The sequence below is a fragment of the Limnobacter olei genome (genome assembly GCF_029087225.1).
Classification (GTDB): Bacteria; Pseudomonadota; Gammaproteobacteria; order Burkholderiales; family Burkholderiaceae_B; genus Limnobacter; species Limnobacter olei.
In genome coordinates this window covers 1-115,343 of record NZ_JARFJD010000003.1, presented here as the reverse complement: position 1 = coordinate 115,343, position 115,343 = coordinate 1, and the positions used below count along the sequence as shown (strand labels likewise).

Sequence of the window (115,343 nt, the reverse complement as noted above, 5' to 3'; positions counted from 1 at the left end):
GCCAGTTTGGTACGAGATGGTGCCCCTGACCCTGACGAGCAAGGCTATGAGGATTTCGAAGAAGAGTCTCGCAGCCACATTCCCGAGTCCTTTCCACCCTTCAAGGCTGCGTTGATGCAGATTGAACAGGGCAGCGCGGGCTCGAATACTCAGCCCGACTCAAATTCACCCATTGGCTTGCCAATCGACCTGCAGCAAAGCGAGCGGGCCAAGTCTGGCTTGGGTTTGTTGAACTGATTGGCTTTGGGGTGGTCAACCCTTGGGTAGGTATTGCGTTTTTAGACTAACCACAAGCATTTTGGAAGAATCATGAATATTGCAGTGAACAAGTTGTTTCAATGGGTTGCAGCTGCAGCTCTGGGTTTTGGCCTGATTGCCCAGCCAGCCATGGCACAGGATATGCCTGCCAATGAGTTTGTTGAAAAGTTCAGCAACGAAGTGCTGACAGAGATCAAGGCGCGTAAGCAGGAACTATTGGCTGACCCCAAAAAGCTGGATGCCCTGATTGACCAGAAAGTGATGCCCAATGTGAACTTTCGGAAAATGACCCAGTTGGTGGTGGGTCGGCCTTGGCGCGAAGCCACGCCAGAGCAGCGCGAGCAAATTACCAAAGAGTTTCGCACCCTTCTGGTGAAAACCTATTCCGGCGCTTTGGCGCAGGTGGGTGATCAAACTCTGCAGGTAGACCGTCTGCGGGCTCGCCCGGAAGACACGGATGTGATCGTGAATAGCCGTGTTATTCAGAAAGGCGCTCCGCCAGTGGATTTGGCCTACCGTGTCGAAAAGAAAGACGGCAAATGGCTGATTTATGACCTGAGTGTATTGGGTCTGTGGTTGGTTGATTCCTACAAAGCCCAGTTTGGCACTGTGCTGTCCAGCTCAGGGGTTGATGGTTTGATTCAAACCTTGAAAACCCTGAACGCGAAGGGTTGATATGAAGGTGTCGGTTGATCAAATTACCGTTCGCAACGGAGACCAAGTGATCGCCGAGGTCGCCAGGGCATTCGCCTTGGGCGACCATGTCATCGACTTTTCCGAAGTCAAGCATGTGGACTCCACCGCATTGGCCGTCATTCTCGCGGCCAAGCGAGTGCTTAAATCAGACAAAACCCTTGAACTCCAACATCCTCCTGCGCAGCTGAACAGTTTGATTGCTGCCTACGGAGTACAATCTCTCTTCTCCTAAAACCTGTAGCACCTTTCATGGGTGCGAGAAGTCATGTCGTTTGCACTAGAGCTAAGCTCGGTATCCAAATATTTTGGTGAATTCCGTTCCTTGAACAATGTGTCGCTCACAGTTCAGGAAGGGGAATTTTTCGCCTTGCTCGGCCCCAATGGCGCCGGCAAAACCACACTGATTAATATTATTGCCGGTCTAAGCCGGGCCAGCACGGGTGCAGCCAAGGTCATGGGTTTTGACGTGGTGGATCAGTTTCGCGATGCGCGCCGAAGCATTGGCATAGTGCCCCAAGAACTGGTTTTTGACCCGTTTTTTTCGGTGCGGGAAACCTTGCGTTTTCAGTCAGGCTATTTTGGCTTGAAGAAGAACGACGACTGGATTGACGAACTATTGCACTCGCTGAGCCTCATGGACAAGGCTGACAACAATATGCGCACCTTGTCGGGCGGCATGAAGCGCCGTGTGATGGTTGCCCAGGCCCTGGTTCACAAGCCGCCGGTGATTGTGCTGGACGAGCCTACTGCAGGTGTTGATGTGGAACTGCGTCAAACGCTTTGGAAATTCATTGCTGGCCTGAACCAAAAGGGACACACAATTCTGCTGACCACGCATTACCTTGAAGAGGCAGAAACCCTGTGTAATCGCATCGCCATGTTGAAAAAGGGCGAGGTACTGACTGTGGACACCACGCCAAACCTGTTGAAAAAGCATGCCAATCAAACCCTGAACATGCAGTTGAATGGTGTGTTGCCCGCCAGCCTGCAAGCCAAGGTATTGAAGGCTCAGGTCAGTGAAGGGCGTTACACCTTGGCATTGAATGGACCTGCAGAAATCGAGCAAATACTTGCGCAATGTCGCAAAGACCACTTGGATGTATTGGAGTGCAGTATCGAAAAACCAGATCTTGAAGAGGTATTTGTGCAACTGATGAGTGGGGGTGCCAAATGACTGGTTGGCAAACCTTGTTCAAGAAAGAGATTCTTCGTTTCTGGAAGGTCAGTTTTCAAACCGTGCTGGCCCCAGTGGTTACAGCCTTGCTTTACCTCATGATTTTCTCGCATGTACTGGATGGCAAAGTAGAGCCTTATCCCGGCGTGAGTTATGCCGCATTCCTGGTGCCTGGTTTGGTGATGATGTCGGTGCTTCAGAACGCGTTTGCCAACTCTTCTTCAAGCTTAATTCAGTCAAAAATCACAGGCAATCTGGTGTTCGTGCTGTTGCCGCCTTTGTCACATCTGGAGTTTTTCTCTGCTTACGTGCTGGCCTCCATGGCCCGTGGCATCGCGGTTGGCTTGGGGGTTTTGTTGGTCACGGTGGCGTTTGTCGGCTTGCATGTGTACAACCCGGTGTGGATTCTTGTACACGCATTGGTAGGTTCAGCCTTGCTGGGTACCATGGGGGTAATTGCCGGTATTTGGGCTGAAAAATTCGACCAACTGGCCGCCTTCCAGAACTTCATCATTATGCCGGCCACTTTTTTGTCGGGTGTGTTCTATTCCATTCACTCCCTGCCGGCCGTGTGGCAAACCGTGTCGCATTTCAATCCGTTTTTCTACCTCATCGACGGTTTTCGCTACGGTTTTTTCGGCGTCAGCGATGTTAGTCCCTGGTTCAGCTTGGCCATTGGCCTTTCTGCCTGGGTGGTTTTGACCGTAATTGCGATGCGCATGGTGACCTCTGGTTACAAATTGAGGGGATAATAGTGCTGTTGAATCAAAAGGATAGGAAAAATCATGTTGTTGCCTGAAACCGTTCGCGGCTATATTGCGCAGGGCTTGGAATGTGAGCACCTCACCGTGTCTGGTGACGGTCAGCATTTTGAGGCGGTCATCGTGGCCAGTGCGTTTGAAGGACTGCGTGCCATTCAGCGCCATCAAAAAGTGTATGCAGTACTGGGTGACAGAATGCGTGCCGAGATTCACGCCCTGTCGATGAAAACATTGACGCCCGCGGAATGGGCTCAACAACAAGTGTAAAAAGGACTGCCCTTCAATGGATTCATTTTTGGTTCGTGGCGGAAAGCCGCTTCACGGAGAAGTGTCGATTTCTGGCGCGAAGAATGCGGCCTTGCCCATTTTGTGTGCAAGTTTGCTGACCGCCGAACCGGTCACCATTACCAATGTGCCCCGCCTGCGCGACATCAACACTTGCCTGCGCTTGCTGGGCTCCATGGGTGTTCAGTGTTTTTGGCATGGTGAAAACCAACTGGCCTTGCGGGCAGAAGAAATTTCGGAGCCCATCGCCAGCTACGATTTGGTGAAAACCATGCGCGCCAGTATTTTGGTGCTAGGCCCCTTGGTGGCCCGTTTTGGTGAGGCCAGCGTGAGCTTGCCTGGTGGCTGTGCCATCGGGCAGCGCCCGGTTGATCAGCACATCAAAGGCCTGCAGGCCATGGGTGCCGAAATTACCATTGAAAAAGGTTACATTCATGCCAAGGCGAAGCGCCTGAAGGGCGCGCGCATTGTGACCGACATGGTGACCGTGACCGGTACTGAGAACCTGATGATGGCAGCCGCTTTGGCTGAAGGTACTACCATCATCGAAAATGCCGCCCGTGAGCCTGAAGTGGTGGACCTGGCGAAAATGCTCGTGAAGATGGGCGCAAGAATTGAAGGTATTGGCACCGATACCATTACCGTTCATGGCGTTGAAAAGCTGCATGGTTGCGAATACCAAGTGATGCCTGATCGAATTGAGGCGGGCACCTTTCTGTGTGCTGTGGCAGCCTGCGGTGGCAACATTACCTTGAACAACACCGACGCAGACAGCATGGACGCAACCATAGAAAAACTGCGCACGGCGGGTGTGAGCATTGAAGTGGACGGCACAAAAATTCATGCCAGCATGAACACACGTCCCAAGGCAGTGGGTGCGCGCACAGCGCCATTTCCCGGCTTTGCCACGGACATGCAGGCCCAGCTGATGGCAGTGAACTGTGTGGCCGATGGTACAGCAGTGGTCAACGAAACCATTTTCGAGAACCGCTTCATGCACGTTCAGGAAATGGTGCGCCTGGGGGCCAACATTGAAATTGAAGGCCACACGGCGATTATCAAAGGCGTTGAACGGCTGGATGGCGCCACGGTGATGGCCACCGACCTGCGCGCCTCTGCTGGCCTGGTGATTGCTGGTTTGGCTGCCAGCGATGAAACGCGAATTGACCGCATTTATCACCTGGATCGCGGGTATGACAGAATGGAAGAGAAGCTGCGCAAACTGGGCGCAGATGTGACGAGAGTAGCCCAATGATTACACTGGCCCTGTCCAAGGGACGCATTTTTGAGGAAACGCTGCCCCTGCTGGAGAAAGCGGGCATTGTGCCGTCCGAGGACCCCGAAAAATCGCGCAAGCTCATTATTGGTACCAACCGTGCCGATGTGCAAATCATCATCGTGCGCGCAACCGATGTACCCACCTATGTGCAGCACGGGGCCGCCGATTTGGGCGTGGCCGGAAAAGACGTGCTGATTGAACATTCCGGTGCGGGCTTGTACCAGCCGCTTGACCTGAATATTGCCAAATGCCGATTGTGCGTGGCAGCCCCTGAGGGCTTCGACTATGCCAGCGCAGTCAAGCAGGGTGCGCGTTTGCGCATCGCTACCAAGTATGTCAACAGTGCCCGCGAGCACTTTGCCAACCGTGGGGTGCATGTGGACTTGATCAAGTTGTATGGCTCCATGGAACTGGCACCACTGGTGGGCCTGGCCGATGCCATCGTCGATTTGGTCAGCACCGGTTCAACCTTGCGTGCCAACAAGCTGGTCGAGGTTGAGGAAATTTGTGAAATATCTTCCCGTTTGGTGGTCAACCAGGCGGCATTGAAAATGAAGTACGAGGCTTTGCAGCCGATTCTGGATGTGTTCACCCAAGCAGTAGCGTGAAATTTTAAAGGTAGTAAACAATGTCTTCCCAAATTCGTCGATTGTCTACAGAAGATGCCAACTTTGTCGAGCAGTTTCGTGCATTGCTCGCCTATGAAGAACAACGCGATCCGCATGTAGAAGGTGCGGTGGCAGACATTATTCATGCAGTGCGAAAACGTGGCGATGAAGCCCTTTTGGAGTTCACCGAGAAATTTGACCGAGTGAAAGCCAACAGCGCAGCCGAGTTGGAAATTGGCCAAGATGAGCTCAAGCTTGCTTTCGACACGCTGGATTCCGCCCAGCGCGAGGCTTTGAAAGTGGCCGCGCAACGCGTGCGTGCATTTCACGAGCGGCAGGTAGCCGAAAGCTGGGAATTCACCGAGGCCGACGGCACCCGCCTGGGGCAACGTGTCACGCCGCTTGATCGCGCCGGTTTGTATGTGCCCGGTGGCAAGGCGGCGTACCCGTCTTCCGTGCTGATGAATGCCGTACCCGCCAAAGTGGCTGGCGTAAAAGAAGTGATCATGGTGGTGCCCACACCCAGTGGCGTGAAAAACCAAATGGTGTTGGCCGCTGCGCACTTGGCCGGCGTTGACCGCGTATTCACCATTGGTGGGGCGCAGGCGGTGGCTGCATTGGCCTATGGCACGCAAACCGTGCCGCGTGTGGACAAAATTGTGGGCCCAGGCAATGCCTATGTGGCCGAAGCAAAGCGCCGCGTGTTTGGTGCAGTCGGCATCGACATGATTGCTGGTCCTTCTGAAATTCTCGTGATTTGCGACGGCAGCACCAATGCGGACTGGATCGCCATGGACCTGTTTAGCCAGGCTGAACACGATGAAATGGCGCAGTCCATTTTGTTGAGCCCCAGCAAGGAATTTCTCGACAATGTTCAGGCCAGTATCAAACGCCTCATGGACACCATGCCGCGTGCCACTGTGATTGCTACATCGCTGAAGAATCGCGGTGCCTTGATTCAGGTGCGCAGCATGGAAGAAGCCTGCGAGCTGAGCAATCAGATTGCACCCGAACACCTGGAATTGAGTGTGCAAGACCCGGACGCATGGGTTGGGAAGTTACGCCACGCCGGTGCCATTTTCATGGGGCCTTACAGCAGCGAATCGCTGGGCGATTATTGCGCTGGCCCCAACCACGTGTTACCCACTGCGGGTACGGCACGGTTCAGCTCACCCTTGGGTGTGTACGACTTTCAGAAGCGCAGCAGCATTATTTTTGCCAGCCGTGAAGGTGCCAGCACTTTGGGTGAGGTGGCTGCCGAGTTGGCCTATGGCGAAGGCCTGCCAGCCCACGCGCGCTCTGCCGAGTATCGCGTAGGCCCGAAATTCAGAAAGGCAGACTAAGCGCACCATGAGCCTACTTCAAAAAACAATTCGTGCTGATGTGCAGGCCACCAATGCTTACGTGGTGGCTCCTTCGGCCGGCATGTTAAAGCTGGATGCCATGGAGAACCCCCAGGGCATGCCTGCAGCTTTGCTGGATGAGCTTGCGCAGCAATTAAAAACTGCGGAACTGAACCGCTACCCCGCGCCCAAAGCACTGGAGCTGGAAGCAGCCTTGCGCGCCTGCACGGCCATTCCCAAAGCGGCGCATGTGTTGTTTGGAAATGGCTCGGATGAACTGATCGATCTGATTATTCGTGCCTGCTGCATGCCTGGTGATGCGGTGCTTTCGCCCGTGCCCACCTTCGTGATGTATGCCGTGTACAGCCAATGGAGCCATGCCCGTTTTGTGGGAGTCGACCTGAACCCCGACTTCACGCTGAACATGCCGGCCATGCTGAAAGCGATTGCGACCAATCAGCCCAAAGTGGTGTTTTTGGCCTACCCCAACAACCCCACCGGCGTGGCGTTGCGCGAAGCTGAAATTGTGCAGATTATTGAGGCCACGCCTGGCTTGGTGGTGGTGGATGAGGCCTATGAGGCTTTCGCCGATGCATCCTTCATGGCCCGGGTCCTTGAATTTCCCAACGTTCTGGTGCTGCGCACTTTCTCGAAGCTTGGTTTGGCTGGTGCGCGTTTGGGTTATGCCGTGGCCAGCCCCGCCTGGGTTGAGCAAATCGACAAAGTACGCCCGCCGTACAACGTGAATGTACTTACTCGAATTGCGGTTCAGTTTGCGCTCGAGCATTTTGAAGCCTTTGAGACCCAGGCCAGGCTGCTGCGCGATCAGCGCGATGTGCTGACCGAATCCCTGAAAAACCTCAAAACATCCAATGGCGACGTTGAAGTGTTTGATTCTTACGCCAATTTTGTACTTTTCCGCATCCCGAATGCGCTTGAAGTCTTTGAAGCCCTGAAAAACAAGGGTATCTTGGTGAAATACGTGGGCAAGGCCCACCCCTTGTTGCAAAACTGCTTGCGCGTTACCGTGAGCACTGAGCAAGAGAATCAGCAGTTTTTGGTGGCTGTGCAACAATCCATCGACGAAGTGGCCACCAAGGCCGCATAACATTTTAGACAATCATGAGAACCGCAGAAGTTACCCGCAATACCCTGGAAACCCAGATCACCGTGAAAATCAATCTGGACGGTACAGGTGAACGCCACCTCGACACGGGTGTGCCATTTTTGGACCACATGCTGGAACAAATTTCGCGCCACGGCCTGTTCGATCTTCACATTGTGGCCAAGGGTGATCTGCACATTGATGCTCACCACACTGTGGAAGACACCGGCATTACCTTGGGTATGGCCTTCACGAAAGCTCTGGGCGACAAAAAAGGAATTGTGCGTTACGGCCACAGCTATGTGCCGCTGGACGAAGCCCTGTCGCGCGTGGTGATCGATCTGTCCGGGCGTCCCGGATTGCATCAGGATATTCCGTTCACCAGGGCCAGCATTGGCGCCTTCGATGTGGATTTGGTGTTTGAATTTTTCCAGGGTTTTGTGAACCACGCCCTGTGCACCTTGCACATTGACAATCTGAAAGGTGTGAACTCACACCACCAGTGTGAAACTGTGTTCAAGGCTTTTGGCCGTGCATTGCGCATGGCAGTTGCGATTGATGAACGTCAACAGGGTGCCATTCCCAGTACCAAAGGTGCTTTGTGAGTCTAGTTGCCGTCGTTGATTACGGCATGGGCAACCTGCGTTCGGTTGCCCAGGCCTTGCAACATGTAAAGCTCGACAATCAGGAAATCCAGATCACCGACGACCCTGCCTTGATCGATCGGGCCAGCCGGGTGGTGCTGCCTGGGCAGGGTGCCATGCCAGACTGCATGAAAGCACTTCGGGAATCAGGTTTGATGCAAGCCGTGTACCGCGCTGCTGAATCAAAACCCTTGTTTGGCGTGTGCGTTGGCGAGCAAATGATGATGGAACGTAGCGCCGAGGGTCCTGCCGAATGCCTTTCCCTGTTTGCGGGCGACGTGGTGAAGTTTGATCCCCGCCTGACTGTAGAGTGTGGCTTGAAGGTGCCCCACATGGGCTGGAACCAGGTGAACCAGCGCACAAAGCACCCCATGTGGGCTGGCATTGAAAACGGCGCATGGTTTTATTTTGTTCACAGTTATCACGTCAACCCGGTGAATCCAGAACACGTTGCGGGTGAAACAGACTACGGTGTTCGCTTTACCTGCGCCATTGCACGGGATAACATCTTTGCAACACAGTTTCATCCTGAAAAAAGTGCGGAGGACGGCTTAAGGCTGTATTCCAATTTTTTAAGATGGAACCCCTGAGTTTTTATCGATTATTTTTTCCACTCACTTGAATAGTTAACAACACAGTCTCATGTTACTCATTCCAGCAATCGACCTGAAAGACGGTCAATGTGTTCGCCTGAAGCAAGGCAATATGGACGATGCCACCATTTTCTCGGCAGACCCGGTCGAAATGGCCATGAAATGGGTTGAAAGTGGCGCGCGCCGCTTGCACCTGGTCGATTTGAATGGTGCGATTGCGGGCAAACCCGTGAACGAGGGTGTCATTATTGACATTCTGGATGCTGTGGGCGGCGCCATTCCGGTGCAATTGGGTGGCGGTATTCGCGACTTGGATACCATTGAACGTTACCTGGACGATGGTTTGAGCTATGTGATTATCGGTACTGCCGCAGTGAAGAACCCCGGTTTTTTGCATGACGCGTGCGGTGCGTTTCCCGGTCAAATTATTGTGGGCCTGGATGCCAAGGAAGGCAAAGTGGCCACCGACGGGTGGAGCAAAATTTCCGGCCACGACGTGGTTGACCTTGCCAAGAAGTACGAAGGTTATGGCGTAGAGGCCATTATTTACACTGACATTGGCCGTGACGGCATGTTGGGCGGCGTCAACATTGAAGCCACGGTTCGCCTGGCCAATGCATTGACCATCCCGGTGATTGCCTCAGGCGGCATTACCAACCTGGACGATGTGAAGCAGCTGTGTGCGGTTGAGCATGAGGGAGTGATGGGTGCCATTTGTGGTCGCTCCATTTACGAAGGCACGCTCGATTTCGCCAAGGGCCAGTCTCTGGCGGATGAATTGAACGGAAAAGCCTACTAATGCTTGCAAGCCGTATCATCCCCTGCCTGGATGTAACCGCAGGTCGGGTGGTTAAAGGCGTCAATTTTGTGGAACTGCGTGATGCGGGCGACCCTGTTGAAATTGCACGTCGTTATGATGAGCAGGGTGCAGATGAACTCACATTCCTTGACATTACAGCCTCATCCGATGACCGTGACCTGATTCTGCATGTGATCGAAGCTGTCGCCAGCCAGGTGTTTATTCCTTTGACTGTGGGGGGCGGTGTGCGCAAGGTAGAAGACGTGCGCCGATTATTGAATGCGGGCGCTGACAAAATCAGCATCAACACTTCGGCAGTGACTAACCCCGACTTGGTGGCAGAGGCGGCTACGAAGTATGGTTCCCAGTGCATTGTGGTGGCCATTGATGCCAAGGCCAAAAGCAATGGCGAACCAGGCTGGGAGGTTTACACCCATGGTGGCCGAAAGCCCACAGGGCTCGATGCCGTCGAATGGGCGCGCAAAATGCAGGCCTTGGGTGCTGGTGAATTGCTATTGACCAGCATGGACCGCGACGGCACCAAAATCGGTTTCAATCTGGAATTGACCCGCGCAGTGTCCGATGCGGTTTCCATTCCCGTGATCGCCAGCGGCGGCGTTGGCAACCTCGACCATCTGGTGGATGGTGTCATCAAAGGCAAAGCCAGTGCTGTCTTGGCGGCCAGCATATTTCACTACGGTGAGTACACTGTACAGCAGGCCAAAGCCCATATGGCCAAGGCCGGCATTACAGTTCGGCTGTAAAGGGGCATTCGCCATGAGCAAGGATGTATTAATTACAGAAAATTGGCTGGATAGTGTCAGTTTCGATGACAAAGGTTTGGTGAATGTGGTTGCACAAGACCACCTCAGTAAACGCGTATTGATGGTCGCCTGGATGAACCGCGAGGCACTCGAAATTACAGCCAGTACTGGTTTTGCAACGTATTTTTCACGTTCGCGCGGTAAACTGTGGCACAAAGGTGAGGAATCGGGCAACCAGCAAAAGGTGAAGGAGATTCGCCTGGACTGTGACGGTGATGTGCTGGTGCTGATGGTGGAGCAGGTGGGCGGTATTGCTTGCCACACGGGCCGTGAAAGCTGCTTTTATTACGCGCTGGAAGGTGTGCAGGGTGAAAAGCCCAAGTGGGTTGCCAAAGACCCTGTGCTGAAAGACCCTTCCGACATGTACGGCAAAAATAAGGAATGAACAAGCATGGCTGACCTTGAAAAAGCGTCTGGAGATTTGCTCGAGCGTTTGACCGAAGTGCTGGAAGCACGCAAGCAAGCCAGCCCTGAGCAATCCTATGTGGCGAATTTGCACCACAAGGGGCAGGACGCGATCCTGAAAAAGATCGGTGAGGAGTCTTGCGAACTGGTGATGGCGTCTAAAGATCAAGACCCCGCCAAAGTGATCGCTGAAACAGCCGATTTGTGGTTTCACAGCCTCGTGTTATTGGGTTGGCACGGTTTGACTGCTGCCGATGTGCTGGCCGAACTGGACCGTCGCATGGGTTTGTCTGGTTTGGTTGAGAAGGCCAATCGGCCCCGATAAATACTTCAAAAGGGGATGAGACATGTCAGATTGCATTTTCTGCAAGATTGTCGCTGGGGAAATCCCTAGCAGAAAAGTATATGAAGACGAGGATATCCTCGCGTTTCACGACATCAAGCCAGCTGCGCCAGTGCACTTTCTGATTATTCCGAAAAAGCACATTCCCACGCTGGCCGATGCCACTGAAGAAGACATTCCCGTGATGGGAAAAATAATGACCATTGCGGGTCAATTGGCCAAGCAAGAAGGGTGTCATGATGGTTTCAGAACCATCGTGAACACTGGAAGGGTGGGTTGCCAAGAGGTGTATCATGTTCATGTGCATATACTTGGCGGCAACAAACCATTGGGCGTTATGCTCGGCATGCCAGCCTTGTAACGCAACGAGACACGAAAAACATATCAGGAGTAAGTCATGGGTTCATTTAGCATTTGGCACTGGGTGATTGTGCTGGTTATCGTGATGTTGGTGTTTGGCACCAAAAAGTTGCGCAATATCGGATCTGATCTGGGTGGTGCGGTGAAAGGTTTTAAGGACGGTATGAAAGAGGGTGGTTCGGAAGGTGAGCAAAATGCCGCCAAATTGGCCGATGATCGCAACAAGAAGTCGGACACGATCGACGTCGAAGCCAAAGAGAAATCTTCCAGTTAATTTCCCCTTTTTGCGGCGCGCAGCATGTTCGACATTGCTTTCTCGGAAATGCTTATCATTGCAGTGATCGCGCTGCTGGTGATAGGTCCTGAAAAACTGCCCAAGGTGGCCAAAACGGTTGGTCATTTGTTGGGCAAGGCCCAACGCTACGTCAGCGACGTGAAGTCTGAGATCAATCGGGAAATGGAAATCGACGAGTTGCGTAAGCTGCAGGCAGAAATGCAGACTGCTGCTCGTAAGGTTGAGGGTGATGTACAAACCACCTTGCGAGACACCGAGGCTGATTTGAACAAATCCGTGAAATCAATCGAAGATGATATAGCGGAGCTTGAGAATAGCAAGCCAGCCGCCGTGGCTACCGCCAATTCAAACACACAATCTCCGCCCAAGGCGGAAGAGCCAGCGCCAGCGCAACCCGTGGGGCCTGCCCCCAAGGTAGAGGCCAAATAACAAGGTGCATGGGTAATGAGTCAGCAAGAAAATTTTGTCAGTCACCTGGTCGAACTGCGCGATCGTTTGTTGCGCGCCGTGGTTGGTTTTTTGATTGTGTTTGTGGCCTTGATGGCTTACCCGGGTGCAGCTTACATTTTTGATTTGTTGGCCCTGCCCATTCAAAGCGCTCTGCCCGAAGGCACCAAGATGATTGCCACGGGCGTGATCACACCCTTCATGGTGCCCGTGAAATTGACTGCCATGGTGGCCTTTGTTATTTCTCTGCCTATCTTGTTGTATCAAGCTTGGGCCTTCATTGCGCCAGGCTTGTATCAACACGAGAAAAAAATGGCTTTGCCCATTATTTTTTCCAGCACAGTGCTGTTTCTCGTGGGCATTGCTTTTTGTCATTTCATTGTGTTTGGCAAGGTGTTTGCCTTCATCAACGATTTCGCCCCGCAAAGCATCACGCCAGCACCTGACATTGAAGCTTATATGAGCTTCGTGCTGACCATGTTCATGGCTTTCGGCATGACCTTCGAGGTGCCCATTGTGGTGGTGGTGTTGGTGTACCTGGGTGTGGTTACCGTAGAAAAACTGGTGGAAATTCGTGGGTATGTGATTGTGGCGGCTTTTGTAATTGCTGCCATCGTGACCCCGCCCGATGTGATGTCTCAGCTGTTTCTTGCCATCCCAATTTGTATCTTGTACGAGGTGGGTATTTTGTTTGCCAAAATCATCGGCAAACAACGTCAGCAAATTCTGGAATAAGTTGGGGCATAAGCCAGGCGGATTGGCCTTGATGATGAATCAAGGCCGTTTCAAGAAGTCGCCAGGTTTTGGGCGCACGCCAATTTCAATCGTGACTGTTTCTGTTTTTCCATCACGCAACAACTCCACCGATTTTTTATCACCCGGTGCGTAAGCCGCAATCTGGTTCAACATCTGCGTGGTGTCTGTAATTTTTTTGTCGTCCAGCTTCAGCAGAATATCGCCCACTTTCAGGCCAGCTTTGTCCGCGGGGCCATCTTTCACAATACCCGCAATAATTACACCGTCTTTTTGTGGCAAATCAAATGCCGAGGCCAGTTCTTCGGTGATGTTTTGTTGCTCTACGCCAATGTAACCACGAGTCACCGTGCCGGTGCGCACAATCTGGTTCAACACCCCTTGAACGGTTTTGGCCGGGATGGCAAAGCCAATACCCAATGAGCCCCCCGAGCGACTGTAAATGGCCGTGTTGATCCCCAGTAGATTGCCTGCTGTATCCACCAGCGCTCCGCCGGAGTTGCCGGGGTTAATGGCTGCATCGGTTTGAATGAAGTTCTCGAACGTATTGATGCCGATGTGGTTTCGACCCAACGCACTCACAATGCCCATGGTCACGGTTTGGCCCACGCCGAAGGGGTTGCCCATGGCCAGCACCACATCGCCCACCCGCACTGTTTCATCGGCGGCAAATTTCAGGCTGGGCAGGTTATCGAGTTTGATTCGAAGCACGGCAAGGTCAGTTTCCGGGTCGGTTCCCACCAGCTCGGCTTTGGTGGTTCGTCCATCGTTAAGGCTGACTTCAATTTCATCGGCTGCTTCAACCACGTGCTGGTTGGTCACAATCAAACCGTCGCTGTTCACAATGACACCCGAGCCCAGGCTAGAGGCTTGCTCTTCTTGCTCAAACTGCTCCTCTAGTTCATCGCCGAAAAATTTACGAATTTCCGGGTCTTCGAAAAATGGGTGCTTGGGCAAGTTGTTGGCGCGTTTGCTGGTGAAAATATTCACCACGGCCGGCATGGCAGTGTCTACGGCATGGCGGTAGCCAGCCACACCTTCGGGCTGGGCTGTTTGATAAGCCGGCTTTTGCAGCCAGTTGGGTACCCACTCTGGGCGCAGTACTTCGGTGATGAAATACAATGCAAGAAGTATGGTTAAGGCCTGAGCAAAGGTCAGCCAGAGTTTTTTCAACATATCAAGATGCAGGGGTGCGCCGTTGGCTTCAGTGGATCGGAATGTGCTGGAACATGATTTGCGGGAATTGCTGGATCAGGCTCGTATGTCAGATTATTGCCCAAATGGGCTGCAGTTGGAAGGCAGACCCCGCATTCAGCGGCTGTTGACGGGTGTCACCGCATCCAGGGCGCTGATTGAGCTGGCGGTTGAACTGAATGCCGATGCGATTTTGGTTCACCATGGCCTGATGTGGAAAGGCGATCCCCAGGTGGTGACCGGGTTTCGAAAGGAGCGACTGCAATTGGCACTTGGCCATGATTTGAACGTGTTTGCTTACCACTTGCCGCTGGACAAACACCCTGAGCTGGGCAACAACGCCCAGTTGGGGAAAATGCTGGGTTGGCCCAGCACTCGTGTGGTGGGCGACAAGGGTTTGGTTCACTTGGGTGTGTTGCCCAAACCTCAGCCGCTGAGTGAACTGGTTCAGCAGGTAAGCAGTGTATTGGGCCACCATGTTCAAGTGGAAGGGAACAGCGATCCCGAACGCCGTGTGGCGACAGTGGCCTGGTGCACTGGCGGGGCGCCCGGTTATGTGGAGGAGGCGGCTTTGCAGGGCGCCGATTTGTACTTGACTGGTGAGTTGTCCGAGCCTGCCGTGCATGTGGCTCGTGAATGCAATGTCAGCTTGCTGGGTGCTGGTCACCATGCCACGGAACGTTGCGGTGTAAAGGCCCTGGGCGAATGGATTGCACAACGCTATGGTATTGAAGTGATTTTCCGTGATTTGTTCGTTGCGGTTTAGATGTTTTCTAATGTATGGCCGCAAATGTTTCTGTCCACTCAGCATTTGATGGAAATTCTCCCCAAAACTGTTCCTTGTTTTAAGCTTGGTGGGGTACAATCTCCGGTTGCATGGATCACTGGATTTTACTTTCGGGGTTATTTTGATGAGCAATAATCAACCTGTAGACAAAGAACGTCGCGTATGGATGATCGCTTGCGGTGCAGCGGGTGGTGTAGCGGCTGCGGCAACTGGTGGCGCGTTTCTGACTTCAATGGCACCTTCCGAGCGCGCGAAAGCAGCCGGTGCGCCAGTTGAGCTTGATATTTCTGGCATGCAGCCAGGCGACATGAAAACTGTCGAATGGCGCGGAAAGCCAGTTTGGGTTGTTCGTCGCGACCCTGCCGTGGTGGAAGCACTGCCAAAGCTGGATAACCAGTTGGCTGACCCGAATTCCGAGCGCAGCCCCGACCAGTTGACCCCCGAATACGCACGCAATCCCCACCGCTCTATCAAACCCGAATATCTGGTTGCAGTTGGTATCTGCTCGCACCTTGGTTGTTCGCCCTCAGCGCGTTTTGAGCCAGGCCCCCAGCCTAGCTTGCCTGATGATTGGCAAGGCGGGTTCTTCTGTCCATGCCATGGTTCCACGTTTGACCTGGCTGGTCGTGTTTATGCTGGCAAGCCGGCACCGGACAATCTGGAAGTGCCACCCCACAAATATTTGTCAGACACCAAGTTGTTGATCGGTGTAGACGAGAACAACGCCTGACATCTGAGAGCGAGGAGTAGTAATTATGGCGGCAGACAAAAAAGTCGAAACAACAGGCGTGTTGGGCTGGATTGACCAGCGTTTCCCCCTGACCTCGACCTATAAAGCGCATTTGTCCGAGTACTATGCGCCCAAAAACTTCAACTTCTGGTACTTCTTTGGCTCACTGGCCTTGCTGGTGTTGGTCATCCAGATCGTGACCGGTATTTTCCTGGTCATGCACTACAAACCAGATGCGGCAAAAGCTTTCCAGTCCGTTGAGTACATCATGCGCGATGTACCGTGGGGCTGGCTGGTGCGTTACATGCACTCCACCGGCGCTTCCATGTTCTTCGTGGTGGTTTACCTGCACATGATGCGTGGCCTGTTGTATGGTTCTTATCGCAAGCCCCGTGAGCTGATCTGGATTTTTGGTGTTGCAATTTTCCTGTGTCTGATGGCCGAGGCTTTCTTTGGTTACCTGTTGCCATGGGGTCAAATGAGCTACTGGGGTGCACAGGTGATCGTGAACCTGTTCTCTGCAATTCCGGTGATTGGTCCTGATCTGGCCATCTGGATTCGCGGTGACTATGTGGTTTCCGATGCCACCCTGAACCGTTTCTTCTCCTTCCACGTGATCGCCATTCCACTGGTGTTGCTGGGTCTGGTGGCTGCGCACTTGGTGGCTTTGCACGAAGTGGGTTCCAACAATCCTGACGGCGTTGAAATCAAGGAAAAGAAGGATGCCAACGGCAAGCCTCTGGACGGTATTCCTTTCCACCCTTACTACACCGTGCACGACATCTTGGGTGTGGGCGTGTTCCTGATGGTGTTTTCTGCCATTGTGTTTTTCGCGCCTGAAATGGGTGGTTACTTCCTGGAATACAACAACTTCATTCCAGCTGACCCGTTGAAAACACCAGCGCACATCGCTCCCGTTTGGTACTTCACACCGTTCTATTCCATTCTTCGTGCCATCACATTCCCGTTCCTGGGTCTGGATGCGAAGTTCTGGGGTGTGGTGGCCATGGGTGGCGCGGTTGTTATCCTGTTCTTCCTACCATGGCTGGACAAGAGCAAGGTGAAGTCAATCCGTTATCGCCCAGCGCTGCACAAGTGGATATACGCGGTGTTCGTAATCAACTTCATCGTGTTGGGCTATCTGGGTGTGAAGCCACCATCAGACATTGGCCAAATCGTTTCCCAGATTGGTACCCTGTACTACTTCCTGTTCTTCCTGGCAATGCCTTGGTGGTCAAAGCTGGGCACCTTCAAGCCTGTGCCTGACCGTGTTGTGTTTCAACCGCACTAAGCATGCGCACCAAGCTGACTGGACGACGAACTGGAGAAGATAGGATTAAATGATGAAAAAACTACTGGCTTTGTTGGCGCTTGTTCCCTCACTGGTTCTCGGTGCGGGCAGCAACTATCCTTTGGACAAGGCGCCCGATTTGACGAATGACCTGGCCGCGCTTCAACGCGGTGCCAAGTTGTTTTCCAATTACTGTTTGAATTGCCACTCTGCTGAAAGCATGCGTTACAACCGCTTGCGCGACATTGGTTTGACCGATGAGCAGATCAAGGAAAACCTGATGTTCGCCACTGACAACGTGGGCGACACCATGAATATTTCTATGGATCCAAAAGATGCCAAGAAATGGTTTGGTGCGGCACCCCCTGATTTGTCGTTGATTGCACGTTCACGCGCTTCTTCAAATGGCCCGGGTGCAGATTACATTTACACCTATCTGCGCACCTATTACCGTGATCCTTCCAAGCCAACCGGCTGGAACAACATGGCCTTCCCGAACGTGGGCATGCCGCATGTGTTGTGGGAATTGCAGGGTGAGCGAGTTGCCAAGTACGAAGAAGTGACTGACCCGCACGATGCGACCAAGAAAATTCAACAGTTCGTTGGATTCGAGCAGGTCAAGCCTGGCACCATGACTCAGGTAGAGTACGACCAAGCCATGGCCGACCTCACGAGTTTCCTGGTGTTCATGGCTGAACCTGTACGGGAAGACCGCTTCAAGTTGGGCGTGATCGTGCTGTTGTTCTTTGGCGTATTCACCATTTTTGCATGGCGCTTGAACGCCGCTTACTGGAAAGACATCAAGTAAGCTATTTGGCTTAATCATGTACAGGCTGGGGTGTTTGTTCGCCCTGGCCATTTTTTGTTTTGGGATGACAACATTATGATGGTTCTTTACTCTGGAACGACCTGCCCGTTTTCTCAGCGTTGCCGGTTTGTTTTGCATGAAAAAGGCATGGATTTCGAGATCAAGGACATTGACTTGTTCAATCGGCCTGATGACATCAGTGTGATGAACCCCTATAGCCAGGTGCCAATTCTGGTTGAACGCGATTTGATTTTGTATGAGTCAAACATTATCAATGAGTACATTGATGAGCGTTTCCCTCATCCCCAATTGATGCCGGCCGACCCGGTGATGCGTGCACGTACCCGCTTGTTCCTGTTCAATTTTGAGCGTGAACTGTTTCAACATGTGAGCGTGTTGGAAAAAGCGGGTAACCCCAAGGCCATGGACAAAGCCAAGTCGGCAATTCGCGAGCAACTGACCCAACTGGCCCCTGTGTTTGTGAAAAGCAAATACATGCTGGGCGAAGAGTTCTCGATGCTTGATGTTGCTTTGGCACCCTTGCTGTGGCGCTTGGAGCATTATGGTATTGAGCTGCCCAAGTCTGCTGCGCCATTGATGAAGTATGCCGAACGTATTTTCGCGAAGCCTGCATTTATTGATGCATTGACACCTTCAGAAAAGGTAATGCGTCGTTAATTGGATACTCACTGAGTAGCCATCTGGACACGTCGAGGAAAAAGCAGTGACTGAAGTATCTACAAAGCCTTATTTGATTCGAGCCATTCACGAATGGTGTGTCGACAATGGCTACACGCCTTACCTCGCCGTGGCTGTGAATGAGAAAACCCAAGTGCCGAAAGAGTTTGTGAAAGCCGGGGAGATCGTGCTGAACACGTCTCCCCTGGCCACCAACAAATTAAGCCTTGGCAATACGGCGATTGAGTTTGAAGCTCGATTTGGCGGGGTAGTTCGCGAAATTTTTGTGCCAATTGAACAAATCAGCGCGATTTATGCGCGCGAGAATGGACATGGCATGGCCTTTGAAGTATTGAAGCCATTGGCAGAAATTGAGGGTGATGGAAACGAGGCGGTGCAATTCATTCTTGATGAAGAGGATGAGCCTGTTTCAACTGATCCTGATGACAAGCCTGCTGGTTTACGTTCGGTTTCGGGAGCCTCTGATGACCCGCAGCCTTTGTCTGTGGCTAAATCAGATAAATCTGATGAAAAAACACCAAAAAAACCCGGGCAGAAGAAAAAAAATCATCTGACTCGAGTAAAATAGCGCTTCTCTTAAGTGCCGCTTTAGCTCAGTTGGTAGAGCAACCGCCTTGTAAGCGGTAGGTCGTCAGTTCGAATCCGACAAGCGGCACCATTCTTCTCCCGGTTTCCCGGGAAATTATCCAAATTTTTTCTGTCGAACACGCGATGATGCATGTTGCTCTGGCGTCTATTGCCAATTCGACGTGGGTTGCTTGTGTCGCACTTGCTTGCGAATTAAGAGCTGAACTTGAATGGTCACCGCTGCCCGAAAACTTGGCATTTCGGCTTGTCATCTTGAGCCGGCACTAAGCCAAGCCCTCCAAAAGTAACGGTCGGGTCTTGGCTTTCGCGCCAGGGCGCGATCGTTAGTCTCGGCGCGCCAAACCGGCAAGTTTTCTGACTGGTCATCGTGCGACCCATTGCAAGTTCAGCTCCCCAGTCACCCGGCCTACACCTCTCGCCTATCGAGTCACTGCAGGCTGCGTTCAAAGCCCTATCGACACTGGCGAATCTCCCTCACCACGCAACTCACGGCTGCATTCAAAGCCCAATCGGCGGCGGTGTTTCGATCACCTCGCCTTCAAGAAAACCTGCCCTTGCGTGCCGAGCAGGGCCGGTGTTGCCCAGCATGGGCAACAGAGAACGAACCCGACCCGCAGTTTAGGAGGGTCGTTCTCAGGCATCGCGAGGCTCAGCAAGGGAGATACAGGTTTTCTGGCGAGAGATTGAAACCCAAGCTGATTGAGCTATTAACAAAGCCACAGAGATCGGAGCCCAAGCCGAGTGGGCGATTAAAAAGCTGAGAGAGATCGGAGCCCAAGCCGGTTGAGCTTAAACCCTTTACACTGTGCGCATTGAATTCACCGCTGCAACCATTCATGCCAAAACTCACGAAAAATCCATTAGATGCACTGGAGCTAAAGCCAGGTCAGTCAATCGAATTGTTGAAGGCGTTGCACATTGTGACGCGAGAAGGTGGGATTAACCAGGACAGCCGAAGGAAGTTGAAGCAGGTGTACCACCTGACCCAATTTATCGAGCCTTTGATTGACGAGGTGCGCAAAGCGAATGACGGCGGTTTGTACTTGGTGGATCATGGTGCAGGCAAGTCGTATCTCGGGTTTATTTTGTACGACCTCTACTTGAAACAAAACCCCGAAGGGGCTGTAGTGGCCGGCGTGGAAACCCGACAGGAGTTGGTGGATAAGTCGAATACCCTGGCGAAACAGCTTGGTTTTGAAGCGGGTATGCAGTTTATTAATTTGCCGGTGGCGCAGGCCACGGAGCACCCTGATTTGCCTGAAACTGTCGATATTGTCACTGCGCTGCACGCGTGTAACACGGCCACTGACGATGCGATTTCATTTGGATTGAAAAAACAGGCGAAGTTTATGGCCTTGGTGCCGTGTTGTCAGGCTGAAGTGGCTACGCACTTGCGCAAGAACAAAGCCAGCCAGCTGGGTAAAAGCAGTTTGGTGGAAATGTGGCGCCATCCACTTCATACCCGTGAATTTGGTAGCCAGCTGACGAATGTGTTGCGTTGCCTGCAACTGGAGGCGCATGGTTACCAGGTGACTGTGACCGAGTTGGTGGGTTGGGAGCACTCGATGAAAAATGAGTTGATTATTGCGAAGAAGCACCAACGATCGAACCCCAAGGCTGCGCAGCGATTGCGCAACATGTTGGTTGAGTTGGGGCTTGATGCAGAAGAGGACTTGCAGCAGCGCTTTCACGTACCAGCCTAGATCAATGAGGTGGGTAAGACTGCCCGAGACGTTGATTGATTACCTGAGAAAGCGCTGGGCAAGCACAATCTTTAGCTGCTGCTTTTGAGCCCTTGCCATTCGCTGCGCTGCACATTGGGCAGCCCCAGCAGTTGCAGGGCGTGCTGGGCGGTGTCGGTGACCATCGCGTCGATGCTGGCAGGGCGCTGGTACAGTGCGGGCACTGGTGGCATCACAATGCCACCCATTTCAGTCACACTGACCATGTTGCGAAGATGAGCCAAATTAAGCGGAGTTTCACGGGGCAGCAAGACCAGGCGGCGTCGCTCTTTCAGCACCACATCGGCTGCGCGTGTGATCAGGTTATTGGACAAACCATGTGCCACAGCAGCCAAGGTGTGCATGGAGCAGGGCGCAATGACCATGCCCATGGAGGGATAAGAACCACTGGCGATGCAGTTGCCCACATGTTTGGGCGAGTGCACCACATGGGCTTTCGCTTCAATTTCTTCCTTGCTCAGGTCGCATTCACTGGCCAGGGTGAGCCAGCCTGAAGACGACACCACCAAGTGAATTTCCGTGTCGCCGCGAGCACGCAGCAAGTCTAGAGTTTTCAAACCATACAAAGCACCGCTTGCACCAGTAATGGCGACGGTGATGGACTGTTTGAATTGGGGGGGGAGGGTGCTGCTCAAGATGGGATGCCTGGAAGTGGCCGCACGGCGATTGGTGCGGCCGGTTTCATGATTTACTCAGACTTTGTCGACGCGTTGGCGGCGGCAATCAGTGCCTGCAATTCGCCACTTTGGTACATCTCGGTCATGATGTCACATCCGCCCAAAAATTCGCCGTTCACATAGAGTTGTGGAATGGTGGGCCAGTTGGCGTATTCTTTGATGCCTTGACGAATTTCGGGGTCGTCCAGTACGTTCACTGTGACTACTTTTTCAGCTTCGCAGGCTTTCAGGATTTGAATGGCGCGACCAGAAAACCCGCACATGGGGAACTGGGCTGTTCCTTTCATGAACAAAACCACGGGGTGGCTGGTGACGGTTTCGTGAATGGAATCGCGAGCGCTCATAAGAACTTCCTTTCAATTTGATGAATTGCTACAACCCTGTAGTGTAATGGATGTGGGTATAAAACGCTCGTTTTCAATGCCTAGATGTGAGCAAACACGAAGCGCGGGGTGCCGGCCAGGTCGGGCAGGCCTTGAACATGCACATAGGGCGCCTTTGAAAACAGGGCTTTCACGGCCTCTTGTTGGAGGTGGCCGTGTTCAACCAGCACGCCGCCACCTGCACGCAACAGGCTTGGGCTGTGTTGGGCAATTTCACGGTAAAAGCGCAGGCCATCGCCGCCATCCGTCAAGGCTTGTTGGGGCTCGAAACGCAGATCGCCTTGTGAAAGATGTTCGTCCCCCAGTTCAATGTAGGGCGGGTTGCTGCAAATGAGGTCGAATGCCAAGGACGGTGTTTGGTTCAGCAAATTCTCGAAGAGATCAGATTGAACGAAACGGATGTTTTTCGCGCCCAGTTCATTGGCGTTGAATTGGGCCACCCACAACGCGTCTGCAGAAATGTCGGTGGCTGTCACCTCAAGTATTGGGTTTTCAAGCGCCAGTGACACCGCAATGGCACCACTGCCGCAACCAATGTCGAGCACTCGGGTCAGCAGGTTTTCAGTCGATTTGCTTTGCAAAAAACCAAGGGCATGTTCTACCAGTTCTTCGGTTTCGGGGCGGGGTATCAGCACCCGCGAGTCGATAAAAAACGGGCGTGAATAGAATTCCTTTTGTTGTACCAAATAGGCAATGGGTTCGCCTTGCTGCCTTTTGGCGGCCAGTGATTTGAACGCGCTGAGTTGGTCCATGGGAAGTTCACGGTTGCCCTTGGTCACCAGATTGACCCGGTCAAACCCGGTGATGTGGGTCATCAGGATACGCAGCTCGCTGGGCGCAAGCCCGGTCTCTTCGCGTGTTTGCTGCAACACCGATTCAATGGTGGGCTTGGGCAGTGTGCTCATTCTTTGGCGGTGATCTCGGCCAGCAGTTCAGCTTCGTGAAATGCAGTCAGGCCATTCATCAGGTCGGTTAAATCCCCATCCATGATGTAGTCGAGTTTGTACAGGGTCAAGTTGATTCGGTGGTCGGTCATTCGCCCTTGGGGAAAGTTGTAGGTGCGAATACGCTCGGACCTGTCGCCTGAGCCCACGAGGCTGCGACGTTCGCTGGCTTCGGCGGCTTGGCGTTCGCGGTCGATTTTGTCTTGAAGGCGTACATTCAGTACCTTCATGGCCTTGGCCTTGTTTTTGTGCTGGCTGCGTTCGTCCTGACATTCCACCACCAGGCCTGTGGGCAAGTGAGTAATGCGAACGGCGGAATCGGTTTTGTTGATGTGCTGACCGCCTGCGCCGCTGGCACGGTAGGTGTCGATTCGTAAATCAGCCGGATTGATTTCAACGGTTTCTGCTTCGTCAGGTTCAGCCATCACCGCTACAGTGCAGGCCGAAGTGTGAATGCGGCCTTGGCTTTCGGTGGCAGGAACACGTTGCACTCGATGACCGCCTGATTCAAATTTCAGGTGCTTGTACACATGGTCGCCAACCAGGCGAATGATCACTTCTTTGTAGCCACCCAGTTCCGATTCACTGGCGCTCATGACCTCGATTTGCCAACCCTGGCGTTCCGCGTACCGGGTGTACATTCGAAACAGGTCGCCTGCGAACAGCGCGGATTCATCACCGCCGGTACCAGCGCGAATTTCAAGCATGGCGTTGCGGTGATCATTGGGGTCTTTGGGCAGCAGCAGGCGTTGAAGGTCGGCTTCGAGTTGCGCAAGTTTCGCTTCGTTTTGGGCAATTTCTTCGCGGGCCATTTCGCGCATGTCCGGTTCGGAAAGCCATTCCCGCGCGGTATTCAAGTCGGCTTCAATACTTTGATATTCCGCAAAGCGTTCGGTCGCGGGCAGCAATTCAGAGCGTTCGCGCGTGATGGCCTTGAACTGCGCCATGTCGTTGGCGGCGTTTTGGGACGACAAGAATTCTTCAAGGTCGGCAAGGCGCTCGGCAAGGCGCGTTAGCCGGTTCCGCATGCTGTCTTTCATCTATTTGTCGGTATTTTTAATGTTGAATAGCTGAGGCAGCCACTTTAACAGGGCTTCCCGTTCGGCCGGGCTTGCGTGGTGAAGCGCTTGCATGGGGCCGTGCATGAATTTTGCGCTCATGCGGTGGGCCATCAGCTGTAGTACGTCGTCGGCGGGTGTGCCTTTGGCCAGTTGCTTGCGGGCGTGATCAAGTTCAAGCTGGGCAATATCGTCGGCTTTCTGGTGAATTTCCTGAATGGTGGGGACCAGCGAACGTTCGCTCATCCAGCGCATGAAGCCTTGCACTTGCGATTCAATAATGGCCTCGGCTTGTTCCACGGCGGCGGCGCGTTGCTCACGGCCTTCTTGCACAATTTGGCTAAGGTCATCAACCGAATACAGGAATACGTCGTCGAGCTTGCTGACTTGCGCTTCGATGTCGCGGGGTACCGCAAGGTCGAGCATGAAAATGGGTTCATGCTTGCGTTTCTTGCAGGCAGCTTCAACCATGCCCAACCCAATGATTGGTAGGGTGCTCGCGGTGCATGAAATCACAATGTCGGATTTTGCGAGTTGCTCGGGCACCTGCGCCAGGCCGATGACGCTGGCGCCATGGGTTTGAGCCAATTGGTTGGCGCGATCTGCGCTGCGGTTGGCAATGGTGATGCTTTTTGGATTCTGGGCCGCAAAATGGGTAGCGCACAGCTGAATCATTTCGCCGGCACCAATGAACAGTACATGGCGCTTGCTGAGGTCTCCAAAAATTCGGCTGGCCAGTTTCACGGCGGCTGACGCCATTGAAACTGAGTGGGCGCCGATTTCTGTATGTGAGCGCACTTCCTTGGCGACCGAGAAGGTGCGCTGAAACAGCTGATGCAACATTTGCCCCAGCGTACCTGCTTCTTCAGCGGTGCGGGCGGCTTGCTTCATTTGGCCCAGAATTTGCGCTTCGCCCAGCACCATGGAATCCAGTCCGCTGGCCACGCGGAATGCATGGCGTACCACTTCCTGTTGGGGAAGAATATACAGGTGGGGGCCTAGTTCGGTGGTTGGAATGTTGCGGTTGACTGCCAACCATTCAAGCAAGTCGGTTTTGAGCTGCTCAATATTGCTGGCTGCGCAATACACTTCCGTGCGGTTGCAGGTTGAGAGAATGGCTGCTTCAGGGGCTTGTACGCGTTGCGCCAGCGCACGCAGGGCCTCTTGCAATTGCTCGGCCGGAAACGCCAAACGCTCGCGAAGTGCGAGCGGTGCGGATTGATAATTCAGGCCGACTGCGAAAAGCTCCATAATACCTACTGGGCGGAAAACCCTTCATTATAACCCGCTATGGCAGATGCGCCCTCAATCGTTCTCGGCGAGTTGGCGTTTGATTTTTGCCAGATCTGTGGATTTGCCTTCATGGTCCACCTGTTCCAGTTTGTAACCAAAGCCATACACAGGGGTTAAACGGAAGCCTTGCTCGGGCCGCAAAGCCAGCTTGGAGCGTACGCGGGAGATGTGGGTGTCCATGGTTCGCGAGGGCAAATCGGTGTCGCGTCCCCACACGCTTTCCTGAATGTGTGATCGTGACAGCGGCTTGCCCAGGTTGCGAAACAGCAAAAGAGCCAAATCAAATTCTTTTTGAGTCATGATCACGCGCTTGGTGTGGCGCACGATGGTGGAGAACTTGGGGTGAAATTCCAGGTCGGTGATTTCAAACACCTCTGGGGCTGTTAATTCGGGATACGCGCGACGCAGCAGGGCATTGACACGGGCGATTAGTTCGCCACGACGTATGGGCTTGATCATGTAGTCGTCAGCACCGGCATTCAGCGCTTCGACAATGTTTTCTTCGTCGGTTTTTGAAGTGATGAACAACACTGGCACTTTGATGTGTAGGGTTTCACGAATCCAGTGCATGACTTTGGGGCCAGAGCTGTCGGGCAACACCCAATCGAGCAGTACCAAATCAAAGCTGTCGCGGTACAGGGCGGTTTGAAAGCTTTTGAATGTGGCAAAGCAATGGCATTTGTGGTTGACCGATTCAAGCACCCAGCGCAGCATTTCGCTTTGTGTCAGGTCGTCTTCAAGAATGGCGATGCGCATGAGTGTGGCTCCTGTTTCGGAATTTTTGTTACCACAATGTTAATTTGTGTGTTGACAGTTTAATCCTTTAAACAGGGCAGGAAACACGATGTTGCTTTTTTGTTAAATTGAAGCGTTGTTCAATTTATCAATCATGGGGCTTGGTTGCTTTCCTGCTCCAGTTTCATGGCATGTGTGGCGTGCGCGCCTGCAAAGATCACAGCCACAATGCGAAGCGCTTTGTCGTAAATGGCCTGCCGCTGATCGGGTTTCTCGACGTACTCAACTGCCATGAAGAGCACATTTTGGGCAAGTACTTCCAGCACCTCGATCATTTCCTCTTTGGGCAAACCGGGCAGCAGGGCGGCAATGCGGTTGTCGCTGCAAATGTCTTCACTGATCGCCCGAATGGTTTTTTTCAGACCGTCGCGCATGCGTTCAAGGGCACCGAAAGCCTCAGAGGCTCCCACCACGACTGGTTTTGGATTCTCGGCCGCCCAGTCAAAAAACCGTTTGACGAGCATGGGGCGAATGTCGAGGTCGGCCTCTTTGGCGGTACTGATTCGAACCTCGGTGAAGGCGTCGAGCACTGCTTTTTCTACTTCGAGAATAACGGCGGTTCCAAGGTCGGCCAGGTCTTCAAAGTGCCTGTAAAACGCAGGCGCAGAGAGTTTCGCCTCGCGCGTGATTTCGCGAATGCCGAGGCTGGAGAAACTTCGCCGGTGATAGCTCAGGTTCAGTGCAGCTTCAATAAGCCGGGTGCGGCCGTGGATGGTTGATGCGTTGGCGGTCATAAGCGATCGATTATAGCGAAAACCCGAACATCTGTTATGAATCCTTGATTTGGAAGTTTTATCCAATTTTAGGGAGATGGGTATTGACGAGTATGTTTACAATCGTTAACATGTTTTTCGTCGGGATAGACCTTGCCCCTCCAATAACAATTATTGGGCATTCATCAACGGGAGACCACCTATGTTGCATTACCTTAAATTCACCACTTTTCCGCTGATTGCGATTGGCGTGATGCACGCCATGATGCAGGGCGGGGCGTGGATGTACACCGGCATTGCTGCTTTGGTGCTTGTTGTGGCTTTAGGTGATGTTTTGCTGCCAGATGACCGCAGTGAGCCCCGCATGGAAGGCGAGTTTTTTTTGAACCTGATGTTGTGGCTGACGTTACCAATTTTGATGTGGGTAACACTTTGCTTTACCTGGGCGGTGGCCCCTGTGGATGTTTTGGGCATTGATGCTTTCATGTTGAAAACATTTGGCTATGACCGCCTTCAGTTGCAAGCTGATACCACTTGGTACCAATGGTTTGTGGGTGCGGTGGCGGGTGCATTCCTGTTCGGTGCCGGTGGCACGAATGTAGGCCATGAGCTGACCCACCGCACCTACAGCATGCGCGACATGATTTTGGGTCGCTGGATGCTGGCGTTTACTTGCGACGCATCTTTTGCGATTGAGCATGTGTACGGACACCACAAGAATTTGGGTACTCCGGCTGACCCCGCCACCGCGCAGCGCGGTGAGAATGTGTATGGCTTTGTGCTGAAAAGCACGATTGGTGGATACAAGTCGGCCTGGAAGCTGGAGAAGCAGCGTTTGGCCAAGTTCAACCAGTCAGTTTGGAACCCGATTCACAGCCGCATGATGCGTGGCAATTTGATGAGCTTGAGTCTGTTTGTTGCCTCGTACTATATCGGTGGCTGGGCTGGCGTGGTGATGTTCTGGATCATGAGTGCGGGTGGTAAAACCTTGCTTGAAATCGTGAATTACATGGAGCATTACGGGATTGTTCGTCGTCCGGAAGACAAGGTGGAACCTCGCCACAGCTGGAACACCAACGCTTCAGTGTCGACTGCCCTGCTGTACGCGCTGACCCGTCATTCACACCACCATGCCGAAGCCGACCAGGAATACTGGAACCTGCGCAGTTACCGCCATGCACCCATGTTGCCCACGGGCTACCTGGGCACCATTTTGTTGGCCTTGGTGCCGCCGCTTTACAAGAAGGTGATGACGCCTTTGTTGAACCATTGGGATGAAACCTTTGCCACGCCGGAAGAAAAAAAACTGGCGATTGAGGCCAGTGTGAAAAGCGGAATGAAAGGCTTGAAATCGGCCCAGCTGGCGCAACAGGCCAGCCAACAATTGAATCGCGCTGCTGCGTAAAAGGAGAGAATCATGAAATTGCTTGAATGGTTCGGATTGCAGGGTGGTGTAGCGGCGGGCAAGAAAGGCAAAGTGACCCACAAGGTAAGTGTGGCCCCAGGTGGGCAAAGCTTTGAGGTGGAAAAAGGCCGCAAGGTGATTTTGAATTCGGCCTTGTCTGCTGGTTTGGGGTTTCCCCACAATTGCAGAGTGGGTAGTTGCACCCAATGCAAGTGCAAACTGAAAAGTGGCAAAGTGCGCGAACTGACCGACTCCAGTTATGTATTGAGTGCTGAGGATTTGAAGGCCGGGATGATTTTGGCCTGTCAGTCGATTCCAGAAACAGACCTTGAAATTGAAGTGGAGTTGACTTCGGGCGGCGACCGTTTGGTTGAGACGCGCGGCACGATTGTGGGTCAAAAAGACTTGACCCATGACATTGTGGAATTGCGGGTTGCGCTGGATGACCCCATGCCCTTCAAGGCAGGGCAATACGCTGAAGTTCGACTTGAGGAATTTAGTTTGTCGCGCAACTACAGCTTTGCAATGGCGCCGAAAGGTCAGGAAGCCAATGAACTGGTTTTTCATGTTCGCAAGGTGCCAGGTGGCAAGTTCACTGAATGGCTGTTTGCTGCCAACCGGCAAGAAACGCGGCTGAGCATGAGCGGACCGTTTGGTGATTTCTACTTGCGCCCGGCCGAGGGTGAAAAGCCTGCACCGATTGTGTGTGTTGCGGGTGGCAGTGGCATGGCACCTATTTTGAGTTTGCTGGAGCAGGCCAAGTGGGCGGGTGAAACGCGCGATGCGGTTTATCTGTTCGGTGCACGTACCCAGCGCGACCTGTATGCCGGGGAAGAGATTGGTCGAATTCAGCAAGGCTGGCGAGGTTCACTGAACTTCAAGCAGGTGTTGTCGGAAGAGCCCGCCAATTCTAGCTGGAACGGTGCGCGTGGCTATGTCACGGACGAACTGGACAAGCTTGAATTGGATTGGCCGCAGGTTCAGGCTTACTTGTGCGGACCGCCCGCGATGATTGATGCAGCAATTGCCAAGTTTTCGAAGTTGGGCGTGAAGGCTGAGAACATTCGTTACGACAAATTCGAATGAGTGGCACAGGTTATTGATAATTCTCTTGGATTGAATAAAAAAAAGGCCACCATCTGTGGCCTTTTTTATGTCAGAAACCCTCACTCAGACTGGTAAGTTGCCTGTAACGGCGTCCAGTGGCAAGGCATCTGCGGGGTTGGGGGCGGAGCCGATGGGTAGAGATCCCAGGGCATCAAACAAGGGATCGGAAATCACCGACAAGGGGGTATCTCCGAGTGCATCGGCCAAAGGGTCGAGTACAGCATCCAGCGGCGTGCCAGTGGTTCCCTCATCGACAGGATCCGTGGGTTCCTCCGGTTCCTCAGGATTGTCGACAGGATCTTCCGGATTCTCTGGATCTTCTGGGTCTTCGCTTTCGTCAGGATTCTCGGGATCGTCGACGGGTTCTGTTGTTTCATCGCCATTGTCCACGCGCACATCTGTAAAGGCAGTGCCTCCTGCGTTGGTGTCATCGCCAGACGAGGCGGCAAGTGCTGCAACACCCACGCCGCCACCGATCGCTGTGGCAATTCCGCTGGCACCACCCGCAGTACCAGCGGAAAGCAGACCTGCACCAACCAATCCGCTAAAGCCTGTGCCGGCATCGGCGAGTAAAACAGCACCATCAGTTCCCTCACTAACTGCGAAAAGCTCGACGCCGTCTGTCAACGAGGTCACCTCAATCATGCCGCCTTCAGCGGTTGAGTTTGTGGCGATTTGTGCGGCTGATTCCGGCGCCAAGGTCACCAGCGAGTCGGCTTGGCCAGCAGCCTGCCCAGGGAGTTCGATGTCCACGGCGACCAGATCTTTGTTCTGTAAAACATCGCCGGCCAAAATTGCATCGCCTTGACGCAAGGTGAGTTGCTCGCCTTGGCGCTGAACCAATAGCTTGTCGGTTTTTGAGGCAATGGTGCCGATTTGAGGTGCCGTGCTCATAAGGTGATGTCCGTTGGGTTGTCGGTAAAGTTATTATTTTTACTGCACTGAACCGGGATTTGGATTCAAATAAAAAACCCCTCCGAAGAGGGGTTTTTGTATTCGGGGATTCGGGATTAGCCGAGTCCACCGGTCAGTGGGCTGATTGCTTCCTGAAGTGGATCTGTCACGGTGCTAATAGGTGTGCCGTCTGCAGCCCCAAGCAGGTCATCAATCGGTGATGTGTCTCCACCGCCCATTGCTGCCTCGGCAAGCGGGTCGATCACGGCATCGAGCGGAGTTCCGGTGGTGCCGCCTGTGCTCTCCTCTCCCCCTGTGCTTTCACCACCAGTCAATGCATTACTGATTGGATCGGTCACGGCAACGAGTGGCGTGTTTGCACCAACATCATCAATCACCCCTGCAAGGTTCTCCGCAAACACTGCTGGATCGGAGTTGTCCATCAAGGCATCGGTTAGTGGTGACAATGGAGTTTCCGGTGCTTCACCACCATCCAAAGCGCCACTTACTGGATCAAGTACAGCGTCTAGAGGGGTACCCGTTGTTCCGCCGTCTGCTGGGGGCGGTTCCTCGGTGTCGGGGGGAGTACTTTCACCGCCTAGCAAGGTGCCAACAGTGGTTATCAATTCCGCGCCTGGGCCAGCCATTTCAGCGTTTTCGACGATTGCATCTCCACCGTCCGAAATTCCCGATGACAGGGCAGATACCACCATGTCGGAAACAGCAGTAGTTGCTGGGTCCAGCGGTGCCAGTGCACTATCCTCGTTGGTCAAGTCGGTGAGTCCTTCGCCTATTTCGTTCAGCGTGCCGCTTAAGCCTGTCGCTCCACCAGACCCTTCATCGGTTCCAACTATCGGTGAGAGGATATCGGAGGTCAGCGGGTTCAATTGGCTTTCGTCTGCAGCGAGTGTGTCGCCAACACTGCTCAAGCCAGAGGCGACCCCATCGGTACCATCCGCTTCACTGTATCCGAGTGTTTGAGCCAATGGATCAACAAGTGGGTCAAGCGGAGTTTCCTCTGCGCCTTCGGCCAAGCCTTGTGACAGGTTGCTGACTACTCCGACCAAACCTTCTTGATCGTTTGTGTAGCCCTCTTGAGGCTGACCGATTGTCTCCGCGAGCACTGTAGAGACACCAGTGGGGTCCTGTTCGGACATACTTGCTATGCCGTCAGAGACTGTTGCCAGACCATCGGCCACCGCGCCTGTCACAGCGGTGATCGGCGCAAGTGGAGTTTGTTCCAAACCATCGTTCAATGACTCGATACCGCCGATCAGACCAGAAGTGTCGCCTTCCGCATCGCTGTCAGAGTCAGAGTCGCTGTCGGAGTCAGAATCGCTGTCAGAGTCAGAGTCGCTGTCATCCGATGGCGTTACTGTGTCGTCACCATCGTCGCTCAGCGCGAGCGCGCCAAGAGCGGCACCACCAATAGCTGCGCCTACACCAGCGCCAGCGCTACCACCAGCCAACAAACCAGCACCGACCAGGCCAGACATTGTCCCTTCATATGGGGTGAGGATTGCCGAGCTGACATCATTGTCAATGTCATAGAGCTCTACGCCTTCGCTCAGCGCGACCACTTCTGTTCGGGTCGCACCATCTGCAACGGTGGAGGTAATCTGTTCCAGCTTTGCTGACGCGTTGGGTGCCAGTTGCAGCAGTGTGTCACCATGTCCGGCAGACACAGCAGGCATCAATACCTCAACAGTCTGAGTGCCGGTGTTGGTTACTACGTCATTCCATTTCAAGGCATCGCCTTGACTTAGCTCAACAATCTTGCCGCCACGTTCTACCTGCAGACCGGCTGGCGATTTAATAATTCCCACGTCGGGGTTGGCGTTTTCCATGATTCACATTTCCTTGGGGCTAGAGAGTTTATTAGGCACGTCCACTGCTATAAGCGTTTTACTCACAACAGATTTGATCGGATTCACGGGAAAGCGGATATCTGTATGAATTTTTTTTCTTCGCTGTTCAGTACAACTTAAATTGTTAAATTAAAATAAAATTTATAAGAAGTAACCTATTAAAAATAACCCTCTTGAGCTTATTTATTGCAATAATTGATTTGGCGTGTTGTTTGGGTTTACGGTTGCTCCACGCGAAAATAATGTAATTCAATAAAGATTTTTTGATTGTGCTGGTCTTCTTGGGGGACCCATTTTGGTGGGGGGGGAGGTAAATATTCGGATGAAAGATTGTCATTTTTTCAATCGGTCTAAGACTTATGCTCAGATTGGTTGGACACAAGGTAAATTTGTACATTTTTTATTGGCAATTTGAGCCTGACCAATTCACGATGCCTTACCGGGGTGTCAAAGTGTTAACTCGGGGGGGCGAATTGATTAATCCATTCAGGAAAGCATGAAGAAGTTTTTGGCTAACCACAAAAGCATGGCTGTTCGCTGGCTTTTTGCCACTTGCTGTTCAATAGGCCTGCACATTGGCGTGGTTTACGCTCAAGACACGGTGACTGAGTTTGATCCGCCGATCGTGAATTATCAAATCCCTTCTGAGTTCAACGATTTGATTGAGCAGTCCACGCGACAAATTCGCTTGACTGCACAGGTGAATGACAACGGGGATGCATGGCAACTCTTCAGGAGATTGCGGCCCGCCATTCGAGATGCCTTGGGTACTGAAGGTTATTTTTCCCCCTCCATTCAGCGAATTGTTGATGAAACAGTTCCTGAGGATGTGGCTCCACCGCTGAACATCAAAATCGAGCCAGGGGTGCAAAGTAAAATTGTCTGGGTGGATATTGAATTTGATGGCGAAATCAACCAGGATGAATTTGCGCAGCGCCGTGAGCGGCTGAAAACCTTGTGGCTGTTGGGGGTTGGTCAACCCTTTAATCAAGCGGATTGGAGTGCCAGCAAAGACAGTCTTTTGCGAGACATGCTGGCCAAAGATTTCGCTGCGGCAACTCTTTCAGAAAGCGTTGCCGATGTCGACCCCGAGAAAAATACGGTTGCCTTGCGTGTGGTTTACGACAGTGGCCCCGTGTTTACTTTTGGCGAGTTGCAAATAGAAGGGCTGAACAAATACCCCAAAGATTTGGTCTCTCGTTACAACACCATTCGTCCCGGCGATCGATATGAACAAGAGCGGCTGTTAAGGCTGCTGGCAGAACTTCAAGGTACAACTTATTTTTCAGCCGTTGATGTGAAAATTGATGCGGATGATCGACAACCTGTGAATGTTCCAATCGAAGTCACGGTGATGGAAAGTGACAGCAAGCGTTTGGGTTTGGGTGCAGGTTACAGCTCCAACACCGGATTTCGAACCGAGGCTACTTATCAATTCAATAACTTGTTTGATCGGGCTTACTCGCTTGTTACTGGTGTTCGGGTTGAGCAAAAGCGTCAATCGGCTTATGCAGATGTATTTCTGCCACCGTCAACTCGCGGCATTACCGATTCGGTTGGGGTTGCAATTGATCATCAGGAAATATCAAACCTTGAGGTGGATCGCTCCTCTGTAGGCGTGATCAGGGAATTCAACAAAGGCATCAATGATTTCCGTTTGGGTCTGAATTTTCAGCTGGAGGAGCGAAGGGCACTTGGCATCAACTTCGGACAAACTCAGGCCCTGGTTGCAAGTTCATCGTGGACAAGAAATGCTGTTGACGACCGATTGAATCCCTCTGAGGGATATATTGCCTTTGGTCAACTGGCTGTTGCTGCGGAACAGTTTGCCTCCGATCAGGATTTTGTGCGTTTGTACGGGCGAGTGCAGAAGTTTTGGTCACCGTCCCGGGAGAATTTGTTTTCTGCCCGATTCGAGGCTGGTACGGTGGTGGCCAGTGCACGCCGGGATATTCCACAGGATTACCTCTTTCGCGCCGGGGGCACCAACAGCCTGCGCGGGTTCGACTTTCTTGACCTGGGTGTTATTGATCAGGGGGTTTTGGTGGGCGGTCGTCGCGTGATGATCGGTAGCCTGGAGTACACACGCTGGTTTGATGGGGGCCCGCTTGGCGCTGCAGTTTTTACGGACGTGGGTGATGTATCAGACAACTGGAGCGACTTTGATCCCAAACCAGCAATTGGCGTGGGGGTTCGATACAAAACGCCTGCCGGTCCTATCGCTTTCGATGTGGCCAAAGCCGCAGACCAGGACAATTTAAGAATTCACTTCGCGCTGGGGGTGGCATTTTGAAGCGCGGTTTCTTTGCCTTTTGTACATTGCTGTTGGCCACCATAGTGGCTGCTACAGCCGGAATTTTGTGGGTGCTTCACTCGGAACAAGGTCTTCGGTTTACTGTTGCTCAAGCGCAGGACTGGGTGAATGCCAATACGGACCAACAACTTGAGTTTGGCCGCATTCAGGGCACACTGTGGCAAGGGTTTGACCTGGAGTTTATTCGATGGCAGCAAGAGGACACCCAGGTTGAAGCTGAGCAAATTCAGCTTGTAATTGAATGGTCGGGTGCCTTGAATCGATTGATTCGAATCACCAATTTGTCTGTACAGGTTGTGCGCGTTGATTCACCGCCCTCTGAAGACGATACACCTCTGGTATTGCCGGAAAAAATCAGCCTGCCAGTTGATCTGGATTTGCAAAATTTCAGCGTGCGGCAATTGTTGGTGAATGGTGAGGAATTGAAGCAGGTGTATGTGAAGGCTTCGATTCAATCGGAACAGCTAAGCGTTCACAATTTTTCCTTGACTGTGCGTGACTCACAGGTCGATTCCACACTCGAAATGACTTTGACGAAGCCTTATCAAATCACTGGCACGGTGAATGCAAAACGCTATTTGAAAGATGTGTTACTGAATGCCAAGCTGGCTGCAACAGGTTCCCTGGAGCGCTTGGAACTTGCCCTGGATGCCAAGGGGGAAAACCCAGAAAGGGCAGATCAAGCCCAGGATGTACAAGCCAATGCGGTGCTCACGTTGTGGGGCTCAACCCCATTTGAAACTGTGCAGTTGAGTGCAAAAAACTTTAACCCTTCGCATTGGCTGGATGGGGCACCGCGTGCTTCGCTGTCAATGGAGGCAACCGTTGAGCCCAATGAAAATTTCTCCGAAAGTACTGGCAATTTCTCGGTTCGAAATGCGCAGCCTTCAACTGTTCAATCTGGGGGTTTGCCACTGGCTTTCATGCAAACCCGCTTCAGGTTGATTCTACAAAATCAACTTCCCGGACAACTCGATTTGTGGGTGGACAAGCTTCAGTTCGCCGACGGAAAACGTCAGGCTGGCAATGCGAGTGCTGTCATGCAATGGCGCGCGCCGAAGCAGCCGGTTGATCAAGCGCCCACACTTGATGTATTGGCCGGAGACGTTAATTTTGATGTCAAGACAAGCAACGTAGATGCGTCGGTGTTTGCCAGTTTGCCTCAGCGACTCGCCTTGACTTCCTCTATTCAGGGCACTAAAAATGGCACGCAGTTGCGGGTGGATCGCCTTTTGGTTCGCGACCGGCAAGCTGAACTCCGCGGGAAGTTACATGTGGATTTGCTTGGGAAAATGCCAGCCGATGTTCAACTTGAATTGATGAAGATCAACCCGGCCAACTACGTTCCGGATGCCAGTCCATTCTTGCAAGGTGATTTGAACGGGAGGGCTTCTTTCAAAGGCGTTCTGGTTCAAAGCGGACAGGCTGGAACGGTTGATCCTTTGGGTGAATTCAATCTTGATTTGGTGAATTCCCGTTTGGCCAATGCCCCGCTTACACTGGTTGCCAAAGCCACTGGCGGCCTGTCGCGCTTAAGCAATGTGCTGCTGGACCTGGACGTGGTGGGCAACACAGTGAAAGCCAACGGGAGTTACGGAACACAGTCTGATTTCGTGGATTTGGATTTGAACCTGGATGAGCTGCCGCGCCTCGGAAAACTGATTCAAATGACACTTTCGGGAACGGTGCGATTGAAAGGAAAGCTGCGTGGATTTGACGGAAACTTCTCGGGTGAAGGCAATGTGGACGTACGTCAATTGAAGCTGGACGACACCATTCAAATTGAGACGGTGTCCGGACAGTTCAACCTCGGTTCAGCGCCAGGTTCACCTTGGGTTGGTGACATTGTGGCGAGCAAAGTGAAGGTGCCAGGCGCGGCAACCAATACTTTGAATGAATTAAAACTGACGCTTCGAGGTATTCGCAATCAGCATGAGTTACGGGGTGTATTTTCCAGTGGCTTGCAGCCATTTAGCCGCTTGCGTCAATTGAAAGGCGAGTTTGCTTTTGCCGGTGGGTTTGGCATTTTGCAAAAACCGAAATCGGTCTCAGGATGGAAAGGTCAGCTTACCCAACTGAAAGTGGAGGGAATGTGGTTGCCCGCCCGCAGCTTCTCGCTTCAGGCGCCGGCGCCACTTGTTCTTGCACCGGGGTATGTCGAACTCACGGATTTCGTTCTTAAAGGTGAAGACACCTCGGTATTGAACAACAGAATTCTTCGCCTTGCGAACCGGGAGATCAGGGTTGAGGGTGAAATGCCCCAGTTTTATTTCCCACGCATGTCCCCTATTTTGCGCAAGCAACTGACAGTAGAGCCCAAAGACCTGATCGCAAAAGTGAACTGGACCTACCTCGCCAATCCCAACAAGGTGGATGGTCGTGTGAATATCCGGCATGTGTCGGGTGGATTGCAGATTCTGGAGGATTCACAAGTGGATGTGGATATTCGAACCCTGACTGCAAATCTCGACTTTAACCGAGAGGCGGCCAGTGTGGATTTGAATATTCTTGCTGACGATTTCGGTGCGGTGACTGCAAACCTGAAACTGCCGGTTCAACAGAATCCGCAAACCAAGGCCTGGGGAATTGCCGGTGATGAAGCCATGCAGGGTTCGGTGGCCGCAGGTTTTACCGAGCTAAACTGGCTAGGCCCCATGATCAGTGGTGGGGTTCGAACCAGCGGTACAGGCCAGGTTGCAATGGCGATTGCGGGCACTGCAAACAACCCGGATGTTCAGGGGCGTTTGTTTGCAATGGATCTGGACGTGTTTCAGCTGGACCAGGGAGTACGCCTTGAGGACGGCAACGTGGTGGTTGATTTCACCACAGACAAGGCCAGTATCGACACATTTGAATTCACGGTGTATAACCGCCGCCCGCCTCGGCGTTATATCGAAGAGTTGGGTCCTCTCATTCAGGGCAACGGGAAAGTGAAGGCGGAGGGTGTCTGGAATTTGACAGGTCTGAATGGTGAAATAAGACTGTCCATGGACAGGGTTCCCTTGTTGCAGCGCCCTGACCGATGGATGATGGTGAACTCGACTGTCACTGTGCAGCAACCCGTTGTCGAGGGCCAACCCTTAAAGATTCGGGGGGAAGTGGATACCCTTGGCGCATATTTTGAGATGCCCGAAAGTGGTCCTCAAACCTTGGGCGACGATGTGTTTATTCAGGGTCGCAGTGAACTGGCCGGGCAGGGTTTGCCAATAGACATGCAGTTGCGCGCCAATTTGGGCGAACGTTTTTACGTGAATGCGGAGGGCTTGCGAAGTCGACTCGAGGGTGGTTTGCGTTTGGTGATGCTTGAAGGGGTAGGTGGCAGTGGGCAGCGCCGATCAGGCCGGCGTTTGAGCGCAACCGGCACCATTCAAACAGTGAGTGGTACCTACCGCGCATACGGGCAAGACCTGTCAATCGAGCGCGGCGTGGTTAATTTTCAGGGCCCTCTGGACAACCCTGGACTGAATGTACGTGCTGTGCGCAAAGGCGTAGCCGTTGAGGCAGGTGTAGAGGTAACTGGCACTGCACAGCGACCCAAGGTTAGTCTGGTGAGTGAACCGGCCGTCCCTGATTCTGAAAAGTTGTCGTGGATGATCCTTGGGCGCGGCAGTGGTTCAGCAGACCGTGATTCCACTTTGTTGCTGACAGCAGCCGCAGCGATTTTTGGTGATGAGGACGAGAGCACTACTCGAAAAATTGCGAAATCGATCGGAATTGATGATTTGAGTTTAAGTACTGGGTCCCTGACTGCAGCGGATTCCCGCGCGGTGGGCAGCAAGGTGGCTATTGCACCCGGTGCAGATGCCTCTGCAAACGTGATTGGCTCGGATGACCCCTTGCTCTCCCAGCGTATTGTGTCGCTGGGAAAGCGATTCAGCGATCGTGTTTATCTGAGTTTTGATCAATCTGTAACAACGGCTGCCAGTATTCTGAAATTGAATTATCAATACTCTCGCAAGTTGAGTTTCATCGCACGAGCCGGTGCGGATAATGCAGTGGATGTGCTTTATCAATTCTCTTTTGACTGATCGCAAGACAACATGATTAATCCTGTCAGACTTGAAAAACTGGGTAGTTGGTTTGCCGGTGTGAGCTCGGCCCGCGACCACGAACCCTGCGTCTTGATGTTGTCTTCTTCCAATGGGCTTGAGCGCGCAAGCGTAGAAACATTTGTGGGCCAGTCGTTTGAAGCCAGCTGGAATGCGCTATGTTCCCATGCGTCCACTTCTTTTCGCAAAACATTGCTCGATTTTGAGCATGTACGCGTAGATCGGGTTAGCGAAATTCAAACAACAAGCTGGGCGGAACTGAAGGCGCTGCTGTCAACAACAAAACGAAATTACTTCAGTTATGGGATCGCCCTGGATCCGCAGTTCAAACATTCTTTCTTGTGGGGTGAACTCAACGGCAACGCCATGTTGTACGGCGGCTCAGAGGAAGAGTTTGCAAAGCTCCATGTTGGAAACTTTGAGAAGTACGCCCGAAAAAAATATGGTCAACCATTCGTGTTGAATCACGGTGATGATCAGCCGGTGTATCTGTTTTTGACGCAAGGTGCTTACATCGGTAAGGATGAAATCGTGCATGGCCTGGAGTCTCATGGTGTGGCTGTAGGGCGTCGCACGCTCCCCGAACTGGATGCAGATTCCTGCAGGCAACTGGTGTTCAATGCCAGCGAATTTCTGGCTCGGCAAGTCAAGGACAGCGGGTTGTTTGTGTATGGCCTGTTTCCCTGTTTCAACAAGGAAATTCCAACCTACAACACCCTTCGCCATGCAAGTTCCACCTACGCCATGATTGAGGCATGGGAAGTCACACAAAGCGCTTTTTTGAAGTCTGCGATTGAACGTTCGCTACTTTGTTTGACGCAGGAGTTGATCAAGCGGGTGCAATTAAGTGGTGGAATCCAGGCGGCCTTTCTGGTCGACACCGGCAATGAAATCAAGCTGGGTGGCAATGCGGTGTGTATTCTCGCGTTGGCCAAGTACACCGAACTGACAGGCACCACGGAATACATTGAATTGATGGAGCAACTGGCCCAAGGCCTGGTTGCCATGCTTAATCCGAGCACTCGCCGCTTTGTGCATGTGCTTAACTATCCTGATCTTTCCATCAAAGAACAATTCAGGATTATTTATTACGATGGTGAAGCTGCATTCGCCCTTATGCGTCTGTACAAAATCACCCGCAGGGCAAGGTGGCTTCAAGCGGTGGAGTTGGCTTTTGAATATTTTATTGAAGCGCGTCACTGGAAAGCGAATGATCACTGGATGAGCTACTGCGTGAACGAGCTTACCCAGTACCGACCCAAGCGAGAGTACTTTGAGTTCGGAATTCGCAATTTCGCAAGTCACCTGGATTTCGTGCTGACACGCATCACCACCTTCCCGACCTTGCTCGAGTTGATGATGGCCGCCCAACACATGCTGTCGCGTTTGCAAGCCATGCCTGAGTTTGCCGACCTGTATGCACAGGTGGACATCGAAAAGTTTTATCGAGCCTTGCACTGGCGCGCCAATTATTTGACAACTGGTTATTTTTGGCCTGAATGGGCCATGTACTTTGCAAAACCCGACACGTTGAATGGTTCGTTTTTTATTCGGCATCATTCTTACCGGGTGCGTATTGATGATGTAGAGCACTATGTATCGGGCTTGGTGGCTTACCGGAAATTTTTAATGCAGGGTGCCTTGTCTCAGAATCTGGAACAGGCCAAGCCAAACACCCGATTGAACGCCAAAGTTCAAGAGACCAATTTTTGGTTTCTGAACCAGAACTTTGGTTTTCAGCGTTCTGGCGTGGAGAATGCGGCGTTACTTCGGTATCGGGTTTTTGAGCAAGAGATGCATGTACGGCCAGTGTTGTTGACCTGTCGCTATAACCCACGATTGCATGAGTCAATCGAGAAGTTGGTGGCCAACAAGGCTTTGCCCGAGTCTTCAGTGTGCTGGTCTGTTCACGATTATTTTCAGGATGCGGAGCTGGTTTCAACTCAGCTGAACACGGGCCAATCGCTCTTTGACAATCCAATGCTCCGCAGCCAGCTGGTCGCCGGCAGGCGGGATCTTCGCGTAACGAGCCCGCAAGGACAACTGCTGATGTACGTGGTTCGCAATCCTGTGAACGACGCGCTGATTCACATCAATCATTTTTCTGACGGGGTGAAGTTCAGGAAGGACTATTACGATTGCCGTGGATTTTTAAGTTGCATGCAGTACCTAGATTCAGATGGCGCGGTGAACCATGAACACTACTTGCGCCCCGATGGCACATTGGCCATTGCCAAGCTTTACAAGCGAATCGACAAAAAACAACTGCTATCGGATGTTCGCATTCACAATTCAACCGGGGTGCTCGTGGCTTGTTTGCACAGTGAATCGGAATGGCTGACTTACGCCTTGGTTTCCATGTTGAAAAAGCGGGGCGGTAAACATGTGCTCATCGTGGACAAAAATCGTTATTGGTACTTGCCTGCAGTGGCTGCGCGTGATCACTTGCATCGGGAATCGCCCGGGCAGGTGGCAGTGGTGCCTGTCATTCACGCCCTCCATACACATACTGTGGCAGATATTGCCACGAGTCCGACCAACTCCAATTTCAGGGACATCTTGCACGACATCAAGCGTCCGGATGCAGTCATTACGTTGACCGATCAACAAATGAATGACATCACTGCACGATATGGGGCTGGGCAAATATTTCCCATCGGTCATTCATGTGAGATAAAAAATTCAATTCCGGAGTTCAAGACTCGGGACAGATTTCGAATTGTCTCCATGGCCAGATACAGCCCCGAGAAAAATCATCAATTGGCGATTGCAGCTTTCGCCAAAGTGGTGAAGAAGTATCCCGAGGCGCGTCTTGATTTTTACGGTTTTGCGGTTTCGGGAAGTTCCCTGTTGTCTGATTTGAAGGCACAGGTTGAATTGTTGGGCTTGCAGAATCATGTTGGTTTGAATGACTGGACAGATGACCCCGCAACTCAGTATGTGCGTGCAGGTTTGTCCTTGTTGACCAGCCAGGCCGAGGCTTATTCCCTGGCGATTATGGAAAGTCTTTGCCACGCCTGTCCCGCGATTGCTTTTGATGTGCCCTATGGCCCCTCGCATTTGATTGTGCACGGTGAAAATGGTTTGCTAGCGCCATTTGGGGATACAGATGCGCTCGCGGATCAAATACTTTCTGTTTTTGACAGTTACGAATTTCATGAAGGCTTAAGCAAAAAGGCTTTTGCTTCCGCAAACCGTTTCAGCCACGCCGAAGCGGCGCACAATTGGCGTCAATTGTTCTCAGTTGTTGGAGTGTCGTCATGACTGCTGTTCAAACCGCAATTTCTTTACTCACCGTATTTGACTGGATTGCAGTGGCATTTTTTGTAATCTGTTTTCGTGGCTACAACTATGTGTTCGATGGGAAAACCCGTTTTGGCCGACGTGGCCTGTCGCAAAAAACGCATGAGTTCCGCAAGCTGTGGGCGCGTGAAATGTTGGGGCGTAGCAACCGTGTGGGCGACACTGCGCTGATTGGCAACCTGGTCAACAGTGTTACTTTTTATGCCAACACAACGATCTACATTATTGCCGGTTTGTTCGCCCTGTTGGGTACGCTTGATCAGTTGGTCAACATCACCAGTGACCTGCCGTTTAGCCGGGAGGTTAGCCGCGGTTTGATGGAAATCAAGGTGCTGTTGGTTCTCACTGTGTTTGTGGTGGCTTACTTTAAATTCACCTGGAGTTTGCGCCAGTTCAACTTGCTGACCATTTTGGTAGGTGCTGCACCCGATGGCAACCCCGATCAAAATTACAACGAGGCCTATGTGTCGCGCATGGCGCGTATTAACAGCCTGGCCGGTGATGAATTCAACCGCGGGTTGCGCAGTTATTATTTCGGTATTGCCTCGGTCACCTGGATGATTCATCCCGGTTTGCTGATGGCCTTTAGTGCGTTGATTGTGTTTGTGTTGATCCGCAGGGACTTCTATTCAGAAGCCCTGGAGATCATGTCGAAATAAAAATTAATCGTGAATTACCAGCTGCTGGTTTCGCGTTCGGGGCTGGCGCTGACCTTGTGAATGGTCAGGTCGGCACCGTTGAATTCCTCCTCTTCATTCAGGCGAATACCCACTGTCATTTTCAGCACGCCATACACCACGAAGCCACCCAGCAAAGCCAATGCCACGCCTGCCACAGTGCCGATCAACTGGCTCATGAACGACACTCCGCCCATGCCGCCCAGGGCTTGCTGGCCAAATACGCCTGCCGCGATTCCGCCGAAGGCGCCGCAGATGCCATGCAATGGCCATACACCCAATACATCGTCAATTTTCAAGCGGTTTTGCGTGAAAGTGAACATGTACACAAACAGCACACCTGCGATGGAGCCCACAGCCAGCGACCCCAGCGGGTGCATGATGTTGCTGCCCGCACACACGGCCACCAAGCCCGCCAAGGGGCCGTTGTAGGCAAAGCCGGGGTCGTTGCGGCCCGCTGCAAGGGCACCCAAAGTGCCACCCACCATCGCCATCAGGCTGTTGACCGCCACCAAGCCTGAAATGCCTTCAATTTTCTGGGCGCTCATTACGTTAAAACCGAACCAACCCACTGCCAGCACCCAACTGCCCAGCGCAAGGAAGGGAATGGATGAGGGTGGGTGCGAGCTGATGCGCCCGTCTTTGGTGTAGCGGCCACGGCGTGAACCCAGCAGCAACACGGCGGCCAAGGCGATCCAGCCACCCACGGCATGAACCACCACGCTGCCCGCGAAGTCCATGAAGGGTGCGCCAAAGCTGGCAGTCAGCCATTCCTGAAAGCCATAGTTGCCGTTCCAGACCATGCCTTCAAACACGGGGTAAACCAAACCTACCAAAGCCGCGGTGGCCACCAATTGGGGCACAAAGCGCGCGCGTTCGGCAATGCCACCCGACACAATGGCAGGAATGGCGGCCGCGAAGGTGAGCAGGAAGAAAAACTTCACCAGCGAATAGCCGTTGCCTTCATTAAGCACGGTGGCGGGTTCGTAAAAACCCACGCCATAAGCAATGGCGTAACCAATGAAGAAGTAGCTGATGGTGCTGACAGAAAAATCAGCCAGAATTTTGACAAGGGCATTAACCTGGTTTTTGTGGCGCACCGTGCCCACTTCCAGAAATGCAAAACCGGCGTGCATTGCAAGCACCATGATGGCGCCTAGAAGCACAAAAAGAGTGTCCAGTGCGAGAGTGATTTGTTCCATTTTGGTGAATTTTCAGGTTTTTGGTTAAAAGTGGGGCATTAGCTGCAAAAACAATGCCCGCTTTTTAAGCGGTTTTTGCACCGTACTGGTGCAACTTCAGTCAGGCTTGGATATCAAGCTTTCTCAGGATGCGGACCAGGTCGGTGGGAGAGTTTTCTTTGTGATGTCGTTTTTTCTCGGAATCGGACACCGCAATTTTTGTGTAGCCTGCCCAAAAGTTACACAACATGGGCGAATACACAGGGTTGTTTGCAGGTGCGCCGCGCAAGAAGCCTACCTGCTTGATACAGGCTTGAAGATCAGGGGTGCTTTGTTTCAGCACACCAACGGGATTGGCGTGTGGGTGTATCAAGCCCAAGTCTTGGCATTTTTCAATGACATGCAGTGAAATTTCGGCCAGTGGCTTTAATTTCACTTGGGTGTAGTCAGCATTGAATTCAAGGCAGTTTTCCAGTTCAATTTCCGATCCGAATTCGGCCTGAATGGCCCGGCGCAAAGGCTCGGTTTTCAGTTGTTCTGTCGGGATGCCGGTACTTAATTCACTCTGGGTGTGGTTGCAAAAGGTTTGGGCAATTTGTTCGGCAACTGTATTGGCCAGCACGGCGGGCGTGATGGTTTGCCGAAGTAATTCTTCCGCCATCGGGCCCGCCTGGTTTTGGTAAGCCTGTGTTGCGTACTGGTCCTCAACCACTTCCAGTCCCCATTGCCCTGCCACATGATTCTTCAAGGCCTGGATATGGTGAATTTCAAGTTGTAGGGCAAGTTTGTCATTTAAATGTGGCTTGTCTTCATGCCTTACCAATTGTTGAAGGTGTTGCTCGACAAGCTTGTTTTTGGCGCGGGTCAACACCCCGGCCAAGCCTGTTTGCTGGCTGCACAGGTCCCTGGTGTTTTCAAGAATATTCAGCGTTTCGCCTTCATTGCAAACACCCAATCCTTGTGCCAAGGCCAGTGCGCAGGACAGTTTTTTGTCTGCCGGAATGTTCGGGTTGTTCAGTTGTTGTGCAAACAGGTTCAAGTTGCGCCGGCTTTCGTTGATGACCAACGGAGAAAGCTTGTCGGCATTGCAATTGACCCGGGTTTGAAGAAAGTGATTCAAATTACCGATCGCTTGTTGCCGTTGCGCACCCATGCTCGCGTGTTGCCCCAAAAACTGCTGAATATTCTTGATGGTGGTGTTCAGTTGTGCAGTGTAGGCTGCGCGTGATTCGGGAGATTGCTTGAAAGCTGCCCAGGCTGCACTGCCGGGTGCGATTGCGGGCAAATCGGTGCCACCCGCATCAGTGTGCATGGTTTTTGCAGCCTGCGTTGCAAGCTGACTCCAGCCCGCGGCAGTGAAACCTTCGACAGAACTCGACATGCAGATTGTGGTGGCTTGATTTGTATTGTGTGCCCAGCAAGCGATCAAGGTTCCATGTCAGTTCGCTTTCAGTGCGCCCCATAAAATTCCAAACAGGTCGTCAAACTGGTCAATCAGTTTGTGGCTTTCCTTGCGCAAAAAGTGCATTTGGGCCACGCGGCCGAATACGCCCATGAACACGTCCAGCAGCATCTTGCTTGAAACGGTGTCGTTAAATACGCCCTTGTGCTGGCCTTCTTTCAGCATGCCCAGAAAAGCCCCCATCAACTCCGGGCTTTCATACACGGGTAGGTCTTGATAGCGGCTGGCAGGTATGGATACGGTCAACAGCAATATCACCTTGGGGTGCTTGTCAAAGTAATCCAGCATCACCCAGAGGGTTTTGCGCAGGCGTTCCCGGTGGTCTTCAATGCCTTCAAGGTGGTCGATCATGCGGTTGGCCAACCTGCTCAATGTGGCGTCCAGCACATAGGCCACCAATTGTTCCTTGCTGCCAAAGTATTTGTAAATGGTTTGTAGGGAAACATTGGCGGTGCGGGCCACCTCAATCAAAGGCACGCTGTTGAAGTCATGGTTGGTAAACAGCTCCAGCACAGCGTTTTCAATTCGGTCCAGCGTGGCCTTTCGCATATTGGCGGGGTTGGCATTCACATCGATTTTGTTGTTGCTTGCGCTTGCGTTCATAGTGACCGGACCCACTTGCGGTGGGTTCAATGGGGTGAATCAAAAGTCGAATCATCTGGTGCTAATGTTGGTGCAGTCAACCATGAGCACCCAACACCATGAGAACAACCGTTAACCTCGATGATGAATTATTAACCAAAGCCCAGCAGCTTTCCGGTCTTGGCGAGCGAAACGAACTGCTGCGCGAGGCCCTTCGTGCTCTGATTCAGCGCGAAAGCGCACGCAGGCTTGCCCTGTTGGGCGGTAGCCAACCCGAATTACAAAACATTCCTCGCAGGCAGTGGCAGTTGTGAAGGTACTCGTCGACACCACCGTGTGGGTGGATCATTTTCATCAGTCCGAGCCCCAACTTGTTCGCCTGCTGAACGAGGGCTGTGTGTTGGGTCATCCTTTTGTGCTGGGTGAAATGGCACTGGCCAACCTTCAAGACCGCGACCGCATTCTGAATTGGCTGGCCGATTTGCAGCCCTCTGTGCCTGCTTCGTCAGCAGAGGTGCTTGAACTGATCGAGTTGCGCAAATTGCATGCACAGGGCCTGGGTTATGTGGACACGCACCTGTTGGCCTCCGTGCTGTTGTCGCCGGGAACTACGCTGTGGACTCGCGACATGCCGTTGTTGCGCGTCGTAAAGGAATTGGGCTTGCAGCCGCCGATTCAAGACCGGTTTTTCATGCATGATTCAGCGCGCCGCTACACAGGGGATGAAAAACGGTAAGCCAAATTACCATATGCATAGAGGTGACACTCTAAAGTAACTTCTTGGGTTGATTGTGCGTTTGCACATCGCCATTCTGGACCGTGAAGAATTCACGATACCTTCGGTAATTTTCATTACCGAATCCAGAAAATCCAGGAGGCACAGATGCCATCGGCACTGATATTTGACGCAGTAAGAACCCCACGGGGCAAAGGTAAGAAAGACGGCAGCCTGCACCAGGCCACACCGGTTTGGTTGCTGAACAACCTGCTGACCGCTTTGCAACAGCGCAATGATCTCGACACCAGCCTGGTCGATGACGTGGTATTGGGTTGTGTAACCCCAGTGGGCGAGCAGGGTGCCGACATTGCACGCACAGCTGTTCTGGATGCAGGTTGGGCCGAAACAGTGGCTGGTGTAACCCAATCGCGCTTTTGTGCTTCAGGCTTAGAATCAGTGAACTTGGCTGCAGCGAAAGTGGGCAGCGGTCTTGAAGACATGGTAGTAGCTGGTGGCGTAGAAAGCATGAGCCGCTGGACCATGGGCAGTGATGGCGGCGCGTGGTTCATGGACCCCCGCATCAACGACAAACTCGGTTTCATTCCCCAAGGTATTTCCGCTGACCTGATTGGTACGCTGGAAGGCTTTAGCCGCACCGATGTAGACACCTATGCTGTTGAAAGCCAGCGCCGTGCCGCCAAAGCGCAAGCCGAAGGCCGTTTCAACAAAAGCCGCGTGCCTGTGAAAGACCTGAACGGTTTGATCATGCTGGACCACGACGAATTCATTCGTGGCAACGCCACTGTAGAAAGCCTGGCGACCCTGCAGCCCTCATTCGCCATGATGGGCAGCATGGGCTTTAACGCCACCGCGTTGCGCAAGTACACCACCGTTGAGAGCATCAACCACATTCACCATGCGGGCAACTCGTCCGGCATCGTAGACGGTGCTGCCTTGGTATTGGTGGGTAGTGAAGAAGCCGGGCGCAAAGCGGGTTTGAAGCCACGCGCCCGCATTCGCGCGGCCGCTGTCATCGGTTCCGAGCCCACCATCATGCTGACTGGCCCAACTCCCGCTTGTCAGAAGGCTTTGAAGAAAGCTGGCTTGAAAGCTTCTGACATCGACCTGTGGGAAATCAATGAAGCCTTCGCTGTGGTACCCATGCAAACCGCACGCAACTTGGGTGTCAGCCTGGACCGCGTGAACGTGAACGGCGGATCGATCGCCATGGGCCACCCACTGGGCGCAACTGGCGCAATTATTTTGGGCACTTTGCTCGATGAACTTGAGCGGCAAGACAAAACCCTGGGTCTGGCCACACTGTGTGTGGGCGGCGGCATGGGTATCGCCACCATCATCGAACGCATTTAATCGGCCGAAGGAGAAACAACAATGAGTGCAGTGAAATTTGAACTCGGTCAGGATGGTATCGCGGTAGTCACGCTCGACATGCCCGGCCGTTCCATGAACGTATTGAACGAAGAATTGATGGGCCCGTTCGCGGAAGCCCTGACCCGCATTGAAACTGATGCAACCGTGAAAGGCGTGGTGCTGACTTCCGGCAAGCCAGAGTTTTTGGCCGGCGCCGACCTGGACACGGTTTACAAAATTACCGACCCGCAACAGGCCTTTGATTTGGCAGAAGCCTTCAAAACCCTGTTGCGTCGCATGGAAAAGTGCGAGAAGCCCATCGTATGCGCCTTGAACGGCACAGCCTTGGGTGGCGGCCTTGAACTGGCCATGGCTTGTAACCACCGCATCGCATTGAACAACCCCAAAGCCAAATTCGGTTTGCCCGAAGTGAAGCTGGGTCTGTTGCCAGGCGGTGGTGGTACACAACGTTTGCCCCGCATGATCGGTATTCAGGGCGCATTGGAAATGATGACCCAAGGCACCGAGCTGCGCGTTGAGCAGGCCGTGAAGAAAGGCATCATTCAAGACACCGCAGACACGATTGAAGACATGATTGCCAAGGCCAAAGCCTGGGCCATCGCCAACCCCAAGGCCTTGCAGCCATGGGACGTGAAAGGCTTCAAATTCCCCGGTGGCGATTCCAAGCACCCAGCCATTGCGCAAATTTGGGCAATTGCACCGAGCATGGCCAACGCCAAGGCATTCGGCAACTACCCCGCGCTGACCCACATTGCCAGCTGCGTGTTCGAAGGCGGTATCACCGACATCGACACCGGTTTGAAAGTGGAAAGCCGTTACTTTGCTGCTTGCGTGTTGTCGCAAGAAAGCAAGAACATGATGAACACGCTGTGGTATCAGCTCAACAGCATCAAGAAAGGCCAAAGCCGCCCAAGCGCACCCGCAAAAAGCAAGGTCAAGAAAATTGGCGTGCTGGGTGCAGGCATGATGGGTGCGGGCATTGCTTATGTAAGCGCCAAGGTGGGCATTGAAGTGGTATTGATTGATGCCACACAAGAAGGCGCCGACAAAGGCAAGGCCTACAGCACCAACCTGCTGGACAAAGCCATTGCCAAGAAGCGCAGCACTCCTGAAAAGAAAGAAGCACTGCTGAACCTGATCACCGCCACCACCGACTACTCCAAATTGGAAGGTGCGGATTTGGTGATTGAAGCCGTGTTCGAAGATCGCGCCGTGAAAGCCGATGTAACCGCCAAGGCAGAAGCGGTTATTCCAGCAACAGCCGTGTACGCGTCCAATACCTCGACTTTGCCAATCACTGGCTTGGCCGAAGCCTCCAAGCGCCCCAACCAGTTCATCGGTTTGCACTTCTTCAGCCCCGTGGACAAAATGCCGCTGGTTGAAATCATCATGGGTGCAAAAACCGACGATGAAACACTGGCGAAGGGCTTTGACTATGTTCAGCAAATTGGCAAAACACCGATTGTGGTCAACGACAGTCGCGGCTTCTTCACCAGCCGTGTGTTCGGCACCTTCCTGATGGAAGCCGCTGCCATGGTGGGCGAGGGTGTTCACCCACGTTCAATCGAAATGGCAGGCCTGGAAGCCGGTATGCCCATGCCACCTTTGGCGCTGTACGACGAAGTGTCGCTCAGCCTGAGTTTGCTGATCATGAAGCAAACCAAAAAAGACATGGAAGCCGCAGGCCAAACTTTCCCCGAGCACCCAGGCTACAAAACGTTGATTACCGTGGCTGAAAAGCATGGCCGCATCGGCAAGAAAGATGGCAAAGGCTTCTACGATTACACCCCCGCAGGCAAAACACTGTGGAAGGGTTTGAGCGAAGAATTCCCTCTGGCCAAAGAACAGCCCAGCTCACAGGAAATTCAGGACCGTTTGATGTACATCCAGGCCAATGAAGCCGCACGCTGCTTGCAGGAAAAAGTGCTGCGTTCGGTGGCTGACGGCAACATCGGTTCAATTTTCGGTTTGGGTTTTGCGCCATTCACAGGCGGTATGTTGCAGTTCATCAATGCCAAGGGCTTGCCCCAGTTTGTAAAGCGTTGTGAAGAGCTGGCTGCCAAGTATGGCGAGCGTTTCAAGCCCGCCAGCATGCTGGTGGAAATGGCTGCACAAGGCAAAAAGCTGGAAGACAATCTGGCTTGATTTTTACCCCGTAAGGCTGGTTGGCCACAGGTAGCCAGCCTTGCAATGAACGATGAAAACAGGAGCAGTAACCATGGTATTCAAAGCAATCATGAATGGCTTGATCAAAGCCAAAGCCATGCCGCAAATTTCGCCGACCGAGCGCCAGGCGCTTGAAGCAGGCACGGTGTGGATCGACGGGCAAGTGTTTTCCGGCAAGCCCGATTTTGCAAAAATGTTTGCCGAGCCTTACTCGAAATTGAATCAGCGCGAGCGCGATTTCATCGACGGCCCAGTGCAGCAACTGTGCGAAATGTGCGACCCGCATGAAATTGCGACCACACGCATCATTCCGAAAAAAGCAGTCGACTTTTTGGCATCTGCCGGTTTTTATTCCTTCCTGATTCCGCAAAAGTTTGGTGGTCTGGAATTTTCGGCCAACGCCATTTCTACCATCATGTCGGTGATTACAGCGCACAGCCCATTGCTGTCCACTTTGGTGGTCATTCCCAACAGCTTGGGTGCAGCTGAGTTGATCAAGCACTATGGTACTCAAGCACAGAAAGAACATTACCTGCCACGCCTGGCCAGTGGTGAATACCTGCCCTGTTTCGGATTGACCGAGCCAACAGCCGGTTCCGACGCAGCGTCCATTCTGGCGCGCGGTGTGGTGTTTAAAAACGCAGAAGGGAAGGTTCAAATCAAGCTGAACTTCCGCAAGCGCTACATCACTTTGGCACCGGTGGCCAACCTGATTTCGCTGGCATTCAAACTACACGACCCCGAGAATTTGCTGGGCAAGGGTGTAGAGCCCGGCATCACTGTGGCACTGGTGCACCGTGGCACACCTGGCCTGGAAATGGGCAAACATCACCAGCCGATTGGCGATGCGTTCTACAACGGCCCGATTATTGGTCGCGATGTGGTAATTGACGCCGATGAAATCATTGGTGGCAAAGAGTGCGCAGGCCAGGGTTGGCGCATGTTGATGGAACAGCTGGCCGGTGGTCGTGCGGTTTCATTGCCGGCTGGTGCGGTTGGCGGCATCCGCGCAGCAGCGGCTGCCTCTGGTGCATACGCCCGTGTTCGCCAGCAGTTCGGCATGCCCATTGCCGAGATGGAAGGTATTCAGGAAAAGCTGGCCGAGATTGCAGCCATGGCTTACCTCAGCGAAGCTGCGCGTGTGTATGCGCTGAGCGCACTGGACAACGGCGAACAGCCCCCAGTGGTATCGGCTGTATGGAAAGCCTACCTCACCGAACTTTCACGTGAGCAAGCTAAAAACGCCATGGACGTGATGGCCGGCGCTGGTGTGATGCAAGGCCCCAACAACGTGATTGGCCGTGGCTATTGTTCAGCCCCAGTCGCCATTACAGTTGAAGGCGCGAACATCATGACGCGTTCGCTGATTACTTTTGGTCAAGGTGCGGTGCGTTGCCACCCCTATGCATTCAAAATTGCAAATGCATTGGAAGCCAACGACCTGCCTACATTCAGCAGTGCATTGAAGGGCTGGATCGGTCACATGGTGGTTAACACAGGTCGCTTGGTTGGCCTCACTTTGACCCGTGGTTACCTGGCCAGTACACCCAAAGTAGATGGAGTAACGCCTTATTTGCGCAAGCTGGCTTGGGCATCGTCGCGCTATTCATTCCTCACCGACATGGCGCTGATTACTGTGGGCGGCAAGCTGAAAGCACGCCAGCAACTGACAGGCCATTTCGCGGATGCCTTGGGTTGGCAACTGTTGGCAATTTCGACCATTCGCCGCTATGTGGCCGAAGGTGAGATCAAGGAGGACCTGCCATTGGTGCAGTACGCCTGTGAATACGCATTGGCGAAAGTGCAAAAGGCATTTGAGTCCATCTATTCCAACTTCGGTAACAACGCCGTTGGTTTCCTGTTGCGCACCGTGGGTTACTTCAGCTTGCGCATCAATCCGATTGTGGGTTCGGGTCTGGATCGTTTGGTGCCCACTGTGGCCAAAACAATCACCAAGAGTGGCGCACAGTTGGGCCGCATCACTGGCGACTTGTACATGCCCAAGTTCAACCTGGCGGATTTGGACAGCGATGAAGTGTTGGCCCAAACCACAGGTGTGAAGCGCTTGATGGCAGCCTTCCAGGCTGTGCAGGAAGCTGAAGTGGTGCAAATGAAAGTGATTCAGGCGCGCCGCTCGAAGCTGGTGGACAAGGGCTCTGTTCAGGAAATGGCAGAAGCCGCATTGGCCAAAGGCATCATTACCGCAGCCGACAAAAAGCTGTTGGACCGTGCCAATCGCATCAGCCTGGAAGCCATTATGGTGGACGAGTTTACTCCGCAGGAATTCTTCGGTGACAACTCTGTAACCTACGCACCCGGTTTTGAATGTGCCAATGTGCCAAATGTCAGCCATGGCGCGGCAGTGCAGGGTGAGCGCTTGAGGGTTGTGAACTCTTAAGGCGAATGCAAATGTGAGCGGTGCCCTGGCTTGGCTCGGGGCACCATTCGCTTTGACCGACTTTGCAAGGTTTCCCGGCGGATTCGCAGCGAGGGGCGATTGCTGTAAGCAATCGATGCGAAGACGCCGTGGCGTTTCGCATGCCCCAAGCCAGAAGCATCAAGCCGGATCGAGAAACCTTGCTTAGGGCGAAGCGAATGGTGCCTCAAGCCGAGTTGCACCGTTCCTCTTCAAATTCAACATCGTTATCCCACAATTAATCACCGAGGCCGTCACACATGTCACCCATTCAAGACCCCACCTTGCTCGAAGGCATTACTGTGCTCGATTTGTCGCGCAATTTGCCCGGACCAGCCACGTCGCTGATCCTGCAGCAAATGGGTGCCAAGGTCATCAAGATGGAGCCGCCCCATGGGGATGATGCCAAAAGCATGCCCATGTTGTATGCCGCGTTGAACAGTAGCAAACAGATTGTGACTGCCGACTTTCGCACGCCCGAGGGCATTCAGGCTTTGAAGGATCATGCTGCCAAGGCCGATGTGCTGATTGATGGATTCCGTCCCGGCGTCATGGCGGACATGGGCTGTGACTACGACACTTTGAAAGCGCTGAACCCGAAGCTGGTGATGTGTTGCATCACCGGTTATGGCCAGAAAGGTACATTGGCTGAAAAGGCTGGTCACGACATCAACTACATGGCCTTAAGTGGCGTGCTCGATGGTTTGCAAACAGCCGACGGCGATATCCCGGTGCCTGCTGTTCAGTTTGGTGATTTGTTTGGTGGCACGTCTGCGGCCGTGCAGGGCATCCTGGCAGCTTTGCTGAAAGCGCAGCGTACAGGGCAGGGCACGTTTGTGGATGTGTCCATGACCCACAACCTCTGGAAGCAAAACATCATGCCCGAGAGCATGGAACAAATGTGGATCATGCTCAGTGGCAAGCCTGCCCGTCATCAAGACGACTTACTCAGCGGTGGCTTGGCTTGTTACAACGTTTACAAAACTGCGGACCAGCGTCATTTGGCGGTGGGCTCGCTCGAGCACAAGTTCTGGAAAGTGGCCTGCGAGGCCATGGGCAAGCCAGAGTGGGTGAATATTCACTGGAGCCGAGGTGCCATGCCAGGCACCCCGCCCGCAGTTCAAATGCTGGCTGACATGAAGGCGCTGATTGCTTCTCAACCCCTTGCCCATTGGGAGCAGGTGTTTGGCAATGCGGATGCCTGCATCACTCCAGTCCTGACCCGTGCCGAGATCAAGCAGAGGAATTTGCTGCATATTTGATGTTTTTTCGGATGGGAAAATTGCGCCGGTAAATCGAGTACTGCGTCTAAAATCCTGAAATCTTTGGGCTAACTTACGCGATTCTTACCAAAATTGCAGGAAGAATGGTATTGTTGAATTTGCCGGAAGTCTTATACAACACTTATAAAAACCGAGCCTACGCAGGCTCAGCCGGGGAGACATAAAAAGCCACCCAAAGTGGCACCTCCTTGGCCGCATCCGCTCGGTTTACAGGAGATCAGTACATGTCAGCACGTCCCGACGAGGCCGCCCCTAAGGTATCGCCCGATCAATTCAATGGTTTTGTCAGCAAAGAAGCGCAAGAGCTTTTCGAGTCCCGTTACTGGACCAAAAGCTACCCTCCTGGCGTATCAGGCGACATGCCACCTCTGCGTTACACCAGCATGCTGGAATTGGTTGCTGAGTGTTTGAAAAAGTACGCTGACCGTCCAGCCTTCGTTTCAGCGGGTACAGAGTTCTCCTACAAACAGGTCGATGACATGTCCGATCAGTTTGCCGGCTACTTGAAGTCCATTGGTGTCAAAGCTGGTGATGTTGTGGCTATCATGCTGCCCAATTGCGTGCAGTTCCCCGTGTGCTTTGTGGGTGCCATGAAGCTGGGTTGTACGCTGACCAACGTCAACCCCCTGTACACCGTGCGTGAATTGAACCATCAGTTGAAAGACTCTGGCGCAACCACCATCGTGGTGTTCGAGAACTTTGCCAACACCTTGCAGCAATCGCTCGAGGGTACCAAGGTCAAGAATATTGTTATCACGCAGCTGGGCGATTTGCTGGGTGGCTTGAAGGGCCTGATCGTGAACTTTGTGATGCGCAAGGTCAAGAAAATGGTACCTGCTTACAACCTGCCACAAGCGGTTCCCATCAAGAAAGCACTGGCTGCTGGCAAGGGTGTTTCTTTTCCAAAACCCAGCCCGAAGCTGGACGATGTGGCGTTGCTGCAATACACCGGTGGCACCACTGGCGTGTCCAAAGGCGCAATGCTGACCCAACGCAACCTAATGAGCAATATGGAACAGGGCCTGGCCTGGATGAGCGAAGCCATTGGCAAAGACCCGATTTGCGTGGTCACCATGCTTCCGCTTTATCATATCTACGCACTGGCCGTGAACTGCATGTTGTTCATGACTTTCGGTGCACGCAATATTCTGATTGCCAACCCGCGTGACGTGGGCACCGTGATGAAGGTGCTGCGCAAGGAAAAATTCCATGTAATCACTGCGGTGAATACGCTGTTCAATGCTTTCCTGAACAACGAAGAATTCTGCAATCGCGATTTCTCGGATATGAAGTTTGCAATGAGCGGCGGCATGGCACTGCAACAGCCCATCGCTGAGCGTTGGTACAAAGTGACTGGTTGTGCAATTTCTGAAGGCTTCGGCATGACAGAAACTTCGCCGGTGGTGACTGTGCCCCCCTTGCATGGTGTTGAGCGCCCCGCATTCCGCGGCAATGTCGGTTTGCCTATTCCTGGCACCGAGGTGCGTTTGAAGCGCGACGATGGTCTGTGGGCTGGTTTGAATGAACCTGGTGAAATTTGTGTGCGTGGTCCACAAGTGATGTTGGGTTACTTGAACCGCCCTGAAGAAACCGCCAAAACAATCGACAAAGACGGTTGGCTGGCGACAGGTGACATTGGCACCATGGACGAGCAAGGCTTTGTGAAGATTGTGGACCGCAAGAAAGACATGATTATCGTAAGCGGCTTCAACGTGTTCCCGAACGAAATTGAAGACGTGGTTGCCCAGCATCCTGGTGTTCTGGAATGTGGCGTGGTGGGTGTACCCGACCCAGTCACCGGAGAGAAAGTGAAGTTGGTGGTGGTGAAGAAAGACGCCAGTGTGACCAAAGAAGATTTGATCGCGCATTGCCGCCAAAACCTGACTGGCTACAAAATCCCGTCATTCGTAGAGTTCCGGGACGATTTGCCTAAAACGCCTGTGGGCAAAATTTTGCGCCGCGAACTTCGCGACAAGCCGAAAGAAACTGCATAATCCGTTTTACTTGTTTCGCTCGACAAAAAAGCCACCTTTGCGGGTGGCTTTTTTTATTATCGCAGCACGCCAAAGGCAGCTGAATCGGATTCAGTTGCGCACGTACATTTCAACGCGACGGTTCTGTGTACGTCCTGCTTCAGTGTCGTTGGTGGCTACCGGGAAGCGTTCGCCCAAGCCCGCAGCAGTCAAGCGACCTCCATCGATACCCTTGCCGGTCAAAAAGCTGGTCACCGATTGTGCGCGGCGCACTGACAGGTCCTGGTTGTACTCGTCGCTGCCGGTGCTGTCGGTGTAGCCAATCACGCACACAATGGTGTTGGGGTTGTCGCGCAGTGTGGCTGCAATTTGGTCCAATGTACCGGCAAATTGCGATTTGATTGCTGTTTTGTTGGTGTCAAACAAGGCGGCACCAGGAATGTCCAGCATCACAGAACCATCGCGTTGCTCACGCACGGCAATCTGGCTGCCCACCAGGTAGCCGAACAGGCCACCCAAGGCCGCACCGCGTACGGTGTCTTTGCCGTCAATGCTGTTGCCCACAATGGCACCACCAATTGCACCCACTGCGGTACCAATTGCAGTTTTAGTGTTGTCTACTTTGCGCTCAGGGGCAACCGGGCAACCGGCTACGGCCACGGGCGACCCGGGGGCAGGCTGTTGTGGGGCTTGTGGTTGCTGAAATATGCCGCCGCCGTTGCTGGCACAGCCTGCTGCAAACAAAGTAAGGGCGATTGCTGAAAGTTTGAATTTGTTCATGGTGTATTCCTTGGGTTTTGTTCTGAATCAATTGCTGTCCACTTCATTCTAACGCCTCACGCTTTTTCAGGTTGACTATAAAAATTTCATGGCGCTACACTGCCACATGCTTAAATCATTGACGATACTTCTTGCTTTTCAGGCTTTGGGCGAGTTGCTCAGCTTTGCCCTGTTCCCATCTATTCCCGGTCCCGTACTGGGTTTGATCGTATTGTTGGTGTTCTTCTTCATCAAGGGCGGTGTGCCCGCTGATATTCAATCGACTGCCAATGTGTTCACCGCAAACCTGGGTTTGCTGTTTGTGCCAGCTGCGGTGGGTGTGGTGGTGTTTTGGCCGGTGCTGGCCGAATTTGGTTTGGTGATTTTGATTACTTTGCTGGTCAGTGTGGTGGTGACTTTGGTGGGCACTGCCTGGTTGCTCGACAAGCTGGCTGCCCGCTTCATGCCGGGTGAAGTGAGCGAGGGTAGCAAAAATGAATGAGTCTGCCCGCCGCGTGCTGGAGCTTCCTGAAATTTGGGTTTACCTCAGCGGTAATCCGCTCAGCGCTTTGTTTCTCACCTTGCTGGCATACCAAATTGGCCTGTGGTGTTACAAAAAAAGTGGACAACATCCGTTCACCAACCCGGTCATGATTGCCGTGTTGTTGTTGGCTGCATTCTTGCAAATTACGGGCTTAAATTATCAGCAGTATTTTGAAGGTGCCCAGTTTGTTCACTTTTTATTGGGCACGGCCACCGTGGCTTTGGCTGTGCCTATTTACCAGGGCCTCACCGCAGTTAAAGGACAGACCATTCGTACCTTGGCTTTGTTGACTGTGGCCTTGTTGGTGGGTGGCACTTTGTCGATTGGTAGTGCGTTGGGTACGGCTTATATGCTGGGTGCGAATTTAGATATTGTTCAAAGCCTCTGGGCGAAATCGGTGACCGCACCAATCGCCATGGGTGTGAGCGAACGCATTGGCGCCTCGCCCACGCTCACGGCTTTGTTTGCAATCGTGACAGGTATTCTGGGGGCGGCTGTAGGTACTTGGCTGTTTAATTCAATGGGCATGAAGCGTTGGTGGGTGCGCGGTTTTACCATGGGGCTTGCCGCGCATGGCATTGGCACGGCACGAGCATTTTCAGTACACCCCGAGGCTGGGCGCTACGCCAGTCTGGGTATGGGTTTACACGGCATTTTTGGTGCGCTTTTAATACCGTGGGTGTTTGGTTTTTTCAGCTAAAAGCCTGGGTATTCAAAAGCACGCTGCCCATGCGGCCACATACACTGCCCGCATGTCGGGGCTTGCATAGCCCAACATCACCAGCAAGGCAAACGCCACCAACACCACCTTGGCCCAGCGTGGCATCAGTGGTGTGTTGGCATCTGTATTTTCAGGCGGCTTGGGCTGCGGGCTCATTGGGGGTTGCGCTTTGTTCCTGGATAGGCCAGTTTACCGCAGCGGCAATTGCACTTAAAGCCACACATATCCACCACACCAGTGTGTAGCTGCCAGTGGCATCAAACAAAAGGCCGCCCAGCCAGCCGCCTACAAAGGCACCAATTTGGTGGAACATGAACACCAACCCCCCAAGCATGGACAGGTTTTTGACACCAAACATGGCTGATACGGTACCTGTGGTTAAAGGCACGGTGGATAACCACAACACGCCCATGCCCGCTGCAAACAAGTACACACTCCATGTGCTTAAGGGAGTCAGGATAAAAGCCACAATCAGCACTCCGCGCAAGCCATAAATGCCAGTCAGCAGCATGGGTTTTCTGAACTTGCCACCCCACAAGCCGGCCAGGTAGCTTCCCAATATATTAAACAGGCCAATCAAGGCCAAGGCTGTACTGCCCGCACTGGCAGGTATGCCGCTGTCTTGAAGATAGCTGGGCAGGTGCACGCTGATGAACAGAATTTGAAAGCCGCACACAAAATAACCCACGCTCAGCATGAGAAAGGCGCGATGCCTTATGGCTTGCCCCAGCGAGGCCCACATGCCCAGCTCTTTGTCTGCAGGTGCTTCCCGATGGCTGGCTGCGGTGTTCGGGCACTCGGCACTGCAAGGTGCATCATCCGTTTTCAGGGGCTTGGCTTTGGGTTCAATCAATTGCCAGGCCAACACAAGAATAATCACCGCAAAACACGCCAGAATGGTGAGTGCCGAAGACCAACCCACCTGGTTGATCAAAAATAAACCACCGGGCAAAAACGCGAACTGCCCCAGTGAGCCCAAAGCCATGGAAATGCCCATGGCCATGCTGCGTTTTTCAGGAGGCATGGCACGGCTGACCGCGCCAAACACCACAGGGAAGGTGGTTCCGCTTAAACCTAGGCCAATCAAAACACCGGCGCTCAAGGTCAGCATGCCGGGGCTCTCGGCCATGGCCATCAAAAACAAACCCAGTGTGTACAGTGCACCACCCAGAATCATGGTGACGGCTGACCCCAGTCGATCGGCCATTCTGCCCACAAAGGGTTGCGCAACCCCCCACACCAGGTTTTGCATGGCAATTGAAAAGGCAAACACCTCACGCCCCCACTCATTGCTCAAACTCATGGGCTGTAAAAAAAGCCCGAATGAGTGGCGTATGCCCAATGAGATGGTCATGATGAATGCCCCGCACCACAACACGGTGAGAGGTGATACGGCCTTGTGAGAGTTCAATTGCATGGCAAGCGGGTATTAAGGTTTGATGTAGGCAAAACCCTGTTGGGTTTGCAGGTCGGCCACACGAACCACGCCTGATGGCGTGAATGTCGCATCGAGCACAAACTGGTCTCTCTTTAAATTGCGGTTTTTCAAGGTAATTTCGCAAATCTCGAACACCACGCCGCGGGCGGTCAGTGCGCTCACCAGTGGGGCGTATTGTGTGCCCGTTTCAGCATGCTTGGCACCTTCCATTAAAAAGTCCACGCCATTGGCATGGGTCACCACAATGATGGTGGTTCTCGGTGAAACATCCAGGTGATTGCGAATATTGCGCAGCGCCTTCAGCGGTTGTTCGGCACCGTCAATGTGATACACCACCTTCGAGGTAATGTCTTGTGTGTTCATTCGTTTCACGGGGGCAGATTCCTGCGCGTACACCGTGCTAGTCATCAACAAGCCTGCTGCACAAGCCACCAAGGTGTTTTTGATCGTAAGCCAATTCATGAATTGCTCCTTCAATGTCGGTTAACCCCGCCTTATCCCGCGAAAAGGTGGGGTCGGCGAGGTGACTCCTTAGAGGGATGTCTAACCCATCCTGCATCGGGATACTCAACAGTACCGATTAAAAAGGATGAGCGACAGTATGAAACCCAACACCGCATTAAACACCGCTTTGACGGTAAGCAAAATTGGTGTTTACGCGGCTGTCGCATTCAGCGCAGTGGCTTGTTCATCTTTAAGGCCATTCGGGCAGGAAGATGAGTTTCGGGCCAAACTGAAAGCACCGGAAATAACCGGAGCCAGTCAGGCAGCACCCCAGGTGACCTTGCCGATTGAGCGTTTGCCCTCCGATACTTTCTGGGTTCGGCCACAAATTTCCGAAGGCGAGTTGCCAAACCGCATGGTCGAGAACCTGTCGGTGACAGAACGCGGCTTGTTCGATGTGCTGCAGCTGATTTTCGCCAGCACCAACATGCCACTGAGTTTTGAGGGTGGGGCGGATGCAGCGTCCCGTTATGGGGTGGTTACGCTGAACAATCTCAGTGGCACTTTGCCGCAGGTGATGAACAAGTTGGGCGAGATCATGGGGTTTTTCTGGACAGTGACTGAGTCGGGCGTGTTGAGGATCATGCCTGAGCAACAGTTTGTCGTCACGATGCCGCCTGTGCTGAACGAGGACAGCATGGCTGGCATTACCAACACCATGCAGTACTTGGGCGCACGCGATGTTTACCTGGACCGCATTAACCGATCACTGGTGTTTCGCGCCAACCGCCGGGCCTTGAATGACATTCAAAATTATCTGGAGCGTGCACGGGCGACGCGTTCGCTGATCGTGTACGACATGAATGTTTTGCAAGTTGATCTGAATGACTCCAACAATATGGGGGTGCGTTGGGAGTTGTACAAAACTGGCAATGGCATCAATACCGCGCCAGATTCTTCCATTGCGGGCGCTTCGAGCACAGCTGATCGAATTACGCAGTTGACACGCACTGCCACTGGCATTGAAACCCTGATTTTTGGTGAAAATTTTTCGACCAATTTCCTGATTGATTTTTTAAAGTCGCAAGGCGATGTCAAAACATTGAGCCAACCAAAAATTGGTTTGATGAATGGCACCAACGGCAATATTCGCGTGGGCCAGTCCACCACATTTGTGTCGCGTGTGGGTTCGCAAATTGTGAACGGAGTGGCGCAATCGACCGCCGATACGCAGAATCTGCGCACCGGTCTTGAAGTGTCGCTAACAGGCGAGGCACATGATTCCACCATTTACACCCGCATCAATATTTCAATCACCGAGCTCTTGGCGCTGAAGCGTTTCACTGCCTTGGGCGTGGATTTGAACTTGCCTGAGGTCGCTGACCGCGAACTGAAAACCCAAGTGCGTTGTCGCCCCGGCGACACTATTTTGCTGGGTGGTATTACTGTTTCGCGCGCCCAAGATGATTTTCAAAGTGGGCTGGGCACACGCAGCCGCACCGAGAGCACCAAGCAAACCGAACTGGTGGTGACCATTCGCCCGCGTTTGTTGTTGTTCGGTGAAGTGGCCAAGCTGGAACAACCCGCAGCGCAGTTGCCCGTGTTGGAAATGCCAGCTCCGATCAAACGCCGAATTGAACCCAAGGCACCCAGCGCAGTTGAACCCGTGGCAGCGGCCGTGGGTGGTCCCTTGCGTTTGTCGACAAGCCTGGGTTTTGTGCCCTCGCAAGTTCAAATGATCTCGAAACTGACCCCGTTTCAGGAGCAGTGAATTCATGCATGCCTTTCAAAAACACCTTGTTACTTATTGCCTGGCCGGTACCTGCGCTGCATGGTCGGGTGGAGTGTTGTCGCAGCAAACCATTGCGAATCCCTTGATTCGCCCTGCCATGTTGCAGGGTGCACCAGCGGCAAGTGGGCCAGATTCTGTTGGAGCCACGCAGCGCCCGGCAGAACCAGCAGCCACCAGCGATGCTGCCGAGTTGCGCCGGCAGGCCGAGCGACGAATTACTCAAGAAGATTTGAACATTCGCCAACAAGCCTTGAATTCCCCGGTGTTGCCGGTGCCGCTGATTAACCTGTTCAGCAATATGCAGGTGACCGCCTATTTTCAGGGTGCCATTGTGATGCGACGGGTCGAGAACGATTTCACGCCCCAGCAAGTCATTCAGCCTGCTGTCACTCAACAGGCTGGCAATGGCCGTGGCGAACCTCCCCCTGCTGTGGTGATTCCTCGCCCGGTGTCGCGTTCGTCGGGTGCACTTCGTTTGCGAGTGGGCAAAACAGAAAATGTCAGCGGCTACCCTTTGCGGGCCGCGGTCAACGGGCAAGACATCACAGTGGATTGGTTAAGTGAAAACGGGACCTGGGTCAATGTGTTTTATGGCGCGCTTGAGTCGAGCGCAGGTGGGCTGCCGCAAGTGCCCAGCGACTCACAGTTGCTGAAAGTGGAAACCGATCAGTTTGATCATTTGGTGCCCGTGCTGCGAACACAAACATTTTCGCCTTCAGGCACTTTGGGGGGGCAGCAAGGCGGCAACTTTGGCTCCGGGTTTGGTGGTGGCAATGGTGGTTTTGGTGGCAATCTGGGCGGCAACAATCAACCTGGTTTTGGCACTGGCTTTCCCAACTGAAGGAAACAATCCGAATGAAATCACTTGAAGCAGATTTGGTACAAGCCGGGCTGGATGACCATCAGCTCAATTTGCTTCGCCAACAACACACACACTTGCGTGGAGAGGGTCGGTCTGCCGAGTTGGGCAGCCTCGCCTTGCGCTCACGATTTCTGAATCTGGATGACTTGGTTGACCCCGGTTCCCAGGAAGACTCCAATGTCATTGGCGATCATTTCACTTTGCAAACCATTTTGCCGCTGGAGTTTTGTCGTCGATTTGTGTGTGTGCCCACCGAGTTCTCAAAGGGGGTGCTCACCCTGCGTTGTGCGCAGCCGTTGAAAGCGGCACAGCAGGATCGAATTCGCCAAATTCTGCGTGCCCCTGTTTCTGCACTGAAGTTCTTGCCATCCAGCCGCCAAGAGGTGTGTGACTTGCTGCTGCGCATCGAACAATCCGGGTCGGTCAATGGTTTGATCACAGTACTTCGACATGAAGGGCTGGAGGCCGGGCGATTGCGCAGCCTGGTGTACGCCGTGTTGAAAGAGGCCTTGTCGCTTCGCGCGAGCGACATCCACCTGAGCCGCAAAGGTGATCCCGATGCCTGGATTGCGTACCGGGTGGATTCGGTGATGCGGCAAACCCATTTGCTGCCCGAGTTGTTGATGCAATCGCTGGTGGCCCGTATCAAGATTGAAGCGGGCATGGATGCATCCAATAGCCGCACAGCCCAGGATGGTCGCCTGACTGTTGAGCACGAAGGCCGCGTGGTGGATTTTCGAATTTCCACGCAACCCTTGGTGGATGGCGAATCGGTGGTGCTCCGTGCATTGGACGCCTCGCTGTTGCCTAGCCTGGGTGCCCTGTTTCCCGGTCAACCGAAAATGACCGAGTTGATCAAAAGTATCACCAACCAAACCGGTAAAACCGGGGGGCTGGTGTTTATTTCTGGCGCAACGGGCTCAGGCAAAAGTACCACGCAATACACAGTGGCGTGTGGCTTTCGGCGAGACGCCATGAATGTGATCACCGTGGAAGATCCAGTCGAATACATTTTGCCTTTTGCCAAGCAAATTCAATTGCAGGCCTTGGTCAAGCAAAAGGCCATTGAGCTTGAGCGCTCGATACTTCGCCAAGACCCGGACATTCTTATTTTTGGTGAGGTGCGTGATGCAGACTCAGCCCGCGCTGCCTTGGCTTTTGCAGAAAGTGGTCACTTGGTTATTTCCACCATTCACGCCAACAGCGTGTTGCAGGTCAGTGAACGTTTCTTGTCCATGATCGACCCCGCCCACCGCTCCGATTCTGAATTTTTGCTCGCGCATTTTTTGCGTGTGGTTATCCATCAGCGTTTGGTACGTCGCCTGTGTTCTTGTGCCAAACCCGTACAAGGTGAAATGCTTGAACACTTTCAGTCACAGGCGTTTCGGCTCACCGGTGGTTTAATTCAACCACGCGCTGGTTTGCGTCACAAGGTGGGCTGTACTCGCTGCGCTGGTTTGGGTTATTCAGGCCGGGTTGCTGCGCATGAAACCATGCATGTGCCAGCCGAGGAAACCATGCGGGGCCGTTTCGTGAAGGCTTTCAAAAGCCACAACCTGGAGCTTCCCGTTGATTTATGCGAAGAGAACGGCGTTGACTACACCAGCCGACTTCAAACCCTGCAAACCCTTTTGGACCAAGGCATGGTCGACTGGCCCAGCGTTCTTCAGATACTTGGTGTGGCGGGGGACTGAGCATGTCAATTTCAAATTTCCGTGTAGATTACCTTGCTCCGCAAATGCTGGATGCAACCGCTCGGCCTGACGATCGCTTGAGCGGTTATTTTCGCCACCAGTTGGTGATTACCGCATCCAGAAAGCGTGAGGCAATTCAGCAAGTCATTGACCGTGGCGGTGTGGTGCTGGATGTGATCGAACTACAAGCCAAAGGTAGGTTGTCTCGCCTGTTTGGCTCGAAGGTAAGTCGAAGTTACAAACAAAAATTTCTGCAGGCGCTTGCATTCAATGTGCGCTCGGGTTTGTCGCCCGAGAAGTCGCTGGAGCAGGTAATACTGGGTGAGTTGGGCGAGCCGCGTTTGATTTTGAACCAGGCCTTGAATGCATTGCGCCAGGGTTTTGGTTTTGTGGCGGCAGTGGAGCTGTTGAACTGGTTTGATGATTCCACACTCGCAGTGTTAAGCGCAGGCGAGGCGGCTGGCCAGTTGAGTGAGGCCCTTGAAACAGCAGTGAGTTTTTATGAGAAGGGCTCAGCAACACTGAAGCTGATGTTTGGTGCCGTCACCTGGACTGCACTGGATTTGATCATGGCGGTGTCTACGGTGATTGGTATGCGTTTTGGTTTGATTGAGCAATTGAAAGCAACACCATTGATGAGCGAAGACCCCGCCAAGGTTGCGCAATACAACAGCTCTCTTGCCTTGGCTGAATGGGTGAACAATGGTTTGCTGGTTTTCTCATTTGTCTTCTTTTTGATCCTGATTTATTTCACCATGCTGGTGTTGTCGCCTGATCAAAAAACCCGCACGCAAGCCTTCGGAATTCTGGAAAAAGTACCTGTGATTGGTGAGCTGCTGATTTGCTCGGGCATTGCCGCAACAACCCGGGTGTTGGGCTCCTTGTTAACGGGTGGCGTGGCTTTTTTGAATGCGGTGCAAATTGCGCGAAAAGGCACCATTACACCCACGGTATCCCTGTTCTGGCAAACCATCACCGATCGCAGTGAAATTGGAGAGCAGCCTGCTGTGGCTTTCAATCACCCCTTGCTGGACAGCAGCGAACGCTTGCTGATTCGCGCGCACAAAGACCAGGCACAACTGGCCGAATGCCTGGCCTCGATTTCACAAACCCGGGATGACAAAGCCAACAGCGCCGCGCGCAAATTTGCAGTCATCGCATTTGTAGCCTCTCTTGCGTACTCGGGTATTGCGGTGTTGTTCAGCCTGGCCGTGGTGTATTTGCAAAATGAAGTCGTGTTGTCGGGAGCCTAAGCCGTGGAAGCAATCAATCTAAAAAGCATTTACTCCAACCTGATTGCAGGGCGTTTGCCTGTGGGTACAGGCAGTGCACAGAAAGTGGTCATGAACCAGGCCTACGCTATATTGGGCACCAACCGTCTGCATGCGTACCTTGCTGAACGTGCGGGCCACGTGTACTACTTCGCCATTGAAAGTGCGTGGCTTAGTTCAGCGCCAGGTTTTAATTTGCCTTTTGTAGACGTGTTGCCCGATGGCCCCCTGCATGTGGGCGATGCAATTTACTTGATGCACGGTGCTGACTACTCGGTTGCGTTGATTATCGAAGGCGGCAGCGTACGCTTGTTGTGCAACGACCAGGATGTACTGAAAGATTATCTGATCGGACTTGATCTGCAAATTGTCGAAATTGAACACAAAGGTGGCAAGCCGCTCACCAGCATTCCCCAGGCCATTCAAGGTATTACTGAACGTTTCAGTTCCTTGATGATGAAAGGATCAATTGGTGTGTTGATTTCAGCATCCATGGTGTTTTTGGGGGCGCAGGCAGCAAGTGCATACACCAACAGCCAGGCTGCAAGCGGGCTGAACGCCCAAGCTGTTGAAAACGATTTGAACGCCACCTTGATCAAGCTCAGCGTGCAGCAACCCCTTGCACGCCAAATTTCCAGAATACAAAAAGTATCTGCAACCGTGGTGCGATCGGGAGGTTGGATCGAGAAATACAGCATGAAGGGGGAGGACGATGAGTCTTTTGAATTGATCCTGCCCAGTTGGGTGAGTCAAGACTACCTGGATTCCTTGGGGCGCGATGTGGTCACCGATCTAAGGGATATGGAAGGGCTTCTTAGTGTACGTAAACAAGGCAAGAAGGAGTCAGTCAAGTGAAACTGGATTTAAAAAACAACAGTACTTTGTGGATAACCGAGGCCAGTCGCCTAATGGGATTGGCACCTGTATTCGCGATGATGTGTGCTGTGGTTATGGTGATTCTTGCCGCCTTTTCAGTCAACGACTTCTTGCGCACCAACGAGATTGAACGGAAAAGTCAGGAGCTACCTGAATTCACCTTGAAACGTGTGGCAGTGGGGAAGGTAGTTTACGAAGATTATGCTCGTGTGTTGGCCAGGTTGAGTCCTGACGTTCGGGTGGTTGCCAATCGCGACAGTATCAAGATTGATATTGCTGACCCTTCCAAATATGCCGAGTTTATGTACGTATTGAACAGTATTCAGGGAATTTCGAAAGATGTGGTGTGGCATGCCGAGGAAATTTGTCTGGCGGGTTGCGCAGGGCAGGCCTCGTTGGCAATTGTCAAAGGGATGACCGAGAAAGTGGAAGTTAAATTGAGGGGGCAGGGCGATGAATGAATCGGACAACAAAGTGGGCATGCCATTTGCCAAACAAAAATTAACCCTTGGGGTAGCAGCTTTGGGCCTGGTGGGTTTGGTGTCCTGGGCGGGTTGGACGGCTTTTCAGGGCCCTTCCAATCCAAGTGTTTCGCCTGTGGCCAGCGCATTTGCGGCAGGTGATTCTTCAGGGCAATCAGACCGCCAAGTGGCCAGCATCAATGGCATGAAAATTACCGAAATGGAATTGGGCGGCATGCTGCAATCGGGTGTGGACCGGGCCATTGTCATTGACCGCTACATTAACAAGGTGGTGGCTGCGGAGCGTGGTCGTGAGATGTATGTGGAAGAGGCCAAAGCGGCCCTTCGTGCGGCAGAGCGAGAGGTACTTTCTACCTTATACACCACCAAACGAATGGAAGAATTACGCAAAGCCGTGAGCGATGATGATGTGAAAGCTTACTACGATGCCAACGTGCTAGACCAAAATTTTCAGCAGTGGAAAGTCAGTTACTACCTGAGCAACGACCAAAACGATGTGCAACAAACCCTGGACAAATTAAAGAAGGGGGACAAGGACGCGCTTGATCAGCTAAAGCCACTGGTGGAGCAGGGTGACGGTTATGCCGTGGCTCAGGCAATGCCCTACAACCTGGGGCGCGTGGTGTCGAAAATGAAAAAGGGTGAATTCAGTGAGGTGCTGCGTTTGCGCAACGGCTTTTTGGTGCTGAAGATTGAAGACAGCAAACAACTGAAAAAACCCACTTTGGAAGAATTGAAGCAAGACATTGTTCAAGCCCTTGCTTTAGAGAAATTCAACGCTGAACTTGAGCAAGCCCGCAGGCAAGCCAAGGTTGAGTTGGGTTAACTAAGTGAAATCAAAAAGGCTTGAGCAACACAGGTAATTAAGGAGAACGTCATGAAGTCTATTTCCAATCCCGCAGCCTTTTTGCGAAAGCAAAACCAGGCGGGTTTTATCCAGGCGGCCTTGCTGTTCGGCATTGCCTTGATGACAGCAGTGCTGGGTGGTTTTGCACTGGCCAACCGAAGCCCAACTTCACAAACCGATGTGGAGCAGGCGAAAGTCAATGCGTCTGTAATTTTGAAGCAGGCCAGTGATTTGCGCGACGGTGTGGCCAGGTACTCGAGTGATTTTGGCTCGTCGGCTGTTCAATCGACACTTGATTTTTCGAACACCGCCAACCAGGGGCTGTTCGATCCCACCGCTCGATATGCTTCCCCACAAATCATGCCCACCACAGCTTTTGCCAATGGTGAGGACACGACAATCAAGTCTCCTACGGCCAATTCAGCGGGTCACTGGTACATCAACAAAGTGACAGTGGGAAACGCCTTGGCAACCGGTGCAGCCGACCCCATGGTAATACTGCCAGGGCTCAGGCAAGACGTTTGCGGTCGTGTGAATACCCTGCTTTACGGTGCATCAACCATTCCAGCTGCGGGCACTGCCTTGTCGGTATGGACTACCGGTACAACCGATGGCGGTATTTCTTCGGTAACTGGCGTAGCGGGTTGGCCTGAGGGTTGTATAGCCACCAGCGACACCAAGTATGTTTACTTCAAGGTGATTCAGGAAAATTAAATCGCTGCAACTTCACCAAGCCCGCAACAGCGGGCTTTTTTTTCGTCATGTTTCACCAAAGCAAGGGATGTGGGCTTGTATGTATTCACCCGTTAACCCGGTATGCACCGAAATCCGTGCAAGAAACCGAGGTTAAAAAAATCGTGAACAGGAAATTCTTTCAGCAACAAAGCGGATTCATCGCTTCCTACATTTTGTACGGCATTGGTTTGCTGGCCATTGTGGGTGCTGCCTATGCACGTTTGAGCACCAATACCCAACAGGGGCAATCGGTTCAAGACACAGTCAATGAGGTTGCCGTGCAACTTGAAGTCATCAAAGGAAAAATCATGTTGTGCGCAGCAGTGTATCCCGATGGGGATCATGGTCAGTTCAACACGCGCCACGCCTATCCAGCTCCAGCTACGGCAGGCCATGCCGCAGTTATTTCAGCTGTGGCCTGCCCCACGCCGAATGGGCCTTTGTCTCTCGCCTTAATGCCAGACGGAATTCCATTGCCAGTCAGCCCACCCGATTTTGAGGAGTGGGTGTATGAACACACCGAGGCTGGCGGCATAAGGCTTCGATTAATACCGCGACTAAGCGGTGGCGCAGCAGCGACCCGAGAACGTTTGCTTCGTCAGTACGACGGTTCAATCATCGCCAATGGCGATGAAATTGTGTTTGCGGTTTTGAACTAGAGGTTTAGATGAAAAAGAACAAGCCCAAAGTTAGCCATGTCAGTTTTAAACCGAAACCAATTGTTTTGGCCGTAAAGCATGCCTTGCCTTACTTGGTGGCACTTGGTTTGGGTGCTGCTGCTATTTCGCCTGCAGTGGGCCGTTCAGGCGATTCTGCGGCCGCTTTTACTGCTACGCAGCTCATTCGCCAGTTCACCCTGAAAAACACCGTGGCTCAAGTAAGCCAAGGCATGCAAGGTTATGTGGCCGAGTTCAATGGTGTATTAAGGGCCAGTGAAATGGGTGGCGTGGTGAGTGGTTACCCGGTGGACATGGGCTCGGTTCCCTCATCGGTGAATCTGCCTCAGCGAGATGGTGCTGGCAGGCCTTTGGGTTACTGTGCGTGGGATAACAGCGCATCCACATCCAACAGCAGTTTTCTAGCTGGGCAGGGTGTGGCAAATCCGTTGGTGTATGCCGTGGTGTCGCCTGGGTTAAATGGCGGCATGGAAACAAGTTGCGCTTACATTCTCGCCAACCGCAGTGGCTTGGGCGACGATTATGTGCAGGTGACTGCACCTTCGCAAACATCGTCCAAACAGTTCAAAAGTGCTGTGGGTACCTATGCTGAATTAACCGCGATGCCAGGTGAGGAAGGTGACATCCGCTTGGTACTGGAAACCAACAAACTTTATAGCTATGTGGGTGGTGGCTGGCAGCCTGTAGATGCCAGCAAATTCAATGATGATTCCGCAGTCAACGGTGCAGGTGCCATTGCCTACACTACGGGTAAAGTCACGGTGGCTGATTTTCAAGCTGCAAGTGCAACCATCACGGGCGCATTGTCTGGAAGCGCTGCCACATTCACCAGCAGCGTTACAGCCAACAGTTTTGTTGGCAATGGCGCAGCTTTAACCGACCTGAATGCAAGCAATGTGAACAGTGGTCTGTTGGGTGCTGCATTTGGTGGTACCGGCGTTGATTCAAGTGCCGCTGCGCAGGGCAGTTTGCTGATTGGTACCGGCGCAGGTTTCGCCTTGGGCGGAATCAGCGCGGGCGACGGAATTGGTGTTCTCAACGGTGCTGGCAGTATCACCATTTCCAACACAGGTGTACTCAGTATTGCAGGCACCAACAACCAAGTGATTGCAAGTGCCATGAACGGCGACGTAGTGCTGAGTTTGCCGCAAGACATTGCCAACACCAGCACGCCCACATTCGGCGGCATGATATTGAACGGGGATTTGATGGGCACTGCCGCGACCTTCAGCGGTAACCTTACAGTAGCGGGTGCATCAACATTCAATGCTGGCTTGAACATAACAACCCCCTTAAACACGAATGCGTGGACTGCCAATTCAGAGGGCAACATCGTGGGGCTTCGCACCAAGTCATCCCTGGGTGGCTTTAACGGACTTACCCGCGAAGGCGACTCGATTTTGTATTTTAGCAAAGGCACAATTGATACAGGCGCCTTGGTAATTGCCCCGTGGGCCGGCAGCTCAAATGGCATGAGGCTGGACCCAACCGGGGTACAAATCAACGGCTTGCAACTGCCGGGTGCCAGTGTTTCCCGGATATCTGAGGTTGTGAGTTTGACTGTAGATGGCCTGCCGGGTCAAAAAGACGGCTTTCAAATAATCTCGAGAGAATTTGGGAATCCGGATTTCATCCTGTTTGAAAAGCATGATTACAACAGGGCTGTGCCCGATGGAGGAATTGCGTTTTCGAACAATGGCACATCGGGCCGCAACTACAGCTTGGTCATTGATGGTGATGGCAATGTGGGCATAGGATTGGGTAAGAATTCCACCACCGGCGAACCTATTTTGCCTGGCGCCATGCTTGATGTAAATGGTACTGCCAATTTCAGTGGCAGCGCCATTTTCAACGATATCTTGCAGGTGAGCACTGACCAAGAACTGAGGTTTGGTACCAAGAATCAAAATACCGATGCTGTTTTCATCTCTCGCACCAACCCGGCAACCGACCAAAGTATCTTGCGAATTGCAATTGGCGACAATCCTGGTGATTTTGGCTCCGATTTAGCTGATGAGTTTCAAATTGGCAGAAGTGTTTTGGATCGCAGCACATATACACCGCTGTTTCGAATTGCAGGCAGTGGCAATGTCATTTCCACGGGCACCATAACTGCCAATGCCTTTGCTGGCGATGGCAGTACCTTGACCAACTTGAACGCGAACAACTTCACCACTGGCATATTGCCGGTTGCCCGTGGCGGTACGGGTGTGGATGGTTCAGCCGCCATCAATGGCCAGTTGCTGATTGGCAACGGCACAGGCTACACCCTAGGCAATATTACTGGCACAGCCAACCAAATCAATGTGGTTAACGGCGCGGGCAGCATTACATTAAGTCTGCCGCAAGACATAGCGACCACCAGCACACCCACATTTGCTGGTGCGTTTTTCACCGGTAATGTTGACGTAGTATCAATTAGCCAGGCGGGCACACCCGCCACATTGGCTTTTCAATACTCAAGTGACACAGGTGCTGCTTTCTATGCAGAACCCAACCTAGGGCTTGGTGCAGGTGCGTTGGCTGGTCGAAAAAATGCTGGCAACGTTGCGGTTGGAGACGGTGTGCTTGGGCAAATGGCAACCACTGGTTACGGAACTGAATCGGGCACCTGGAACACGGGTGTGGGTTATCAAGCGTTGTACAGCAACGACTACGGCGATGAAAACACTGCGCTTGGTTATAAAAGCATGTACAGCAATACAACTGGTTATTACAACACTGCCTCGGGCGCATGGTCCTTATTCTCAAATACCACCGGTGTTAACAATACGGCCAGTGGCTACTACAGCTTGCAGGCCAACACCACAGGCTATGACAACGTGGCGGTTGGTGCATACGCGTTGAGAAGAAATACCACGGGCTATTACAACTCCGCACTGGGTAGTAATGCGCTTTACTCAAATACCACTGGTTACTACAACACCGCAATGGGCGGCTATTCAATGTACTTGAATACCACCGGATCAAATAACACAGCAGTAGGTAATTACGCTCTATTTCGAAACTCAACTGGGGGCGGTAACACCACATTGGGTGCTTTTGCTGGAGCCTACATGGACGCGAGCAGTTTGGTCACTGCAATTGGTGACAATGCTGCTGTGGACGCCGATGGTTCTGAAAGTGTTGCCATAGGTGCGTACGCTTTGAACCGGTTTTTGGGGCTTTACCATGTGTCGGTGGGTAACAACTCTTTGGGTAGCCTTACCACTGGTAACTCAAATACGGCTTTGGGTCACTATGCAATGCCCTCGTTGAGCAGTGGCGATACCAACATTGCAATTGGTCATCGCTCTGGCAACACCATCACAACTGGAAATCGAAATATCTTGATTGGTGATTTGGCAGCGAACGGTACTTTGACCAGCAACAGCAATATTGCGTTGGGCCATGGCGCAACAATAGGCGATGCACTCTCCTATGCTGTCACCATTGGTAATGATTCTTCAGTAACCACCTCCAACACGGTTGTTCTGGGCCGCACCATCGATAACATCGTGATGGGTGCAACTAGCGACGATGGCAGCGGCAATAAACTTCAGGTGACTGGTGGGCTGCGTGCATCGGGCAATGTATTTCTGAACACGAGTACTGCTACAAACTACACGCAGCTACGTGATTTGCGTGTGATGTCCTCCGCGGATGATGCAGGCTGGGATCACCTTCGAATTCGTGCTGGTGCTCGTTCAACTTCTGTGGATGTTGGTGGTGCGGAGGATGGCCTCATTTTCCGTGTCGGCCAAGGCAGTTCAGGTGGTATAGGTGACCAAACATATAACACAGTGCTCACGCTGAAACCGGATCAGTCTGCGGTGTTTGCCGGTCGTGTCGATGTTCAAAGTTTGTATGTTAACGGTCAACAAGTTGCGCCAGTGAATAAGGCAAATATTGATGCTGCACTTACATTTGCAAGCACTGTAGGTGCAGCTTACCCCCAAAGCAGTCTGGCTTTGGGTATTAACGCGTTGGACGCAGACCCGCGCGCGGGCAACGTCGCAATCGGCGAGGGAGTACTTACCAGTTTGTCGCCAAGTGCAGTGAATACCGACGGTATATTCAACACAGGCGTGGGTTTCAACGCGCTCACCTTGAACAGCACAGGTTCAAACAATACCGCGGTAGGAACTTACACTTTAAACCGGAACACCTCTGGTTACAGCAACACCGCAATCGGTGTGTATGCGATGGTCAACACCACAACCGGCTTTGACAACGTGGGTGTCGGTGTCAATGCACTTAACTTGAACAGCGCAGGAAGTCGTAACAATGCGGTGGGTGTTAACGCCTTGTATAGCAACAGTACTGGTACAAAAAACAATGCGCTGGGTACTAATACTTTGTTCTTGAATACCACGGGTTATCAAAATGTGGCTATTGGCGACAATGCCTTGTATACCAACTCCGCGGGTTATCAAAACGTAGCAGTTGGCCCTGATGCCTTGTACAACAACACCACGGGTTATCAAAATATTGCGATGGGCTACAACTCGCAAAGGAATACAAGCACCGGATACCGCAACACGTCCGTTGGCGCGAACGCGCTGCTGAACAATACAGACGGATTTGAGAATAGCGCCTTCGGTGTTAACGCTTTGCTGGCCAACACCAGCGGTGATTACAACAGCGCTTTTGGTATGAATAGCCTGTTGAGTAATACGCTGGGGGAGCGAAATGTTGCAGTGGGTTTTAACACCTTACTCAGTAACACCACTGGTTCCAATAACGTGGCAGTGGGTGCAAATGCACTGCTTAAAAACACCACAGGCAGTGAGAATACTGCAGTGGGTGACAACGCACTTTTTGAGAACACTACAGGTCATTCCAATGCTGCGGTTGGTCGCGGTGCCTTGAACAACAACACCACGGGCTATTACAACATCGCAGTGGGTCGCAATGCCTTACTGACCAATAGCACCGGTTACAACAACAGTGCCTTGGGTTATAACAGCCTAATATTCAACACCACCGGTTACAACAACGCAGCGCTGGGTCGCAACACTTTGCAGAACAACACCACGGGCTTGAACAATACCGCCTTGGGTACTTACTCCATGTTTGGCAGTACCACTGGTTTTGACAACACTGCGGTGGGCTTGAATTCCTTGTACTCCAACACCACGGGCAATTCCAATGTGTCTTTGGGTATGAATGCCCTGTTCGGCAATGCAACGGGCAGTTACAACATGGGATTGGGGCGGTCAAGTGATGTGTTGCTGAACAACCTGAACTATGCCTCCGCAATCGGCGCATTTGCTAGGGTCACTACATCGAATACGCTGGTGTTGGGCGCTTTGGGCGCAGGCAAAGACGGTGTTGTCTCTTCCGTGAATGATCAGGTGGTCATTGGAACAACATCGCGCAACGACACTATTTCCGATACCATTTTTCATGTCGCCGGTGTTTCCAATTTTTCGTCCACGCTGTACGCAACGGGTGGGGCTCAAATTTCCACCAACCATTCGTTACACTTTGGACCAGACTCGGAGTCCACCGATAGATTGTCTATTTATCGTTTTAATCCAGCTTTTGATCAATCCATTCTGCGAATATCGATCGGGGATAACATCAAAACCTTTGGTGAGGCAACCGGAGATGAGCTGCAGGTGGGGCGACTCAACCCGGATAATTCTTTCAATCCTGTATTCCGCGTAGCAGGCAATGGCGATGTCATCGCAAGTGGTTACATGCAAGCCACAGCCTTCAACGTCAGTTCCGATCGCAGGCTCAAAACCAATATTCGGGCGCAAGATTCCGGTTCTGTTTTAAGCAGGCTTGAACAACTGCAAACTTACAGTTATGAATATCTCGCCAATCCCAACCTGGGGCGGCGCATTGGTGTCATTGCGCAAGAAATTCAGGGCCTGTTTCCTGAGGCAGTGGCAACCCGCGCCGATGGCATGATGTCGGTGGACTACAGCGCTTTGGGTGCCATGGCAGCCATGGGTGTTGGGCAGTTAAGCAAGCAGGTGAAAGTACTCGACAAAACTGTGGCAGATCAAGGCCAGCGAATCACAGTGCTGGATGACCGGATCAATCAACATGACACTCGCATTACATCGCTTGAAAGCTGGAGAACCGACACCAGCAAACGCATGGATGGTATGCAGACTGCAATTGATTTGAACATTCAGAAAATTGCCGAGAATACTGTGGCCATTCAAACCAATTCAGCGGCAATTGAGCGGCTGGATGACGCCTTGTTTAATCTTGATGGGCAGGTAAAAAACAATTCAGATTTGATTAACAACATCAATGCACGCTGGGCGCGAAATTTCAGCGAGTCTGAAGATGGTTCGGTGCTGGCCGTGAATGCGGTGGAATTGAAAGTGAGCAACTTTACTGCACAGCAACTACGGGCTAATTCAGTGTATTCCCAGCGGCTTGAAGCGGAAATGGCGCGAATTACAGATCTCGAAGTGAATAACTTAAAGGCCAATTCAGCTGTAGCTAATACGGTGCGGGCCGAACAAGTGAATACCGGGTCGGCTCAGGTTTATGCCGGCGTGGGCTTGCCTGCCGTGCTGTTTGCTGCCAAATCAGATGGTCACTACACGGTGAGCACCAGCGCGTTGGATGGCAGCTATGCCACGGCAACAGTGATTGTGAATGCCGGGCAAGCCAAAGTGGTGTCGGTGGCCAGTGAGGGCATAGAACTGTATGCCGAAGGCAATCAGGTGAAGGTGATCGCTGCTGGCAAATCGATCAAAGCCAGCTGGATCAAAATGGGGTAACCGTGAAGGGTGAAGGCGAAACCTTCAGGCTCGAATAATCTGGTGCTGTTCCTATCATTCTTCAAACGAAGGTGCGACAGTGCAAAACCAGCTTGTTCAGCCAACCAACTCTTTAGCGCACACGCAGGTGCATTGTGACCCCGAGTGGATTGAGTTGCAGCAGAAACTCGGTTTTACCGTGTTATTGGGTACGCGCAGCATGGGCGACTTGCATGTATTGAGTGCGTCAAACCCTGGCAGTTTGAATTTTCATGTGGTCAAGTTTCCCCTGTGCATGGGCATGGCCATTCACGGTAACCACCTGGCGGTGGCCTGCAAAACAGACATTCGCCTGTATTACGATTTACTGGCTCACCCACAAGTGTCCAGTCCGGTTTACCAGCGTAGCTACAGTCCGCGCAGTATTCATTTCACGGGCAACCTGGATACTCATGAACTTGATTTTGATCAGCATGGGCAGCCACTTTTTGTCGCAGCACGATACAGCTGCATTGCATCCACCAGCCCGGTGCACAGCTTCAAGCCCGTGTGGCAACCCAAGTTCATCACCCAATTAACCCCCGAGGATTGTTGCCACCTCAATGGTCTTTGTATGGACCGAGGTGAATTGAAATACGTCAGCATGTTTGCTGCAACCGCCGAGCCACAAGGTTGGCGCAACTTGCCATTCAACAGTGGGCAGGTTTGGTCAACAAGCGATCAAGAAGCCGTGTGCACCGGGTTGGTTCAGCCACACAGCCCACGTTTGTACAACGGCGAGTTGTATGTTTTAAACAGCGGTGCCGGCGAAATAGGGCGTATTGACTTGGCTAGCGGTCGCTACGATTGCATTGCATTTGTTGGTGGCTATGGCCGGGGTTTAAGCTTTTTTGGCGACTATGCCATTTTTGGTATCAGCAAACCGAGGCACGATGGCTACATACCCAATTTTCCCTTGCATGACCGCTTGAAAGCGCTGCGAATGCCAGACCGTTGTCAGCTGCTCGCCGTCAATTTGAAAACAGGCCAGGTTATTCAGGCGGTTACTTTTGAAGGTGCTGCACGCGAGTTTTTTGACACCGTTGTCATTCCAGATTGTCAAAATGGGGTGATCATGAACCTGGATGAAGCCCAACACCCGCAACTGATCACCTGTGCGCAAAATGATCTCCCCGTGCCAGCATGAATTGTTAAAGCAGCATGCCGCATGCGTGGTGTGGTTCACCGGCTTGAGCGGTGCGGGGAAAACCACGCTTGCATTCGCGCTTGACGATGCTTTGCGTCGCAAGGGTATTCACACCGCCGTGCTGGATGGCGACAGCTTGCGCCTTGGTTTGAACAGCGATCTTGGTTTCTCGCCAGAAGACCGTGCCACCAATGTACAGCGCACAGCGCAGGTGAGTAAATTGATGGTCGACGCTGGTCTGGTCGTCATTGTGTCGCTTATTTCGCCGCAGGCGGAAAGCCGCAACAAAGCACGTTCCTTGTTCAATGAAGGTCAGTTTTTTGAGGTGTATTTGAACACGCCCCTGGAGGTGTGCGAACAACGCGATCCTAAAGGCTTGTATCGCAAGGCGCGCGGCGGCGACATTACACAGTTCACCGGAATCAGCGCTGCGTACGAGGCACCAGGGAATCCGAATCTGGTGCTGCAAACTCAAGCACTCAGTGTTTCGGACTGCCTTGAGAGGCTTCTCGCCATGTTGGACCCCGCATTGAAAAGGCGCTCAGTGAATTAACAAGCCGATTGACAATCAATCGGTTTCGGGTAAGGTTAGGATCCTCTACCGCGCACGCAGAACCAATATGGGAATCAAAATGGAGGCCTTCCCGGCCCCGGATCAGCTCAAAAATGCAGCACCCAAAGCAGAGGAACTTCAAACCAAAGAATTGGCCGAGCTTGAGGCGGTCGATCCAGGCTTGGTGAAACAGGCCCGCCAGAAGCAAACTGTACTGGTCACCGGCCATGCCGGTTTCATCGGTTTTCACACGGCCAAGGCATTGCTTGAGCGAGGCGACAAGGTAATCGGTTTTGATTCACTGAACAGCCATTACGACACCCGGCTCAAGCGCGAGCGCTTGACCATGCTTGATGAAATCGCCAAGGCCACGGGTTCGAAATACCACACTGTGCGTGCCGACCTTTGCGACAGCACTCAACTGCATGAATGCCTTGAAACTTACAAGGTTCAGCGCGTCATTCACCTGGCGGGTCAAACCGACAAATTTTTGTCGCAAGACAAACCCGCCGAATGCGTGCACAACAACATCAACAGTTTTGTGTCGCTGTTGGAAGCCTGCCGCCATTTCAAAATTCACCACCTAACCTACGCCAGCAGCCATGCCGTGTACGGCGCGGGTTTTCAGAAACCCATGAGCGAGTGCGACAGCGCCAATCACCCGCAGCGCCTGGATGCAGCCACCCAACGTGCCTGCGAATTAATGGCCCACTCCTACAGCCACCTGTTTAATTTGCCCACCACTGGTCTTAGGTTCTTCTCGGTGTATGGCCCCTGGGGGCGGCCCGATTCGGTGCTGTTTGCGTTTACCAAACGTATTCTTGAAGGCAAGCCTATTCAAATTTACAACGACGGCCGCAACACCCGCGATTACACCTACATTTCCGATTTGGTTGAAGCGGTATTGCGTGCCAGCGACACACCGGCTGAGCCTAACCCGGTGTGGCTTGTTGAAGCCCCTGATCAAGCCACCAGCAATGCGCCCTGGCGAATTTTGAATGTGGGCAACAGCCTGCCTGTGTCGATTGAAGAATTGATCGCAGCGCTTGAACATGCTTTGGACAAAACCGCCATGAAGGAATACATCACGGGTCCAATTCTGGAGAAAAGCCAAAGCTGCGCCGATGTTAGTGCCTTGCAATTGGCCACACAATTCCGGCCGGTCACCCCCTTGGCGCAAGGCATTGCCGAGTTTGCCGCCTGGTATCGCATGTACCATCAGGTATAAATCGGTCGTGGGGCTGCTTAGTGTCGACCTAGTGTCGGCTTAGCGACACTTCGGGCACATCTAAATCCTGTCATCTCCCGGTAACAAGTGGATACAAACACAAATCCACAAAGCCCAATTTACATAGGGCGGAGATGGCAGGAGACACTCATGACCGTAGTACCCTTCAGCAAACTATTGCTCGTTGCCCTTTTGGGCGCCACCTTGGGCCTTTCAGCCTGTGGCAGCGACGATGCTCCCTTGGGTGTGGCTGGCCCAAATAATCCCACTAACCCCAACGAGGTGACGGAGCAGCCCGAGTTTGTTCTTTCCGGTTCCAAGAACCCGGACTTCGAAGACACTCTCCGCGACTTCACCGCCCCGGCTTGCAGCACCAATGCTGAGCAGCCTCGTGAAGGCGGTGGCATTTACAGCGTTAACCTGCAATCCGCCAGTGGTCACAATATTGCATTTACCGTGTTTGAGCCTGCTACATTCAACTGCGAAAAGGGCAATCCATTGGTTCTGGAAGGCCATGGTTACGGTGGTTCACGCGCAAACAGCCCACGTGGCATTATGGGAGACCTCATCGAAGCGGGCGCGGGTGTTATCAGTATTGATCAGCGTGGTTTTGGAGAGAGTGGTGGCTCTGTCCGCGTTCTTGATCCCGACTTTGAAGGGCAGGATTTACTGCAAATTCTGGACTGGGCCGAGGCCAACCTGGACTGGCTGCGCTACGCCAAAGCCTCAAAGCCCGCGGGCGATCGCAAATTCAATATGGTATTGGGGGCAACGGGGGGCAGCTACGGTGGTGGTTATCAATTGCTGATTCACAACATTGATCCACTGAAGCGGCTTGATGTACTTACTCCCGATATTGCTTGGAACGACCTGCGTTACAGTCTGAATCCCGGCGGCGCTTATGGAATTGAAAACTTTGAACCCGCCGAAGGCAATACCAAACCCACAGGCACCGTAAAATCGGGCTGGGCTTTGTTGTTGGTGGCCGGTGGAGAATCGGGCTCGCTGAGCCCGAAGCTGCAAGCGGGCGACCCAATGGCCGTGCAAACCAGTGGGCAAGACAATTTAATCCGCGAAACCCTGTTGCGTGGCGCTACTGCCAATCGTTTTCCGGAAGGTGCGCTCGAGTTTTTCCGTTACCACAGCCCAAGCTATTGGTGTGATGCTGAAGCAGCTGGTGCACAAACCTTCCTTCAAAGTGAGGTGACACCCGGTTTGGCCCAGAAGAAGCCCGATCCTGTTGATATTCTTTTCACCCAGGGCTTTCGGGATACTCTGTTTAACTTCAACGACGCGTTCCACAATTTCAGTTGCTACCGAGCGCTTGAGGATGACAAAGGCAAAAAAGCGGATGTACGTTTGCTAACTCATCAAAGCGGTCATATTTTGCCCCTTTCACCATCGACGGTTCCCGGTCTTGCTGATCTGACTGAGCAGGGCGCACAAAATGGTCTAAATGAAATCGAATTCCAGAAGCCTGGTGGTCCATTTGCTTGCGGCGATCTGTCAATTCGCGAGGCTCAATTCGCTTTTCTCGTGGAGAAGTTGTTTACACCTCAAGAGGCTGCTGCCATCAAAAATACCAGCGAGTCGAATGCGTTCACAACCTTGGCCGCGAACAAAGGCAAGGTTTGCCTGAGCCTGAATGACGACGTGGGACAAGGCACGGCCAGTGAAAACGCCGCAGTGTGGGTGAATGAAACCACATTGTTCAGCAACCTGGGGCCGCAAGCCAAGGGCCAAGCGACCAACAGCAATATTCAGCCAGTTGCCATTGATTTTACGCCTGGGGCTGATCCACTGAATGTGCTCACCAGTGCGGTGACCGGCATTTTGCGTTATCCGTTTGCACCTGCGGTGATGCCCATTGAATTGCCCGAAGGCAGGAATGTGGTGGCTGGCATTCCAACTGCAACGTTCGAGATCGCGCCACCTGCCGACATGTTGATGAATCCAGTGTGCAATCAAATTTACTCAGGCTCAGCCATGTCGCCAATTGGCCTGGCCGGGCTTGAGCCGGGTTGTGATCCCATGTTGTTCGTTGGTTTGGGTGTGAATCGCAACGGAGCCTGGCGCCTGATCGATGACCAAGTCACACCCATTCGAGGTTTTGGCAAGCGCCATGTAGAAATGACCGGCGTGGCCGAACGTTTGGCTGAAGGCGAAACACTGGGTCTGCTGGTTTATGGCTACCACCCACAGTATTTGGCAACGGCCTCTCGCGACTTGATCACGCCTCTGGTGGCACTGCGTGGCACTGTGAATTTACCCACATTACAAAATTTAATGCCATAATCCGGCTGTTAATTGATTACATGCAGCGCCCACTCCACGTGGGCGCTCTCATTTCCAGTGAAAAACCAAGCCAAAGCTGAAGCTATAGAAAATACCCAAGGTGTGCGCCCAGCCATGCAGGCGCGCAGTCTTCAAAAACGGCATGATCTTCTTAAGGCCGGGCGCAAGCTTTTACACACCCGCGTGCTTGAGGAAATTTCCATCAAAGACATTTGCACCGAAGCTGGTTGCACGGTGGGCTCGTTTTACAGCCGTTTTGAAGACAAAGAAAGCTACTTTGACGCCTTGATTGCCGAAAGCTGCCAAGAGCTCCTGATGAGCGCTGCCAGCCAGTTTGATGACCGCAACTGGGTCGGGGTTGAAGGTAAGTTAATTTGCGATGAGGTGGTCAGCTTTCTTGTAGGTATTTTTCAGGGTGAATACAGTTCAATCTTGACTGAAGCGTTTATTCGCGAATCCAAGGGCTTCATTGAATCCACTCCCATGCGAGATGTGGGTTTCGGTTTCATCACCACAGTTTCAAAGCCCCTGCTGCTGCACATCGACAGCGCCGTCCACCCAGATCCATTGCGGGCCTTGGCTTTCGCCATTCAGGTGGTTTACGGTGCGCTTCACAATGCCCGCCTGCGCGACTCGGGCCCAATTAAATTCCGCACCCAAGAATTCGAAACGCGAATTCAGAATGTGGTAAGTCGATACCTCGGAATCGAGTCCTGACAAGCCCTGTAGTGAAATTACTACTAAATTGCGACTATTGACAATTCGCGCAACATTTCATGTTACTCCGGTGGTACATTTTTAGATAAGGCGCTCTAAATTATTAAAACTGTAATTACGGTTTTATTTTTTGGAAAGCTGCTTTACACTAAGCAAAAAATTAGCAAAAAGCATCAATCAAGGTGCAATTACTGGAGGTGACATGTCTTATTTTTCTCAAGGTTCTCGAAGTTCCCCATAAGGTTGGTTCGCGCCTCTAGCAGGCCGGAACAACTATTCGATTTTTCAGTTGATTTTCCGACATCCTCGGTCTGAGGGCTGTTCGGCAATTGCAGGCGTATCTCGTCTGCGAACTAGATAATTATTTGGGGGCTACATGAATAAACATTCTTTTACTAAAACAAGAACACACGTTGCCGTGCGCAACATGATTACAGCGGGGCTGTTTGCCTCGGCTGTAATGCCTGTGCAGGCTGCCAATTTTCAAATTGGTGATTTCGACCTTAGCGTGAACTCAACTGTGTCCGCAGGTACCAGTTTCCGGATTGAAGGGCAAGATGCAGCTCTTATTTCAGCGAACAATACAACTGCTGGTGGTGTTCGTGGAACGGGGCGTTCAAACACGGGTGATGACGGCAATCTAAATTTTCAAAAGGGAGATACCTTTTCGACCATTATCAAAGGCGTTCATGACTTTGAACTGAAGAAAGACAATTACGGTTTCTTCACCCGCGTGAAATGGTTCTACGACCACACCCTGAGTAAAAAAGATGTTTTCCATGGTCATGAGCCAACGAGTAATGCGCGTAATCAGCGTTTAGAAGATAGCGGGTTCCATCCCTACGCCCGATTTGACGGCATAGATTTATTAGATGCTTTTGGATACATCAACACCAATGTAGGCGGTATGCCACTCGATTTGCGTTTGGGTAAGCAAGTGATCAGCTGGGGTGAAAGCACTTTCATTCTGAGTCCTATCGCTGGTTTGAACACATTGGACGTTTCTGCATTCCGTCGCCCGGGCGCGGAATTGAAAGAAGGCTTTACACCCTCTGAAATGTTGTATGCCAACTTGGGTTTAACAGACACAACAAGCCTGGAAGGTTTTGTGCAATTGAAATGGCGCAAAACAGTTCCTGAGGGCTGCGGTACTTACTTCTCAACATCAGATTTTGTAGCGGATGGTTGCGACCGGCTGGCATTTCAGGGAGGACCATTGGCCTCAGGACCTCTTGCTGGTCAAACCATTACTGACCAGCAAAACTTCCAGTTTGGTACTTTTGTAAACCGAGTGCAGGATCGTCAGCCTGATGATGGCGGGCAGTTTGGTTTGGCACTTCGCAGCTACTTTGAAGAGCTTGATGCCGAGCTTGGTGTTTACGCCATGCAATACCATAGTCGACTACCCTTGGCCAGCCTGAGCAAAGGGAATATCGGCCAAACACCGGGCGCGCCAACGGGCGCAACGTTCGGTCCAACCTCAACTTCTGGTTATGTTATTGACTATCCGGAAGATCAACAGGTTTTTGGCGCAAGCTTTGCGACAAATGTGGGTGGTTGGGCCTGGTCAGGTGAAGTGTCCATGGCCAAAGATCAGCCCATTCAAATCAATGCCAACGATTTGTTGGCTGCCGGTTTGACCAACGGTGCGCCTGGCAGCGCGCCCGCTGCGCTTACTCAACGTATCAGTAGTGCACCCAATAACACCATCGTGAACGGCTTTGACCGATTTGATGTCACCCAAATTCAAAACACGTTCATTAAAACCTTTGACCGTGCTTTGGGCTCAAGCCAGGTGGTGTTGGTTGCTGAAGCCGCTGCTGTTTTCGTGGACGACTTGCCAGAAGTGACTACAAGTAACGCTACCTCTGGTATCAGATATGGTCGTCAGGCCATATTCGGTTCAGCTGGTGCAAGCGGTGATAAAAACGGCTTCGTGACCGAATTCGCGTGGGGTTATCGCCTGCGTACACAGGCGACTTACCGTGACGTATTCCTGGGTATCGATTTGATCCCAAGCCTTGCTTGGTCACATGATGTGGATGGTTATTCACCCGAGCCAGGTCAGTCATTTAACGAAGGCCGCCAGTCAGTGGGCTTGGGCTTGGGCTTTGAGTTTGACGCCAACACCAAGGCATCAATCAATTACACCACGTTCACCAACGCGGCCAACTACGATGTTCTTCGCGACCGCGATTTCATCTCGTTGAGCGCATCCTACTCATTCTAAGAACAGAGACACACTGGAGGAATTTTTATGTTGAAGTTTCAAACAAAACTCACAGCACTGGCTCTGGCAAGCTTGTTTGCTGTTGGCACCGCGCAAGCGGCTGTCAGCGCGCAAGAAGCGGCAAAGCTGGGCACAACCCTGACTGAATTTGGTGCTGAAAAAGCGGGCAACGCCGCTGGTACCATTCCTGCCTACACCGGTGGCCTCACCAAGGCGCCGGCAGGCTACAAGCCAGGTCAACACTTGGTCGATCCGTTCGCCAATGAAAAGCCATTGTTCACCATCACGGGTGCAAACGCTGAGCAGTACAAGGCCAACCTGTCGCCAGGCCAGCTGGAAATGCTGAAGAAGTACCCCACATTCAAAATGAATGTGTACAAAACCCATCGCACAACGGCTTACCCCAAGAAAGTGCTGGATGCCGCAAAGAAAAACGCAACCAACGCAAAAACTGAAAACGACGGTAACTCCGTGGTTGGTTTTGAGCAGGCCATTCCATTCCCAATGCCACAGAATGGCGTTGAGGTCATCTGGAACCACTTGACCCGTTATCGCGGTGGTGCAGCCAAACGCGATTTCGTGCAGGTGCCCGTTGAGCGCGACGGCACATTCATTATCAACCGCATTGAAGATACCTTGGTGTTCCCTCGCAACCTGCCTAACTTCTACAAGGCCGGTGAAGATGAAAACATTAACTTCTACTTCTATCAAATCCTGAAGAGCCCGGTGTCTGTGTCCGGTAACGTGCTGTTGGTGCACGACACACTGGACCAAGTGAAGGAAGGCCGCCGTGCCTGGCAGTACAACGCGGGTCAGCGTCGTGTTCGCCGTGCACCTCAAGTGGCTTACGACTCACCAGGTACAGCGGCTGATGGTCTGCGTACAACCGACAACTACGACTTGTACAACGGCGCACCAGACCGTTACGAGTGGAAGTTGAAGGGCAAGAAGGAAATGTACATTCCTTACAATGCTTATCGCCTGGCCAACAATAAGCTGACCTACAAGGAAATTCACCAACCGCTGCACATGAACCCAGAGCATCTGCGCTATGAGTTGCATCGCGTGTGGGAAGTGGAAGCAACCTTGAAGAGTGATGCACGCCACATTTACGCCAAGCGCGTGTTCTTCGTGAACGAAGACAACTGGCAAGCCTCCATCATTGATCACTACGATGGCAAGGGTTCATTGTGGCGCGTTGCTGAAGCCCACAACATTCAGTACTACAACGAAATGGTTCCTTTCTACGCTGCTGAAGCCTTGTACGACTTGCAAGCGGGCCGTTATCTCACCATTGGCTTGACCAATGAAGCGGAACAGCCCTTCGTATTCGACTTCACGCCAGACCGCGCCAACTACACACCGGCCGGCCTGCGTCGACTCGGCGTTCAGTAATCGTCAGTCAATTAGGCTACAAGGGGGCAGGGTCCCTTTGTAGCCTTTTTTAATTTCAAAGGATCTTCAATGTTTCTCCGGAATCGTTTTCCCAACAAAGCGGCCTCCACGCTGCTACTGGGCGCCATGTTGTGCGCAGGTTTAATTACCTATGGCAGTCTGTCTACAGCCAAAGTTGACCTCCTGCAAATACCGGCAATTCCTAGCGTGAATGCAACCCGCTCATTGCTGATTGATGTTGAGCGAATCGGTAAAAACCTGTTCGCGGCGGGTGAGTTTGGTCAAATTCTGAAAAGCGAAGACAACGGGCAAACCTGGACTGCGGGCAAGGTACCTGTGTCCGTTACGCTTACATCTGTTGCTTTTGCCAATGACGCGGTGGGCTACGCAGTGGGCCACGATGGTGTGGTACTGAAAACCGAAGATGGTGGTGTGAACTGGGTCAAGTTGATCGACGGTGGAACCATTAACCAGTTTGTGCTCGACATTGTGCAAGCCAAAGCGGACGCGCTGCAAGAACAAGTAGACAACTTGCCCGAGAATGCACCCGAAGATGTGCGCGAGGCATTGGAAGTGGCAGCCGAAGAAGCTGCATTCGTGGTGGACACCGCGCAAGGCGACCTTGATGTTGGCCCATCCAAGCCGCTGCTTGATGTGATTGTGAATGGCAACGGCAATGTATTCGTGGCAGGTGCTTACGGCCAATTGCTGAAAAGCACCGACCAAGGTGCAAGCTGGACTTACTTGGGCGACCGAACCAGCAACCCCAACAATTACCACTTGAACACCATGTTGCTTTCCAAAACCGGCGAAATCTGGGTGGCTGGCGAGCAAGGCACTGTGCTGGTGAGCGCCGATGAAGGCGAAACGTGGATCAACAAAAAAATTGATTACGACGGCTCAGTCTTTGCACTGCTGGAAGCACCCGACACCCGCACAGTGGTGGCTGTGGGACTGCGTGGCCATGCATTCCGCCTGCCATTCGGTAGCGATCAGTGGGATGAGGTGGACACCAAATTGAGAGAGACTTTCAGTGGCGCTACTGTGTTGGCTGATGGCTCGATGGTGGTGGTCGGTTCGCGCGGAATTTTGGCACGAAGCACAGACGACTTCCGCTCCATTCAGGTCACACGTCGAGCTGACAAGTTACCTTCAGCGAGCGTCGTGCAGCTAAACGATCAGGAAATTCTGTTGGCGGGTCTGCGTGGTTTCAAAACCTTGCCCCTGTCTGAATTCAAATAACGGACCCAACACTCGGACGCACTAGAACAATGACTTCTCCAGACTCAACAAAAACCAAAGCCCCTTTGGCCGAGCGATTGATTTTCAGCAAGCGACCCTTGGTCATGTTGCTGATGCTGATCGCAACAATCGTGCTGGCCTGGCAGGCCACGCAACTGAAAGTGGCGGCCAGCTTTGAGAAAATGATCCCAACCAACCACGAGTATGTGGTTAACTTTCTTGAAAACCGTGCTGATCTCACCAGCCTCGGTAACGTGGTACGCGTCACTGTACAAGCCAAGGAAGGCGACATTTTCAACGCCGAATACCTTGAAACACTGAAGCAGGTGACCGACAAAGCTTTTTACATTCCCGGTGTGAATCGTCCGGAAATGGCCTCGCTTTGGACAGCCAATGTGCGTTGGACATCAGTCACCGAGGAGGGGCTCGAGGGCGGGCAGGTAATACCTGCTACTTACAACGGTGATGCAGAAAGCATTGCGCTTGTGCGCCAGAACGTTGAGCTTTCCGGGCAAATTGGCCGTTTGGTGGGCAATGATTTCAAAAGTACCATTGTGTACCTGCCTTTGCTGGAGATTAATCCTGAAACCGGCAATCGCCTGGACTACAAAGAATTCTCTGAGCGCATTGAAACCGAACTGCGGAACGAATTCAATTCCGACAAAATTGAAATCCGCGTCACTGGTTTCGCGAAAATTGTAGGTGACCTCATTGAAGGCGCAACCCAAGTGGTGATGTTTTTTGGCATCGCCGTGATCATTACTTTGATCATGCTTTTCATATACTCCCGCAGTGTAAAAAGCACAGTGGCCACATTGGCTTGTTCAATCATTGCCGTTGTTTGGCAACTGGGTTTGCTCAATGCCATGGGCATGGGGCTTGATCCATATTCGATGTTGGTACCTTTCCTGGTGTTCGCGATCGGTGTAAGCCATGGCGTGCAGGTCGTGGGCGCGATTGCTCACAAGCAAGGTGAAGGGCACAACAGGCTAGACTCAGCCCGTTTGGCTTTCCGTGGCTTGTACATCGCCGGTTTAACTGCGCTGGTGTCGGATGGTTTCGGCTTTGCGACTCTGATGGTGATTGATATCCCAGTGATTCGCGATTTGGCCATTGCAGCGTCGGTGGGTGTGGCGGTCATTATTCTGACCAACCTGGTGTTGTTGCCTCTAATCATGAGCTATACCGGTGTGGACGAAAAAGCTGTTGCCAAGCTGCAGCAAGACGAGTCTGGCAGTAACAAGCTGTGGCACTTTCTGGCTGGTTTTGCGCAAGCCAAAATGGCCAAGGCAGCCTTGGCGGTTGGGTTGGCTTTGTTGGCCGTGGGCCTGTGGGGCAATGCCAACGTGCAAATTGGTGACCTTGACAAAGGCGCTCCCGAATTGCGTGCGGATTCCCGTTACAACCTCGACAACGCCTATGTGACTGACAACTACTCCACCAGCACGGATGTGTTTGTGGTCATGGTTGAAACCGAGATGGACGGTTGTATCAAGTACAACACGCTGGCCGCAGTCGATTTATTCCAATGGACGATTGAACAGGTGCCAGGGGTACAAAGCAGTATTTCGTTGGCCGATCGTTCCAAGTTTGTCATTAGCGCCTACAGTGAGGGCGACTTGAAATGGAATGCATTGAACCGTAACCAGTTTGTGTTGAACGGCACCATCAGTGGCATGAACTTGTCCGACGGTTTGTTCAGCGCTGACTGTTCATTCATGCCGATTATCGTGTTTCTAGAAGATCACAAAGCTGACACGCTAAAGCGCGTGGTCGCAGCAGCCGAAGACTTCATTGCCAAAAACGACACGGGTGACGCTGTATTTAAACTGGCAGCTGGCAACGCCGGTATTGAAGCAGCCACCAACGAAGTGGTTGAACGTGCTCAAACAGAAATGCTGATTTGGGTCTATGGTGTAGTGGCCATTCTTGTTTGGCTGGCCTTCCGCTCGGTGCGCACTGTTATTTGTATCATCGCGCCCCTGGCTCTCACCTCCTTGCTGTGTTCAGCGCTGATGGTTGCATTGGGCATTGGCGTGAAAGTGGCTACTTTGCCAGTGATCGCGCTGGGTGTGGGTATCGGTGTGGACTACGGCATTTACATCTATGGCAAGCTTGAGGAGTACTTGAAAGAGGGGATGCCATTTGCTGACGCTTACTTCGAGACCTTGAAGTCCACTGGTAAAGCCGTGGTATTTACTGGTCTTACCCTGGGTATCGGTGTGGCCACCTGGGCATTCTCGCCCATCAAGTTCCAGGCCGACATGGGCTTGCTGCTCACCTTCATGTTCTTGTGGAACATGGTGGGCGCAGTGGTATTCCTGCCGGCTTTGGCCTACTTTCTCGATCGCCGGGGCGAGAAAGTCTGATTGTTGTAAGAAAGCTGTAAGTTATTGAAAAAACGGGCTTTATCGGCCCGTTTTTTCATTTCTACACAGTTCATTTGAGGGGGTTGTGTACAACTGTAAGCGCCCTCACAATCGAATCTCAGTGATACGGAGAATGGATTGTTGGATCGAGTCGATAACCTACAACTGGTCAGTGGACGATTGCAGGATGTGTTCGATTGCCAACAGCGATCCTACCGGGCCAATCCCCACCCCACCAAACAAGAACGAATCAGCAACCTGGATTTGCTTGAAGAAATCATTCTTCGCAATGAAGAGGAGTTGCTCGATGCAATGTCTGAAGATTTCGGCCATCGTTCCCGGCATGAATCCACCATGCTCGATATCGTCAGCAGCCTGTCTGCTGTCCGGCACAGCCGAAAGCACCTGGGTTTGTGGATGAAGGTACGCAAAGTGCCCACGCCATTGCAACTTCGCCCGTCGGTTTCTTACATCAAACCCCAGCCCCTGGGCGTGATTGGCATTATCACTCCCTGGAATTTTCCGGTATATCTCAGCTTTGCGGGCTTGGCCTCAGCGCTGGCCGCGGGCAATTGCTGCATGCTCAAACCCAGCGAGTACAGCCCAAGAACTTCCGCGTTGATGGCCCGTTTGCTGGAAGGCAATTTTGGCGAAGAACATGTGGCGGTAATTGAAGGCGATGAAACTGTCGCGGATGCTTTTTCTCGTTTGCCATTTGACCATCTGCTTTTCACTGGCTCGCAACGGGTAGGGCGCTTGGTGGCCAAGGCTGCGGCTGAAAACCTCACCCCTGTTACGCTTGAAATGGGTGGAAAATCGCCTTTGATTGTTGCGCCCAGCGGCAATGTGGCGCAGGCCGCTGCATGTGCTGCGCACGGCAAAATGATCAATGCCGGGCAGGTGTGTGTTGCACCCGATTACGCCATGGTGCATGAAAGTCAGCTCAGGCGTTTTATTTCTGAGGTGAAGCGGGCTTCCCACAAGCAGTACCCCACCATTCGAAATAACCCCGATGTGTCATGCGTCATTAACTCCAGGCACATGGAACGTTTGCGCGACCTGGTCGAAGATGCCCGAAAAAAGGGGGCAGAAATCATCGAGATCAACCCCGCCCACGAGGTCTTTGAGCCTTCGGCCAAGAAGTTTCCTCTCACGCTCGTGGTCAACCCAAACCCTGACATGCGAGTCATGCAAGAAGAAGTGTTTGGCTCCATTTTGCCCATTCTTGCCTATCGAACCCTGGAAGAGGCAGTTGCTCAGGTTCAAACCAAAGAAAGGGCGATCGCGCTTTACCTGTTTGTCAGCAAGCAAGCTGAAAAAGATCTGGTGCTAAGCCAAACCGTGTCTGGCGGTGTTACTGTGAACGATGCCATGTGGCATGCGCTGAACGACCACATGCCCTTTGGTGGGGTGGGTGCCAGCGGCATGGGTGCATATCACGGTTTGGTGGGTTTCAACGCAATGTCCCAGCTTAAACCTGTTCTGGAGCAATCCAGATTCAATGCGGCGCCCCTGCTGCGCGCTCCCTATGGCAAAGTGTTCGAAAAAGTTGTTACAGTATTGAAAAAAATCGTCTAAGGGGAATTGCGCATGCGTCGGGTGGTCTTCAACCAAAAAGGTGGGGTTGGCAAATCCACCATTACCAGCAACCTGGCGGCGATCTCGGCCAACAGTGGCTTGAAAACCCTGTTGATCGATCTTGATCCGCAAGGCAACAGCACCCAATACATCATGGGTCGCGGTTCGGCGCCCCTTGAATACTCCCTAGCCGATTTTTTCGATCAAGCCTTGAACTTCAAAATTCGCCCCAAAAAAAGCACCGAATTTGTGGTTGAAACACCCTATGAGAATCTTGATTTGCTGGGTAGCCACCCCGCACTTGAAGAGCTACAGGTGAAGCTTGAATCACGCTACAAAATTTTCAAGCTGCGCGAAGCGCTCGATGAACTAAAAGGTCAATATGACCGTGTTTATATCGACACGCCTCCCGCTTTGAACTTCTTCTCGCGCTCTGCGCTTATTGCGGCTGATTCAGTGCTCATTCCTTTCGATTGTGATGAATTCTCTCGTCGCGCCTTGTACAACCTCATGGATGCGCTCAATGAAATACGCGCCGACCACAACCCTGCGCTTGAGGTAGAGGGCATTGTGGTCAACCAGTTTCAGCCCCGCGCAAGCCTGCCGCAAAAACTGGTTGCTGAATTGCTGGAGGAGGGGCACCCGGTGTTGAACACCTGCCTGTCCTCTTCCGTCAAAATTCGTGAAAGCCACGAGGCGGCCAAGCCGATGATTCATTTCATGCCCGCGCACAAGCTTAGCCAGGAATTTGTCGCCATGCACACTGAGATCGAGGCGGCCGCTGCAAAGCGCAAAAAGAAAGTGGCGTAATCTTCTTTAAGCCCTTTCTGTCATATCCCTGAAACCTGAGGGCAGCACACTCATGCATTGATTTCAATTCAATGTGAGTGTGTTCAATGCGCCAAGCCATGGTTTGGGTTAATAAGCTGGGTGGGCAGTTCAAAGCGGCTCGCCAACAGCGCCTTCAGAAGAAACTCCAGAAGCGCCTGGGGAAACTGGTTTCCTACGGCCTCTCTTAAGGGTTGCCTCAGGACCGTATTCAATCCCTCAGCCTGACCTGTTTTGCTCAAATCCCTTGGTCCTTCCCAAAACCCCCTGCTTCGCAAACTTGCACGGGGGCTTGCCCGCTTGTCCAGCTCCATGGGCTGGTTGTCAGTTCGCTATCCCACCTACACACTTGAAGACCGGCTGCAACAATTCAAGGCTTTAAGCTTGCCGTTCCCTGCGGGCACATTCATTCGATTCAACGAATTTTTTGTGCCCTACGTTTTTTCTGGTTCGGACCGCGATGGTGCTTTCGCACTGGGAACAATCACAGAGTTTCAACGCGGTCCACAGTTGCAGTTCCTGAAGCGCCTCGCTCAAGGCCGCCTGTCTGAAATGGGTGGGCGTGGCTTTGTCGACATGGACCACCTGATTCGCTTGCTCAATTTTGGCCGTGCCGCACCTGAGATTTGGTCCAATATGCCCAAAAGCAGTCAGGAATGGGTCGAAGGCTTTGTGGCTGGGTTGAACTGTGTTCAAGCCCAGCGCAAGCGTGGGGTCGATGAAAAGTTTTTGGGAATTCAACTTGAACCGTACACCCCTTTGGATATTTTGCTGTTTGGGCGGCTTGCGGGCGCCGATGTGAACTGGCCTATTTATTTCTCGCTGATTGAGCATCGCCTGTCGGGTGACTTCATCGAATGGTGGAACCGGCTTCGCCGAGTGGGGGCAGGGGTGTCCACCAGTTTCGACAGTCCGAATTCCGGCAGGCCCAGCACAGCCCAGCAAATTGGCGAGTTTCTGAACAGCCTGTCCCGTTCTGGCAGCAATTCAATCGTGGTGCATGGCACACGCACACAAAGCGGCAAGCCGCTTATGGTGAACGACCCCCACTTGGGTCAGCACTTGCCCAATGTGTGGATGATGGTGGGGCTGCGCACGCCCACTTACCAGTGTGTGGGTTTGATGTTTCCGGGCGTGCCCATACTGGGCCTTGGGAGAAACCCAAACCTGGCTTGGGGCGGCACCAATTTGCGTGCCGCTTCGTCAGATCTGGTGCGCCTGGACGACAGCACCTTGCACAATACGGCCGAGCAGGTGGTAAAAATTCGGGTCCGCTTTTCATGGTCTCGAACTCGAAAACTCAGGTTCTCCCCCCATGGCCCTGTGCTTACAGATTGCGCGGCTTTGGGGCGTTTGTGCGGCAAAGACAACCTGGCTTTGCGTTGGGCAGGGCACTGGCCGACCGATGAAATCACCAGTTTTTTGCAGGGCATGCAGGCGCAGAAGGTAGAACAATTGCAGCAGGCCATGCATGGCGTGGGCGTCACTCCGCTCAATGTGCTGGGGGCTGATACGGCTGGAAATATTGGTCATGTGTTGGCAGCCACCTTGCCCAAGCGGCCCGGTTTCCCGGAAAACGATTGGGTATTGGCCGAGTCCATGGCCAGTGAACACTGGTCGGTGCAGGTGTGTGCCCGCGATTTTCCCAGTGTGATCAACCCGGCTGCCGGTTTTATTGTGTCTGCCAACAACCGGCCTTCAGAGGTAACCGGCTTGGGGTTTCTGTTCAATGGCGACGATCGCGTCATGCGGGCACGGGCTTTGTTCAATACTCAAAAAAGATTCACTCCACAAACCCTATTGGCTCTGCAACTGGATGTGACCTCACCGCTAGCCGATCAATTGTCCAGTCAACTGGCTGAGTTTTGCCGCCCCTACTTGCGCAACAGTGAACAGGCTGTGTTGTGCAATTCAATTGATTTGTGGGGCGGTGCTTACACCGCCGACAGTTTTGCCGCGCTTCAATTCGAATTTTTATTGGCTGCGTTGGTAAAGCAACTGTCAGTTTTGCGCTACGCGGGCCGAACACCCAGCCTCATGGATCAATGGTCTTATCTGTCAGCCTGTTTGATGGAAGACCTTGAAAATCTCACCGACGCGGAGCGGGCTAAAATTGTGTCGCTGTGTGTGGACGAGGCAAACCGCAAGGCTCAGCATTGGCAACTTTGGGGTAATTTGCACAAAATCCGCTTGCGTCATGTGCTTGGGCATGTGCCTTTGCTGGGCAAGTTGTTTTCTTCGAAATCGTTTCCTGCTGCGGGTTCCCGGGAAACCTTAATGAAAAACGCACACAACTTGATTCGGGGTTTTGATGAGACCAGCTACGGTTCTCAAAGTCGGCACCTCTCCGACCTTTCCGATCCCGACGAAAATTATTTTGTGCTGCTGGGTGGGCAAGATGGCTGGGTGGGAAGCCAATTATTGACTGATCAAATTCCGTTGTGGCAAACCCGGCAAAGCATTCAAATGCCGTTGCGGCCAAGCCGCATCGAACAACTTTTTCCCCACTGCATAGGCAGGTTAGAATAAATTCTCGATATTGCCTTAATTTCCTATTGCACAGGATGTCCACCCATGAAAACCATCATCATTAGCAGCCGCAAAGGCGGGGCTGGAAAAACAACGCTGTCCTTGAATCTGTCCGCTTTGGCCAGCCAGCAAGGCAAGAAAAAAGTGGCCTTGCTTGATCTGGATCCCCAGGGTTCCAGCCGCTTTTGGGATTCACTGCGGGAGGCCGATTATCCAGATGTACGAAAGGTGGGTTTCAATGACATCGTGATTGCGCTTTCCGAGCTTGAGGACGAGGGCTATGACTATGTGTTTATTGACATGCCCCCCACGGATAAAAAATGGGTCAAGGACGCCATGGAGCATGCTGACCTGGTGTTGATTCCAACCAAGGCCAGTCCGCTGGATATTCACAGCGCAAGCAGCACACTAGAGTGGGCATCAGACGCTGGTAGCAAGGTAACCTGGGTCATCAACGGTGCTTCTGTGTTCAGTAGCACCCCGGAAATCGTGTTTGAACAGCTCAAGGCCACAGCCAAGATTTGTCGCACCATTGTGCATGAGCGCAACGACTTCGTGATCAGTGTCGGCTTGGGTAAATCGGTCAATGAATTCGCGCCGAATTCCAAATCGGCTGCGGAAATTGACAGTTTGTGGCGGGAAATCAAGGCCATGCTTGGCAGGGCCTGAGCTCGTGGTCTAAACCAGGGCCTGCACCAAAACGGGCCTTTTCATCGTCGTGTTTCTGGCACCTTAATTGCTAAATAACTTCCAGACATCAAAGGGAGGGGGCAATGACTACGGTGCTCATCGTCGATTCAAACAAGGACTCACGCTTGGCGCTGGAAGCTCAATTAACGGCATCCAATCAGTTCGAGCGTGTCTTGTCTTGCCCAGGCTTGCAGCTCGCGGAAAACTCAATTCATCAATATGAAGTAAAAGTCATGTTGATTGATGCGGAGCAAGCCAGTCAATCCCCGCTGCTTCACCAAATCAAGGCCAACAATCCCGAATTGGGTGTTGTTTTGCTTCAAGGCAAAACAGGTGTTATTGACGCCGCCACTTTGATTGAACTGGGCGCGCATGCGCAAACCTCTCCGCTGGCTGCTCCCATGGAAATCATCGCCAGTGTGGCCAAAGCATTGGTTGGTCGCCTCAAACCCAGCAAACGAATTCTTGGCAAATTCCTCAAAGACAGCAAATAAGCCTGTACTGAAAACACGATCTGAATGCTTATTTCCCGCCAGCTTCGGATATCAAATTGATGGTTTTTCATGCAAAATCAAGCTTGTTCGCGCTTGCAGCTTAACCATGTCAACACAATTTTCCAGGTCTGTTCCAGTGTCATCCCGCCAGCGCGGAGCCATGACCATTCTTACCGTATTCATCATGCTGATGACGGTGGGTGCTTTGGCTGTGTTGGGTTTGGGGCAAGTGGTTTGGGAGAAAGAAGAGGTGCAGCGCATTGCCGACCTGGCTGCCAAGGCTGCCGCAAGCGATATTGCGAATGCTCCTCAGGGTTTTACCGCGGCTGTCGACTATGCAAGGCGCAATGGTCTTGATGACAGTACCGATAACCTCTCGATCAATTGCAATGTGCGGGGCACCGACACTTTGCTGCCAGCCAGCGCCTGCGATCGTTCCGTGTTGGTTCGGTTGGTGCGCAATGTACCTGCTGCTTTTTTGGGAACTGAGCCTGTTGTAGCCGTGGCCGAGGCCACCGTTACACCCCTAATTTCCGGGATTGTGGGCACCAATTTGCTGTCTGTGAATTTGAATACTGGGGTTTTGTCACCGTTGCTACAGCAAATTGGGGTGAAACTTGCCCTTAATCTGGTTGGGTTTTCCAATTTGTTACAGTCTGACCTACAGGTTGATTTACAGCAGCTTGCTTCAAATCTGAATGTTCCTGGTAGCGATTCGGGGCTTGATCTTGACGCTTTACTGTCGGAATCTGTAACCGTCAATCAATTATTGACGCAAGCCGCGGCGGTAGCTGGTCTGCCCGGGCCCGGATTGGGTTCCATGAATGATCCTGCGCTGAATACGGAATTCTCATTGGGGGATATTTTTTCGGCAGATCAAGCGATAGAGGCCGATACTCCAGTGGCGTCAGTTCGTTTGGGCAACCTTGCTTTTGCAGCGACATTGTCTGCAGCAAGCTTGTTACCCCAAAATACCCTTCAACTTAATGTTGGTGACACTGTACGCGCCAGCGTCATAGAGCCGCCACAACTATTTATTGCGGTTAAGCGGGACAGTGATGGTGAAATCTTGGCCACAGCGCGCACTGAACAGATCCGATTGACGACAAAAATCAATGGTGTGGTTGATGTGGTCTTGACCGCTGGCGGTGGGGAGGTAGACATACGTGATATTGAATGCAGACTGCCCCAATCAAGTTCGGCAGTTGTGGCTGAAATGCGCTCTTCCGCGGTGAATGTCTCTGTGGATCTCCCTTCTTTGCCTTCTGTGATCGGGCTCTTTGGTGTTGTGTTGGTACCAGGTCGAGATCCAGCCCCAATTAATTCTCAACTGACAGTTGAAAGTTCTTCCTCAGAGCGTTTTGAGGGTTACCCTGATCCTGTTCTGGAGGCCAGATATTCTTTTGAGACATCTCAGGGTTTGCCAGATCTCCTTGATCAAATCAACACGGAATTGGGTCTTCTTGGTTCCTTGTTGACAGTTCTTAATGTCAATTCGCCAGTCAAGGTCGCACTAAGTTTACTCGGGGCTCGGCTTGATTCACTGCTCGAACTGTTGGGCTTGGGGGTCAACGAGGTTGTTGTTCAAGTCGACAACATGGATTGCTTTAACACGGCAGTGCTGACCCGTTGAGTTACACTTTCCCCTACATCAACAAAAGTGGGGCACACTCATGGGCGAACAACGGGTTTGGTACGGCTTGCAAGCGGGCTTGGTGGTTTTTTGGCTAATTGTTCCACTGGTCGGGCTGTTGGGTTTTCACGTTCCGTTTCTCACCCTTTTCGCAGCCATTATTTTGCTGGCGCATATACTTGAAATCCCCTTGGCCATTAACCGCCTTCGCGCACTGAACCTGCCTGTGGGCAAAGTGGTGTTGAAAACCTTGGTGTTTGGTTTCACTTGGTGGCTACCTTTGAGCAAAGGCTATACCAGGGAATAAAGGGGTCTCAAACCGGGCAGGTTTTTCTTGCCTCACTTCAGGCGAATCACCTTGACACCCTCGGGCAGCTTTGGTTTTGTACCAGGTGGCATCCACAGGTAGCCTATGCCGTCGGGCTGCTCTTTCAGAGTCGCGAACAATTCCTCCTTGTTCTCAACTTCCGCCGGTGGTGTGCCTTGGCCGGTGTACCGGCGTACATGCCAGTAGCCGGTGTAGTCCAGTTCGTTCAAATTCATGATGCGCTGTAAAAACTCATCACGATCGGCGGTACCTGGGGCTGCATTCAGTGGCTTCAGGCTGTGCCCATTCACCTGGCTCAGGCGTCCTTTGTAAATGCTGCGAAGTTCACGAATTGCAATTTCGTTTACCGGATGGTTTGCGGAAGTTACAAGATACACCTCAGCCGAGGCGGCGCCAACAACGCCCAACATCAAATACAAACCGATTGAAGCAGCGGCTTTCACAAAACCGGTAGTGCGCGCAATCATTGCCACACCCAGTTGTAAGACACGCTCAGAAAATTGAACGTGGTGTTGGGAATGCGGTTGTCAGACAACTGCGGTCTATTGCTTTTTTCGACAACATGCTGCAATTCAAGCTTGATCGAGTCGGATGGGCTAAGGTTGTATTTTCCCCCCACTGCAAATGAATACTGATCGTCAAATTCGGAGATAAAACGCCCGTAACTGCCGTATACAGCGTGTTTTTCAAACACTTTGCGGATTAATAAGAGATTCGCACCATGTTCCTCATATTTGGGTTCAACAACGAATTGTCTCGGAGTGCCGGGAGCTAAAAAGCCACTGCCTGTCGCCGCTATTTCGGTTAGGCTAAATTCCGTACGAATGGTGTAATTAATCCAGCTATATTCGATGCCCAGATTTGTCAGTCGCCCAGAGATGTCGATTCGTCCGTCAATAACGGGAAGGCCATCGAACTGCGAAACTTGTCGGTCCACTTCCACTCCGTGATGAGCGATTTGAATCCGGTAGTTTTCGCCCTCCACGCCAAGCGAGATACCATCGATCTCAAAAGAGTTTTGTGGGAAGTCACCTCTAAAGTTCGTGAGGCGCTGAACGATGTCCTGCTTGCCAGTAATGGCCTGTAGATTCCAGTACCGTCCAGCAGCATCTTCAAAACTGTAATTCGCTGAGAAGCCGTCGGTGGCCAATACACCCGCATCGTAATACAACTCAGGGTTTAAGTTAGTGGGTACATACGTATGACCGACGTTTAGGTTTTCAGAATCTAAGTACAGATTTAGCCGCTGACGCCCAAGTTTAAATTGCCAGTTGTCGTTGGGTTTGTATTTTAAGAATGCCCAGCGGTTGTCGAACTCGATACCCTCATCGCGTCTCTGCTTCGGGGCGGCAACGTATTGCACGGTCGCGCTGAATTGTTCTGATAACTGGACATCCAGCTGCGCACCCAAAATCGAATTGACTTTGAAGGTGCCGTCTTCGTTGATGAATCGTAAGTACTTCTGTTCGTTGTCGCCCAAGGTGTATTGAACGGTGCCGAATCCACTGAGCGAATAGTCCACCGCCATGGCTTGCCCATGGGCAAACGCAAGGCCTGCGGAGAGTGCCGCGGCCTTTAGCAATTTGGGCAATATGTGGGCAAGGTTCAAAAGCTGACTCAATACATATTATTTTTAGAGTGTGCCCATTATCAGGTACTTAATAGCACCACAACAATGAAAGACCAAGGTGTCGTTTTAGTTTGTCCACAAAAGGTAACACTGTGGTTGTAAGTTGCAACCAAACGGCCGAGGCAAATTGCTCGTGCAATTCGATGCGAATTGAATGGAACTGTGGAGGAATGTGAGAACTGGGTGGTGGTGGCCGAGGACAGAATCGAACTGCCGACACAAGGATTTTCAATCCTCTGCTCTACCGACTGAGCTACTCGGCCACGCGTTTTCGGTGGTGTTCACTACCGAAGCCCGCAAGTTTATCCGAAACTTGGGCGTTGCGCAAACAACAAATGCAAAATCGCTGTAGCATGTTCAATAATTAATAAAGCCAGTCCTTCCGACCCATGAGCAATTCTACAAGTATGCAGCCTCTACAAACGCCCAGCTACGATGTGGCCATTATTGGTTGCGGTGTGGTTGGGCTTGTTGCTTCTCTGGTATTGGCCAGTTCTGGTTTCAAAGTACTGGTGGTTGGGGCACGTCCACCCCAGTTTCAGCCCAATCCCGATCAGCGATTCGATCCCCGGGTGTTTGCCTTGTCACATCGAAGCCAACGCGTACTCGACCGGCTCAGGGTATGGGACAACATTCCCAGCGAGAAAGTGCAGCCCGTCACCGAGATGCAGGTGTGGGGCGATTCCAGCGGCGATGCGCAGGGCCATTTGCGTTTTAACGCGAGTGACACGGGAGTTGACTACCTCACCTGGATTATTGAGCAAAGTTGCCTCTTTGATGTGTTGTTCTCCGCAATGCGCTACCAGCCAGGCATTGATTGGCTTGATGCAAAAGTAGAGGGCCTTTCCCGCGAAAAAGAGGGATGGGCTGTGGTGACCAACCTGAAAACAGTGCGTGTCCCCCTGCTGATCGCCGCGGACGGCGCGCAAAGCCAAACCCGCAAGCAGGCTGGTCTCGATTTCGCGCTTGATGACTACAGTGCTGAAGGCGTGGTGACCACCTTCGCCATTGAAAAGCCGCATCACGGGGCTGCACGCCAATGGTTTGCAGGCGATTCCGTCTTGGCCATGTTGCCGCTGCCGGGGCCACATGTGTCCATGGTGTGGTCCATGCCCTTGTCGCAATCTCAGGCGTTGGTGCAACTCAGCCCGGCAGACATGGTCAATCGTGTGAAGTCTCTCTCGGGCGGCGCGGTTCAAGAGCTGTACGGTGATCTGGTGCTGGTGGGTAAAACCTATGCCTTTCCGCTCAAGCATGGTGTTGCGCCGGTTTGGTTCGACAACGGCGTTGTATTGATGGGTGATGCCGCTCACGTCATTCACCCCCTGGCGGGTCAAGGTCTGAACCTCGGGCTTGAGGATGCAGCCGAGTTGGCCAATTTGCTCACCTCACGTAAGCGCCTTCTGGCTGTACAGCGCCTGGGCCTTGCTGACGAGCAATTATGGCGCGCCTGGGAGCGTCGTCGCAAAGCGGCTTGCACGCCTGTGCATTTTCTTACCGATGGCCTGCACACCTTGTTTCGTCTCGACCTGCCAGGTGCTGCCTGGGTGCGCAACAAAGGCATGCACCTTGTCAACCAATTGCCCATGCTTAAACGTTGGTTGTCCCAACAAGCCATGCGCTAGCTGCAACTGAAAAGTCCTGGCGCAATGAACAAATTGCCTTCAAGCGTGTCCTAACTACAATTCATCATTTTTATCCAAGCAGGCCTATGAAATTCAATTTACCTTTGTCCCTTCGCAAGCGCAGCGGTGCTGTTGTTTTCTCTGTAATTGCCTTGTCAGCGGGCGCATGGGCCTTGTCCCAATCAGTTCAGCCTGTGCAGGCGGCGGCAAGCAAGTCGCAGGTTGAGCGCATTACCGCAGCTGTGAATGAGTCTTTGGGGGCATCCGGTGTCAAGGTGGTATCGGTCAGCGACATCGAGTTTATCGATGGTTTGTTTGAGGTGGTGGTGAATCACAATGGCACCAAGAAAATCATTTACACCAATGCCAGTGGCAGCCATCTTATCTTGGGCGAGCTTATGGAAAGCAAGTCCATGGCCAATTTGACCGAAGCCAGGCTGGACAAGCTCAATGCCATCAATTTCGAGAAAGATCTTCCATTGGGTTTGGCCTTGAAATCTGTTTACGGGACTGGCAGCCGGAAAATTGCCGTGTTTGAAGATCCCAACTGTGGCTATTGCAAACGTTTTCGCAAGGAAACCTTGAGCAAGTTACAAGACACCACTGTGTACACCTACGTATATCCGGTCCTGGGCCGCGATTCCGTCGACAAAGCGCAAAAGGTAATGTGCGCCAGTGACAAGTCCAAGATGTGGGATGACTGGATGCTGAAAGACCAATCTCCTACTGGAAATGGCAATTGCAATCCACCCATTGAAGATCTGGTCAGCTTGGGTCGGGGAATGGGCGTATCAGGTACGCCAACCGTATTTTTCCAGGATGGCACTCGTGTTAGCGGCGCCATCCCTTCTGCTGACCTGAATCGCCGCATAGCAGCGGCGTCAAGGGCCAAATAAAAACTTAAGCAAGGCCTTGGGGTTTTCAGCTTCCGCTTTCAGGCAGTGGCGTGCCCTTTGGCCAAATCAGCCACATTTTCAAGGGTTGGCGGGTCAGGCCAGCAGCTGTGCCAGCCTCTTCACCTGTTCCCCAGAAATAGTCAGCACGTACCCGGCCCCGAATGGCGCCGCCAGTGTCTTGGGCCAAGGTGCCCTGCGCAATGGGTGCATTGGTCACCGGGTTGCTGGATTCAATCCAGATCGGGCTGCCATAAGGTATTTTTTCACGGTCAATCGCCAGGCTGAGTTGGCCAGTCAAGGGAACACCCATGGCGCCCACTGGGCCTTCTTGTGGGCGCAGTACTTTGTTTTCCTTGAAAAACACCACGCTGGGGTTGGCATTCAGTAAATCATCCAGCTTGCCGGGGTTGGCTTTTGCCCAGTTTCTGATACCCGGAATGGTAGCCTGCGCAGCGGTCAACTCTCCGCGATCCACCAGCACTTTCCCGATGGATTTATATGGGTGGCCGTTCTGCTCGGCGTAACTCAAGCGAATTACGCTGCCGTCTGGCAAGGTCACTCGGCCTGAACCCTGCACCTGCAACAAAAATGCGTCCAGTTTGTCGTTTACCCAAACAATCGGTTTTTCACGGTCTGGTCCCAAGCGCTCCCATTCTGCCCTGTCAAAGAAAGGAACCAGCGTATTGCCCTGCAGGCGGCCACGCAGACGCTTACCTTTCAGTTCCGGGTACTGCTCGTCTAGCTTTACGGTAATCAAATCCGCGGGCACACCGTAAAGTGGCGCATTGTATGTACCTTGTGCCTGGCGTGCGCCTTTTAACAGGGGTTCAAAGTAACCAGTCAGCAAACCTTCTTTCTTGCCGTCTTCCTGCTGAAGCTGCCACACATCAAAGTTCGCCTCCATCCAGATTTGTGCAGGCAGCAGCGCATTCCCGCTCAGGTTTTGTCGGGCTTTGCGGCAGGCTTCCAGCAAGCCGGTGGGGGTGGCTTTGCGTTTGGCCAAGGCATTGCCATTGACTGAGCACTGCTCTGAAAATGCCTCCAGAAAACGTCCGTGGTTGGCGGTGCTCCATCCTGGCAAGCTTGAAAAGTCAGATTTCACAAACAGTGGCAAGGCCGGTTTTTCATCTTTTTTCTCGGTCTGAGCCTGTTTTTCTCCTGCCGGGCATGAACATTCAGCCGTTTTCGGGGTCGGAGCAGTAGCGCATCCAGATAGAATCAAGGCGGCCAGCACGGTGCTGGGCCACCAACAACGGAGTGGATTGGACATGTGGTTACTCATTGCGGAAATGGTTTTGGCTTTGGGCCTGATCGTGTTCATTATGTGGTGGACGTTGAGGGCCAGAGTAGATCATCCAGTCGAAAAACCCGACGAAGAATCATCAGCACCAAGCACGCCCCCCCACAAAGATTAGTGCAGCACCCGGGGCATTGACAGCAAAAACTCAGGCACTGGCACATCAAACTGCTCGCCGCCTTCGCCCACAAAGGTGTATTTGCCTTTCATTGTACCTACCGGGGTGGGTAAGGGGCAGCCACTGGTGTATTCAAATCGCTCACCTGGGCGCAGAGTGGGTTGCTCGCCCACCACCCCATCGCCTTTCACCTCCTGAACAATATTGTGCGCATCGGTAATAATCCAGTGGCGGCTCAGCAACTGCGCTGTTCTCTCGCCCACATTCTCAATTTCAATGGTGTAGGCGAACACATAAGGGCCTTTTTCCTTGTCGCTTTGTTCGTCAAGAAACTGGGTGCTGACCCGAACTTCAAAAAGGTATTCTGACTGGCTGCTCATGCTGCGTGGCTTGTTGGTCTGTACGTGGCTTTCAAGTATGACTTCAAACCCCCGTTTTCACAAATCCGAAGCGGCTTTACATGTCATTTGCAGGCTGCAACTTCGTTTAAACTCTTGCTTTGATTTACGAATTCTTCACCGAAGGCACACCATGAACCCGTTTGTTATTGCCCCCAGTATTCTTTCAGCCGATTTTGCCCGTTTGGGCGAAGAAGTGAAAAACGTGATTGCGGCTGGCGCGGACTGGGTTCACTTCGATGTAATGGACAATCATTATGTACCCAATCTCACGATTGGCCCTTTGGTTTGCGAAGCCCTGCGCCCCCACACCTCGGCGATGATTGATGTCCATTTAATGGTGCGCCCGGTGGATCGAATCATTCCCGACTTTGCAAAGGCCGGCGCGAACCTCATCAGTGTTCACCCCGAAGGCACAGATCACCTCGATCGCACTTTGGGCCTGATCCGTGATTCTGGCTGTCAGGCCGGTATTGTGCTGAACCCGGCCACCCCGATTTCCTGGGTAGACCATGTCATGGACAAGCTTGACCTTGTTTTGGTGATGTCTGTGAACCCAGGTTTTGGAGGTCAAAGTTTTATTCCACAGGCCCTGGTGAAGCTGGCCGAATTGCGCAAGCGAATTGACGCCCATGTGGCCAAGGGCGGACAGAATATCCGCCTTGAGGTGGATGGCGGCGTGAAGCCCGACAACATAGCGCAAATCGCGCGCGCAGGTGCCGATACCTTCGTTGCTGGCTCAGCCATTTTCGGCAAGCCCGACTACAAGGCCGTGATCGATCAAATGCGCGCCGAGCTCGCCACTACGAGATAAACAATCATGACCAAGCAAGCAGTATTGTTCGATCTGGATGGAACACTTTTACACACCGTGCCCGATCTGGCCGCCGCAGTGAACGCCATGTTGGTTGACTTGGGCAAACCTGTTTTGCCTGAGGAAACAGTGGCCGTGTATGTGGGCAAGGGCGCGGAAAATCTGGTTAACCGAAGCCTGACTGGCAGCATGACCGAGAAAGCATCACCTGACTTGTATGCCCGGGCCATGGCCAACTGGCAAAACCACTACACCCAGATCAACGGCAATCACTCGGTGTTTTATCCCGGCGTGAAAGAAGGGCTGGAGTTGTTGAAAAATGGGGGTTACAAGCTGGCGGTGGTTACCAACAAGCCTGAGCGTTTCACAAAACCCCTGTTGGAGCGCACCGGCATTGCCCATTACTTCGAGGTTGTGGTGGGTGGTGACACCTGCCCGGTTAAGAAACCGGATCCCATGCCAGTAACCCACGCATGCAAGCTGCTCGGCGTTGATCCTTCGCAAGCCTTGATGATCGGCGATTCCGTGAACGATGCGCTGGCTGCCAATGCTGCAGGCGTTGAGTGCTGGCTGTTGCCCTACGGTTACAACGAAGGGCGATCTGTTCATGAAACACAGTGCGATGGCATCGTGAACACTATCGAGGAAGCTGCACAACGTCTGCTGGGCGCACGGGTACCACAATGATTTCTCAAACTGAATTCGAAGCATTTGCTGCGCAAGGTTACAACCGTATCCCACTAATTGCGCGCTGTTATGCGGACCTCGATACGCCCTTGTCGGTGTATTTCAAACTGGCCAACAAGCCCAACACTTTCCTGTTGGAATCGGTCGTTGGTGGCGAGCGTTCCGGCCGCTATTCCTTCATTGGACTGCCTTCCAGCATAACCATCAAAGTAGTGGAACATTCGGTCGTGGTGCAGCGGCAGCGCGAGGATGGCACGCTCGAGACACTGGAAACCTTCAGTGGGGACCCGTTGAAATTCATCGAGCAATACCATGCCCGTTTCAAGGTGCCGCCAGTGCAGGGCAGCCCTCGGTTTTTTGGTGGTCTGGCGGGTTACTTTGGTTATGACACCGTGCGCTACATGGAGCCTCGTCTGGAGGCCAGTCGAAAGGTTGATGACCTTGGCATACCCGACATTCTGCTCATGTTCACCGATCGCATGGCGGTGGTCGACAATATTCAGGGCACCATTCAACTGATTGTTTTCGTCGATCCGGCACAAGCGAATGCGTATGAAAACGGGGTGACTGAGGTCAAGCAGCTCATGGCTCAACTGCGCCAGCCCATTGCAATTCCGGTTTCGGGCAGCAGTGAAAGCACGCCAATTGAACGCAGCATGAGCAAAGATTATTTCTTTGACATGGTGGCCAGATCGAAGGAATACATCGCTGCTGGCGATGTCATGCAGGTGGTGTTGGGCCAGCGGCTCAGCAAGCGCTTCACCCAAGACGCACTCATGTTGTACCGCGCCTTGCGCTCCTTGAATCCATCGCCGTATTTGTTCTACTACAACTTCGGCAGCTTTCAGGTGGTGGGTTCATCGCCAGAAATTCTGGTTCGGCAAGATCAGGTTGAGGGCAAGCCTCCTTTGGTCACACTGCGCCCCATTGCCGGTACTCGTCCGCGCGGCAAAACACCTCAAGAAGACATCGCGCTGGCTGAGGAGTTATTGGCTGATCCCAAGGAGATCGCAGAGCATGTCATGCTGATTGATCTGGCTCGCAACGATGTGGGCCGCATTGCGCAAACAGGTTCGGTGCAGGTCACCGAGAAAATGATCATTGAGCGCTACTCGCATGTCATGCACATTGTCAGCAACGTGCAGGGCGATTTGAAGCCCGGCATGGGGGCAATGGATGTGCTGCGCGCCACTTTCCCGGCGGGCACGCTTTCCGGTGCACCCAAGGTACGCGCCATGGAGATCATTGACGAACTTGAGCCCACCAAGCGTGGCGTTTATGGCGGTGCATGCGGTTATCTCAGCTTCACAGGCACCATGGATGTGGCGATCGCCATTCGCACCGGGGTTGTGAAAGATCAAACCCTGTATGTTCAGGCCGGTGCAGGCGTAGTGGCTGATTCTGTGGCTGAAAGTGAGTGGCTGGAAACCGAGAATAAAGCGAGGGCAGTCATGCGGGCTGCTGAACTTGTGCAAGCCGGGTTGGATGGCGAATTGACCTGAGTCTCCAGAACGGACCTTTCCCCCAGTCAGGTAGCTCTAACATTTAACACTTGTTCATACCCTTGACCGGTGCCAATGATAGGTCGAGGTTACCATGCGCTTGCTTGTCGTAGAGAAGGATGTCGATGTTCAACAAAAATGGCTCGAGGCCGTGCAGCCCCACTGGAGTGGGCAAATCGAGCAGGTCGACAGCAACGAAGACGCATTGAGCAGGTTGCGCAGTCCCTACTTTTTCCCTGTGATGGTGTGTCTGGCTGATCGCGAAACCATCTTGCAGGCACGGGATCGCGGTGTTCAGCGTTTTGTGATTCGACCATGTGAACCTGCCCAGCTTATTCATGAAATCAATCAGCATGTGCTGGATGGCACCCAGGAAAACACGCGGGATGCTCAGGTTCAGTTACAGGTCATGTACCACACCCTTAACAGCCTGTGTCATGGTCCAATTACTCACCGGCAACTGCAATGGCTCAAACAACGTTGTACCGGGAATCACCTGCACATGGCCCGTATCGCGATTGATCAGATCATTCGTTACATGGACCGCCCCAACCACAAAACTGCTGAAATCAAGAATGCGTTGATGGAAATTTCTCTTCAGGTGCAACAACGGGTTGATCGTGTGCTGGGGCCGCAATACGCCTGAAATGCGCCAGGCGGGGTGGGGGCATGTGCTATAATTTTGCGTGTTCCGGTGAAAGCCATCCTTTTTTACGCCAATATGCAGGCCCATCATGCTGTTGATGATCGACAATTACGACAGTTTTACTTTTAATCTCGTCCAGTATTTCGGGGAGTTGGGCCAGCAAGTGCATGTTGTTCGCAACGATGCCATCACGGTCGATGAAGCCTTGGCGCTCAAGCCGAGTGCAGTGTGTGTGTCGCCAGGCCCTTGTTCACCCGCGCAAGCCGGCGTATCCATCGAAATCATCCAGCGCATGGCCGGCGTGGTGCCAGTGTTGGGCGTGTGTTTGGGGCATCAAGCGATCGGAGAAGCTTTTGGTGGCAAGGTGGTGCGTGCAAAAACAATCATGCACGGCAAAACATCACCGGTACATCACCGAAATATGGGTGTGTTCGAAGATTTGCCCAATCCACTCACCTGCATCCGTTACCACTCTCTGGCCATCGAGCGGGAAAGCTTGCCTGACTGTCTCGAGATCACCGCAGAGACGGCGGATGGAGAAATTATGGGGGTGCGCCACAAAACCCTCGACGTCGAGGGTGTTCAGTTTCACCCCGAGTCCATTCTCAGCGACCGCGGTCACGATCTGTTGAAAAATTTCCTCAAGCGCGTTAATTAAACACTTTGCATCGAAATCTCATGTCCCAGCCAATTAACTACTCTGCCGTTCTGAATCAATTGCTTGCTGGGCACGATCTGTCGCACGAACTGACGCGCGCTGCATTTCAGCAATTGTTAAGTGGCGGCCTAACTACAGCGCAAATCGCGGGTTTGCTGGTGGGTTTGCGGGTCAAAGGCGAAACAGCAGAGGAAGTGGCGGCAGCTGCACAAGTCATGCGGGATCTGGTCACCCCGGTTGAATTACCCGCAGGTACTGAGGTGGTTGACCTGTGCGGCACCGGTGGCGATGGTGCACAAACCTTCAACATCTCAACAGCCTGTATGTTTGTGCTGGCTGGTGCTGGTGCAAAAGTGGGCAAGCATGGAGGACGCAGTGTGTCGTCAAATTCGGGCAGTGCCGATGTGCTCGAATTGCTTGGGGTCAACATCAATCTGAAGCCTGTCCAGGTGGCTCAATCCATTGAGCAGGTCGGCATCGGCTTCATGTTTGCGCCCAACCACCACAGCGCCATGCGTTTTGCAGGTCCGGTTCGCAAAGAACTGGGTGTGCGCACCGTGTTCAACATTCTCGGCCCACTGACCAACCCGGCCAATGCCAAGCGACAGGTCATGGGTGTGTACAGCGCCAATTTACTGGAATTGCAGGCTGAAGTGCTTCGGCGATTGGGTTCTGTGCAAGCGCTGATTGTTCATGGTGAAAATGGCATGGATGAATTGTGTATCGAATGCGACTCAAATATCGCGGAGCTGCGTGATGGCGAAATTAAGCACTACAGCATCAAACCCGAAGATTTCGGCCTCACTCGTGCATCGCATGGCAGCTTGCATGCCGGTTCTGTTCAAGAGTCTCGCGACAAAATTTTCCATGCATTGAACGGCAAGGGTGGTGCCATCGGCGACATCGTGTTGCTCAACAGCGCAGCAGGCCTGTATACGGCAGGAGTCGCTAGCAGCCTGAAGGAGGGCATCGATATCGCCCGCGCAACAGTATCCAGTGGAGCAGCGATACGCAAACTCAATGAATTTGTCGATTTCACCAAATCGATTGAGCAATAAGGCAGCATCATGAGCGACATTCTTGACCAAATTCTCGCCACAAAACGCCAAGAGATTGCGCAGGGCAAACAGGTATTGTCTGAAGTGCAATGGTTGGCAAAAGCCGCCAGGTTGGCACCAACGCGAGGTTTCGCCAATGCCATGAAAACTGCGGTGGCCAAAGGTTTGCCAGCTGTCATTGCAGAGGTAAAACGTGCCAGCCCCAGCAAAGGTATTTTGCGCGAACCCTTCGACCCCGTTGAAATTGCGAAAAGTTACGCCGAGCATGGTGCAACCTGCCTGTCAGTTCTCACCGATATTCAATACTTCAAAGGCGCGCCCCAGTACCTTGACATGGCCCGCGAAGCCAGCGGCCTGCCTTGCATCCGAAAAGATTTCATCATCGACACCTATCAGGTTGTGCAAGCCCGTGGTTTGGGTGCTGACGCCATCTTGTTGATTGTTTCGGCCTTGCAGCTGCCTCAACTGCTGGAACTCGAGCAATGTGCCAATGAACTGGGTATGGATGTGCTGGTGGAAGTGCACGATGCACAAGAAATGGACATTGCCTTGCAGTTAAAAACACCTTTAATCGGCGTGAACAACCGAAATTTGCGAACCTTCGAAACCTCATTGCAAACCACGCTCGATCTAAAGGGCAGGGTAGGCCCTGAACATTTGTTGATCACCGAGAGTGGCATAGCCACCCGTGAAGATGTGGCATTGATGAGATCAAACGAAGTCCATGCGTTCTTGGTAGGCGAGGCGTTCATGAGAGCACCCTCGCCAGGCCAGGCGCTGGCCGATCTTTTTTATTAAAGCCATGGAGCAGGAACAGTATCGCCCTCAATCTGTTCCAGTTTCTGGATCGTCCATTCATTAGACACCGGTTTGCCTGCCACCAAATTAAATTCCAGCAATCGCTCCGCTCGAAATGCAACTGCCCGCAGTTCAGCGCCTGGCTTGCTTGCTGCCAACAGCCGTTTGTAGTGCGTTTCAGTCAGTCTTTTTTCGCCCAAAGCCACCAGTAAATCGCCTGCTGAAATTCCGCTTGCATGCGCTGGGCTGCCGTTGATCACCTGTTTTACCAACATGCCTTCGGCTTTGAATTGGCCGTGTAAGCCGAGGTAAATCTGCTCATCATTCTGGGTTTGGTTGAGTGTAAAACCATAAGCCTTTAACGCATCGCCCAGTGGCAGCTCTTCCGTGCTCTGTGTCCACTGCGAAATTTCCTGTCCAAGGTCAACTCCAGTGGCTTCAAGCACCAAACCTGGAAATTCGTTTTCCTGTAATCCCTCTCCGCTTAATCCCTTTCTTTGCCACATCAGTCGCATCACATCGTCCAGGCATTTTTGTCCGCCGGTTTGCCGTCGAAGTGCGGAATCAATACACAAAGCCACCAGCGAGCCTTTGGTGTAATAACTCACAATGGCGTTGGGTGCGTTTTCGTCCTGTCGGTAGTATTTGGTCCAGGCATCGAAAGAACTGTCGGCCACGCTTTGGTTCAAACGGCCAGGTCCCTTCATCACCTGCGCAATGTTTCTACCCACGCTTTTCAGGTAAGCCTCTTCACTCAGTTTGCCCGCGCGCGCCAGCATCACATCGTCGTAGTAGGAAGTGAAGCCTTCAAAAATCCAAAGTAGTCGAGTGTAGTTCTCCTGGGTCAAATCGTAGGGAACAAATGCGGCGGGCTTCATACGCTTCACGTTCCATGAATGAAAGTACTCATGGCTGCAAAGCCCCAGAAAACCTTCGTAGCCTTTGGGTGCTTTCTCAACGCCGCGTTGCGGCAGTTCATTGGTGTTGAAAAGCAAGGCGGTGCTGTTTCTGTGTTCCAGTCCACCGTAGCCGTTGTCAGTTGCATGCAGCATAAACACATAGCGTTCAAATGGCGCTTGCCTGGTTTCTGGCTCGAACAGGGCAATTTGCGCTTCGCACACCGGTTTCATGTCATTGCAAATGCGCTGCAAATCTAGGTCTGTATCGGCACCATACACGGCGAATATATGTTCAACGCCGAAGGCAGAGAAACTTTCAACCTGCAATTCACCCATTTCCACCGGGTGATCGATCAAGCTGTCAAAGTCGGTTGCCTTAAACTTGACTGAGCTACCCGCTCGCAAAACCGGGCAACCATGAGTGTCTTTCAATGTGCCTGGCTGGCTGGGCAAACCACAGGCAATTAGCCAATCCTGCAAATACTCCCCAGGTCTTGAAATGGTTAATTCAACTGCTTTTTGTTCAAATCCCTTTGGGCACAAAAACAAGCTGGTCCCGTTGAAAAAACCATGAGTATCATCCAGGTGTGCACCGCGTACTGACAAATCCCAGGCGTACACCCGCCATTCGCACTGAATTAACAGTGATTGCGAAGCCGGCACAAGTTGCGCGGCATCCACTTGAACACGCCAAGTATCCTTTTTTTCCCGGGTGCAAGCAGTTTCAAGCGACCCCACGCTCGCTCGCACATACAGCACATTTCGGGAAAACTCCCGAATCAGGTAGCTACCCGGAATCCAGGTGGGCAAGCTCAAATCAATCCAGCGCTTGTCCTCAGGGCCTTGCAGTTGTTGCGGTGCAATTTCGAATTGCAGCTGAACATCGAAATAGTGGCCTTTCGGGTCTGCCACCGTGACTTGGTAATGCAACATGTCAATTGTCTGTATATTAAATTTTGATCAACACTCGGCCAGTGTTTGTTCCCGCCATAATTTCCGCGGCAGCCTCAATCGCGCCCTCCAATGAAAGGGTGCGAGTCAAATCATTCAGCTTTTTCAAATCGAGGTCTGAAGCCAGTCTGCGCCATGCCTCTTCACGTACCGCAAGCGGCGCCATTACTGAATCAATCCCTTTCAAGGCAACACCTCTCAAAATGAACGGCGCCACTGAAGAGGGCAAATCCATGCCTTGAGCCAATCCACAAGCGGTCACTGTGCCGCCGTATTTTGTTTGTGCACAAGCATTGGCCAAAGTGTGCGAACCCACACAGTCCACTACACCAGCCCATCGCTCCCGTTGCAAGGGTTTCCCGGGTTCACTCAGCAACTTGCGGTCCAATACCTCACTGGCACCCAAGCCTTTCAGAAACTCGGCTTGCTCAGGTTTTCCGCTGGTGGCAACAACGGTGTATCCAAGCTTGTTCAACAGCACAATAGCAATGCTGCCGACACCACCGGTCGCACCCGTCACCAAAATTTCACCGCTCTCTGGTTTTACACCGCTTTTCTCCAGGCCCAGCACACACAACATGGCCGTGTAGCCCGCAGTGCCAATTGCCATCGCCTGCGCCGCACTCAGGCCCTCGGGGCGTTTGATCAGCCAGTCGCCCTTCAATTTGGCTTTTTCTGCCAGACAGCCCCAATGGGTCTCACCCACACCGAACCCATTCAGAATCACTTCATCTCCAGGTTTGAATCCAGGGTGGGCACTTTCCAGCACAGTACCCGCGCCGTCAATACCCGCCACCATGGGCCACTGGCGTACCACGGGCGACTTGTTGCAAATGGCCAAGCCGTCTTTGTAATTGAGAGTAGAGTGGGAAATTTGAACCAGCACATCGCCAGATCCAGGCAACTGAGTCTCGTCCAGCTCTTCAACACTGGCCTTGAATTCGCCTTGTTCGTTTTTCTGAAGAAATACCGCCTTGAACATACTTTTTCCATCCTTGCTTCTGATCAGTCTTGATTCAAGACTACACCATTAGGCAAAGCAGGCGGTCACCAGCAATCCAAGAATTGCACCCAAAGTCAGATGGTTTCTCAAGCGCAGGTAAGCATCAAACGCTTTCATGGGTTTTAAAAAGCGTTGGTCCACCAGCCACACCAAACCCAGAATCAGTGCAAGAATCCACAGGGTGAACTGTGGTGGTGAAAATGCGCCGGCCAACCACGCCAGCAGCGAGGGCGTCACACCCCAGATAAAACTTCGAGTTTCAAATTCCGCTTGGTCCAGTCCCGCGAGGTAGGTGGCTTGGTCCTGGCTACTCAGCGAAATGGCCAATCCCCAATGCACAGCGCCCAGAAACGAAACAATGCACAAGGCATAAATCAGGTTGTAGTTGGCCAGTTGGCCGGCAGTCTCCGTGCCGGTGTAAATCCCGGTCAGTACGGCCAAACCCAAAAAAGGAATCAATCCTGCGTAACCAAGAACACTCATCCAGTGCGTTTTCAATGCCTGTGCCATTTGTCAATCCACCAAAATGCCGCCATGTATCGCCTCTTCCAGGCTACCTGCCATCAAGGTGGCTTCTCTGTAAAAGCGCGAAAAACTCTGTTGAAAGCGGGTCGGGTTCGGCAGCAGCTTGTCCTCTAGTGCCCATCGCACCGGAAAGCATCGCCCCATCATCAAGTAGCCTGAATTCAATGTTTCTCTTATTTCAAACTCGGCGCCGGTTTTCATGAAGCCAGCCAGCATGCTTGTGCAGTGTCCAATGTCATCCGTGTTCACAACCCAGATCTGGTCGCAGCCCGTTTCCATGGCGTTCAACACGAAGTCCCATCGCTGTTTATTCCACGGGTGCGCTTTGTGAAAAGCACAGTCAATCAGCCCCACTCGCAACTCACCACTTTGCGTTAAATCAAAACAAGCTTTTAGGTCCCAAGGGTGAACCAAATTGATCTTCTTGAAGTTACTCATCAGTGCGCTGCACGAGTCAACACCAGCTTGCTGGCGAAGATCCACCGTCTTGCGCTTCAGCGTATCGCTCAATAGCTCAAGATCGAAGCGGTGGCTAGTCGGCTCAGCGACTCCAACGGGTGGCGCATTTTTCTCGCGCCCCACATCGCGTTTGCTCCGAGCGATCGATTCAAGGTCTTCATAGTCGGTGTCGATCGCAGTACCACTACAATCCCATTTCGGAGCGTATTTCTTCACATTGTCCGAGTTAAACACGTATGGTTTGTGGCTGAACGTACCTGCAACCCACTGCCAGCTCAAATGGTTGGAGGCCAGGTCTCCATCCAGCAAATGGGCATACATCCAGTCCGCGCCCACTTTCCAGTGCACCTTGCGCATGTGTACTACATACGAGGCAATCCACATTCGCACATGGTTGTGCAAATAGCCAGTTTCGTAAAGCAAGGCCACCCCGGCATCGATTGCTTCAACCCCAGTTCGGCCTTCCCGGATATCGTCCGGCAATTGTTGGTTGTACCTGCCCGACCAAACAGGTCTGCGTACATCACTTAGAATCCCATTGCCTAACTCAGCATGCGCATGTTTAAAGAACTCGCGCCAAGCGAACTCGAAAATCAGCTTGTCCTCAAAACTCAGGCGATATTTCTCCATCAACACTTGGGTGGCTTCCCGAACGCTCAAATAACCATGGGTAATCCATGGGGACAGGCCTGTCACTGCTCCGTCCAGAAAATTCCTGGTGCGACTGTAAAGTACCGGGTCTACCTTTGCCAATGCATCCAATGCGGCATGGCGGCTCGGTTCAAATTTGTTGGGTGTCTGGTACTGCATGGCTAGCCCTTCTGTCAATCGGATGGGGTTTACTTCACAAGAGGGCGGATATTTCGGAATCCCCCATCGATATTTAATACGGCGCCGGTCATCCTGCTGGCGCCATCGCTTAGCAACCAATGCATCGCTTGGGCAACTTCGGCTGGTGTGTTAACACCCTGCAGGGGGTATTGCTTGGCACTTGCTGCCCGCATCATGTCGCTTTTCAGAAACGCCGAAGCAATAGGGGAGTCAGTCAAACCCGGCGCAACCACGTTAATCCGAATATTGTCAGCCGCATGTGTGGCAGCTGCTGATTTGGCCAGGCCTTCAACGCCAGCCTTCGCCGCCGCAATCGCCTCGTGATTGGGTACACCGATCCCCGTTGCACAGGTCGACACCAGCACTGCTGAGCCACCTACACCTTGAGCCTTCGCTTGTTTCAAAAACGCCCTCAAGCCGTACATGGCCGAAAGCAGGTTGACCTGCATGACGCTGTCAAGTTGAGCGTCGCTGGTTTTAACGAGTGGAGCCACCAAAATGGAACCCACGCAATGTGCGTAGCCATCAACATGCCGGCCTTCTGCAACCACAGCCTGAAAAGCCGCGTCCACTGAACTGGAGTCACAGGCCTGAACTTCTACTATATGTACCTTCGGGGTGTTGCCATAAAGAGCCTCAAGCACGGCGGCATCTCGTCCCGCAGCAACTACCTCCTGGCCCGAATTCACGCACAGCTGAATTAATTCTTGGGCAATCGCACTATTGGCGCCCATCACAAATACGCACTTTGTCATTATTTACTACCTGTTTTGTCCAAAGTGCCCCTATTTTGTCCTAGACAGAAAATAAAGTCACGTCTTCCTTCAAAACTCTTTTTAGTCGTCAATTCCTCGAATTTGAACGGTTAGACTTTCCCCATCCCTATTAATTAATAAGCTGGAGACTAAACATGAACTATGAAACCATCCTCGTAGAAACCATCGGCAAGGTGGGCTTGGTGCGCTTGAACCGCCCCCAAGTGCTGAATGCGCTTAACGACCAGTTGATGACGGAGTTGGGCCAGGCTTTGATGGACTTCGATTCCGATGACAACATCGGTGCCATGGTCATCACTGGCAACGACAAGGCCTTTGCTGCCGGGGCCGACATTGGTGCCATGGCCTCATTTACTTACATGGATGTCTATAAAAGCGAATACATCACTCGCAACTGGGAAACCATCCGCAATATTCGCAAACCTGTGATTGCCGCTGTCCGTGGTTTCGCTTTGGGCGGTGGTTGCGAGCTGGCCATGATGACCGACTTCATCATCTGTGCAGACAACGCCAAATTCGGTCAACCTGAAATCAAGCTTGGCATCATTCCCGGCGCTGGCGGTACCCAACGCCTGCCCCGTGCCATCAGCAAAGCCAAAGCCATGGACCTCTGTTTGACTGGTCGTCTCATGGATGCCGCAGAAGCCGAGCGTGCAGGGCTGGTTTCCCGTGTAGTCCCCGCTGACAAATGCCTGGACGAAGCCATTGAGGCGGCCACGGTGATTGCCGCCTATTCAAATCCCTCTGTCATGATGGCCAAAGAAAGCATTAATCGTGCATTCGAAGGGTCTTTGTCCGAAGGAGTGCTTTTTGAGCGCCGCATGTTCCACAGTTTGTTTGCCACTGAAGATCAAAAAGAGGGCATGGCGGCCTTCGTTGAGAAGCGGAAGCCCGACTTCAAGAACAAATAAGACCGAATTTTTCAAATTAATTTGAATTAAATTGGAATTAAATGGGTTCAAAGCTCTTTTTAAAGGGCTTGGGCGTCAAAAAAATGAAATATTTTCAGGGCTCCTTCGGGAGCCTGTTTTTTGTGCAACTCTGAAAAAAATCCTTGTGCTTCAGGGGCTTGTTTTCATCGTCTTGTGGGGTGGTTGGAACATACTTTTGATGTGTTGCAGAAAAATACAAATTTCTTCGCAAAAGTGTTTGACAGGTGGA

104 protein-coding genes and 2 tRNA genes (1 of these 106 running past the window's edge) are annotated in these 115,343 nt (G+C 52.5%); 79 read left to right on the top strand and 27 right to left on the bottom strand.

From position 1 onward, the window contains the following. The 20 genes from PY990_RS03265 to tatC form a co-directional block, all read left to right on the top strand. Positions 1 to 237 carry the 3' end of an MlaA family lipoprotein gene (locus tag PY990_RS03265; RefSeq protein ID WP_275270379.1) on the top strand. 654 nt of this gene lie to the left of the window's left edge, so only the last 237 of its 891 coding nucleotides appear in the window; its start codon lies beyond the left edge, outside the window; the stop codon is at positions 235 to 237. Positions 238 to 309: 72 nt separating this feature from the next. Further along, positions 310 to 933 carry an MlaC/ttg2D family ABC transporter substrate-binding protein gene (locus PY990_RS03260; RefSeq protein WP_275270378.1) on the top strand — a complete coding sequence of 208 codons (624 nt, stop codon included), beginning with the start codon at positions 310 to 312 and terminating at the stop codon, positions 931 to 933. A 1-nt stretch (position 934) separates the two neighbouring features. Continuing rightward, positions 935 to 1,186 (top strand): STAS domain-containing protein, encoded by a 252-nt coding sequence (locus PY990_RS03255; protein ID WP_275270377.1) that lies wholly within the window; start codon positions 935 to 937, stop codon positions 1,184 to 1,186. A gap of 33 nt (positions 1,187 to 1,219) precedes the next feature. Continuing rightward, a complete protein-coding gene (locus PY990_RS03250; RefSeq protein ID WP_275270376.1) occupies positions 1,220 to 2,128 on the top strand; it encodes an ABC transporter ATP-binding protein in 909 nt (302 codons plus the stop codon). Next, positions 2,125 to 2,880, top strand: coding sequence for an ABC transporter permease (locus PY990_RS03245; RefSeq protein WP_275270375.1), 756 nt, complete (start codon positions 2,125 to 2,127; stop codon positions 2,878 to 2,880). The genes PY990_RS03250 and PY990_RS03245 overlap by 4 nt, the downstream gene beginning before the upstream one ends. 33 nt (positions 2,881 to 2,913) lie before the next feature. Beyond that, positions 2,914 to 3,156: a BolA family protein gene (locus PY990_RS03240; protein ID WP_369907255.1), complete on the top strand. Its 243-nt coding sequence runs from the start codon at positions 2,914 to 2,916 to the stop codon at positions 3,154 to 3,156. A 16-nt stretch (positions 3,157 to 3,172) separates the two neighbouring features. Continuing rightward, a complete protein-coding gene (gene murA / locus PY990_RS03235) occupies positions 3,173 to 4,429 on the top strand; it encodes a UDP-N-acetylglucosamine 1-carboxyvinyltransferase (RefSeq protein ID WP_275270374.1) in 1,257 nt (418 codons plus the stop codon). Continuing rightward, positions 4,426 to 5,061 carry an ATP phosphoribosyltransferase gene (gene hisG / locus PY990_RS03230; protein WP_008247881.1) on the top strand — a complete coding sequence of 212 codons (636 nt, stop codon included), beginning with the start codon at positions 4,426 to 4,428 and terminating at the stop codon, positions 5,059 to 5,061. Before murA ends, hisG begins: the two co-directional genes overlap by 4 nt. A 20-nt stretch (positions 5,062 to 5,081) precedes the next feature. Further along, positions 5,082 to 6,404 carry a histidinol dehydrogenase gene (hisD, locus tag PY990_RS03225; protein ID WP_275270373.1) on the top strand — a complete coding sequence of 441 codons (1,323 nt, stop codon included), beginning with the start codon at positions 5,082 to 5,084 and terminating at the stop codon, positions 6,402 to 6,404. A gap of 7 nt (positions 6,405 to 6,411) precedes the next feature. Then, a complete protein-coding gene (gene hisC, locus PY990_RS03220) occupies positions 6,412 to 7,512 on the top strand; it encodes a histidinol-phosphate transaminase (RefSeq protein WP_275270372.1) in 1,101 nt (366 codons plus the stop codon). A gap of 14 nt (positions 7,513 to 7,526) precedes the next feature. Further along, entirely contained in the window at positions 7,527 to 8,114 is a 588-nt protein-coding gene (gene hisB / locus PY990_RS03215; protein ID WP_171035109.1) for an imidazoleglycerol-phosphate dehydratase HisB, read from the top strand. Continuing rightward, a complete protein-coding gene (hisH, locus tag PY990_RS03210; RefSeq protein WP_275270371.1) occupies positions 8,111 to 8,743 on the top strand; it encodes an imidazole glycerol phosphate synthase subunit HisH in 633 nt (210 codons plus the stop codon). The genes hisB and hisH overlap by 4 nt, the downstream gene beginning before the upstream one ends. 52 nt (positions 8,744 to 8,795) lie before the next feature. Continuing rightward, complete coding sequence (hisA, locus tag PY990_RS03205) at positions 8,796 to 9,545, top strand: 1-(5-phosphoribosyl)-5-[(5-phosphoribosylamino)methylideneamino]imidazole-4-carboxamide isomerase (RefSeq protein ID WP_275270370.1); 750 nt, start codon at positions 8,796 to 8,798, stop codon at positions 9,543 to 9,545. After that, positions 9,545 to 10,309: an imidazole glycerol phosphate synthase subunit HisF gene (gene hisF / locus PY990_RS03200; RefSeq protein WP_275270369.1), complete on the top strand. Its 765-nt coding sequence runs from the start codon at positions 9,545 to 9,547 to the stop codon at positions 10,307 to 10,309. Before hisA ends, hisF begins: the two co-directional genes overlap by 1 nt. A gap of 13 nt (positions 10,310 to 10,322) precedes the next feature. Further along, complete coding sequence (gene hisI, locus PY990_RS03195) at positions 10,323 to 10,754, top strand: phosphoribosyl-AMP cyclohydrolase (RefSeq protein WP_275270368.1); 432 nt, start codon at positions 10,323 to 10,325, stop codon at positions 10,752 to 10,754. A 6-nt stretch (positions 10,755 to 10,760) separates the two neighbouring features. After that, complete coding sequence (locus PY990_RS03190) at positions 10,761 to 11,099, top strand: phosphoribosyl-ATP diphosphatase (protein WP_275270367.1); 339 nt, start codon at positions 10,761 to 10,763, stop codon at positions 11,097 to 11,099. 22 nt (positions 11,100 to 11,121) lie between these two features. Beyond that, positions 11,122 to 11,478 carry a histidine triad nucleotide-binding protein gene (locus PY990_RS03185; RefSeq protein WP_275270366.1) on the top strand — a complete coding sequence of 119 codons (357 nt, stop codon included), beginning with the start codon at positions 11,122 to 11,124 and terminating at the stop codon, positions 11,476 to 11,478. A 36-nt stretch (positions 11,479 to 11,514) separates the two neighbouring features. Continuing rightward, entirely contained in the window at positions 11,515 to 11,751 is a 237-nt protein-coding gene (tatA, locus tag PY990_RS03180; RefSeq protein ID WP_275270365.1) for a Sec-independent protein translocase subunit TatA, read from the top strand. A 24-nt stretch (positions 11,752 to 11,775) separates the two neighbouring features. Beyond that, entirely contained in the window at positions 11,776 to 12,201 is a 426-nt protein-coding gene (gene tatB, locus PY990_RS03175) for a Sec-independent protein translocase protein TatB (RefSeq protein WP_275270364.1), read from the top strand. A 15-nt stretch (positions 12,202 to 12,216) separates the two neighbouring features. Further along, positions 12,217 to 12,954 (top strand): twin-arginine translocase subunit TatC, encoded by a 738-nt coding sequence (gene tatC, locus PY990_RS03170; protein ID WP_171100737.1) that lies wholly within the window; start codon positions 12,217 to 12,219, stop codon positions 12,952 to 12,954. Positions 12,955 to 12,993: 39 nt separating this feature from the next. Here tatC and PY990_RS03165 read toward each other — a convergent pair whose 3' ends face one another. Continuing rightward, positions 12,994 to 14,148, bottom strand: coding sequence for a S1C family serine protease (locus PY990_RS03165; RefSeq protein WP_275270363.1), 1,155 nt, complete (start codon positions 14,146 to 14,148; stop codon positions 12,994 to 12,996). A gap of 31 nt (positions 14,149 to 14,179) precedes the next feature. Here PY990_RS03165 and PY990_RS03160 point away from each other — a divergent pair, with 31 nt between their 5' ends. From PY990_RS03160 to PY990_RS03125, 8 genes are all read left to right on the top strand, one after another. After that, entirely contained in the window at positions 14,180 to 14,932 is a 753-nt protein-coding gene (locus PY990_RS03160) for a Nif3-like dinuclear metal center hexameric protein (RefSeq protein WP_275270419.1), read from the top strand. A 145-nt stretch (positions 14,933 to 15,077) separates the two neighbouring features. Next, entirely contained in the window at positions 15,078 to 15,683 is a 606-nt protein-coding gene (gene petA / locus PY990_RS03155; protein WP_275270362.1) for a ubiquinol-cytochrome c reductase iron-sulfur subunit, read from the top strand. Between the two features lie 25 nt (positions 15,684 to 15,708). Then, the gene (locus PY990_RS03150; RefSeq protein WP_105027366.1) at positions 15,709 to 16,974 is read left to right on the top strand and encodes a cytochrome b; all 1,266 of its coding nucleotides are present in this window, start codon (positions 15,709 to 15,711) and stop codon (positions 16,972 to 16,974) included. Positions 16,975 to 17,023: 49 nt separating this feature from the next. After that, entirely contained in the window at positions 17,024 to 17,782 is a 759-nt protein-coding gene (locus tag PY990_RS03145) for a cytochrome c1 (RefSeq protein ID WP_275270361.1), read from the top strand. Between the two features lie 75 nt (positions 17,783 to 17,857). Further along, a complete protein-coding gene (locus tag PY990_RS03140; protein ID WP_105029704.1) occupies positions 17,858 to 18,460 on the top strand; it encodes a glutathione S-transferase N-terminal domain-containing protein in 603 nt (200 codons plus the stop codon). 46 nt (positions 18,461 to 18,506) lie between these two features. Beyond that, entirely contained in the window at positions 18,507 to 19,049 is a 543-nt protein-coding gene (locus PY990_RS03135) for a ClpXP protease specificity-enhancing factor (RefSeq protein ID WP_275270360.1), read from the top strand. A gap of 14 nt (positions 19,050 to 19,063) precedes the next feature. Then, positions 19,064 to 19,139, top strand: a tRNA-Thr gene (locus tag PY990_RS03130). Between the two features lie 766 nt (positions 19,140 to 19,905). Continuing rightward, entirely contained in the window at positions 19,906 to 20,772 is an 867-nt protein-coding gene (locus PY990_RS03125; protein WP_275270359.1) for a class I SAM-dependent methyltransferase, read from the top strand. 71 nt (positions 20,773 to 20,843) lie between these two features. Here the strand turns inward: PY990_RS03125 and PY990_RS03120 are convergent, their stop codons facing one another. The 7 genes from PY990_RS03120 to PY990_RS03090 form a co-directional block, all read right to left on the bottom strand. After that, the gene (locus PY990_RS03120) at positions 20,844 to 21,446 is read right to left on the bottom strand and encodes a UbiX family flavin prenyltransferase (protein WP_413789491.1); all 603 of its coding nucleotides are present in this window, start codon (positions 21,444 to 21,446) and stop codon (positions 20,844 to 20,846) included. Between the two features lie 53 nt (positions 21,447 to 21,499). Next, complete coding sequence (gene grxD, locus PY990_RS03115; protein WP_105027362.1) at positions 21,500 to 21,832, bottom strand: Grx4 family monothiol glutaredoxin; 333 nt, start codon at positions 21,830 to 21,832, stop codon at positions 21,500 to 21,502. A gap of 80 nt (positions 21,833 to 21,912) precedes the next feature. Beyond that, entirely contained in the window at positions 21,913 to 22,776 is an 864-nt protein-coding gene (prmC, locus tag PY990_RS03110) for a peptide chain release factor N(5)-glutamine methyltransferase (protein WP_275270358.1), read from the bottom strand. Beyond that, positions 22,773 to 23,855, bottom strand: a complete 1,083-nt coding sequence (gene prfA, locus PY990_RS03105; protein WP_275270357.1) for a peptide chain release factor 1 — start codon at positions 23,853 to 23,855, stop codon at positions 22,773 to 22,775. Before prfA ends, prmC begins: the two co-directional genes overlap by 4 nt. After that, positions 23,856 to 25,124 carry a glutamyl-tRNA reductase gene (gene hemA / locus PY990_RS03100; RefSeq protein WP_105027359.1) on the bottom strand — a complete coding sequence of 423 codons (1,269 nt, stop codon included), beginning with the start codon at positions 25,122 to 25,124 and terminating at the stop codon, positions 23,856 to 23,858. Between the two features lie 54 nt (positions 25,125 to 25,178). Beyond that, positions 25,179 to 25,922, bottom strand: a complete 744-nt coding sequence (locus tag PY990_RS03095; RefSeq protein ID WP_275270356.1) for a response regulator transcription factor — start codon at positions 25,920 to 25,922, stop codon at positions 25,179 to 25,181. 131 nt (positions 25,923 to 26,053) lie between these two features. Next, entirely contained in the window at positions 26,054 to 26,695 is a 642-nt protein-coding gene (locus tag PY990_RS03090; RefSeq protein WP_275270355.1) for a TetR/AcrR family transcriptional regulator, read from the bottom strand. A gap of 181 nt (positions 26,696 to 26,876) precedes the next feature. On the opposite strand from PY990_RS03090, the gene PY990_RS03085 reads away from it, so the two are divergent. Continuing rightward, the gene (locus tag PY990_RS03085) at positions 26,877 to 28,079 is read left to right on the top strand and encodes an alkane 1-monooxygenase (protein ID WP_275270354.1); all 1,203 of its coding nucleotides are present in this window, start codon (positions 26,877 to 26,879) and stop codon (positions 28,077 to 28,079) included. Positions 28,080 to 28,091: 12 nt separating this feature from the next. Next, on the top strand, positions 28,092 to 29,165 hold the full coding sequence (locus PY990_RS03080; protein WP_275270353.1) for a 2Fe-2S iron-sulfur cluster-binding protein: 1,074 nt from the start codon (positions 28,092 to 28,094) through the stop codon (positions 29,163 to 29,165). An 84-nt stretch (positions 29,166 to 29,249) separates the two neighbouring features. Here the strand turns inward: PY990_RS03080 and PY990_RS03075 are convergent, their stop codons facing one another. Beyond that, entirely contained in the window at positions 29,250 to 30,080 is an 831-nt protein-coding gene (locus PY990_RS03075) for a hypothetical protein (protein WP_275270352.1), read from the bottom strand. 116 nt (positions 30,081 to 30,196) lie between these two features. Next, the gene (locus tag PY990_RS03070; protein ID WP_275270351.1) at positions 30,197 to 31,927 is read right to left on the bottom strand and encodes a hypothetical protein; all 1,731 of its coding nucleotides are present in this window, start codon (positions 31,925 to 31,927) and stop codon (positions 30,197 to 30,199) included. 517 nt (positions 31,928 to 32,444) lie between these two features. Here PY990_RS03070 and PY990_RS03065 point away from each other — a divergent pair. The 4 genes from PY990_RS03065 to PY990_RS03050 are packed head-to-tail and all read left to right on the top strand — an operon-like array spanning position 32,445 to position 42,273. After that, on the top strand, positions 32,445 to 34,241 hold the full coding sequence (locus PY990_RS03065; protein WP_275270350.1) for an autotransporter assembly complex protein TamA: 1,797 nt from the start codon (positions 32,445 to 32,447) through the stop codon (positions 34,239 to 34,241). Continuing rightward, positions 34,238 to 38,290 carry a translocation/assembly module TamB domain-containing protein gene (locus tag PY990_RS03060; protein WP_275270349.1) on the top strand — a complete coding sequence of 1,351 codons (4,053 nt, stop codon included), beginning with the start codon at positions 34,238 to 34,240 and terminating at the stop codon, positions 38,288 to 38,290. Before PY990_RS03065 ends, PY990_RS03060 begins: the two co-directional genes overlap by 4 nt. A 12-nt stretch (positions 38,291 to 38,302) precedes the next feature. Beyond that, complete coding sequence (locus PY990_RS03055; protein ID WP_275270348.1) at positions 38,303 to 41,575, top strand: glycosyltransferase; 3,273 nt, start codon at positions 38,303 to 38,305, stop codon at positions 41,573 to 41,575. Next, positions 41,572 to 42,273, top strand: a complete 702-nt coding sequence (locus tag PY990_RS03050; RefSeq protein ID WP_275270347.1) for a DUF599 domain-containing protein — start codon at positions 41,572 to 41,574, stop codon at positions 42,271 to 42,273. The genes PY990_RS03055 and PY990_RS03050 overlap by 4 nt, the downstream gene beginning before the upstream one ends. 14 nt (positions 42,274 to 42,287) lie before the next feature. Here the strand turns inward: PY990_RS03050 and PY990_RS03045 are convergent, their stop codons facing one another. From PY990_RS03045 to PY990_RS03035, 3 genes are all read right to left on the bottom strand, one after another. Beyond that, positions 42,288 to 43,493: an ammonium transporter gene (locus tag PY990_RS03045; protein ID WP_275270346.1), complete on the bottom strand. Its 1,206-nt coding sequence runs from the start codon at positions 43,491 to 43,493 to the stop codon at positions 42,288 to 42,290. A gap of 100 nt (positions 43,494 to 43,593) precedes the next feature. Next, a complete protein-coding gene (locus PY990_RS03040) occupies positions 43,594 to 44,853 on the bottom strand; it encodes a hypothetical protein (RefSeq protein ID WP_275270345.1) in 1,260 nt (419 codons plus the stop codon). Positions 44,854 to 44,910: 57 nt separating this feature from the next. After that, positions 44,911 to 45,537, bottom strand: coding sequence for a TetR/AcrR family transcriptional regulator (locus PY990_RS03035; RefSeq protein WP_275270344.1), 627 nt, complete (start codon positions 45,535 to 45,537; stop codon positions 44,911 to 44,913). Between the two features lie 98 nt (positions 45,538 to 45,635). Between PY990_RS03035 and PY990_RS03030 the strand changes: the two genes are divergently transcribed. From PY990_RS03030 to PY990_RS03000, 7 genes are all read left to right on the top strand, one after another. Continuing rightward, on the top strand, positions 45,636 to 45,830 hold the full coding sequence (locus PY990_RS03030) for a type II toxin-antitoxin system VapB family antitoxin (protein WP_138515633.1): 195 nt from the start codon (positions 45,636 to 45,638) through the stop codon (positions 45,828 to 45,830). After that, on the top strand, positions 45,827 to 46,252 hold the full coding sequence (locus PY990_RS03025; protein ID WP_275270343.1) for a type II toxin-antitoxin system VapC family toxin: 426 nt from the start codon (positions 45,827 to 45,829) through the stop codon (positions 46,250 to 46,252). The genes PY990_RS03030 and PY990_RS03025 overlap by 4 nt, the downstream gene beginning before the upstream one ends. A gap of 147 nt (positions 46,253 to 46,399) precedes the next feature. After that, positions 46,400 to 47,605: an acetyl-CoA C-acetyltransferase gene (locus PY990_RS03020; RefSeq protein ID WP_275270342.1), complete on the top strand. Its 1,206-nt coding sequence runs from the start codon at positions 46,400 to 46,402 to the stop codon at positions 47,603 to 47,605. A gap of 21 nt (positions 47,606 to 47,626) precedes the next feature. Further along, a complete protein-coding gene (locus tag PY990_RS03015) occupies positions 47,627 to 49,771 on the top strand; it encodes a 3-hydroxyacyl-CoA dehydrogenase NAD-binding domain-containing protein (protein ID WP_275270341.1) in 2,145 nt (714 codons plus the stop codon). A 73-nt stretch (positions 49,772 to 49,844) separates the two neighbouring features. Continuing rightward, a complete protein-coding gene (locus tag PY990_RS03010; protein ID WP_275270340.1) occupies positions 49,845 to 52,190 on the top strand; it encodes an acyl-CoA dehydrogenase in 2,346 nt (781 codons plus the stop codon). Positions 52,191 to 52,468: 278 nt separating this feature from the next. Beyond that, positions 52,469 to 53,470 (top strand): CaiB/BaiF CoA transferase family protein, encoded by a 1,002-nt coding sequence (locus tag PY990_RS03005; protein ID WP_275270339.1) that lies wholly within the window; start codon positions 52,469 to 52,471, stop codon positions 53,468 to 53,470. Positions 53,471 to 53,715: 245 nt separating this feature from the next. Next, positions 53,716 to 55,485, top strand: coding sequence for an AMP-binding protein (locus PY990_RS03000; RefSeq protein ID WP_275270338.1), 1,770 nt, complete (start codon positions 53,716 to 53,718; stop codon positions 55,483 to 55,485). A gap of 90 nt (positions 55,486 to 55,575) precedes the next feature. Here the strand turns inward: PY990_RS03000 and PY990_RS02995 are convergent, their stop codons facing one another. Beyond that, the gene (locus PY990_RS02995) at positions 55,576 to 56,244 is read right to left on the bottom strand and encodes an OmpA family protein (protein ID WP_105027341.1); all 669 of its coding nucleotides are present in this window, start codon (positions 56,242 to 56,244) and stop codon (positions 55,576 to 55,578) included. Between the two features lie 106 nt (positions 56,245 to 56,350). Here PY990_RS02995 and PY990_RS02990 point away from each other — a divergent pair, with 106 nt between their 5' ends. Together PY990_RS02990 and PY990_RS02985 are read left to right on the top strand one after the other, a co-directional pair. Further along, positions 56,351 to 56,725: a CidA/LrgA family protein gene (locus PY990_RS02990; protein ID WP_275270337.1), complete on the top strand. Its 375-nt coding sequence runs from the start codon at positions 56,351 to 56,353 to the stop codon at positions 56,723 to 56,725. Continuing rightward, complete coding sequence (locus tag PY990_RS02985) at positions 56,718 to 57,467, top strand: LrgB family protein (protein WP_275270336.1); 750 nt, start codon at positions 56,718 to 56,720, stop codon at positions 57,465 to 57,467. The genes PY990_RS02990 and PY990_RS02985 overlap by 8 nt, the downstream gene beginning before the upstream one ends. Before the next feature lie 12 nt (positions 57,468 to 57,479). Here the strand turns inward: PY990_RS02985 and PY990_RS02980 are convergent, their stop codons facing one another. From PY990_RS02980 to PY990_RS02970, 3 genes are read right to left on the bottom strand one after another with little or no spacing between them, the layout of a single operon-like run. Then, complete coding sequence (locus PY990_RS02980) at positions 57,480 to 57,644, bottom strand: hypothetical protein (protein ID WP_275270335.1); 165 nt, start codon at positions 57,642 to 57,644, stop codon at positions 57,480 to 57,482. Beyond that, a complete protein-coding gene (locus PY990_RS02975; protein WP_275270334.1) occupies positions 57,619 to 58,905 on the bottom strand; it encodes an MFS transporter in 1,287 nt (428 codons plus the stop codon). Before PY990_RS02975 ends, PY990_RS02980 begins: the two co-directional genes overlap by 26 nt. Before the next feature lie 12 nt (positions 58,906 to 58,917). Continuing rightward, positions 58,918 to 59,388 (bottom strand): DsrE family protein, encoded by a 471-nt coding sequence (locus tag PY990_RS02970; RefSeq protein ID WP_275270333.1) that lies wholly within the window; start codon positions 59,386 to 59,388, stop codon positions 58,918 to 58,920. A gap of 139 nt (positions 59,389 to 59,527) precedes the next feature. Here PY990_RS02970 and PY990_RS02965 point away from each other — a divergent pair, with 139 nt between their 5' ends. The 26 genes from PY990_RS02965 to PY990_RS02840 all read left to right on the top strand — a co-directional run bounded on the left by PY990_RS02965 (position 59,528) and on the right by PY990_RS02840 (position 96,590). Beyond that, the gene (locus tag PY990_RS02965; RefSeq protein ID WP_275270332.1) at positions 59,528 to 61,141 is read left to right on the top strand and encodes a type II secretion system protein GspD; all 1,614 of its coding nucleotides are present in this window, start codon (positions 59,528 to 59,530) and stop codon (positions 61,139 to 61,141) included. A 4-nt stretch (positions 61,142 to 61,145) separates the two neighbouring features. Then, positions 61,146 to 62,003 (top strand): hypothetical protein, encoded by an 858-nt coding sequence (locus tag PY990_RS02960; protein WP_275270331.1) that lies wholly within the window; start codon positions 61,146 to 61,148, stop codon positions 62,001 to 62,003. Between the two features lie 14 nt (positions 62,004 to 62,017). Further along, a complete protein-coding gene (locus tag PY990_RS02955) occupies positions 62,018 to 63,718 on the top strand; it encodes a GspE/PulE family protein (protein WP_275270330.1) in 1,701 nt (566 codons plus the stop codon). 2 nt (positions 63,719 to 63,720) lie between these two features. Next, positions 63,721 to 64,971: a type II secretion system F family protein gene (locus PY990_RS02950; protein ID WP_105027335.1), complete on the top strand. Its 1,251-nt coding sequence runs from the start codon at positions 63,721 to 63,723 to the stop codon at positions 64,969 to 64,971. A 3-nt stretch (positions 64,972 to 64,974) separates the two neighbouring features. Further along, complete coding sequence (locus PY990_RS02945) at positions 64,975 to 65,844, top strand: hypothetical protein (RefSeq protein WP_275270329.1); 870 nt, start codon at positions 64,975 to 64,977, stop codon at positions 65,842 to 65,844. Next, a complete protein-coding gene (locus tag PY990_RS02940; RefSeq protein WP_275270328.1) occupies positions 65,841 to 66,326 on the top strand; it encodes a hypothetical protein in 486 nt (161 codons plus the stop codon). The genes PY990_RS02945 and PY990_RS02940 overlap by 4 nt, the downstream gene beginning before the upstream one ends. Further along, positions 66,319 to 67,173: a peptidylprolyl isomerase gene (locus PY990_RS02935; protein ID WP_275270327.1), complete on the top strand. Its 855-nt coding sequence runs from the start codon at positions 66,319 to 66,321 to the stop codon at positions 67,171 to 67,173. The genes PY990_RS02940 and PY990_RS02935 overlap by 8 nt, the downstream gene beginning before the upstream one ends. A gap of 51 nt (positions 67,174 to 67,224) precedes the next feature. Continuing rightward, positions 67,225 to 67,908, top strand: coding sequence for a hypothetical protein (locus PY990_RS02930; RefSeq protein WP_275270326.1), 684 nt, complete (start codon positions 67,225 to 67,227; stop codon positions 67,906 to 67,908). Between the two features lie 143 nt (positions 67,909 to 68,051). After that, positions 68,052 to 68,588 (top strand): hypothetical protein, encoded by a 537-nt coding sequence (locus tag PY990_RS02925; protein ID WP_275270325.1) that lies wholly within the window; start codon positions 68,052 to 68,054, stop codon positions 68,586 to 68,588. 8 nt (positions 68,589 to 68,596) lie between these two features. Continuing rightward, positions 68,597 to 75,337 (top strand): tail fiber domain-containing protein, encoded by a 6,741-nt coding sequence (locus tag PY990_RS02920; protein WP_275270324.1) that lies wholly within the window; start codon positions 68,597 to 68,599, stop codon positions 75,335 to 75,337. A 79-nt stretch (positions 75,338 to 75,416) separates the two neighbouring features. Beyond that, a complete protein-coding gene (locus PY990_RS02915; RefSeq protein ID WP_343075063.1) occupies positions 75,417 to 76,502 on the top strand; it encodes a TIGR03032 family protein in 1,086 nt (361 codons plus the stop codon). Continuing rightward, positions 76,480 to 77,055 carry an adenylyl-sulfate kinase gene (gene cysC / locus PY990_RS02910; RefSeq protein ID WP_275270323.1) on the top strand — a complete coding sequence of 192 codons (576 nt, stop codon included), beginning with the start codon at positions 76,480 to 76,482 and terminating at the stop codon, positions 77,053 to 77,055. Before PY990_RS02915 ends, cysC begins: the two co-directional genes overlap by 23 nt. Before the next feature lie 67 nt (positions 77,056 to 77,122). After that, positions 77,123 to 78,283, top strand: coding sequence for an NAD-dependent epimerase/dehydratase family protein (locus tag PY990_RS02905; protein WP_275270322.1), 1,161 nt, complete (start codon positions 77,123 to 77,125; stop codon positions 78,281 to 78,283). Between the two features lie 150 nt (positions 78,284 to 78,433). Next, the gene (locus tag PY990_RS02900; RefSeq protein WP_275270321.1) at positions 78,434 to 80,578 is read left to right on the top strand and encodes a CocE/NonD family hydrolase; all 2,145 of its coding nucleotides are present in this window, start codon (positions 78,434 to 78,436) and stop codon (positions 80,576 to 80,578) included. Between the two features lie 57 nt (positions 80,579 to 80,635). Further along, positions 80,636 to 81,295 (top strand): TetR/AcrR family transcriptional regulator, encoded by a 660-nt coding sequence (locus PY990_RS02895; RefSeq protein WP_275270320.1) that lies wholly within the window; start codon positions 80,636 to 80,638, stop codon positions 81,293 to 81,295. A gap of 376 nt (positions 81,296 to 81,671) precedes the next feature. Beyond that, positions 81,672 to 83,525 carry a DUF1302 domain-containing protein gene (locus PY990_RS02890; protein WP_275270319.1) on the top strand — a complete coding sequence of 618 codons (1,854 nt, stop codon included), beginning with the start codon at positions 81,672 to 81,674 and terminating at the stop codon, positions 83,523 to 83,525. Positions 83,526 to 83,552: 27 nt separating this feature from the next. Continuing rightward, entirely contained in the window at positions 83,553 to 84,920 is a 1,368-nt protein-coding gene (locus PY990_RS02885) for a DUF1329 domain-containing protein (RefSeq protein ID WP_275270318.1), read from the top strand. A 69-nt stretch (positions 84,921 to 84,989) separates the two neighbouring features. Next, positions 84,990 to 86,162: a WD40/YVTN/BNR-like repeat-containing protein gene (locus PY990_RS02880; RefSeq protein ID WP_275270317.1), complete on the top strand. Its 1,173-nt coding sequence runs from the start codon at positions 84,990 to 84,992 to the stop codon at positions 86,160 to 86,162. A gap of 29 nt (positions 86,163 to 86,191) precedes the next feature. Beyond that, the gene (locus PY990_RS02875; protein WP_275270316.1) at positions 86,192 to 88,531 is read left to right on the top strand and encodes an efflux RND transporter permease subunit; all 2,340 of its coding nucleotides are present in this window, start codon (positions 86,192 to 86,194) and stop codon (positions 88,529 to 88,531) included. 141 nt (positions 88,532 to 88,672) lie between these two features. Then, complete coding sequence (locus PY990_RS02870) at positions 88,673 to 90,109, top strand: coniferyl aldehyde dehydrogenase (RefSeq protein ID WP_275270315.1); 1,437 nt, start codon at positions 88,673 to 88,675, stop codon at positions 90,107 to 90,109. Positions 90,110 to 90,121: 12 nt separating this feature from the next. Continuing rightward, complete coding sequence (locus PY990_RS02865) at positions 90,122 to 90,919, top strand: ParA family protein (RefSeq protein ID WP_275270314.1); 798 nt, start codon at positions 90,122 to 90,124, stop codon at positions 90,917 to 90,919. Between the two features lie 318 nt (positions 90,920 to 91,237). Further along, positions 91,238 to 93,466: a penicillin acylase family protein gene (locus PY990_RS02860; protein WP_275270313.1), complete on the top strand. Its 2,229-nt coding sequence runs from the start codon at positions 91,238 to 91,240 to the stop codon at positions 93,464 to 93,466. A gap of 45 nt (positions 93,467 to 93,511) precedes the next feature. Continuing rightward, a complete protein-coding gene (locus PY990_RS02855) occupies positions 93,512 to 94,135 on the top strand; it encodes a ParA family protein (protein WP_105027316.1) in 624 nt (207 codons plus the stop codon). Between the two features lie 104 nt (positions 94,136 to 94,239). Continuing rightward, positions 94,240 to 94,650 (top strand): DNA-binding transcriptional response regulator, encoded by a 411-nt coding sequence (locus PY990_RS02850; RefSeq protein ID WP_105027315.1) that lies wholly within the window; start codon positions 94,240 to 94,242, stop codon positions 94,648 to 94,650. Between the two features lie 106 nt (positions 94,651 to 94,756). Then, a complete protein-coding gene (locus tag PY990_RS02845) occupies positions 94,757 to 96,283 on the top strand; it encodes a pilus assembly protein TadG-related protein (protein WP_275270312.1) in 1,527 nt (508 codons plus the stop codon). 40 nt (positions 96,284 to 96,323) lie between these two features. After that, positions 96,324 to 96,590 carry a hypothetical protein gene (locus PY990_RS02840; protein WP_275270311.1) on the top strand — a complete coding sequence of 89 codons (267 nt, stop codon included), beginning with the start codon at positions 96,324 to 96,326 and terminating at the stop codon, positions 96,588 to 96,590. Between the two features lie 32 nt (positions 96,591 to 96,622). On the opposite strand, the gene PY990_RS02835 is transcribed toward PY990_RS02840, so the two are convergent. The 3 genes from PY990_RS02835 to PY990_RS02825 form a co-directional block, all read right to left on the bottom strand. Beyond that, a complete protein-coding gene (locus tag PY990_RS02835) occupies positions 96,623 to 97,078 on the bottom strand; it encodes a hypothetical protein (RefSeq protein WP_275270310.1) in 456 nt (151 codons plus the stop codon). Further along, positions 97,075 to 98,220, bottom strand: a complete 1,146-nt coding sequence (locus PY990_RS02830) for a hypothetical protein (RefSeq protein ID WP_275270309.1) — start codon at positions 98,218 to 98,220, stop codon at positions 97,075 to 97,077. The genes PY990_RS02835 and PY990_RS02830 overlap by 4 nt, the downstream gene beginning before the upstream one ends. Positions 98,221 to 98,428: 208 nt before the next feature. After that, positions 98,429 to 98,504 (bottom strand) — tRNA-Phe (locus PY990_RS02825). 126 nt (positions 98,505 to 98,630) lie between these two features. On the opposite strand from PY990_RS02825, the gene PY990_RS02820 reads away from it, so the two are divergent. Beyond that, positions 98,631 to 99,866 (top strand): FAD-dependent monooxygenase, encoded by a 1,236-nt coding sequence (locus PY990_RS02820; RefSeq protein WP_275270308.1) that lies wholly within the window; start codon positions 98,631 to 98,633, stop codon positions 99,864 to 99,866. An 86-nt stretch (positions 99,867 to 99,952) separates the two neighbouring features. Then, complete coding sequence (locus tag PY990_RS02815; protein WP_275270307.1) at positions 99,953 to 100,762, top strand: DsbC family protein; 810 nt, start codon at positions 99,953 to 99,955, stop codon at positions 100,760 to 100,762. Positions 100,763 to 100,787: 25 nt separating this feature from the next. On the opposite strand, the gene mltA is transcribed toward PY990_RS02815, so the two are convergent. After that, a complete protein-coding gene (gene mltA, locus PY990_RS02810) occupies positions 100,788 to 102,032 on the bottom strand; it encodes a murein transglycosylase A (protein WP_275270306.1) in 1,245 nt (414 codons plus the stop codon). A gap of 141 nt (positions 102,033 to 102,173) precedes the next feature. Continuing rightward, positions 102,174 to 102,557, bottom strand: coding sequence for a Co2+/Mg2+ efflux protein ApaG (gene apaG, locus PY990_RS02805; protein ID WP_275270305.1), 384 nt, complete (start codon positions 102,555 to 102,557; stop codon positions 102,174 to 102,176). Between the two features lie 151 nt (positions 102,558 to 102,708). On the opposite strand from apaG, the gene rpe reads away from it, so the two are divergent. The 7 genes from rpe (at position 102,709) to trpC (ending at position 108,738) form a co-directional block, all read left to right on the top strand. Next, on the top strand, positions 102,709 to 103,389 hold the full coding sequence (rpe, locus tag PY990_RS02800) for a ribulose-phosphate 3-epimerase (protein ID WP_275270304.1): 681 nt from the start codon (positions 102,709 to 102,711) through the stop codon (positions 103,387 to 103,389). A 6-nt stretch (positions 103,390 to 103,395) separates the two neighbouring features. Beyond that, a complete protein-coding gene (locus tag PY990_RS02795) occupies positions 103,396 to 104,076 on the top strand; it encodes a phosphoglycolate phosphatase (RefSeq protein WP_275270303.1) in 681 nt (226 codons plus the stop codon). Next, a complete protein-coding gene (gene trpE, locus PY990_RS02790; RefSeq protein WP_275270416.1) occupies positions 104,076 to 105,578 on the top strand; it encodes an anthranilate synthase component I in 1,503 nt (500 codons plus the stop codon). Before PY990_RS02795 ends, trpE begins: the two co-directional genes overlap by 1 nt. Positions 105,579 to 105,672: 94 nt before the next feature. Next, positions 105,673 to 106,224 (top strand): hypothetical protein, encoded by a 552-nt coding sequence (locus PY990_RS02785; RefSeq protein ID WP_275270302.1) that lies wholly within the window; start codon positions 105,673 to 105,675, stop codon positions 106,222 to 106,224. Between the two features lie 88 nt (positions 106,225 to 106,312). Next, a complete protein-coding gene (locus PY990_RS02780; RefSeq protein ID WP_275270301.1) occupies positions 106,313 to 106,882 on the top strand; it encodes an anthranilate synthase component II in 570 nt (189 codons plus the stop codon). 20 nt (positions 106,883 to 106,902) lie between these two features. Then, positions 106,903 to 107,940: an anthranilate phosphoribosyltransferase gene (gene trpD / locus PY990_RS02775; RefSeq protein ID WP_275270300.1), complete on the top strand. Its 1,038-nt coding sequence runs from the start codon at positions 106,903 to 106,905 to the stop codon at positions 107,938 to 107,940. 9 nt (positions 107,941 to 107,949) lie between these two features. Then, positions 107,950 to 108,738 (top strand): indole-3-glycerol phosphate synthase TrpC, encoded by a 789-nt coding sequence (gene trpC / locus PY990_RS02770; RefSeq protein WP_275270299.1) that lies wholly within the window; start codon positions 107,950 to 107,952, stop codon positions 108,736 to 108,738. Here trpC and PY990_RS02765 read toward each other — a convergent pair. Genes PY990_RS02765 through PY990_RS02745 form a run of 5 tightly spaced genes read right to left on the bottom strand, consistent with a single transcriptional unit; the run spans position 108,735 to position 114,161 of the window. Further along, positions 108,735 to 110,570 carry a M61 family metallopeptidase gene (locus PY990_RS02765; protein WP_275270298.1) on the bottom strand — a complete coding sequence of 612 codons (1,836 nt, stop codon included), beginning with the start codon at positions 110,568 to 110,570 and terminating at the stop codon, positions 108,735 to 108,737. The genes trpC and PY990_RS02765 overlap by 4 nt on opposite strands. Before the next feature lie 16 nt (positions 110,571 to 110,586). Continuing rightward, entirely contained in the window at positions 110,587 to 111,570 is a 984-nt protein-coding gene (gene acuI / locus PY990_RS02760; protein ID WP_275270297.1) for an acrylyl-CoA reductase (NADPH), read from the bottom strand. Between the two features lie 48 nt (positions 111,571 to 111,618). Continuing rightward, positions 111,619 to 112,101 carry a DUF3429 domain-containing protein gene (locus PY990_RS02755; RefSeq protein WP_275270296.1) on the bottom strand — a complete coding sequence of 161 codons (483 nt, stop codon included), beginning with the start codon at positions 112,099 to 112,101 and terminating at the stop codon, positions 111,619 to 111,621. 3 nt (positions 112,102 to 112,104) lie between these two features. Next, positions 112,105 to 113,385 (bottom strand): FAD-binding domain-containing protein, encoded by a 1,281-nt coding sequence (locus PY990_RS02750; protein WP_275270295.1) that lies wholly within the window; start codon positions 113,383 to 113,385, stop codon positions 112,105 to 112,107. Positions 113,386 to 113,414: 29 nt separating this feature from the next. Further along, positions 113,415 to 114,161, bottom strand: coding sequence for an SDR family NAD(P)-dependent oxidoreductase (locus PY990_RS02745; protein ID WP_275270294.1), 747 nt, complete (start codon positions 114,159 to 114,161; stop codon positions 113,415 to 113,417). 155 nt (positions 114,162 to 114,316) lie between these two features. Here PY990_RS02745 and PY990_RS02740 point away from each other — a divergent pair, with 155 nt between their 5' ends. Next, positions 114,317 to 115,093: an enoyl-CoA hydratase gene (locus tag PY990_RS02740; RefSeq protein ID WP_275270293.1), complete on the top strand. Its 777-nt coding sequence runs from the start codon at positions 114,317 to 114,319 to the stop codon at positions 115,091 to 115,093. Positions 115,094 to 115,343 lie beyond the last annotated feature (250 nt).

Bases quoted from the DNA above. Each gene is read 5' to 3' on its own strand.
- PY990_RS03260 (WP_275270378.1), top strand. From the start codon at position 310: ATGAATATTGCAGTGAACAAGTTGTTTCAATGGGTTGCAGCTGCAGCT.
- PY990_RS03255 (WP_275270377.1), top strand. From the start codon at position 935: ATGAAGGTGTCGGTTGATCAAATTACCGTTCGCAACGGAGACCAAGTG.
- PY990_RS03250 (WP_275270376.1), top strand. From the start codon at position 1,220: ATGTCGTTTGCACTAGAGCTAAGCTCGGTATCCAAATATTTTGGTGAA.
- PY990_RS03245 (WP_275270375.1), top strand. From the start codon at position 2,125: ATGACTGGTTGGCAAACCTTGTTCAAGAAAGAGATTCTTCGTTTCTGG.
- PY990_RS03240 (WP_369907255.1), top strand. From the start codon at position 2,914: ATGTTGTTGCCTGAAACCGTTCGCGGCTATATTGCGCAGGGCTTGGAA.
- murA (WP_275270374.1), top strand. From the start codon at position 3,173: ATGGATTCATTTTTGGTTCGTGGCGGAAAGCCGCTTCACGGAGAAGTG.
- hisG (WP_008247881.1), top strand. From the start codon at position 4,426: ATGATTACACTGGCCCTGTCCAAGGGACGCATTTTTGAGGAAACGCTG.
- hisD (WP_275270373.1), top strand. From the start codon at position 5,082: ATGTCTTCCCAAATTCGTCGATTGTCTACAGAAGATGCCAACTTTGTC.
- hisC (WP_275270372.1), top strand. From the start codon at position 6,412: ATGAGCCTACTTCAAAAAACAATTCGTGCTGATGTGCAGGCCACCAAT.
- hisB (WP_171035109.1), top strand. From the start codon at position 7,527: ATGAGAACCGCAGAAGTTACCCGCAATACCCTGGAAACCCAGATCACC.
- hisA (WP_275270370.1), top strand. From the start codon at position 8,796: ATGTTACTCATTCCAGCAATCGACCTGAAAGACGGTCAATGTGTTCGC.
- hisF (WP_275270369.1), top strand. From the start codon at position 9,545: ATGCTTGCAAGCCGTATCATCCCCTGCCTGGATGTAACCGCAGGTCGG.
- hisI (WP_275270368.1), top strand. From the start codon at position 10,323: ATGAGCAAGGATGTATTAATTACAGAAAATTGGCTGGATAGTGTCAGT.
- PY990_RS03190 (WP_275270367.1), top strand. From the start codon at position 10,761: ATGGCTGACCTTGAAAAAGCGTCTGGAGATTTGCTCGAGCGTTTGACC.
- PY990_RS03185 (WP_275270366.1), top strand. From the start codon at position 11,122: ATGTCAGATTGCATTTTCTGCAAGATTGTCGCTGGGGAAATCCCTAGC.
- tatA (WP_275270365.1), top strand. From the start codon at position 11,515: ATGGGTTCATTTAGCATTTGGCACTGGGTGATTGTGCTGGTTATCGTG.
- tatB (WP_275270364.1), top strand. From the start codon at position 11,776: ATGTTCGACATTGCTTTCTCGGAAATGCTTATCATTGCAGTGATCGCG.
- tatC (WP_171100737.1), top strand. From the start codon at position 12,217: ATGAGTCAGCAAGAAAATTTTGTCAGTCACCTGGTCGAACTGCGCGAT.
- PY990_RS03165 (WP_275270363.1), bottom strand. From the start codon at position 14,148: ATGTTGAAAAAACTCTGGCTGACCTTTGCTCAGGCCTTAACCATACTT.
- petA (WP_275270362.1), top strand. From the start codon at position 15,078: ATGAGCAATAATCAACCTGTAGACAAAGAACGTCGCGTATGGATGATC.
- PY990_RS03150 (WP_105027366.1), top strand. From the start codon at position 15,709: ATGGCGGCAGACAAAAAAGTCGAAACAACAGGCGTGTTGGGCTGGATT.
- PY990_RS03145 (WP_275270361.1), top strand. From the start codon at position 17,024: ATGATGAAAAAACTACTGGCTTTGTTGGCGCTTGTTCCCTCACTGGTT.
- PY990_RS03140 (WP_105029704.1), top strand. From the start codon at position 17,858: ATGATGGTTCTTTACTCTGGAACGACCTGCCCGTTTTCTCAGCGTTGC.
- PY990_RS03125 (WP_275270359.1), top strand. From the start codon at position 19,906: ATGCCAAAACTCACGAAAAATCCATTAGATGCACTGGAGCTAAAGCCA.
- grxD (WP_105027362.1), bottom strand. From the start codon at position 21,832: ATGAGCGCTCGCGATTCCATTCACGAAACCGTCACCAGCCACCCCGTG.
- prmC (WP_275270358.1), bottom strand. From the start codon at position 22,776: ATGAGCACACTGCCCAAGCCCACCATTGAATCGGTGTTGCAGCAAACA.
- prfA (WP_275270357.1), bottom strand. From the start codon at position 23,855: ATGAAAGACAGCATGCGGAACCGGCTAACGCGCCTTGCCGAGCGCCTT.
- hemA (WP_105027359.1), bottom strand. From the start codon at position 25,124: ATGGAGCTTTTCGCAGTCGGCCTGAATTATCAATCCGCACCGCTCGCA.
- PY990_RS03095 (WP_275270356.1), bottom strand. From the start codon at position 25,922: ATGCGCATCGCCATTCTTGAAGACGACCTGACACAAAGCGAAATGCTG.
- PY990_RS03090 (WP_275270355.1), bottom strand. From the start codon at position 26,695: ATGACCGCCAACGCATCAACCATCCACGGCCGCACCCGGCTTATTGAA.
- PY990_RS03085 (WP_275270354.1), top strand. From the start codon at position 26,877: ATGTTGCATTACCTTAAATTCACCACTTTTCCGCTGATTGCGATTGGC.
- PY990_RS03080 (WP_275270353.1), top strand. From the start codon at position 28,092: ATGAAATTGCTTGAATGGTTCGGATTGCAGGGTGGTGTAGCGGCGGGC.
- PY990_RS03075 (WP_275270352.1), bottom strand. From the start codon at position 30,080: ATGAGCACGGCACCTCAAATCGGCACCATTGCCTCAAAAACCGACAAG.
- PY990_RS03070 (WP_275270351.1), bottom strand. From the start codon at position 31,927: ATGGAAAACGCCAACCCCGACGTGGGAATTATTAAATCGCCAGCCGGT.
- PY990_RS03065 (WP_275270350.1), top strand. From the start codon at position 32,445: ATGAAGAAGTTTTTGGCTAACCACAAAAGCATGGCTGTTCGCTGGCTT.
- PY990_RS03055 (WP_275270348.1), top strand. From the start codon at position 38,303: ATGATTAATCCTGTCAGACTTGAAAAACTGGGTAGTTGGTTTGCCGGT.
- PY990_RS03050 (WP_275270347.1), top strand. From the start codon at position 41,572: ATGACTGCTGTTCAAACCGCAATTTCTTTACTCACCGTATTTGACTGG.
- PY990_RS03045 (WP_275270346.1), bottom strand. From the start codon at position 43,493: ATGGAACAAATCACTCTCGCACTGGACACTCTTTTTGTGCTTCTAGGC.
- PY990_RS03040 (WP_275270345.1), bottom strand. From the start codon at position 44,853: ATGTCGAGTTCTGTCGAAGGTTTCACTGCCGCGGGCTGGAGTCAGCTT.
- PY990_RS03035 (WP_275270344.1), bottom strand. From the start codon at position 45,537: ATGAACGCAAGCGCAAGCAACAACAAAATCGATGTGAATGCCAACCCC.
- PY990_RS03030 (WP_138515633.1), top strand. From the start codon at position 45,636: ATGAGAACAACCGTTAACCTCGATGATGAATTATTAACCAAAGCCCAG.
- PY990_RS03020 (WP_275270342.1), top strand. From the start codon at position 46,400: ATGCCATCGGCACTGATATTTGACGCAGTAAGAACCCCACGGGGCAAA.
- PY990_RS03015 (WP_275270341.1), top strand. From the start codon at position 47,627: ATGAGTGCAGTGAAATTTGAACTCGGTCAGGATGGTATCGCGGTAGTC.
- PY990_RS03010 (WP_275270340.1), top strand. From the start codon at position 49,845: ATGGTATTCAAAGCAATCATGAATGGCTTGATCAAAGCCAAAGCCATG.
- PY990_RS03005 (WP_275270339.1), top strand. From the start codon at position 52,469: ATGTCACCCATTCAAGACCCCACCTTGCTCGAAGGCATTACTGTGCTC.
- PY990_RS03000 (WP_275270338.1), top strand. From the start codon at position 53,716: ATGTCAGCACGTCCCGACGAGGCCGCCCCTAAGGTATCGCCCGATCAA.
- PY990_RS02995 (WP_105027341.1), bottom strand. From the start codon at position 56,244: ATGAACAAATTCAAACTTTCAGCAATCGCCCTTACTTTGTTTGCAGCA.
- PY990_RS02990 (WP_275270337.1), top strand. From the start codon at position 56,351: ATGCTTAAATCATTGACGATACTTCTTGCTTTTCAGGCTTTGGGCGAG.
- PY990_RS02985 (WP_275270336.1), top strand. From the start codon at position 56,718: ATGAATGAGTCTGCCCGCCGCGTGCTGGAGCTTCCTGAAATTTGGGTT.
- PY990_RS02980 (WP_275270335.1), bottom strand. From the start codon at position 57,644: ATGAGCCCGCAGCCCAAGCCGCCTGAAAATACAGATGCCAACACACCA.
- PY990_RS02975 (WP_275270334.1), bottom strand. From the start codon at position 58,905: ATGCAATTGAACTCTCACAAGGCCGTATCACCTCTCACCGTGTTGTGG.
- PY990_RS02970 (WP_275270333.1), bottom strand. From the start codon at position 59,388: ATGAATTGGCTTACGATCAAAAACACCTTGGTGGCTTGTGCAGCAGGC.
- PY990_RS02965 (WP_275270332.1), top strand. From the start codon at position 59,528: ATGAAACCCAACACCGCATTAAACACCGCTTTGACGGTAAGCAAAATT.
- PY990_RS02960 (WP_275270331.1), top strand. From the start codon at position 61,146: ATGCATGCCTTTCAAAAACACCTTGTTACTTATTGCCTGGCCGGTACC.
- PY990_RS02955 (WP_275270330.1), top strand. From the start codon at position 62,018: ATGAAATCACTTGAAGCAGATTTGGTACAAGCCGGGCTGGATGACCAT.
- PY990_RS02950 (WP_105027335.1), top strand. From the start codon at position 63,721: ATGTCAATTTCAAATTTCCGTGTAGATTACCTTGCTCCGCAAATGCTG.
- PY990_RS02935 (WP_275270327.1), top strand. From the start codon at position 66,319: ATGAATGAATCGGACAACAAAGTGGGCATGCCATTTGCCAAACAAAAA.
- PY990_RS02930 (WP_275270326.1), top strand. From the start codon at position 67,225: ATGAAGTCTATTTCCAATCCCGCAGCCTTTTTGCGAAAGCAAAACCAG.
- PY990_RS02920 (WP_275270324.1), top strand. From the start codon at position 68,597: ATGAAAAAGAACAAGCCCAAAGTTAGCCATGTCAGTTTTAAACCGAAA.
- cysC (WP_275270323.1), top strand. From the start codon at position 76,480: ATGATCTCCCCGTGCCAGCATGAATTGTTAAAGCAGCATGCCGCATGC.
- PY990_RS02905 (WP_275270322.1), top strand. From the start codon at position 77,123: ATGGGAATCAAAATGGAGGCCTTCCCGGCCCCGGATCAGCTCAAAAAT.
- PY990_RS02900 (WP_275270321.1), top strand. From the start codon at position 78,434: ATGACCGTAGTACCCTTCAGCAAACTATTGCTCGTTGCCCTTTTGGGC.
- PY990_RS02890 (WP_275270319.1), top strand. From the start codon at position 81,672: ATGAATAAACATTCTTTTACTAAAACAAGAACACACGTTGCCGTGCGC.
- PY990_RS02885 (WP_275270318.1), top strand. From the start codon at position 83,553: ATGTTGAAGTTTCAAACAAAACTCACAGCACTGGCTCTGGCAAGCTTG.
- PY990_RS02880 (WP_275270317.1), top strand. From the start codon at position 84,990: ATGTTTCTCCGGAATCGTTTTCCCAACAAAGCGGCCTCCACGCTGCTA.
- PY990_RS02875 (WP_275270316.1), top strand. From the start codon at position 86,192: ATGACTTCTCCAGACTCAACAAAAACCAAAGCCCCTTTGGCCGAGCGA.
- PY990_RS02865 (WP_275270314.1), top strand. From the start codon at position 90,122: ATGCGTCGGGTGGTCTTCAACCAAAAAGGTGGGGTTGGCAAATCCACC.
- PY990_RS02855 (WP_105027316.1), top strand. From the start codon at position 93,512: ATGAAAACCATCATCATTAGCAGCCGCAAAGGCGGGGCTGGAAAAACA.
- PY990_RS02850 (WP_105027315.1), top strand. From the start codon at position 94,240: ATGACTACGGTGCTCATCGTCGATTCAAACAAGGACTCACGCTTGGCG.
- PY990_RS02845 (WP_275270312.1), top strand. From the start codon at position 94,757: ATGTCAACACAATTTTCCAGGTCTGTTCCAGTGTCATCCCGCCAGCGC.
- PY990_RS02840 (WP_275270311.1), top strand. From the start codon at position 96,324: ATGGGCGAACAACGGGTTTGGTACGGCTTGCAAGCGGGCTTGGTGGTT.
- PY990_RS02835 (WP_275270310.1), bottom strand. From the start codon at position 97,078: ATGATTGCGCGCACTACCGGTTTTGTGAAAGCCGCTGCTTCAATCGGT.
- PY990_RS02820 (WP_275270308.1), top strand. From the start codon at position 98,631: ATGAGCAATTCTACAAGTATGCAGCCTCTACAAACGCCCAGCTACGAT.
- PY990_RS02815 (WP_275270307.1), top strand. From the start codon at position 99,953: ATGAAATTCAATTTACCTTTGTCCCTTCGCAAGCGCAGCGGTGCTGTT.
- mltA (WP_275270306.1), bottom strand. From the start codon at position 102,032: ATGTCCAATCCACTCCGTTGTTGGTGGCCCAGCACCGTGCTGGCCGCC.
- apaG (WP_275270305.1), bottom strand. From the start codon at position 102,557: ATGAGCAGCCAGTCAGAATACCTTTTTGAAGTTCGGGTCAGCACCCAG.
- rpe (WP_275270304.1), top strand. From the start codon at position 102,709: ATGAACCCGTTTGTTATTGCCCCCAGTATTCTTTCAGCCGATTTTGCC.
- PY990_RS02795 (WP_275270303.1), top strand. From the start codon at position 103,396: ATGACCAAGCAAGCAGTATTGTTCGATCTGGATGGAACACTTTTACAC.
- PY990_RS02785 (WP_275270302.1), top strand. From the start codon at position 105,673: ATGCGCTTGCTTGTCGTAGAGAAGGATGTCGATGTTCAACAAAAATGG.
- PY990_RS02780 (WP_275270301.1), top strand. From the start codon at position 106,313: ATGCTGTTGATGATCGACAATTACGACAGTTTTACTTTTAATCTCGTC.
- trpD (WP_275270300.1), top strand. From the start codon at position 106,903: ATGTCCCAGCCAATTAACTACTCTGCCGTTCTGAATCAATTGCTTGCT.
- trpC (WP_275270299.1), top strand. From the start codon at position 107,950: ATGAGCGACATTCTTGACCAAATTCTCGCCACAAAACGCCAAGAGATT.
- PY990_RS02765 (WP_275270298.1), bottom strand. From the start codon at position 110,570: ATGTTGCATTACCAAGTCACGGTGGCAGACCCGAAAGGCCACTATTTC.
- acuI (WP_275270297.1), bottom strand. From the start codon at position 111,570: ATGTTCAAGGCGGTATTTCTTCAGAAAAACGAACAAGGCGAATTCAAG.
- PY990_RS02755 (WP_275270296.1), bottom strand. From the start codon at position 112,101: ATGGCACAGGCATTGAAAACGCACTGGATGAGTGTTCTTGGTTACGCA.
- PY990_RS02750 (WP_275270295.1), bottom strand. From the start codon at position 113,385: ATGCAGTACCAGACACCCAACAAATTTGAACCGAGCCGCCATGCCGCA.
- PY990_RS02745 (WP_275270294.1), bottom strand. From the start codon at position 114,161: ATGACAAAGTGCGTATTTGTGATGGGCGCCAATAGTGCGATTGCCCAA.
- PY990_RS02740 (WP_275270293.1), top strand. From the start codon at position 114,317: ATGAACTATGAAACCATCCTCGTAGAAACCATCGGCAAGGTGGGCTTG.